Genomic DNA, 114,077 nt, shown 5'->3' with positions numbered 1-114,077 from the left:
CGCGCCCGCCGAGACCGCCACCTCCGCCGAACCCGCCCTGCACCGCGGCACGTTCGAGGTACGGACCCCCGCCGACACCTTCCTCTCCCTCCCCGGCTGGACCAAGGGCCAGGCCTGGATCAACGGGTTCCACCTCGGCCGCTACTGGAGCCGCGGCCCGCAGGGCACCCTCTACGTCCCGGCCCCCGCCCTGCGCCCGGGCGTCAACGAGCTGGTCGTCCTCGAACTGCACGGCACGACCACCCTCGACGCCCACCTCACCGACACCCCCGACCTCGGCCCGGAGCGATCCTGATGCGGCACCGGGTGAGCGTTCCGCCGCCTCCCGCGCCCCCGCTCCGCGGCCATCTCCCCTTCGCCGACGCGCCCGCTGCGGCCGACCCCGTCGAGGTGACCAGCCGCTGGCTGACCCGGGGCGGCCGCCCCTGGTTCCCGGTCTCGGGCGAGTTCCACTACTCCCGGTACCCGGCCCGGGAGTGGGAGGAGGAGCTGCTGAAGATGAAGGCGGGCGGGGTCACGGTCGTCGCCTCGTACGTCATCTGGATCCACCACGAGGAGACCGAGGGCCGCGTCCGCTTCGACGGCGACCGCGACCTGCGTCGCTTCGCCCTGCTCTGCGCCCGCCACGGCCTGGACTTCGTCCCCCGCATCGGCCCCTGGTCGCACGCGGAGGTCCGCAACGGCGGCCTCCCCGACTGGGTACTCGCCCGCACGACAGCCCCCCGCACCGACGACCCCGCCTACCTGACCGCCGTCCGCCCCTGGCTGGAGGCGATCGCCTCGCAACTCGACGGCCTGGACCGCGCGCACGGCGGCCCGATCGTCGCGATCCAGATCGAGAACGAGCTCTACGACCGCCCCGGCCACCTCCGCACCCTCAAGCGCATGGCCCAGGAGGCCGGCCTCGACGCCCCCCTCTGGACCTCGACGGCCTGGGGCGGCGTCCACCTCCCCGACGACGAGCTGCTCCCCCTCTACGGCGGCTACCCCGAGGCCTTCTGGACTGAGGCCGACGGCGGCTGGCCCGACACCTGCCGCAAGCACTTCTTCTTCACCCACCAGCGCGACGACGAGGGCATCGGCGCCGACCTGCGCCCGACGACCGTGCGCGGCGCGGATCCCGACACCTACGCGGACAGGTTCCCCTGGGCCACCTGCGAGTTGGGCGGCGGCATGGCCGTCGCCTACCACCGCCGCCCGCGCGTCGACGCCGCCGACATCGGCGCCCTCGGCCTCACGAAGATCGGCTGCGGCTCGGTCTGGCAGGGCTACTACATGTTCCACGGCGGCACCAACCCGACGGGGGAGCGGACGACCCTCCAGGAGTCCCACGCCACCGCCTACCCCAACGACCTCCCCGTCCTGACGTACGACTTCCAGGCACCCCTCGGCGAGTACGGCCAGTACCGCCCCTCCTACGACGAACTCCGCCTCCAGCACCTGCTGTTGGCGGACTTCGGCGAGGTGATCGCCCCCATGCGGTCGGTGCTGCCGGACGGCCGTCCGCGCGGCCAGCACGACCGCGACACCCTGCGCTGGGCGGTCCGCGGCGACGGCCGCGCCGCCGGCTTCCTCTTCGTCACCGACCACCAGCCGCACGAGCCGCTCCCCGACCACCCGGACACCGGCTTCACGATCGCCTTCCCCGAAGCCCCGCCCCTCACCCTCCCCAGCACCCCCGTCACCGTCCCCTCGGGCGCCTATTTCTGCTGGCCGCTACGGCTGGACGTGGCGGGCCTGCGCCTGGACTGGGCCACCGCCCAGCCGGTCTGCACGATCGTGGACGACGACGGCCGTACGTTCCTGGTGCTGGCGGCGACGGACGGCATCGAGCCCGAACTGGCCCTGGACGCACGCACGGTGACGACCGTCGCCGCCCCGCCCGGTGCGGACGTCACGCCCCTGACCGACGACGACCGCATCCTGATCACCGGCCTGCGCCCCGGCACGGACGCCCTGGTCGAGGCGGAGACACCGGCCGGCGACCGGGTCGCCCTCCTGGTCCTCGACGCGGCCACCGCCCGCACCGCCTACCGCGGCGAGGCCTGGGGCGCGCAGCGGCTCGTCCTGTGCGCCGAGGGCGTGGTCTTCGACGCGACGAACGACGACGAGGTACGCATCCACCCCCGCACCGCGGGCGACGAGGACGACACGGACCGACCCCGTACCCCCGGCCCGACGGTCTCCCTCTCCGTCCTCCCGGCCCCGCCCCGCCCACCGAAGGCACCCGGCGCCACCGTGAAGGAGAGCCAGGACGGCGCCCTGACCCGCTACACGCTCGTCCCCGACGAGGACGCGCCCGCCGTCCCGGCCGTCACCCTCACCGCGCTGCGCCCGGCGGGCCCGCCACCGGCCCCGGCGACGGGCGTGCAGGGCCGGGCGAGCGCCCCGGCCGACGAGCACTACGACACGAAGGCGGCCGTCTACCGCGTCGACGTACCGGACTCCCGCGCCGGCGCCCCGGCCCCACCCGGCGCCGATCTGCTGCGCCTGCACTGGACCGGCGACGTGGCCCGCGCCTACGTGGGGGACACGCTCGTCGCCGACCAGTTCTTCACGGGCCGCCCGTGGGACATCGCGCTCGACCGACTCCCGCCCGGCGAGCCGCTCACCCTGCGGATCCTGCCGCTCGCCGCCGACGCGGCGGTCCACCTCCCCGTCACCCCGCCGCCCGGCATCGCCGAGATACGGCACGCCGAACGGATCACGACCCGCACCTGGAGGCTAGGCACGACCTGACCCGAACTGACCTGACCTGACCCGGCCCGACCTGACCCCTGCCTCCTCGTCCGCCCGGCCTATCCTGTGGGTCCGCCGGGCGACCCAGTGCGACCGGTCCCGGACCAGTCCCGAGGAAGAAGCCCCCACCATGACCCGAAGCGCCGCCGACGGCCCGGCCGGCCCGGCGAGCAGGGGACGCAGCAGACGCAACTTCGCGGGCTCGCGTCCGGTCATGGACGACGTCGCGAAACTGGCCGGAGTCTCCAAGCAGACGGTCTCCCGGGTGCTCAACGACCATCCGGCCGTCCGCGCCGAGACCCGGGAGGCGGTCCGGGCGGCCATGCGCACGCTCGGCTACCGCCCCAGCAGCAGCGCCCGCTCGCTGGCCAGCGGCCGCACCAGGATGCTCGGCGTGATCTCCTTCGACGCGGCCCGCTACGGCCCCGCCTCGACGCTGACCGCGATCAACACGGCGGCCCAGGAGGCCGGTTACCTGGTGAGTTCGATCGCGCTGGACACCGCGGACCGGGACACGGTCGTACGGGCCGCGGACCGGCTGTCGGCGGAGGGCGCGGACGGCGTGATCGCGATCGCACCCCAGGTCAGGGTGGCCCGGGCCCTGGCCGAGGCCCACCTGGACACCCCCCTGGTCGTCATGGACAACGACCTGGGCGACGGCACCCCCATGGTCACCTCGGACGCCGGCACCGGCGGCCGCAAGGCCACGCGGCACCTTCTCTCCCTCGGCCACCCCACGGTCCACCACCTCGCCGGCCCGACGGGCTGGACCTCGGCGGACCGCCGGGCGGAGAGCTGGCGCGCCACCCTGCAGGCGGCCGGAGCCGAGGTGCACGCCCCCCTCATCGGGGACTGGAGCGCCGACTCCGGCTACGACCTGGGCCGCGAACTCGCGAAGGACCCGTCGGTCACCGCGATCTTCGTGTCGAACGACCAGATGGCCCTCGGCGTCCTGCGCGCCCTGTACGAGGCGGGCCGCCGGGTGCCGGAGGACGTCAGCGTCGTCGGCTACGACGACATCCCCGAGGCCGCCCACTTCCTTCCGCCGCTGACCACGATCCGTACGGACTTCACGGACATCGGCACGATCTCCCTGCGCATCCTGCTGAACCGCATCGACAGCCCGTCGACCCCCGGAAGCCCGCTGACGCTCGTCCCCGTCGACCTGTGCGTCCGCCGCAGCACCACCGTCCCACGCTGAAACAGAAGCCGAAGTTGATGCCGAAGCCGAAGCCGAAACAGAGGCCGAAGTTGATGCTGAGGCCGACCTGACGGACTTCACTCGGCGGCCGGGCCCGACCGGGTCAACCGCGCGGGCCCCGCGTGGCCGCGGCATGGAGATGCTCCAGGGCGTCCAGCACGACGGTGTTCCAGTGCCAGGCCAGCCAGCGGCCGACGTCGCTGCCCGTCTGCCGGAGCGCGGCCAGCTCGGCATGGGTGAAGCCGGTCAGCGGTCGCTCGTGATGGGAGGACACCATGCCCAGCGGCACGCCGAGCCGGTTCACCAGCGGAACACTGTGCGCGGCCCGACTGCCCGTCTGGAGGATGGCGTGGCGGGAGGCTTCGTCGAACACCGGCGCCGACTCCACGTCCCGCACGGTGACCTGCCGACGCTGACCGGCCGCCTGCGCGCAGGAGGTGGTGGGGGCGTCGACGAAGGCGAAGAAGTCGCAGAAGTACCTGTTCAGACCCGTGTGCCGGACCAGGCGGAGCCGGCCCTTCTCGCTCAGCTGCACGTTGCCCATGGGCGTCTGGGTGATCGACAGCACCCGTTGCAGGGCCGCCGCGACGACAGCGCCCTGGCTGGTGCCCCGGCCGCGCTCCACCGGAAGGCCGGGAAGCGCGGGCGGCCCGCGCCGGACCCGCCCCGGGAACCACAGGTCGGCGTCGGGATCGGGCGCGGGTGTGCGTGCGACCGCGTCGGCGAGCGTGGAGAGCTTGATGTTGAACTGCTGGGATGCGTCCTTCAACAGCGCGAACGCCTCATCGGTGGAGCCGAGGACGTAGCGCTGGAGCAACACCCCTTCGGCGCGGGTGACCCCGGCATGGCCGTACAGGCGATTGCGCAGATCGAGATCGTCCTGCCGCCACCGCACCGCGCTTCCCTGCCCGGACCCGAAGTCGGACGCACAGGCCGCCGAGCCTCCTTCGGCCGGGCGCCGGGGCAACTGGCTCATACGAAGGGCTCCGATCCGCGGTGAGTCCGATTCACCTCCTTGCCAAGCACTGCCAACGACTAACCGGAAACCCGCGGAGCAAACCCACCGCCTTCCGTCACAGCGGACGAGGGGCGGGATCCCGGGCCGGGGATTCCGGTCCAGGAGGCGCCGTGAGCGCATAGGCCGTGACCAGCCCGGCCGCACCGAGCACACAGTCCAGAAAGATCGACGTGGATTCCGAGATCCCGTTGCCCGCGATGATCAGGATGATTCCGATCACGAGAATGGCCAGGAACGCCATGTAGTGATCGTGAAGCACTGTCCTGAAGCTTGTGCACACGCTTCCTCACCTCTTCCTGCCCTGCCTGGCCCTGCCCGAAGTGAGGTTCATTCGACCAGTTCCCCTGTCGGCCGTCCATGAATTCCGGGATGCCCCGACCGACACGGAACCCGACCGCATTCTGCACGCAAGACGCCGAACGCATAAGCGCCCGCCACTCATGACCCCGATACTCTTCACCGAAGTGCACTGAAGTACACCGAAGTAAATCGAATGCAACCGAATGCAACCGAATGCAACCGAAGGCAGACGAACTTCGATGGACTTCGTCGGAATTCGGTGGACTTCGGAGAAACCCTGCGCCTTCGTACGGACTGGTGGGACCATTCCGGTCGCATAGTGAGGAACGCATTCGAGGGGGCACCATGGGCGCCGACCAGCATGCCGAGACAGCGCCCGTCCGACGCTTCGCCGCGGAGTTACGACGGCTGCGCATCACCGCCGGAGAGCCCCAGGTCAAGACGATCGCCTCCCGGGCCCAGTGCAGTGCGGCGACCGTCTCCGAGGTGCTCAACGGACACCGCCTCGCGAGCGAGACGGTCACCCGCCGTCTGGTGGCCGCGCTCGGGGGCGACTGGGCACACTGGGGCCGGTTGTGGCGTACGGCCAAGACGGAACTCGACGATCTGAAGCGGGACGCCCCGGGCGCGCACCTCGGCCCAAGGAATTCCGCTACGGCGCCGGACCTTTCCGAGGCATTCCAGGGCGCCTCCCAGATGGAGATGGTGTGCTACCCGAACCCGCCCGTCTTCTACAAGGCCGCAGCCGATCATATTCGCGCAGCCCGGTCCGAAATCCGCCTCACCTACGTGCGGCTCCACCCTCCCACCCACTGGGGATCCACGGAACCCGCCTCCTACTACGAAGCGGTATTGCAGTGGGCCAGGGACAACTCGGCCGAGTGCGCGAGCGTACGGCGCATCATCGGCGTCCCCGAAGCCAAAGGCGTACCGAAAGCGACCTACTTCGAGTGGCTGAGGCAGCATCAGGACGAGGTCACGGATCTCTACACCTACGAGGCACGCGTCATGCCGTGGAGCGCTTCCTGCGCCTGGTACAACATGGGCCTCATCGACGACACGGTCACCTTTCTCTCCTTCTCCGGCGCGGGCCGCCGACAGCTCACGGGATTCAGCGTCGACAATCCCCGGTTCCTGGCGTACTTCGCGGACAGCTTCGACCAGGCCTGGGGCGCACTGGAACCCTTGGACACCTACGTGACCAGGCACTCCACAAGACGCCTCACCGGAGGTGCCGAGGGAGTCGATGACGTCCGCGGAGCCGCGGAGCGATAGCGCGAGGCGAATCGGCCACGCCCTCGAACCCGCCACCCCGAAAAGGGCTTTGCACACCGCCCCGGACGTTTCAGATCCGGTAGGCCCCGGCCGGTACACCGTGGGCGAGGCCGTACGGAGTCAGGGCGATGACGCCGGTTCCCCGCGACGGTGTGTCGGGGCCGATGTGCAGCGGGCTGACGCCGTAGGAGCGGGCGAGATCGGCGGCCATGTCGTGGGCGGCCCACCGCCACTCGTCCTCGGCGTCCTGCTCCTCCTGCGCGGCATCCCACTCGGGCGCCAGGCCCAACTCCACACGGCGCGCCCGCTCGAACGGCAGCGGCTCGCCGAGAGTGAGCAACTCGTCCTCGCCCTCGCCCGTCTCGCAGTACCGGCGGACGACGCCCCCATGCTCGGCGACGACCCAGGCGGAGCCGTCGCCCTGACCGCCGTAGTAGTACGCGTGTGCCCGACCGTAGCGGGCGCTGAGCTCGGTGCACAGCCGCAGCACCTCGCTGCCGCGCTCCCCACCACACGGATCGCACCAGGCACCGAGAACGAGAGTCCAGCCGTCCAGTTCGGGTGTCACGAAGACCCGTTCGTAGCCGTTGTACGGGTCTTCCGGCCCGAAGCCGTGGCTGTCGGTGTCGACGATGTGGTTGCCGAGAGCGAAGGTCACGGGCCTGGGGTCGACCAGGCCGAGGGTGTCCATGATCCCGGCCTGGTCACCGCCGGGAACGGCCATCCAGTGATTCCAGCACGCCCACATTCCTTCCGGCCGGTCGTCCGGGAGCTTGACGCGGATGAGCCGCTCGACCGCGGCCACGTCGGAGCTGGACAGGGCCGCCTCACCTCCCAGCTCGGCGAGCACGGTCAGGGCCCGCGCCCGCTGCCGGCCCGGCCCTCGTTCCCGGACACGCCGTAACAGCGGAACGACGTGCTCGCCTTGCAGTACCAGGGCTTCCTGCGCCTCCTGGGCGACTTCCCGGTCGGGGTCCCCGAGCAGCGGCAGCAGGACAGAGACCGCGGACCGGGCATCGTCGCCGCAGCGCCGGAACCCGCGGACCGCCATCCGGCGCACATGCGGCACGGGATGCGAAAGGGCGGCGGTGTAACGCTCAAGGGCAGCCGCACCAAAGCCGGAGAACGCGAAGCCGAGGCGCTCACGCGAGCTCTCGCCGGAGGCGCAGGCGAGACCGTGGAGAAGGCCGTCGAAGGCGTCGGCTTCCCCGATCCTTCCCATCACGGCGGCAATCGGCCGCCAGTCCACGGACGATTCCCCGTCCGCCAACTCCCGCACCAGCCACTCCACCGCGTCGCCCCCGAGAGCAACCAACGCCTCCGCCGCCGCTGCACGCCGCCCCGGCACCCTCAGCCCCCGCACCAAGTCGCCGCCCACTGCTCCCCCTCCAGCGCTTCCAGCGCTTCGCGAGTCTCCGACAGTTGGCAGGACGTCGCACACCACGTACGTGACCTCGAAAGCTGGGTCGGATCTGAAGTATGCCGCTCGGATGCGCCATCATGTCCGCTCGCAGTGCCTGGCGGGCCGGTCGACCCAAGGCCCTAAATGATCTGGCCAGGGCAGCACATCAGATTCGGCGCAGAATCCAACTGCCGCTCTGGACAATGTCGCCCTGGCTGCAGCTCACCCATCTTCCGCGCATCTCGCTCCCCGTTCTGGTCAGGAGAACTGGACCACCGCGCATGAGGGGCCTTGAGAGGACCGCCCCTCACACAGGTCGTTCCCGTCGGCATTCGCGGCGATGATCTGGATTCCCCAGGCATTCTTGAGATCCGGGAGCGCCATGCTGATCTCGTGGTCGATCTCGCCCTTGTCGTCGGGTCTGAGGCTGACGGAGTAGAGGTCCTTCAGACCAGGTAGATCATTCTGGTCTTTGTCTACGGCGGTCACGTGCACGTTGACACTCGCCCACCGCTCAACCCCGTCCGCGTGGAGGCTGAAGCTCAGCTTCTGACGGGATCCTTGCCCCTGTAGCGTGACGGCGGTGAGCGTCGGACGCCCGCTCCCACTCGCCGCCTGGGCAGCGCCGACGACCGCCACGCTCAAGGCCACCATGTAGAAGACGACACCCAGACCCAGGACAACGGTCTCCCACACGTTGCCCCGTCGCGTCGGGTGGATGAGCAGGGCGACGATGCTGCAAACGATGGCGAGGATGGCGCTGAGCGCGGCCACGTAGATGGGCCACGACTCGTTGTTGAGCGCGACGAACACGACATCGCTCGTCAACCCCAGCGTGGTCATGACGCCGGCCACCGTGACCAGAGCGCCGGCGAGGATCTTGGCGACGTCGTCGAGCCGCTTTCCGATTTGGGCTTGGACGTCATCGAGCGGGAGAGGTTCCTGGTCACCACGAGGCGAACTCATGTGGTCATGGTGGTGAAAGCAGAGCGCTTTTCGGCGCAGCGGCGGACGCGGTTGGTTCTAACAGGGGAACCTTCCTGCTGTTTCAAGGCGGCTGCCCCGGCGCGGCAGACGTGCCCACACGCACGAGGACGCCAACGGAGTCGTCAACCCACCCTGGGCAGTCAGGGCGGGCCGCCCCGCTGCAGTCCAGGGGGATATCCAGAATCAACCAGAATCAACCAGAATCAAGCGGTACGGCGTTGACGCTTCACCAGCCCAGTGAGGTTCAAGAAATGCGTGTCATCCCCGTAGGCGTCTCGGCCGCGACGCTTCTCGTCACCAAGCTGCCCGAGGTCAAGGTGAAGGACCGCCAGACCGGTGAGATCGCCGTCGACCCGGTGACCAGCGACCGTCTCATGGTGCCGGAGTCGGTGTTCATCGCGGCGGGCGGTTCGGACATGTTCAAGGTCACCGCTCCCGAGAAGGGCATCGGTGAGGGCCTGGTGATGGGAGCTCCGGTCATCCTGCCCGGCCCCGTTGCCCGGCCCCCTCGTGCGCGCTGGCCTGGAGAAGGACTTCCCCTACCTGCTACCTACGCGCGTACTTGAATGCCTTCGGGTACGGCCTCGTCGAGCTGGGCCGGGTATCGCCCGAAACGGCCGACCGCCTGGCGGAACTCCTGCGCCTGGCCCTGGCGAGCGGATTCAGTCGAGACCGCGAGGGCGTCGAGCACGCACCGACCACCCCCGAAGAACACAAGGGAAGGATCTGACACCATGACCGACCGGCGAGGAGTGGTGGCCAAACGGGCGGAGGACTTGGCGCCCGGCGTGCACTACGTCCGCGGCTGGGACCGCGCACGGCGAAGTCCGGCACCCTGGCCGATCCGCGCGGGTGGTTCAGCCGCCCCGTCTTGCAGCTCCGCTCGAAGTCCCACCGTGATCAGCTCAGCCAGCAGTTCGGCCGCTTCAGGGCGAACGCTGACGAGCTGCACCAGTCCGTCACCGGCGACATCCACGTCCGCCACCGGGCCGGGGAGATCGGAGTCCAGCCCGAGTAGGACGAGTTCTCGGCTGTCCTGGTGTTGTGTACTCCGCTGCGCCACCGGATGCGGCCTGGAGATGACACCGTGTCCCCGTGGTCTCCATAGATGTCGGTGGGGTAGCCGATGAGCGCATGTTGCATCTCCTACTGAAGCGAGAGCTGGGCTTTCCAGACTTCTACGGCATGAATTGGGACGCCTTCTGGGACTCGATCGCCGGCCTGGTCCAGATCCCGGACCACCTTCGATTCCTGGGCTGGGACCATCTCGTCGTCGCCGTTCCCCGAGGAGCCACCAAGCTCCGAGAGGCACTCGACCGCTACCGGGATACATACCGTCCCCAGTTTGTCGCCACGTACGGGCAGGAATGAGCAATCCGTCGGGCACGGCTGGTAGACGGACCTCTTCGTCCCGAAGCAACTGGGGTGGGGGCGCTGCCTTGGGCGGCGGCGCCTCTCGCCTGCGACGGTGGTCCGCTGGCGTTCGTCGACGTTGTCACGCAGTTAGACACTCACCCGGTGCGGCTCCCGATGCGCGGAATCAGCGCACGTCAGCTCAGTTCTCCGGGTGCAGGCATAACACGTCCAGTGCGGCAGATCATCTGCAAGGCCCCAGGCCAGGGCGGGGTGGGGGTGGTCACCCGTGGGTGCCGACTGTCAGCGTCGGTCGCCTTCGGACGGCCCAGGGACGGCCCAGCAGCCGTGCCGCTAGGGATGGGACGATCTCCCCGGAGGGGTGCGAGTGGACATGCTTGAACTGATGGAGTGGCTGGCCGAGCGCGGAGTCACGACTGTCTTCAAGGTCGACGGTGACCGCATGGTCGAGCGACGGGCGGCATGGATGGTCATCGTCAGCGGTGTGCCTCTCGGTGAGGACTCATTCTTCCGCGCCGACCTGGCCACACCAGCCGCATGCCTTGACTCGTTGCTCGCTTACCTGGAGGGCAAGGGCCTGTCACCGTTCGCGTGATCAACATGTGCTGAGTCCACACGGTCATGGACGGGACTGGTTGCTGCGCCTCGCTGTTGCGTGTCCTCGTTGACGGATGCCTGGGTCCTCAACTACCTGTAGCAGGTAGCATTTTGATGACCGTTGACGGACGCTCTGAGGGCTCCATGATCGAGATATTCACCGCCTTGATCGGCGGAGCGTTCCTACTCGGCGGCGCTGTGATCACCGCTCGGTGGACACGCTCACGTCCCACCGCCAACCCCACCCCGACTCCTACGCTTCCTGCCAGCAACACACAGCCGGACGGCGGCACCGCCAACACTCCCCCTCCTCATAACGCACGGTCGGGTCGCGTCACTGTCAACGGGCAGTTCATTGAGACGAACAATGGCAGCGTGTCGCAGACCAATTATCGCGACGGCAAGCGGTGAAGCTTCCCGCATTCAGTAACGCGGGGTGGCTTGGAATCGCTTACTATGCATTCGGTGCCGTCTTAGCCATTTTGGCAGCCTTGTTCGGTTTCGAACTTATCAATAGGTACTTCCCTTATGTATTGCCAACTCTCGAATGGTTCATAGCGCACTTGGTGCAACTGTCTTCCGACGAGCATGTCGGGGCATTCGTGCGGGATCGAGTCTTCGTCTTCGCCCTCATTGGCGTGGTATTCGTCCTGTGGGTCACGCACAAGTACCCCACCTTGGTCAAGACGATCGGCCAGGCACTCAATCCGTTTGCTCGGGTAGGCGTGGCCACCGTGTCGGCTGTCGCCGCCGTCTTGATCGCACTCATTCTGGCTGACCCGCTGGGGCAGTCCAAGAGTGGAGGCGAGTGCGCATCATCGTTTCGCCTGAGCCCGGACCGTGCGCCCTCGCTGGTGAGCAACACGACATGCGGCGGAGGGGATCATGACCGGGACGGCGATTGATCAGTACATCCAGACCAATAACGGCAGCGTATTCCAAACAATTATCAGAAATGAAGGAATTGATGAGGAGACCAAGCAAAACGTAAGGCGTCTGGCAGTTTCCTCGCCCGAGATGCTGGCTAAAGTGGACGCGATGCTAAAGGAATCAGGTGATGTGAAGGCGGCCGCAGCGCTAATCCGGGATGCGAGTGCTATCCTGACCGACAAAGCAGCCTCCTCGATCCAGTTCACCGACGAAGGCGACGACCCCATGTTTCCCGGCAAAGGTGAACGGGAGCTTCGTAAGGCAATAGTCGGCCCCTTCCTTGTGCTTTTCGTGATCGTCTCGCTGATTCTCTGGCTGTGACTGTCGTCTGCAACCCTCCAGCGTCGATGGCCACTTGCCCCGGATCGTGATGCTGGCCGCACTGTCGACCGCCGCCCTCGCCTTCGTCGCTCCGGCTTACGCCGACAACGACAGCAGCTTCGGCCCTGGTGTGAACGCCGCGAACAACTGGAACTCAGCGCCGCCGCGGTCTGCTTCCAGGGACTGGCCGTGGTCCCGGCGGGCGGGGCGTAGACCGGGAACACCTTCGACAACTGCACGAACGGAAACGTGCTCAACCGCGCCGACTGATCGAGGGCCGAGTCAGCTCGTCCCAGCCGACACGGCCATCCGGAGCAGCAGCTGCACCACGGGGCACCTCAGGCCCAAGTCGCTGGTTCGGGGTAGTTCTCTGGAACGAGAAGGCGGGCATCAGGCTCTCCGCTTTGCGTACGGTTTCTCCCCACGGCTTCGAGACGCCCCGGCAAGCAGACCCAAGGTCAGCGCTTCTTGGTCTTCTTCCGCTGCGGCGGAGTCCACTCGCCTCGGTGCAACTGGCAGCGGGAGTATCCGATCATCGCCGGCTTCTGGCAGCGTTTGCCGGTCTTGGTCTGGGTCGACCCGCACTTGACCTGCTTGCCCATTCGTCCTCCCCGGTCCGGTCGGTGCGTTCCGTAGCGGACTCATCGTCACCGGGCTGAGGGACTCAACGCCTTGTTCCCGACCCTATTCGGCCGATTCAATCTGCTTCATGCCTCAATCATGATGATTCGGTGTTCAAGTTGATCTCCCCCGCGGTCAAAGATCGTTGAGACGCAGGCTCGCCACTGTTCAGACGCCGGCTGCGCGGAACGGGACCGTACTCCCTCGGCGAATTCCCGGGCGATCCGGCTCGGAACTCGGGACCGAGTCAGGCGGGTGTCGACAGGTCTCAGGGTCAGGGTGGGCTGACGGGCTACCCGCCAGGGGAGTCCTCGCGTAGCGAACGAGCGCCCTCGGAGACGGATCGGGCCTGGCCAGCAGTCAACCGTCGCGCCTTCCACAGCAGCGCCGCAGCATCCGCGGTCTCCGGAGACGGAAAGGCGGCACCTCGCGGAGGGAAATGCCTGTGAGTAGAGCTAGTCCCCCTGGACGCGGCCTGGCTCTGGGAGGACGACGAGAGCATCGGCCCCGAGGACCCGCGGATCAACACCACATTCAACGAGGGGTCCGTTGTTCTCGGATCCGAGGACGGGCAGTCGTTCTGGCTCCTGCTGACCACCGGCCCCCGCCGCGGCGAGGTGTGGATGATCGCCGACGTCGGCGCCATCCCGGCTCCCGGCGACGGGGCGTGGGGCTTCGAGGAGTGGGTGCGGCGTTGGCACACCGGCGACGGCTGGTGGGACTGACCGCTCCGACGTGCACGGCTGTAGGCCGCCGACCGTTCGAATCCCTGGTGTCTCCCAGAGCGGTGACCATCGGCTGCCCGTTCGCAGTTTCTGGAGAGCGCTTCTCGGCGCATATGGACTGCTGGCCTCCTGAGCGGCGCCTGGTCGGAGATGCGCCGTTGCATGAGCAGACGGATCGGCTGATGCCCAGCGGCGGGCGAGCAGTCTGCGCTCCGAGTGGGAAGCGGGTTGCCGTCCTGGTGCGGAGGACACGGAGGACGGCTGACCGCGCTCGGTGGACAAACGGGCGGTCACCCCACCGCATCACCGCTGCGTAGCTGAGGTCGAGACCGTCCGATCGCGGAGCGGGTCTAGCGGTCGTCGGGGTGGCTCGGGGGTGCTGTGAGCTGAGCTCCTGCCGTGGTCCTTCCGGAGCAGCGTGGATCCCCCCTGAGTGGCAGCCCGGCGGAGGAGACCGGCAAGTGCGTCGACCACCGAGTGCCGGGTGCCACACGCGGTCAGGGCCTGATCGCGTACACCATGCCTATGTCGCCGGCCTGCTGGACCGGGTTCTGCTCGGTGCTGACTGTGAAGCCGTGTGTGAGGAGGGTCGTGCAGACCGCGTCGCGGTTCTGCCGCCAGCGCTCCACCTCCACCACGGCTTGGCGGACCAGCGGCCAGTGCCGTTCCTCGATGCCCCTGAGTACCTCGAGTTCGGCGCCTTCCACATCGATCTTGAGCAGGTCGATGCGGTCGATGCTCTGCTCGTCGAGCGCCGATGACAGGGTCCGGACCTTCACTTGGTGCGTCTCAAGGCGCCGCATCACCCGCAGCTTGCGGCCGACGAGAACAGTGAGAATGGGGAGGGGTACGCGGCGCAGGACCGGTCCCAGGCCGCCTTGTCTGATCATTTCGACAATGCTGGCGGTGACCCGGCGCCGCTCAGCCTCGATGTTGCCCTGATCTCGCGAGGAAGAAGAGAAGATCGTGGCGGCCGGAACGTAGCTGAAATCGAGCTCGTCCTCGCGAGCCGCCAAGCCGTAAGGGAGCGGGGTCAGGCGCCCGTTGAAGAAGTCGCGAGCGTTGCGCTCGAGTGTCGCGTGGAGTGGGGGCAACGGCTCGAAGGCATAAATCCGCACGTCCCCGTCCAGCCGTTCGTACACGGTCGCCGAGAACACGCCGATGTTGGCGCCCACGTCGAGTACCGTCGCGCCCGGCGTGCACACGATGCCGTGGGTGAAGTAGCCGTCCACCTCCTCGCGCAGGAAGGACACCTCCCAAGGATTGATGCTGTGCAGTTCCATCGCATTCATGGTCATGACAAAGTCACTATCAGTACTGGGACGGCAATCCAACCCGTGCGGTTCACTCCGGCCGATTCCCTCGCCTGGCAGTGCGGCCGTGCCGGCCGCGGGCGCCGGCTACCGAACACCCGCCACGAGGTTTGTCCGGTGTCCCCTCGGCGGAGCGGCTGCGGCCCGGCCGGGGCGTCACAACAAACCCCCGGGCCGTCATCAGCCCGGGGGTTCATGGTGGAGCGGGTGACGAGAATCGAACTCGCGCTCTCAGCTTGGGAAGCTGTGGGCATGTGGGGCAAATTTTGCCGCTGACCAGGGTGAATGGCCACGGTGTGACCTCGTCGGACTCGGCCCGATTCACCGTGGTTCCCCGCTGTTCCCCGCCCGATCTGGTGCGGCTGTGGTGCGGGTCCCGGTTACGTCCGTCATGCCTCGGTCTTGGTAGCTCGGGCCGTCACCAAGTAGCCCGCGAAGCTGATGTCTGGTCGGCTCTCCGCCCAACCGTTCGCTTCGCTGACGGGAACCAGTTCGGTGGTGCCCAGGACCGGGCCTTGGACGTTGGTCGTGCTGGCTGGGGGAACCGCGTAACGGTCGGTGATCGTCAACGCCTCCAGCAAGGTCGTCGTCTGCTCGCCCTCTTGGCCGTGGTGCTCCTCTCGGAGTCGATCCCAGTTGCACGTTCCTTGCCGACGACGCCGGCGTAGTCCTCCGGGTCCACCTCCAGCAGATTCCACGAGACCACGTCCCCCAGTGCGAAGGCTTCCCTATGCGGATATGCAGCGCCTGGTGCTCGACTTCTGTCCGCCGGGTGCGATCTTTTTGCGAGCACGCTTGTCCCGTTGTCAGTCGCGGTGCAACTAGTCGCGCTTGATTGACTGGACGACCACGAAGAAGCCGCTGTCCTGGTCTGCATTTTTCATTTGCAGGCCGTCCGAGCCATACCTTTTCCACTTCCTCTTGCGCGAAATTTCTCTACGTTCCAACCAGCGGACTCGACGCGCTCGGAAGCCCGAGGCCGGATGAAGTTTCCACATCCTCCCGGCATTGTCGACTACGGTCAAGACGAGCGGGACCACTTCCAGCTCCCAGCTCTCTTCCTTGTCCAATCCCTTGGGGTGAAGGTAGGAGATCTCGTAGCCGTAAGGAGGGACCCAGGACTCTTCTGGAGGGATACGGTGAGAGCCGAACCTTACCTTCGTCCCTTTTGAGTGGTACTTGTCATTGATATTTAACATTGGAGGCGATTCATCAAAACTTGCCGCAGATTCTGAATTGCTGCTCTTTCGGATGGATCGACCGATGATGCCGCAGCTTAGGTCGAGTACGTCAACGGGAAGTTTGCTATTGTTCTTAATTGTGAGGCTGATGATCGCCGACCACATTTCTGAGTCTTCGTTGACCCTTTCTGTCGATTCGATCGTGGCCCACACCCCCACCGCGTCCACCTGCTCGCGCTCTGAGTTCCATCGATCTTTAAGGAAAATTCGAAACGCAAGCAGGAGCGACCCGGCGCTCATCCAGGCGGGAACCGTCCCCCAGTCTGCTTCTGAGATCCAGTGCAACATTTCGTCACCCTCTTTCGGTCGGCGACACTTGAGCGCTTGTTTAGGTGCAATCGATGTGAGGCGACCTGAGGGACACAGTCTGACGAGACGTAAGCGGGAGCGTGGTCAAGTTGAGGAAAAACTGAGGACAGCACGTAACCATGCTTCGCCCTACTTGTTGGCGCTGGCCAGGTGAGCGACAGGCCGCGTTGCGAGAGGACTTACACCCCGTTAGACGTCCACTCTCCTAAACCACCACTCTCCGCAGCTCTACACGCACGCCACTACGGACCCGCGGTTGCGAACGGCGCCCGCAGCGGAGCCGGGAGCGCGCCCGGCAGAGCGGAGCGCAGCCGGGGCTTGATGGCATCCGCCAAACCGTCCCTCACCTGGTACGACTTCGCGCGGGCGTACATCGCCATGAACTGGCCGCATGCCGCGCCGAACTCCCCAGACAGCCAACGAGACGATGACACTGGTCACGGCACAGCTGCTCGACGACCGACCAAGTCGGCCGACTGATGACGTGCTCCGACGCGCACTGCTTGGCTGGGCCTTCGTCGTCCAGGCCGCGAACGAGGAACCGCCGCCCGTCGACATCGCGAATGTCCTGCGTTGGGTGGCCAAGGCGTCGCTGCCGCTGGCGACGCTCAAGAACCCGGCGAACATTCGGCGCGTCCTCGACTCGCTCAAGCTCACGCTGTCCGGGGCCACGGCTGCCGCCGAGACGGTGCGGCGCAAGCGGGCTGTCCTCTTCAACGCCCTCGCCTATGCGGTGGAGCTGGGGGAGCTCCCCGAGAACCCGGTCACGCTGGTGAAGTGGAAGCCGCCCAGGGTGACCAAGGAAGTGGACCGCCGTATCGTCGTGAACCCCCGGCAGGCTGGGGAACTCCTGGCCTCGGTCTCGTACGTGGGCGGGTACCGCCGGGCTCGCGGACGTCGTCTCGTCGCGCTGTTCGCTTGCATGTACTTCGGTGGTCTGCGTCCGGCCGAAGCGGTGGCGTTTGCGCCGACAGGACTGCACACTGCCGGACAGCGGATGGGGCTCGCTGATCCTGGAGAAGAGCCGCCCGACCGTCGGTAGGCGCTGGATCGGCACCGGCGCCGTTCACGACGACCGCGGCTTGAAGAACCGACCGGCGAACGAGACGCGCATCGTCCCAGTCCCACCCCGCCTGGTGCGGATGCTCCACGCGCACATTGCAGAGTTCGGCACCGTCAAGGACGGCCGGCTGTTCGCCAATGAACGTGGGGGAGTGGTCGCCTCTGCTACGTACTGGCGTGTCTGGGATGAGGCGCGGCACCTGACCCTCACGCCAGAGCAGGCGGCCTCGCCGCTGGCCGCTCGGCCGTACGGCCTGCGGCCCGCGGCGCTGTCGTCCTGGCTCAACGCTGGCGTTCACCCCACCGAGGTTGCGGAGCGCGCGGGCAACAGCGTCGAGGTGTTGCTGAGCCGGTACGTGAAATGCCTCGATGGTCGGCAGGACGTCGCCAACCGTCGGATCGCCGAACTCCTCGGCGAGGACGGCCACCAGGGGGACGAGCCACGCGGCGGGCCCTGATTCCGACACACCTCCGACACACGCACCTGCGGCATGATGGCCCCGGGACTTCGGTCCGGGGGCCTCGTCGTTTCCCGGGGTCCACCTGCGGTTTTCCGCCCTGCGGCCTGGCCGCGAATAGGCCGCGGCCTCCGACATATGGCCGCTCCCAGTGACACTTGCCTGCACATACGCGAAGACCCCGCACCCAGCGTTTCCGCTGGTGACGGGGTCTTTAGGCACCTCATAAGGGGTGCCCCCGGCAGGATTCGAACCTGCGCACACGGCTCCGGAGGCCGTTGCTCTATCCCCTGAGCTACGGGGGCGTGTCGGTCGTGAGGTGTTGCTCGCGGCGACGGGTAGAACACTACCAGCTCGCTCGGGGTGTTCATGAACGGGTTTCTGCGGGTCCGGGGAGGGGTGTGGGTCGCTCGCACGGGGTGGAAGTGGGGAAAACCCGGACGCGGTGGCCGGTCCCGACCTACTCTCGAGTTGTGCCAGGCGCGTCGGGCCGGGTGCTTGTTGTGGACGACAACAAGGTCATCCGGCAGCTGATCAGGGTCAATCTCGAGCTGGAGGGCATCGAGGTCGTGACCGCGGGCGATGGCGTCGAGTGTCTGGATGTCGTTCATCAGGTGCAGCCCGATCTCGTGACGCTCGACGTCGTCATGCCCCGGTTGGACGGGTTGCGTACCGCCGCTCGGCTGCGTGCCGATCCGCGGACGCGTGATCTCCCCCTGGTCGTCATCAGCGCCTGTACGCAGTACGAGGTCGAGGCCGGTCTCGAGGTCGGCGTCGACGCTTTCCTCGCCAAGCCCTTCGATCCAGCCGAACTCGTCTCCGTCGTACGGGAGTTGATGGAGCGTAGGGACGGTCTGGGGTTGGAGAGGGGACTCGGTGGTGTGTTGGGGGCAGGGGAAGGCGTAGGGGCGGGGAAAGGTGTAGGGCCGAGCGGTGCGGGCTCAGGGGCCGAGTGACACCCTTCTGCAGGCCTGACGCGAGGCTGCGCAGCGGTAGGGCGTAGGTCCCTTCCTTCCGTTTCCCCTCCCGATCCATCCCGTTCTGTCTCTGCGTGTGAGGGTCTCTTGATTCCGCTGCTGGTCGAACCCTTCGCCCGGCACCACTGCCCCTAGCGGTCTGCACGGCCCCATTCACGGCCCCAAGCACGGCGCTCCGCCCCTCCGCCGTCGCCGGCACTCCACCCCCCTCCGCTGTTCCGTGCTCGGCGCCCCGTGGCCCGCGTCCCGCGCCCTCCGGACCGCCCTCACCATCGGCCCCGGCCCCCGCAGCCCGCGCCCCGCCCTCTCCGCAGCTGCTTCCCCCCGCCCGCAGCCCGCGCGCCCCGCCCTCTCCATGCCCGCTGCTCCTCCGCCCCCGCCCCGCGGCGCCGCCACTCCCCACCCTCCCCCCCCCCGCCGCGTCCACATCCCGGACCTCTGGGAAACCGGGTCGCCTACCCACCCCCCTCCTCCCCTACGCTTGTGCCGTGACTCCCGTCGAGCTCTCCCGTACCGTGCTGCGCGCGGTGCGTCGTGCTGTCGATGACGGGGAGCTGCGTGTGGTCGTGCCGGGGCGGGCCGTTGTCACCGCTCCCGGGCCCGGTGGCTGTGGGGACTACGCGACCAACATCGCCCTTCAGCTCGCGCGGCCGGCCGGGCAGCCGCCGCAGCGGGTCGCCGAGGTTCTCCTTCCGTATCTCCTGGGTGCCGACGGTGTCAGTGACGTGGTCGTCACCGGGCCGGGGTTCCTCAATATCAGCCTGCACCGGGCGGAGACGTCGGGCGCGCTCGTGCGGGAGATCCTGCGGAGCGGGAGCGGGAGCGGGAGCGGGAGCCGGAGCGGGAGTGGGAGTCGGAGTGGGGTGAGGCATGGGTATGGGTGTGCCGAGCGTCCTACCGGGCAGCTTGTGCAGCTGCATGCTCCTCATGAGGTCCGTGCCGTCGTCGTCATGGGTGTCGTCGCCCGGCTGCTGCGTTCGCAGGGCGCCCTTGTCCGTACCAGCTGTGTGGCGCGTCCCGAGCGGGAGTGGATCGAGGTGCTCGGTGCCGAGGTCGACGCGTACGGCACGCCCGAGGCGCCGGCTCCGCTCGAGGTCGACGTGCGGCCCGTTCCCGCCGCTCCGGGCGATCCCGTTCCTCTCGGTCGCGACGCCGGCCGTTGGGCGCTTCTCCATCCCGCGGCTCATGACCGGCCCCGGATCACCGCCGAGCACCTGTCCCAGCGGGAGGGCAATCCGCTCTTCCGGGTCCGTTACGCCCACGCCCGCATCCGGGCGCTCAGCCGTAACGCCGCCGACCTCGGCTTCGACGCCCACCCCGGAGACGTCCAGGACGCACGCGAACTCGAGATCGCCCTCGCCGACCATCCCCGGATCCTGGCCGTGGCGGCGGAGCGGCACGCTCCCGACCGGCTCGCCCGGCATCTTCTTGCCGTGGCCGACGCCGTGACCCCTTTCCTCCCCTCCGTCCTGCCCCGTGGTGAGGAGAAACCCTCGGCCGCCCACCGTGCCCGGCTCGCGCTTGCCGAAGCCGCCGGGACGGTGCTGGCCGGCGGCCTGTCCCTGCTCGGCATCGACGCACCCGACCATCTCTGAAAGAGCACGCCCACGATGAGCCGTTCCGCCCACCCCGCCGGGCCCCGTCACGCCGACGTCCTTCCGGAGGGGCACTACTCGGCCCCGCCCGCCGATCTCAACGCCCTCGACCCGAAGGTCTGGGCGCACACCGTCACCCGTAACGCCGACGGTGCGCTGACCGTGGGCGGTGTCGACGTCACCGCCCTCGCGGAGGAGCACGGCACGCCCGCCTACATCCTCGACGAGGCCGACTTCCGCGAACGGGCCCGTGCCTGGCGTACCGCCTTCGGGGCCGACGCCGACGTCTTCTACGCCGGCAAGGCGTTCCTGTCCCGGGCCGTCGTGCGGTGGCTGCACGAGGAGGGGCTCAACCTCGACGTCTGTTCGGGCGGCGAGCTCACCACCGCCCTCTCCGCGGGCATGCCCGCCGATCGCATCGCCTTCCACGGCAACAACAAGTCCGTCGACGAGATTCACCGCGCCATCGACGCCGGTGTCGGGCGGATCGTTCTCGACTCCTTCCAGGAGATCGTGCGCGTCGCCCATGTCGCGCAGTCCCTCGGTAAGCGGCAGCGGGTGCAGATCCGTATCACCGTCGGCGTCGAGGCCCATACGCACGAGTTCATCGCCACCGCGCACGAGGACCAGAAGTTCGGGATTCCGCTCGCGGGCGGACAGGCCGCGGAAGCCGTCCGGCGGGCCCTTCAATTGGACGGGCTCGAACTCATCGGACTGCATTCCCACATCGGATCGCAGATCTTCGACATGTCCGGCTTCGAGGTCGCCGCCCACCGGGTCGTCGGACTGCTCAAGGACATCCGCGACGAGCACGGCGTCGAGCTGCCCGAGATCGACCTCGGCGGTGGCCTCGGCATCGCGTACACCAGCGACGACGACCCCCGCGAGCCCCACGAGATCGCCAAGGCGCTCACCGAGATCGTCACCCGTGAGTGTGAGGGTGCCCGCCTCCGTACCCCTCGTATCTCCGTCGAGCCGGGCCGCGCGATCGTCGGTCCGACCGCCTTCACCCTCTACGAGGTCGGCACCATCAAGCCCCTCGACGGGCTGCGCACGTACGTCTCCGTCGACGGCGGCATGTCGGACAACATCCGTACCGCGCTGTACGACGCGGAGTACAGCGTCGCGCTGGTCTCCCGGACCTCCGACGCCCAGCCGATGCTCGCGCGGGTCGTCGGCAAGCACTGCGAGAGCGGCGACATCGTCGTGAAGGACGCGTTCCTGCCCTCCGACCTGGCACCGGGTGACCTGATCGCCGTGCCCGCCACGGGCGCGTACTGCCGGTCCATGGCCAGCAACTACAACCATGTACTGCGGCCGCCCGTGGTCGCCGTGCGCGAGGGGGAGTCGCGGGTCATCGTGCGGCGGGAGACCGAGGAGGATCTGCTGCGGCTCGACGTGGGCTGAGAACAGGGACGCGACAGGAGAGAGAACGGCAGAAGGAACGGCAGAGGGAACGGCAAGAGGGAATCGCAGAGGGAACTGCGAGGAGGAACGGCAGTCGGGGCGGTCGGTGGAACGGCCGATCGGACGGTCGGCCGAATCGCTGCCGGAAACCGCTGAGAGCCGTCGGCGGACGTCGAACGGACGTCGAACGGAAAAGGGCGGAAGATCTCCTGTCTGCCGCCCCGGTGAAAATGAAATAGATGTCTCACGATCCGGACCAGGGATAGAAACTCCGGTCCGGTGAGTGAGACTGGGTCAACCGGAAACAACCGTAGACGGTATGAGGAAACGAGGTCGGATGATGCGTACGCGTCCGCTGAAGGTGGCGCTGCTGGGCTGTGGAGTGGTCGGCTCAGAGGTGGCGCGCATCATGACGACGCACGCCGACGACCTCGCCGCGAGGATCGGGGCCCCGGTGGAACTGGCCGGTGTGGCCGTTCGGCGCCCCTCCCGGGTCCGCGACGGCATCGACCCCGCCCTCGTCACCACCGACGCCACCGCCCTCGTCAAGCGCGGCGACATCGACGTCGTCGTCGAGGTCATCGGGGGCATCGAGCCCGCTCGTACGCTCATCACCACCGCCTTCGAGTACGGCGCCTCCGTCGTCTCCGCGAACAAGGCTCTCCTCGCCCAGGACGGCGCCGCGCTGCACGCCGTCGCCGAGGAGCACGGCGAGGACCTCTACTACGAGGCCGCCGTCGCCGGCGCCATCCCGCTGATCCGGCCGCTGCGCGAGTCCCTCGCCGGGGACAAGGTCAACCGCGTGCTCGGGATCGTCAACGGCACCACGAACTTCATCCTCGACAAGATGGACTCCACCGGCGCCGGGTATCAGGAGGCCCTCGACGAGGCCACCGCCCTGGGATACGCCGAGGCCGACCCCACCGCCGACGTCGAGGCGTTCGACGCCGCCGCCAAGGCGGCCATCCTCGCCGGGATCGCCTTCCACACGCGTGTGCGCCTCGACGACGTCTACCGCGAGGGCATGACCGAGGTGACGGCGGCCGACTTCGCCTCGGCGAGGGCGATGGGCTGCACCATCAAGCTGCTCGCCATCTGTGAGCGGGCCGCGGACGGCGGGTCCGTCACCGCGCGCGTGCACCCCGCCATGATTCCGCTGAGCCACCCGCTGGCCTCCGTGCGCGGCGCCTACAACGCCGTGTTCGTGGAGTCGGACGCGGCCGGGCAGCTCATGTTCTACGGTCCCGGCGCCGGCGGTGCTCCCACCGCCTCCGCCGTGCTCGGCGACCTCGTCGCCGTCTGCCGCAACCGGCTCAGCGGGGCAACGGGGCCCGGCGAGTCGGCGTATGCCGCCCTGCCGGTGTCGCCGATGGGCGACGTCGTCACGCGCTACCACATCAGCCTGGACGTCGCCGACAAACCGGGTGTTCTCGCCCAGGTGGCGACCGTGTTCGCCGAGCACGGGGTGTCCATCGATACGGTGCGCCAGCAAGGACGGCAGGACAGCGACGGCGAGGCCTCTCTCGTCGTCGTCACCCACCGCGCGTCCGACGCCTCCCTCACCGGGACCGTCGAGGCGCTGCGCAAGCTCGACACCGTGCGGGGTGTCGCAAGCATCATGCGGGTTGAAGGAGAGTAACCAGCAATGACCCACCAGTGGCGCGGAATCATCGAGGAGTACCGGGACCGACTGCCGGTATCCGACAGCACGCCGGTCGTGACGCTCCGTGAGGGCGGCACGCCCCTCGTGCCCGCGCAGGTGCTCTCCGAGCGCACGGGCTGCGAGGTCCACCTCAAGGTGGAGGGCGCCAACCCCACCGGGTCCTTCAAGGACCGCGGCATGACCATGGCCATCACGCGGGCCAAGGAGGAGGGTGCGCAGGCCGTCATCTGCGCCTCCACCGGCAACACCTCCGCCTCCGCCGCCGCCTACGCGGTGCGGGCCGGCATGGTCTCGGCCGTCCTCGTCCCGCAGGGCAAGATCGCGCTCGGCAAGATGGGGCAGGCGCTCATCCACGGCGCGAAGATCCTCCAGGTCGACGGCAACTTCGACGACTGCCTCACGCTCGCCCGTGCGCTGAGCGACAACTACCCGGTGGCGCTGGTCAATTCGGTCAACCCGGTGCGCATCGAGGGTCAGAAGACGGCCGCGTTCGAGATCGTGGACATGCTCGGCGACGCGCCCGACATCCACGTCCTGCCGGTCGGGAACGCGGGCAACATCACCGCGTACTGGAAGGGGTACCAGGAGTACGCCGCCGACAAGATCGCCCTGCGGACCCCCCGTATGTGGGGATTCCAGGCGTCGGGCAGCGCTCCGATCGTGCGCGGCGAGGTCGTCAAGGACCCGTCGACCATCGCCACCGCGATCCGCATCGGCAATCCGGCCTCCTGGAAGTTCGCGCTGGCCGCGCAGGAGGAGTCCGGCGGCTTCATCGACGAGGTGACGGACCGTGAGATCCTGCGCGCCTACCGGCTGTTGGCCGCGCAGGAGGGTGTCTTCGTGGAGCCCGCGTCCGCCGCGTCCGTGGCCGGTCTGCTGAAGGCCGCCGAGCAGGGCAAGGTGGACCCGGGGCAGAAGATCGTGTGCACCGTCACCGGCAACGGCCTGAAGGACCCCGACTGGGCCGTCGCCGGCGCCCCGCAGCCCGTCACCGTCCCGGTCGACGCGGTGACGGCGGCCGAGCGCCTCGGTCTCGCGTAAGCGGTCCGCGCGTCCGTCGCCCGTGAGCCGCCCGTGAGTCGCCCTGAGCGCTTGCGGGCGACTCGCAGGCGGTCGGAAAGCGGCGCGCAGGGGGCTTTCCCGCGCAGGGGTGCACAGGGGGCTTGCGACACGCATCGTGCGCCGCCCGTGCGCCCTATGTCGCCACGGAACCTTCCTTCGATAGGCTGTACTGAATCCGCCCGCCGCATATGCCGCAGTGCCGCGTTCGTCGCCGTGTCGTAGCCGCGTCGTCGCCGCGGACTCCAGGGTTCCCCGTACAGGTCTCCCGTACATATCGAATGTCATTCGACAGTCCCGCAGCTCAAGGAGAGTCATCGCGAGATGGCCGGTCCCGCCTTCCGTGCCGCCCCCGTCCGGGTGCGCGTCCCCGCCACCAGCGCCAATCTCGGCCCGGGCTTCGACGCCTTCGGCCTCGCGCTGGGACTCTACGACGACGTCGTCGTCCGGGTGGCCGACTCCGGGCTGCACATCGACATCGCAGGGGAGGGCAGCGAGACGCTTCCGCGTGACGAGAAGCATCTCCTCGTCCGCTCCCTGCGCACCGCCTTCGACGTCCTGGGCGGCCAGCCGCGCGGCCTGGAGATCGTCTGCGCCAACCGCATCCCGCACGGTCGCGGCCTCGGCTCCTCCTCCGCCGCGATCTGCGCCGGTATCGTCGCCGCGCGCGCGGTGACCATAGGCGGCGAGAACAAGCTCGACGACGCGGCGCTGCTCGAGCTCGCCACCGAGATCGAGGGCCACCCGGACAACGTGGCGGCCTGTCTGCTGGGCGGGTTCACCCTGTCCTGGATGGAGTCGGGCGCCGCGCGGGCGATCAGGATGGAGCCCGCCGATTCCATCGTTCCGGTGGTTTTCGTGCCCGGGAAGCCGGTTCTCACCGAGACCGCGCGCGGTCTGCTCCCGCGCTCTGTGCCGCACGTCGACGCCGCGGCCAACGCGGGCCGGGCCGCACTGCTCGTCGAGGCCCTCACCCGGCGCCCCGAACTGCTGTTGCCCGCCACCGAGGACCGTCTGCACCAGGAGTACCGCGCACCGGCCATGCCCGACAGCGCGGCACTGGTGGAACGGCTGCGCGCGGACGGCATTCCCGCCGTCATCTCCGGTGCGGGACCCACGGTGATGGCGCTGGCCGACGCGGGCACGGCCGACAAGATCGAGGCCTCGGCCGGCGCGGACTGGGCCGCGAACCGCCTGGCCCTGGACCTGAAGGGCGCGTGCGTACTGCCGCTCACGCCCGCTGGTGACAGCCACTCCGGCGACATTTAAGCGCACGGTTGCCGGATTTCGAGAGGGGGAATGTTTGTTGGATCCGGTAGTGTTAACCTCAAGTCTGCACCCGACCCCACCATGGCGAGGTGCTTCGTGTCCCCCTCCGGGACAGACATTCTTCCGGGAGCTCCCCAAGCCGCACTGCGTTCCGTACGTCGTACCTGGGCAGTACGCAGTACAGCGACGCTGAGTGGTCCACAGGGCACGCTCCGGAATCGGTGCGACCACGCCGCGTGACACTGGGTGTCACGGCTTGTCGCGGTAGCGCCATCACCAGCAAATACTCTTCCGCCGCTTTGGCGGACCACCGCCCCGGCTTCGCCACAGCAAGGACCGAAGTCGGACAGCACAAACGGTCGCCGAGCCAGACAGGCCGACGTCCGCTCCAGGGAAGGACCCTTCGTGAGCGACACCACCGATCTGATGGGCGCGCGTGTCGAGGAGACCGCTGCCGCGCCCGCCACGGACGCCTCCGCGCCTGCCACCGGTGCCGGCTCCCGGCGGCGCCGCGGTACCGGCCTCGAGGGCATGGTGCTGGCCGAGCTTCAGCAGGTCGCATCCGGCCTCGGTATCAGGGGCACGGCGCGTATGCGCAAGAGCCAGCTGATCGAGGTCATCAAGGAGGCGCAGGCGGGCGGCGGATCAGCCGCTCCCAAGGCCGCGACGGCCCCCGCGGGGGACGCCGCCGAGACCAAGCCCAAGCGCCGCGCCACCTCCAAGGCGCGCACCGGCGACGAGGCCGCCGAGAAGAAGGCGGACACCGCCAAGGCCGAGGCCCCCGCCGAGAAGGCCGTGGCCCAGCAGCAGATCGAGATCCCCGGCCAGCCGGCCAGCAACGATGCGCCCACCGAGCGCCGTCGCCGCCGTGCCACCGCCGACGCGGGCAGCCCGGAGACGGTCGTCGCCGAGGCGAAGGCCGCCCCGAAGGCCGAGGCGTCCGCCCCGGCGCAGACCGAGGCCCAGGCGCAGCCGCAGGGCGACGCCGACGGTGGCGAGGGCCGCCGCCGCGACCGCCGCGAGCGCGGCCGTGACCGCGGTGAGCGTGGCGACCGCGGTGACCGTCGCAAGGGCGACGACCAGCAGGGCGGTGGACAGCAGGGCGGCGGCCAGCAGCAGCGGGGTGGCCAGCAGCAGGGTCAGCAGCAGAGCGGTGGCCGTCAGGACCGTCAGCAGCGCGACAACGGGCCGCAGGACGACGACGAGTTCGGCGACGGACGTCGCGGACGCCGCGGCCGTTACCGCGACCGCCGTGGCCGTCGTGGGCGTGACGAGATCGGCGGCGGCGCCGCCGAGCCGCAGGTCGCCGACGACGACGTCCTGATCCCCGTCGCGGGCATCCTGGACATCCTCGACAACTACGCGTTCATCCGTACCTCGGGCTACCTGCCGGGTCCGAACGACGTGTACGTGTCGCTGGCCCAGGTCCGCAAGAACGGCCTGCGCAAGGGTGACCACGTCACCGGCGCGGTTCGTCAGCCCAAGGACGGCGAGCGCCGCGAGAAGTTCAACGCGCTGGTCCGGCTGGACTCCACCAACGGCATGGCGCCCGACTCCGGGCGCGGGCGACCGGAGTTCAACAAGCTGACCCCGCTCTACCCGCAGGACCGCCTCCGTCTGGAGACAGACCCGGGCGTGCTGACGACCCGCATCATCGACCTCGTGTCGCCGATCGGCAAGGGCCAGCGCGGTCTGATCGTGGCCCCGCCGAAGACCGGCAAGACCATGATCATGCAGGCGATCGCCAACGCGATCACGCACAACAACCCCGAGTGCCACCTGATGGTCGTCCTGGTGGACGAGCGTCCGGAAGAGGTCACCGACATGCAGCGGTCGGTCAAGGGCGAGGTCATCTCCTCGACCTTCGACCGCCCGGCCGAGGACCACACCACGGTCGCCGAGCTCGCCATCGAGCGCGCCAAGCGTCTGGTGGAGCTGGGCCACGACGTCGTCGTGCTGCTCGACTCGATCACGCGTCTGGGCCGTGCGTACAACCTCGCCGCCCCGGCCTCCGGCCGCATCCTGTCCGGTGGTGTCGACTCGACCGCCCTGTACCCGCCGAAGCGCTTCTTCGGTGCGGCCCGCAACATCGAGGACGGCGGCTCGCTGACCATCCTCGCCACCGCTCTGGTGGACACCGGGTCCCGCATGGACGAGGTGATCTTCGAGGAGTTCAAGGGCACCGGCAACATGGAGCTCAAGCTCGACCGGAAGCTCGCCGACAAGCGCATCTTCCCCGCGGTGGACGTCGACGCGTCCGGTACCCGTAAGGAAGAGATCCTGCTCGGCAACGAGGAGTTGGCCGTCACCTGGAAGCTCCGCCGGGTGCTGCACGCGCTCGACCAGCAGCAGGCGATCGAGCTGCTCCTCGACAAGATGAAGCAGACGAAGTCGAACGGCGAGTTCCTGATGCAGATTCAGAAGACGACGCCGTCGACGGGCAACAACGACTGACGTCCGACGTCCGACGTAGTTCGCCGCACACCGACCGAGGGCCGCCTCCCGTACAAGGGGGGCGGCCCTCGGTCGTGTCGTAGGGGCGGGATAAGATCTCGCCCTTCACGCAATCTTCAGATGCGGACTTCTTCGAACTTCTTGATCCCTAGGGGGGACTTGAGTGGGTACACCCACGTCAGGGGGCGGTCGTCACAGACGCCGGATACGGATCGCGCTGCCCGTCGCCGCGGCCGGACTGGCCGCCGCCGTCGCCGGCGCGCTGTTCCTGTCCTCGGCGCAGGCCGCGGAGACGCCGCCGACGCCCGCGTCGGCCAGGACGATGTCGGCCCAGGAGCTCAAGGAGCGCGCCCCTCTCGCCGTCGCCGGTGACGAGACACCGGGGTCGAGCGCCAAGGAGTCCCTGAGCGCTAGCGCGAGACCGAGCACGATCAATCCGAAGATCATCGGCGGCAGCACGACGACGATCAGCACCGCGCCCTGGATGGCCCAGCTCTGGTACTCGGACGACCGGGGCACCGACACCACCAGCGACGACATCGGCTTCTTCTGCGGCGGCTCCGTGATCTCGCCGACGAAGATCCTGACCGCCGCGCACTGCGTCAAGGGCTACAACTGGTATGCCAACGGCTGGGCCGTCACGAGCAGCACCCAGCTGATGTCCGCCGACGGCAACGTGCACGGCGGCACCGTCTCGCTCGTCTCGCGCCAGTGGAACCACTGGTCGTACAGCGACACGACGCTGGACAACGACATCGCCGTGCTGACGCTGGAGACGCCGGTCACGGCCACGCCGGTCAAGATGACCACGAACACCGACAGCGCCTCGTACGCGACCGGCACCAAGGCCACGCTGTACGGCTGGGGCCGCACCAGCTCCGCCACGCAGGACATCTCCGACACCCTGAAGACGGCCGAGCTGCCGATCCAGTCGAACACCACCTGCTCGGGCTACTACGGCGCCGAGTACCTCAAGGGTCACATGGTGTGCGCGGGTACGCCCGCCACCGGCAGCGACACGGGCACCACCACCGCCTGCAACGGCGACTCCGGCGGCCCGCTGATCGTCAAGAACGCGGCCGGCGAGAGCCGCATCGTGGGCGTCGTCTCCTGGGGCGTGAAGGACTGCGTCGAGAGCGGCGCGTACAGCGTCTTCAGCAAGGTCTCCACGTACGCCGCCAGCGCCTATCCGCGGGTGGACGACACCAACCTCAACTACGACCACCTCGCCGACCTGTGGGTGCGCAACGCGTCCACCAAGGTCGCGCGCGACCTGTACTCCAAGGGCACCTCTCTGGCCGGCGGCGACACCTGGGGCTCCATGAGCGCCTACAACCTCGTCGTGCAGACCGACCTGGACCGGGACGGCTTCCAGGACCTGATCCTGCGCCGCACCTCCGACGGCGACGTCTTCTGGAAGCACTGGGTGCCCGCCACCGGGACCTGGGTCAACAAGCTCATCGGCGACAACTGGAAGACCCGCACCCAGATCGTCGCCCCCGGCGACGTCACGGGCGACTACCTTCCGGACCTCCTCGCCGTCGACTCGGCCGGCGCGCTGTGGATCTACCCGGGCAAGGGCAACGGCACCTTCGCCGCGCCCGTCAAGAACGGCACCGGCTGGAACGCGTACAACATCGTGCGCGGCCACGGAGACTTCAGCTTCGACGGCAAGACGGACCTGATCGCCCGCGACAAGGCCAACGGCGCGCTCTACCTCTACAAGGGCAACGGCACCGCCACCAGCGCCTTCGCGGCCCGCATCAAGGTCGCCACCTGGAGCAACACGACGTACAACGTCATCGCCGCCGTCGGCGACGTCAACGGCGACGGTCTGGCCGACCTGCTGGCCCGCACCCCGGCGGGCACCCTGTACCTGTACAAGGGCACCGGAAAGGCCACCAGTGCGATCTTTGCCACAAGGGTCTCACTCGGGACGTCTTTCAAGCAGTACGACCTGTTCGGCTGAGTCCGGCCGAACGCGCAGGTGAGCCGGGGTAGACCCCGCTCACCCGTGTCACGCAGCGTGCCCGGTCCACCGCGGACCGGGCACGACGCGTTGTGCAACCCTGTCCCGAGTTTCCCCGTCTGACCTGGCGGAGTGACGATGGTGAGGTCGCACGAGAACAGAGGAGCACATGGCCGCCGAGAGCACGCCGGAGCCCGGAACCCCGGGTGACGCCGGCACAACGAGCGGGGCGACCGGCAGCGACGGTCCGCGCCACCGCAGACAGCGTGGCCGCCGCAAGGGGGTGCTGATCGCCGCGTGGACCGCCGCGGGCGTCCTCGTGCTGGGCGGCACCGGCGTCGGCTACCTCTACTTCAAGCTCAACGGCAACATCAAGAGCGTCGACATCGACCAGGCCCTGGGCACCGACCGGCCGACCAAGGTCGACAACGGCTCCGAGAACATCCTCGTGCTCGGCTCGGACACCCGCTCCGGCACCAACAAGAAGCTCGGCGGCGGCACGGACGACGGCAGCGCCCGCTCCGACACCGCGATGGTCATCCACGTGTACGAGGGCCACAAGAAGGCCAGCGTGGTCTCCATACCGCGCGACACGCTGATAGACCGGCCCGCCTGCACCGACACGGGCGGTGTCACGCACGACGCGGCGTCCGACGTGATGTTCAACTCGGCGTACTCGACCGGTGGCGCGGCCTGCGCGGTGAAGACGGTCGAGGAGCTCAGCGGCATCCGTATGGACCACTACCTGGAAGTCGACTTCTCCGGCTTCGAGAAGCTCATCGACGAGCTCGGCGGCGTCGAGGTCACCACCACCAAGGCCATCGACGACCCCGACAGCCATCTGAAGCTCGGGGCCGGCACGCACACGCTCACCGGCGAGCAGGCCCTCGGCCTGGTCCGCACCCGGCACGGCGTCGGCGACGGCTCCGACCTCGGCCGCATCCAGCTCCAGCAGGCCTTCATCAAGGCCCTGGTCAACCAGGTCAAGCACGTCGGCCTGTTCACCAGCGGCACCAAGCTGTACGACCTCGCCGACACCGCGACCAAGGCCGTCACGGCCGACTCCCGGCTCGGCTCGCTGAACTCCCTGATGTCCTTCGCGAACGGGCTCAAGGGCATCAGCGCCGCCAACATGAACATGGTCACGATGCCGGTCCGGTACGACCCGTCCAACCTCAACCGGGTCATCGTCGCCGAGGCGAAGGCCAAGCAGGTCTGGACGGCCCTGAAGAACGACCGGGCCATCCCGAAGGCGGCCACCGAGGGCACCGCCACGGGCGAGGCGGCAGGGGTCGTGACGTCGTCCTGAGGGGCTCGTCGGGGCCCCGGGGAATAGATCCCCCCGCCCCCCGGTTTTGGGGGATGCGCCCAGTCCTGGCAGACTGGTACGTCGGCTCCGGTTCACGTTTGTCGTATCCCGCGGCAGCGACCCGGCGCCCTCCCGAAACTAGGAGACACCTTGAAGCGCGACATCCACCCCGAGTACGTCGAGACGCAGGTCAGCTGCACCTGTGGCGCCTCGTTCACCACCCGTAGCACGATCGAGAGCGGTTCCATCCGCGCCGACGTCTGCTCCGAGTGCCACCCGTTCTACACGGGCAAGCAGAAGATCCTCGACACCGGTGGCCGTGTGGCCCGCTTCGAGGCCCGCTTCGGCAAGGCTCCCGCCGGCTCCAAGAAGTAGCGAGCCCCTTTTCGCCGGTCCACGGCAGTGTCCCCGCCCAGGGGCACGCCGGGACCGGCGTTTTTGGTCGCCCGCCCTTCCCCCACGCACGTCATTCAGGAGCGCATCATGTTCGAGGCCGTCGAGGAGCTGCTCGGAGAGCACGCCGACCTGGAGAAGAAGCTCGCCGACCCGTCGGTCTTCGCCGACCAGGCCAACGCGCGCAAGCTGAACAAGCGCTACGCCGAGCTGACGCCCATCGTCGGCGCGTACCGCTCCTGGAAGCAGACCGGTGACGACGTCGAGACGGCGCGCGAGTTCGCCTCCGCCGACCCGGACTTCGCCGCCGAGGTCAAGGTGCTGGAGAAGCAGCGCGAGGAGCTGACGGAGAAGCTGCGGCTGCTGCTCGTGCCGCGGGACCCGTCCGACGACAAGGACGTCATCCTCGAGATCAAGGCGGGCGCCGGCGGCGACGAGTCGGCCCTGTTCGCCGGCGACCTGCTGCGCATGTACCTCCGGTACGCCGAGCGTGTGGGCTGGAAGACCGAGATCATCGACGCGACCGAGTCCGAGCTGGGCGGCTACAAGGACGTCCAGGTCGCGGTGAAGACCAAGGGCGGCCAGGGGGCCACCGAGCCCGGGCAGGGCGTCTGGGCGCGGATGAAGTACGAAGGCGGCGTGCACCGGGTGCAGCGGGTGCCGGCGACCGAGTCCCAGGGGCGGATCCACACCTCCGCCGCCGGCGTGCTCGTGACGCCCGAGGCCGAGGAGGTCGAGGTCGAGATCAACGCGAACGACCTCCGCATCGACGTCTACCGCTCCTCCGGGCCCGGCGGGCAGTCGGTGAACACCACCGACTCCGCCGTGCGCATCACGCACATTCCCACCGGAGTCGTCGCCTCCTGCCAGAACGAGAAGAGCCAGTTGCAGAACAAGGAGCAGGCGATGCGTATCCTGCGCTCCAGGCTGCTCGCGGCGGCGCAGGAGGAAGCGGAGCGGGAGGCCGCCGACGCCCGCCGCAGCCAGGTCCGCACCGTCGACCGCTCCGAGAAGATCCGCACGTACAACTTCCCGGAGAACCGCATTTCGGACCACCGCGTGGGCTTCAAGTCGTACAACCTGGACCAGGTCCTGGACGGCGACCTCGACGCGGTGATCCAGGCCTGCGTCGACGCGGACTCGGCCGCCAAGCTCGCAGCCGCGTAAGCGTTGTAGGACGTACGCACGACGAGTACGACACGGAGGACTTGCGTGAACCTGCTGCTCGCAGAGGTGGCCCAGGCCACCCAGCGGCTGGCCGACGCCGGCGTGCCCTCGCCGCGCAACGACGCGGAGGAGCTCGCCGCGTTCGTGCACGGCGTGAAACGCGGTGAACTCCACTCCGTGAAGGACTCCGACTTCGATGCCCGTTACTGGGAGACGATCGCCCGGCGGGAGCAGCGCGAGCCGCTCCAGCACATCACCGGGCGGGCCTTCTTCCGGTATCTGGAGCTCCAGGTCGGCCCCGGCGTCTTCGTACCGCGCCCCGAGACCGAGTCGGTGGTCGGCTGGGCCATAGACGCGGTACGCGCCATGGACGTCGTCGAGCCCCGCATCGTCGACCTGTGCACCGGCAGCGGCGCCATCGCGCTCGCTCTCGCCCAGGAGGTGCCGCGCTCGCGTGTGCACGCCGTGGAGCTGTCCGAGGACGCCCTGCGCTGGACGCGCAAGAACATGGAGGGGTCCAGGGTCGACCTGCGTCAGGGAGACGCCCTGGACGCCTTCCGCGACCTCGACGGCCAGGTCGACCTGGTCATCTCCAACCCCCCGTACATCCCGCTCACCGAGTGGGAGTACGTGGCGCCCGAGGCGCGCGACTACGACCCCGAACTCGCCCTGTTCTCGGGGGAGGACGGCCTCGACCTGATCCGCGGCATCGAGCGCACCGCGCACCGGCTGCTGCGTCCGGGCGGGGTCGTCGTCATCGAGCACGCCGACACCCAGGGCGGCCAGGTCCCGTGGATCTTCACCGAGGAGCGGGGCTGGGCCGACGCGGCCGACCACCCCGACCTCAACAAGCGCCCGCGCTTCGCCACCGCCCGCCGGGCGACGCCATGAGCGCCCCCCGCACTTTCGACCCGCAGCAGTACGTGTACGAGGAGGCCCGCTAAATGGCACGGCGATACGACACCAACGAGGCGACCGACCGCGTGACCGGTCTGCGCGAGGCCGCGTCCGCCGTCCGCCGTGGCGAGCTCGTGGTCCTCCCGACCGACACGGTGTACGGCATCGGCGCCGACGCGTTCTCCTCGGAGGCCGTCGCCGATCTCCTCCAGGCCAAGGGCCGGGGCCGCAACATGCCCACCCCTGTCCTCATCGGCTCCCCGAACACGCTGCACGGGCTCGTCACGGACTTCTCCGAGATGGCCTGGGAGCTGGTCGACGCGTTCTGGCCGGGCGCGCTGACGCTCGTCGCCAAGCACCAGCCGTCCCTCCAGTGGGACCTGGGCGACACTCGCGGCACGGTCGCCGTCCGTATGCCGCTGCACCCGGTCGCCATCGAGCTGCTGACGGAGGTCGGCCCGATGGCGGTGTCGTCGGCGAACCTGACCGGGCACCCCGCGCCGGAGAACTGTGACTACGCCCAGGAGATGCTCGGCGACTCCGTCTCCGTCTACCTCGACGGCGGCCCGACCCCCGGCAACGTGCCCTCCTCGATCGTCGACGTCAGCCGAGAGGTGCCGCTGCTGCTGCGTGCGGGCGCGATCTCCGCGGACGAGCTGCGGAAGGTCGTACCCGACCTCGAGGTGGCGAATTGACAGCCCCTGACGCGGGGCGTGGCATAGGCAACGGGGACCGTGCCGCGGAACAGACGACGACGTTCGGGTTTCCGCGCGACAGCTTCCGCATCCTCCACGTCAGCACCGGCAACGTCTGCCGCTCGCCGATCACCGAGCGGCTGACCCGGCATTTCGTGTCGCAGCGGCTCGGTGTGCTGGGCCGCGGGCTGATCGTGGAGAGCGCGGGCACCTGGGGTCATGAGGGCGCGTCCATGGAGGCCAACGCGGAGACCGTGCTGGCCGACTTCGGCGCGGACGCCACCGGGTTCACCGGCCGCGAGCTCCTCGACGAGCACGTCATCATGGCCGACCTGGTCCTGACGGCGACCCGCGACCACCGCGCCCAGGTCATCTCCATGGGCCACTCGGCGGGCCTGCGCACCTTCACCCTCAAGGAGTTCACCCGCCTGGTGAACGCCATCGACCCGGCCACCCTCCCGCCGCTGGACGAGGGCGTGGTGATGCGCGCCCGTGCCCTGGTCCGCGCGGCGGCGGCGCTCCGCGGATGGCTCCTCGCCCCGACACTCGAGGCGGACGAGGTCTACGACCCGTACGGGGCGCCCCTGCCGTTCTTCCGCTCGATCGGCGACGAGATACACCAGGCCCTGGACCCGGTCGTGACCGCGCTGACGGGTGTTCCCGCGCGCGCTTGACGCCGGCCCGCCGCCCGCGAGTCCTGCCGGGACGGAGCGGCGCGAGGGGCGCGCCAGGGGTGGAACCGCACCGGGTCCCGACCCCGGCCGTGACGGTGTTCACCGGTGTTCCCCCGAGGAGGCGGACCCCTCGCGCACCGGTGTTGCCGCGAGGATCCGGAGACCGCGCGCGCCCCACACCCCGGGCCTACATTGGACGTACGTCACCGTCGACGTCCGGAGCGCGCCATGTCGGTCACCCATGTCCCCGAGGCCGATGTCCTGCGCCGGCAGGACCCCGAGCTGGCCGAGATCCTGCTCGGGGAGCGGGAGCGGCAGGCGTCGACGCTCCAGCTGATCGCCGCCGAGAACTTCACCTCGCCCGCCGTGCTGGCCGCTCTCGGCTCACCGCTCGCCAACAAGTACGCGGAGGGCTATCCGGGGGCCCGGCACCACGGCGGCTGCGAGATCGTCGACCTCGCCGAGCGGATCGCGGTGGACCGCGCCAGGACGCTGTTCGGCGCCGAACACGCCAATGTGCAGGCCCACTCGGGCTCTTCCGCGATGCTGGCCGCCTACGCCGCCCTGCTCCGGCCCGGTGACACCGTCCTGGCCCTGGGGCTGCCCGACGGCGGCCATCTCACGCACGGCTCGCCGGCGAACTTCTCCGGCCGCTGGTTCGACTTCGTCCCCTACGGGGTGGACGCGGAGACCGGGCTCGTCGATCACGAGCAGGTCCGCACGCTGGCCCGGGGGCACCGGCCCAAGGCGATCGTGTGCGGGTCCACCGCCTACCCGCGCCACATCGACTACGCCTTCTTCCGCGAGGTCGCCGACGAGACGGGCGCCTTTCTGATCGCCGACGCCGCGCATCCCATCGGGCTCGTCGCCGGGGGAGCGGCGCCCAGCCCGGTGCCGTACGCCGACATCGTCTGCGCCACCACGCACAAGGTGTTGCGAGGGCCGCGCGGCGGGATGCTCCTGTGCGGGGGCGGGCTCGCCGAGCGGGTGGACCGGGCGGTCTTCCCGTTCACGCAGGGCGGCGCGCAGATGCACACCATCGCCGCGAAGGCGGTCGCGTTCGGCGAGGCGGCAACCCCGGCGTTCGCCGGGTACGCCCATCAGGTGGTCGCCAACGCGAGGGTTCTCGCGGCGGCCCTGGCGGGGGAGGGGCTGACCGTCACGACCGGTGGGACCGACACCCACCTCATCACCGTCGACCCGGCGCCGCTCGGTGTCGACGGACGCACCGCGCGCGGGCTGCTCGCGGCCGCCGGGATGGTGCTGGACTGCTGCGCCCTCCCGCATGCGCCGGGCGCCGATGTCACCGCCGCGCACGCCCGTGGCCTGCGCCTCGGCACCGCGGCGCTGACCACCCAGGGCATGCGGGAGGAGCAGATGACGAGGATCGCGGCGCTGCTGGCGGGAGTGCTGCGGGACGAGGTCGAGAGCAGGAAGGCCCGCGACGAGGTGCGCGAGCTGGCCCTGGCGTTCCCGCCGTATCCGGGCTGATCCGGGGTACGCGAGGTACGTACACTCCCCGTGCGCACCCCCCGTGCGTCCTCCTGCACAGCCTCACGTGAAACCATCGTCACTACCCGGTAGTCCTCACACATATGCGCCGTGCGGTGGTCGATCGCTAGGGTGTGGGACTGAGATGGCCGGCGAGACCTGTGGGGAAGCCCGTGCGTGAATACCTGCTGACGCTCTGCATCACGGCCGCGGTGACGTATCTGCTGACAGGGCCGGTACGGAAGTTCGCGATCGTGGCCGGAGCGATGCCGGAGATCAGGGCCCGTGACGTGCACCGGGAGCCCACTCCGCGGCTCGGCGGGATCGCCATGTTCTTCGGTCTGTGCGCCGGACTGCTGGTCGCCGACCACCTCACCAACCTCAACGAGGTCTTCGAGAAGTCGAACGAGCCGCGCGCCCTGCTCTCGGGAGCCGCGCTGATCTGGCTGATCGGCGTCCTGGACGACAAGTTCGAGATCGACGCCCTGATCAAGCTCGGCGGCCAGATGATCGCCGCCGGCGTCATGGTCATGCAGGGTCTGACCATCCTGTGGCTGCCGGTGCCGCTGGTCGGCACGGTCGCGCTGACCCAGTGGCAGGGCACCCTGCTGACGGTCGCGCTGGTGGTCATCACGATCAACGCGGTCAACTTCGTGGACGGCCTCGACGGCCTGGCGGCGGGCATGGTGTGCATCGCCTCGGCGGCGTTCTTCATGTACGCCTACCGCATCTGGTACTCGTACGGCATCGAGGCCGCAGCCCCGGCGACGCTGTTCGCGGCGATCCTGATGGGCATGTGCCTGGGCTTCCTGCCGCACAACATGCATCCCGCGCGGATCTTCATGGGCGACTCCGGCTCGATGCTGATCGGGCTGGTGCTGGCGGCGGGCGCGATCTCCGTCACGGGGCAGGTCGACCCGGACATCATGCGGCTGTTCTCCGGCTCGGAGCGCAACGCGGTGCACCAGATGGTGCCGGTCTACATCCCGCTGCTGATGCCGCTGACGATCATCGCGATCCCGGCCGCCGACCTGATCCTGGCGATCGTGCGCCGCACCTGGCGCGGTCAGTCGCCGTTCGCCGCGGACCGCGGGCACCTGCACCACCGGCTGCTGGAGATCGGGCACTCGCACAGCCGCGCGGTGCTGATCATGTACTTCTGGTCGGCGCTGATCGCCTTCGGCGCGCTCACCTACTCCGTCAACGCGGCTTCCATGTGGATCGTCCTCGGTGTCGTGATCCTCAGCGCGATCGGTCTGGCGCTGCTCCTGCTGCCGCGCTTCCGGCCGCGCACCCCGCGCTGGGCCGAGGCCTTCGTGCCGCCGCGCTACCGGCGCCGGGGCGGCGTGCCGGTGGAGGCGCAGGAGGCCGGGGAGCCGGCGGTACAGGAGGCCGCGGCGACCGCCGGGCCGTACGGGCCGGCCGGCCCCGGGCAGCCCGCCGCCGTCGACGGGCAGAGCCCTGTCACGGTGGGGGTGGCGGGGGCGAACGGGGCCACCGCGATCGGTGGCCGGGGCAGCTCCAAGGTAAGAATCTGACTAGAGCATTGCCAAGTCGTGGGAGAACCTGTGGAGGGCAAAGCCCCCCAATACCAGACAAGACCTCCTGGTTCCTGCACAGACGTGCACTGTCACTCTCATGTGTGACAGCGAGCACACCTGCCAGGTAAAGACCTCATCAAATAGTTTGTGATACGGTTCACGAGAACCCCCGGAGAGAGCCGAAGGACCGCAGTACGACGGTTCATTGGAGTGAGGTGGCGTGAGGTCTCTCGCCCCTCGGGCCGGGACTACGCTCGTCCATGACGACGCCCTGCCCCCTTGAATGCGGAGTTGCCGCCATGCAGTCCAACGACGTACGAACACTCCTGCACTGTGCCCTGCCCACCGCAGCCGCGGGTGTGGCGGGAGTCGCGGTGAGTGCCGCCGTTGCCGGCGGCAAGGGGGCGCTCGGCGCCGTCTTCGGTGCGCTTCTCGTCCTGCTGTTCATGGGCGGCGGTCTGGTGGTGCTGCTGCGCACCGCGCGCCGGCTTCCCCATCTGTTCCAGTCGATGGGGCTGTTGCTCTACACCACCCAGATCCTGTTGCTGATGATCGTGCTGATCACGTTCAAGGGGACCTCGGCCTTCAACCCGAAATGCTTCGCCTTCACACTGCTGGGGGCCACCCTGGTGTGGATCGCCGCCCAGGTGGTCTCGCACATGAAGGCCAAGATCCTCTACGTCGAGCCGGATTCCGCTCGGGCGTCGTCGTGACCTGTAGGGCCGGTGTAAAGGGACTTCCGCTCTTTTGCTATGGTCTCGCCACAACTGCGGCAGAGCTGGCGCGGGCGGCAGTCGAGCCTGTGACGTCTCACGGTTCGGAGCCCAGTAGCCGCCCCCACATCCGCAAGTCCAGTCCAGTGCCGTCCCGCGGTCGCAGGCCGCGCCGACACATCGAGGTTGCCGTACCCATGCGCCACGCTGAAGGAGCTCGCGGTGAGTAACGCCAAGACGCTCGCCTTCGAGACCGACTGTCATATTTTCGACGGGTGCGGTTTCCCGACCCCCGGCCTGCACTCGTTCCTCTTCGAACCGCTCTTCACCGTCGGCGGCATCGAATTCAACAAGCCGATGCTGCTCTCGCTGGTGAGCACCGTCATCGTCATCGGATTCTTCTGGGCGGCCTTCAACAAGCCGAAGCTGATTCCCGGCAAGCTCCAGATGGTCGGCGAGGCGGGCTACGACTTCGTCCGTCGCGGGGTCGTGTACGAGACGATCGGCAAGCGCGAGGGCGAGAAGTACGTCCCGCTGATGTTCTCGCTGTTCTTCTTCATCTGGATCATGAACCTGTGGTCGATCGTCCCGATCGCGCAGTTCCCGGCCACCGCGGTCATCGCGTTCCCGGTCGGGCTCGCGGCCCTCGTCTACATCGTGTGGATGAGCGTGACGTTCAAGCGCCACGGCTTCATCGGCGGCTGGAAGAACATCACCGGCTACGACCCGTCGCTCGGCCCGGTGTTCCCGATGGTCATGTTCTTCGAGTTCCTGTCGAACGTGTTCATCCGGCCGTTCACCCACGCCGTCCGGCTCTTCGCCAACATGTTCGCCGGGCACGTCCTGATCCTGATCTTCACCATCGGTACCTGGTACCTGCTCAACGGCATCGGCATCGCCTACTCGGCGGTCTCGTTCCTGATGGTCATCGTGATGACGGTCTTCGAGCTGTTCATCCAGGCCCTCCAGGCCTACGTCTTCATCCTCCTGTCCTGCAGCTACATCCAGGGCGCGCTCGCCAAGCACCACTGAGCACCTGATCAACATCCCCTGAACTTCCGGTGGCCAACCCCCACCGGCCTGCGTAAAGAGAAGGAAGTTACGGCATGTCCGCTCTCGACACCCTCGCCGCGGTCGAAATCAAGGGCAACCTCGCTGCCATCGGCTACGGTCTCGCGGCCATCGGCCCCGGCGTCGGCGTTGGCATCATCTTCGGTAACGGCACCCAGGCGCTGGCTCGCCAGCCCGAGGCCGCCGGCCTGATCCGTCAGAACCAGATCCTCGGCTTCGTCCTCTGTGAGGCGCTCGCCCTGATCGGTCTGGTCATGGGCTTCGTCTACCCGACGTCCTGATCCGGTCTACGCCGACGAGAGAATTCCACGGAAGGAACTGATGTGATCTCGCCCTTGCTGCAACTCGCGGCTGAGGAGGAGGCCCAGAATCCTCTGATCCCGGAGATCCCCGAGCTCGTCATCGGTCTGATCGCGTTCGCGATCGTGTTCTTCGTCCTGGGCAAGAAGCTCCTTCCGAACATCAACAAGGTTCTGGAAGAGCGTCGCGAAGCCATCGAGGGCGGGATCGAACAGGCCGAGATTGCTCGCACGGAGGCTCAGAGCGTCCTGGAGCAGTACAAGGCCCAGCTCGCAGAGGCCCGTCACGAGGCCGCGCGGCTGCGCCAGGAGGCGCAGGAGCAGGGCGCCGTACTCATCACCGAGATGCGTGCGGAAGGCCAGCGCCAGCGCGAGGAGATCGTCGCCGCCGGGCACAGCCAGATCGAGGCGGACCGCAAGGCCGCCGCGTCCGCGCTGCGCCAGGACGTCGGCAAGCTCGCCACCGAACTGGCCGGCAAGCTCGTCGGGGAGTCCCTCGAGGACCACGCCCGCCAGAGCCGCGTCATCGACCGCTTCCTCGACGACCTCGAGGAGAAGGCCGAGGCGTCTCGATGACCGCACACGGAGCCAGCCGCGAGGCATTCGCAGCAGCCCGTGAGCGTCTCGACGCGCTGACGGACTCCACGTCCGTGGACGCTGCGCAGCTGGCCGACGAGCTGGCGGCCGTCACCGCGCTGCTCGACCGCGAGGTCTCGCTGCGTCGGGTCCTCACCGACCCGGCGCAGTCCGGCGAGGCCAAGGCCGAGCTGGTCCAGCGCCTGCTCGGCGCCCAGATCGGCGGCACCACCGCCGACCTGGTGTCCGGCACGGTGCGTGCCCGCTGGTCGCGGTCCCGCGACCTGGTGGACGCGCTGGAGGAGCTGGCGGACATCGCCGACCTCACCGCCGCGCAGAAGGCCGGCACGCTCGACAACGTCGAGGACGAACTGTTCCGCTTCGGACGGATCGTCTCCTCGAACTTCGAGCTGCGCGCCGCGCTGACCAACCGGAAGGCCACCGCCTCGGCCAAGAGCGAGCTGCTGCGCAGCCTGCTCGGCGGCCGGGCCGACGCGGCCACCGAGCGACTCGTGACGCGCCTCGTGACCGCGCCCCGTGGACGTAGCCTGGAAGCGGGCCTCGAAGCCCTCTCCAAGCTCGCCGCTGAGCGCCGGGACCGCATGGTCGCCGTCGTCACCTCGGCGGTACCGCTGAGCGACCCGCAGAAGCAGCGCCTCGGCGCCGCCCTCGCCAAGCTCTACGGCCGCCCGATGCACCTCAACCTCGACGTGGACCCCGCGGTCCTCGGCGGGATCCGGGTGCAGGTCGGTGACGAGGTGATCAACGGCTCCCTCGCGGACCGCATCGAGAACGTCGCCCGTCGCATGGCGAGCTAGCAGCAACTCAAGACCGCAGTACGAACTGATGGCGGCCCTGGTTGGGCCGTGCAGAGGATTCACCTCTTTTCGGGGGGAGTCCCCATCCCCCCAAAGTGAAACTTCGGGCCCAACAAGGAGAGCAGGGAACCCAGATGGCGGAGCTCACGATCCGGCCGGAGGAGATCCGGGATGCGCTGGAGAACTTTGTCCAGTCGTACAAGCCGGACGCGGCCTCGCGCGAGGAGGTCGGTACGGTCACCCTTGCCGGCGACGGCATCGCGAAGGTCGAGGGCCTGCCCTCGGCCATGGCCAACGAACTGCTGAAGTTCGAGGACGGCACCCTCGGCCTCGCGCTCAACCTGGAAGAGCGCGAGATCGGCGCCGTCGTCCTCGGTGAGTTCAGTGGCATCGAGGAGGGCCAGCCGGTCACCCGCACGGGAGAGGTCCTGTCCGTCGCCGTCGGCGAGGGCTACCTCGGCCGTGTCGTCGACCCGCTCGGCAACCCGATCGACGGCCTCGGCGAGATCGAGACGTCCGGCCGCCGCGCCCTGGAGCTTCAGGCTCCGGGCGTCATGGCCCGTAAGTCGGTGCACGAGCCGATGGAGACCGGCTACAAGGCCGTCGACGCGATGACCCCGATCGGCCGTGGCCAGCGTCAGCTGGTCATCGGTGACCGTCAGACCGGCAAGACCGCCCTGGCCGTCGACACGATCATCAACCAGCGTGACAACTGGCGCTCGGGCGACCCGAAGAAGCAGGTCCGCTGCGTCTACGTCGCCATCGGTCAGAAGGGCTCGACCATCGCCTCCGTGCGTGGTGCCCTCGAAGAGGCCGGCGCGCTGGAGTACACGACCATCGTCGCCGCCCCGGCGTCCGACCCGGCCGGCTTCAAGTACCTGGCGCCGTACACCGGTTCGGCCATCGGCCAGCAGTGGATGTACGAGGGCAAGCACGTCCTCATCATCTTCGACGACCTCTCGAAGCAGGCCGACGCCTACCGCGCCGTGTCCCTGCTGCTCCGCCGCCCGCCGGGCCGCGAGGCCTACCCGGGCGACGTCTTCTACCTGCACTCCCGTCTGCTGGAGCGCTGCGCGAAGCTCTCCGACGAGCTCGGCGCCGGCTCGATGACCGGTCTGCCGATCGTCGAGACGAAGGCCAACGACGTCTCGGCGTTCATCCCGACCAACGTCATCTCCATCACCGACGGCCAGTGCTTCCTGGAGTCGGACCTGTTCAACGCCGGTCAGCGCCCCGCGCTGAACGTCGGTATCTCCGTCTCCCGAGTCGGTGGTTCCGCGCAGCACAAGGCGATGAAGCAGGTTTCCGGCCGTCTGCGCCTCGACCTCGCCCAGTACCGTGAGCTGGAGGCGTTCGCCGCCTTCGGTTCCGACCTGGACGCCGCGTCGAAGTCCCAGCTGGAGCGCGGTCAGCGACTGGTCGAGCTGCTCAAGCAGGCTCAGTACCAGCCGATGTCGACCGAGGACCAGGTCGTCTCCGTGTGGGCCGGTACCACCGGCAAGATGGACGACGTCCCGGTCGCCGACATCCGCCGCTTCGAGAAGGAGCTGCTGGAGTACCTGCACCGCAAGGAGCAGGGCCTCATGACCTCCATCAAGGAGGGCGGCAAGATGTCGGACGACACCCTCACCGCCATCGCGGACGGTATCGCCGAGTTCAAGAAGCAGTTCGAGACCTCGGACGGCAAGCTTCTCGGCGAAGACGCTCCGGCCGCCGCGGCCAAGTGACGACGGAAGGGACCTGACTCATGGGAGCCCAGCTCCGGGTCTACAAGCGTCGCATCCGATCCGTCACCGCGACCAAGAAGATCACCAAGGCGATGGAAATGATCGCCGCCTCGCGTGTCGTCAAGGCGCAGCGCAAGGTGGCGGCCTCCGCGCCGTACGCGACCGAGCTCACCCGCGCGGTCACGGCGGTCGGCACCGGTTCGAACACCAAGCACCCGCTGACCACGGAGGCGGAGACGGCGACCCGTGCCGCGGTGCTGCTCCTCACGAGCGACCGCGGACTGGCCGGCGCCTTCAACTCCAACGCGATCAAGGCCGCCGAGCAGCTGACGGCGCGCCTCGAGGCGGAGGGCAAGGAGGTCGACACGTACATCGTCGGCCGCCGGGGTCTGGCCCACTACAACTTCCGCGAGCGCAAGGTCGTGGAGTCGTGGTCGGGCTTCACCGACGAGCCCACCTACGCGGACGCGAAGAACGTCGCGGGTCCGCTCATCGAGGCCATCGAGACGGAGACGGCGGACGGCGGCGTGGACGAACTCCACATCGTCTTCACCGAGTTCGTCTCGATGATGACGCAGACGGCGCTCGGTGACCGTCTGCTGCCGCTCAGCCTCGACGAGGTGGCCAAGGAGTCGGCGCCGAAGGGCGAGATCCTTCCGCTGTACGACTTCGAGCCGTCGGCGGAGGACGTCCTCGACGCCCTGCTGCCCCGGTACGTCGAAAGCCGTATCTACAACGCGCTGCTCCAGTCGGCCGCCTCCAAGCATGCCGCCACGCGCCGCGCGATGAAGTCGGCCACCGACAACGCGGGAGACCTGATCACCACGCTCTCCCGACTTGCCAATGCGGCCCGCCAGGCCGAAATCACCCAGGAAATCAGCGAGATCGTCGGTGGCTCCGCAGCCCTCGCCGACGCGACCGCGGGGAGTGACAAGTAATGACGACCACTGTTGAGACGGCCGTTGCCACGGGCCGCGTCGCCCGGGTGATCGGCCCGGTCGTCGACGTGGAGTTCCCCGTCGACGCGATGCCGGAGATCTACAACGCCCTGCACGTCGAGGTCGCAGACCCGGCGAAGGACGGCGAGCTGAAGACGCTGACCCTGGAGGTCGCCCAGCACCTGGGTGACGGCCTGGTCCGCACCATCTCGATGCAGCCCACCGACGGCCTGGTCCGCCAGGCCGCGGTGACCGACACCGGCACGGGCATCACCGTTCCGGTCGGCGACTTCACCAAGGGCAAGGTGTTCAACACCCTCGGTGAGGTGCTGAACACCGACGAGACCTACGACGGTGAGCGCTGGACCATCCACCGCAAGGCCCCGCGCTTCGACGAGCTCGAGTCGAAGACCGAGATGTTCGAGACCGGCGTCAAGGTCATCGACCTTCTCACCCCGTACGTCAAGGGTGGAAAGATCGGCCTGTTCGGCGGTGCCGGCGTCGGCAAGACGGTGCTCATCCAGGAGATGATCTACCGCGTTGCCAACAACCACGACGGTGTCTCCGTGTTCGCCGGTGTCGGCGAGCGCACTCGTGAGGGCAACGACCTCATCGAGGAGATGGCGGAGTCGGGCGTCATCGACAAGACCGCCCTGGTCTTCGGTCAGATGGACGAGCCCCCGGGCACCCGTCTGCGCGTGGCCCTGGCCGGTCTGACCATGGCGGAGTACTTCCGCGATGTGCAGAAGCAGGACGTGCTGTTCTTCATCGACAACATCTTCCGCTTCACGCAGGCCGGTTCCGAGGTCTCGACCCTGCTCGGCCGGATGCCCTCCGCGGTGGGTTACCAGCCGAACCTGGCCGACGAGATGGGTCTCCTCCAGGAGCGCATCACCTCGACCCGTGGTCACTCGATCACCTCGATGCAGGCGATCTACGTCCCCGCGGACGACCTGACCGACCCGGCCCCGGCCACCACCTTCGCCCACCTCGACGCGACGACGGTGCTCTCCCGTCCGATCTCGGAGAAGGGCATCTACCCGGCCGTGGACCCGCTGGACTCCACGTCCCGCATCCTGGACCCGCGCTACATCGCGGCGGACCACTACAACACCGCGATGCGCGTCAAGACGGTGCTGCAGAAGTACAAGGACCTCCAGGACATCATCGCGATCCTCGGCATCGACGAGCTCGGCGAGGAGGACAAGCTCACCGTCCACCGTGCCCGTCGCGTGGAGCGCTTCCTGTCCCAGAACACCCACGTCGCCAAGCAGTTCACCGGCGTCGACGGGTCGGACGTCCCGCTGGACGAGTCGATCGTGGCCTTCAACGCGATCATCGACGGCGAGTACGACCACTTCCCGGAGCAGGCGTTCTTCCTGTGCGGTGGTATCGAGGACCTGAAGGCCAACGCCAAGGAGCTGGGCGTCTCCTGAACTCCCTGAGTTCGATGTGAGCCCTTCGGCTCACGCCTGAGGGGGCGGGCGCGTCCCGCCCCCTCACTCACGCCCACTAGACTTGTAACCAACACCCGGCATACCCGCCGGGTGGTGACCCGAGGAGCCACCTTGGCTGCTGAGCTGCACGTCGCGCTGGTCGCGGCCGACCGAGAGGTCTGGTCGGGCGAGGCCACCCTGGTCGTCGCGCGCACCACGTCGGGCGACATCGGCGTCATGCCCGGTCACCAGCCGCTGCTCGGTGTGCTGGAGTCGGGCCCGGTGACCATCCGTACGAGTGATGGTGGAACGGTCGTCGCCGCTGTGCACGGCGGTTTCATCTCGTTCGCGGACAACAAGCTGTCGCTGCTGGCCGAGATCGCCGAGCTGTCGGACGAGATCGATGTCCAGCGTGTGGAGCGGGAGCTCGAGCGCGCGAAGGCGGAGGGCGATGCCGCCGCCGAGCGTCGCGCGGACGTACGACTGCGTGCGGCGGCCTCGCGCTGACCGTGGGGGTCCTCCCGGGCCCTTGAGGATCGGGGGAGCAGGGCCGCTTGACGTCACTCAGCCGCGGTCGGCACCGGAGCAATCCGGAGCCGACCGCGGCTGAGGCAGATATGGATGTTTTTTCCGTTCCGTTACCTATTTTCGGTACCCAGGAGACGAGGAGGTCGGTGTCGATGGTCCTCGCTCTGACTGTGTGCGGAAGCGTCGTGGCCCTGGTGGCGCTGGGGTTGTTCGTCTTCGGCCTGCGCCGCAGACTCATCCAGCGGTCCGGCGGCACCTTCGACTGTTCCCTGCGCTGGGACGTCTCCGAGAAACTCGACACGAGCGGAAAAGGCTGGAGCTACGGCGTCGCCCGCTACAACGGCGACCGCATCGAGTGGTACCGCGTCTTCTCGTACGCCTACCGTCCGCGCCGGGTGCTGGAGCGCGGCACGATCGAGGTGGCCGGCCGCCGTCTTCCCGAGGGCGAGGAGGAGCTGGCGCTGCTGTCCGACGCGGTGATCCTCACCTGTGTGCACCGGGGTACGCGTCTCGAGCTCGCCATGAGCGAAGACGCGCTGACCGGTTTTCTCGCGTGGCTGGAGGCAGCTCCACCCGGACAGCGGGTGAATGTGGCGTAGCCGCATTCACCCGCCGGGTGGGGCCCCCGGACGCAGTCCGGGGGCGTGTCAACGTTGCTTGATCATGCGAACTTTTCTACGACAGTCCGCTGTTGATGGCGGTCACCAGCTCGCCGTTGGTGGTGTCTCCGCTGAACTCCCAGAAGAACGCACCGCCCAGACCCTGGTTCTTGGCCCAGGTCATCTTCCCGGCGATGGTGGCCGGGGTGTCGTAGGACCACCAGTTGCTGCCGCACTTGGCGTACGCCGTGCCGGCGATGGTGCCGGTGGCCGGGCAGGACGTCTTGAGGACCTTGTAGTCCTCGATGCCCTGCTCGTAGGTGCCGGGGGCCGGACCCGTGGCCGTGCCGCCCGGGGCGTCCTGGGTGACACCGGTCCAGCCGCGGCCGTAGAAGCCGATGCCGATGAGCAGCTTGCTCGCGGGCACGCCCTTCGCCTTGAACTTGGCGATCGCGTCGGCCGTGGTGAACCCGGCCTGCGGGATGCCGCTGTACGAGGTGAGCGGGGAGTGCGGGGCCGTCGGCCCGTCCGCGTCGAAGGCGCCGAAGAAGTCGTACGACATCACGTTGTACCAGTCGACGTAATTCGAGGCGCCCGCGTAGTCGGCGGCGTCGATCTTGCCGCCGGAGGTGCCGTCGGCCGTGGTGGCCGCGGTGACCAGGTAGTTCGCGCCGAACTTGGCACGCAGCGCCTGCATCAGGTTCTTGTAGGCCGCCGCCCCGCTGGTGTCGCAGGACAGGCCGCAGGCGTTCGGGTACTCCCAGTCGATGTCGATGCCGTCGAAGACATCGGCCCAGCGCGGGTCCTCGACCAGGTTGTAGCAGGACTGCGCGAACGCGGCCGGGTTGGCCGCGGCCTGGGCGAAGCCGCCGGACCAGGTCCAGCCGCCGAAGGACCACAGCACCTTGATGTTCGGGTACTTGGCCTTCAGCTGGCGCAGCTGGTTGAAGTTGCCGCGCAGCGGCTGGTCCCAGGTGTCGGCGACGCCGCTGACCGACTGGTCCGCGGTGAAGGCCTTGTCGTAGTCGGCGTAGGAGTCGCCGATCGCGCACTGGCCGTTCGTGACGTTGCCGAAGGCGTAGTTGATGTGCGTGATCTTGGCGGCCGAACCGGACGTCACCAGGTTCTTGACGTTGTAGTTGCGGCCGTAGATGCCCCACTCGGTGAAGTAGCCGAGCTTGACCTTGGAGCCGGTGGTCGGGGGAGTGGTGCCGCCGCCGGTGGTGTGGACCGCGACCGCGCCGCTGACCGGGCCGGTCTGGTCGGCGGTGTCACGGGCCTGGACGGTGTAGGAGTAGTCGGTGCCGGCCGTCAGACCGCTGTCGGTGTACGAGGTCGTCGTGACCGTGGCGACCTTGGCGCCGTCGCGCAGGACGTCGTAGTTCTTGACGCCCTTGTCGTCGGTGGCGGCGGACCAGGTCAGCTTCACCGAGGTGTCGGTGAGGGCGGAGGTGGTCGGGGTGCCCGGGGCGGACGGCGCGGCGTCGCCCGGGACCGTAGTGCCGTCGCAACTGCCGCCGTTGAGCTTGCAGTTGGACGGGGAACCGGAGCCCGCTCCGTTGAAGCCGAAGGAGACGGACGCGCCGGCGGCGAGGGTGCCGTTCCAGGACTTGTTCTTGGCGGTCCAGTGGGTGCCGGAGGACGTGACGTCGGCGTCCCAGGCGGAGGTGACGGAGGTGCCGGAGGGGAAGTCCCACTCGACCGTCCAGGAACTGATGGCAGCGGTGCCGGTGTTCTTCACCGTCCACTTGCCCTCGAAGCCGGTGCCCCAGTCCGATGCCTTGGTGTAGGTGGCGGTGGCCGTCGGGGCGGCCTGGGCGGGGCTCGCGAGGCCGACCAGGCCGGCCAACGGGAGCAACAGGGTCGCGAACCCTGCCGCCGCTCTGTGTCTGAAGCGCATCCTGCGCCTCCTCGGGGGGAGTCGGGGGGCGTGACTGAGCCTTCACGCCCACGGTGCCGCGAGAATAGAAAGGTCTGGACCACAGGTCAATAGGTCTGGACCACTGCGGCCCGTTAAACCTCCGGAGCCCCTTCGGATCCCGCCCGAATCCCCAACTCCTGGGCCAGCACCGCCGCTTGCACCCGGCTGCGCAGCTCCAGCTTCCCCAGCAGACGGCTGACGTGCGTCTTCACCGTCGCCTCCGCCATGTCGAGGCGCTCCGCGACGCCCGCGTTGGACATCCCCTCGCCCAGACAGGCCAGCACCTCGCGTTCGCGCCGGGTCAGGGTGTCCAGGACGGCGGGATCGGCCCTCGGCGCCCGCACCGGCTTCGCGGCGAACTCGGCGATCAGCCTGCGGGTCACCGCGGGAGCGATCAGCCCCTCCCCGCCGGCCACGGTACGGACCGCCGCCAGCAGATCCCTCGCCTCCGTGTTCTTCAGCAGGAACCCCGCGGCGCCCGCCCGCAGCGCCCCGAACACATATTCGTCGAGGTCGAAGGTGGTCAGCACCAGTACGTCGGCGAGACCCTCCTCGACGACCTTCCGGGTCGCCGACACCCCGTCGAGACGCGGCATCTGAACGTCCATCAGCACCACGTCGGGCCGCAACTCCCGGGCCAGCGCCACCGCCTGTTCCCCGTCCGCCGCCTCCCCGACCACCTCGATGTCCGACGCGCTGCCCAGGATCAGGACGAGCCCGGCGCGCACGGCGGACTGGTCCTCGGCGACGAGGACCCGGATGACGGAGCTCATACGGGCTCTCCTTCGACCAGGGGGAATGTGGCGCGCACCGTCCAGCAGGAGTCCTCGGGACCGGCGTCGAACGTGCCGTCCAGCAGCGCCGCCCGCTCGCGCATCCCGACGAGCCCGGCGCCGGAACCGGGAGCGCGGGGCCCGTCCCGACGGCCGTAGGGACTCCGTACCCGCACGTCGAGCACCCCTTCGCGCTGGACGAGGGCGACGGTGACCCGGCCGGGACACGCGTGCTTCAGCGCGTTGGTCAGCGACTCCTGGACGATCCGGTAGGCGGCGAGTTCGACGGGGGCCGGCACCTCGCCGTGCTCGGCGGCGAGGGTGACGTCGAGACCGTTGGCGCGGGCGCCGTCGACGAGCGCCTCCAGGCCGCCCAGGGTGGGGGACGCGGCCGGCTCGCGGTCCCCGCTGCCGTCGCGCAGGATCCCGATCAGCCGCCGCATCTCCGCCAGCCCCTCGACGCTGTTCTCGCGGATGACGGCCAGCGCCTGCCGGGACGTGTCCGGGTCGTCGATGGAGAGCGCCGCCGTCGAGTGGATGGCGATCGCCGACAGGTGGTTGGCGACCATGTCGTGCAACTCCCGTGCCATCCGCGCCCGTTCGGTCGTGACGGCCTGGGTCCGGTCCATCTCGGCGAGCAGCGCGGTCTGTTCGGCCCGCAGCCGGGCGGCCTCGGCCGCGTCGCGGTGGTTGCGCACGATCCAGCCGGTGGCGGCGGGCGCGTAGGCCACGATGCCGACCACCACCCCGATCAGCAGGGCCTCCGGCACCCGCCACACCGCGAACGGCACCAGCGTCCCGGCCACCGTCAGCAGTCCGGTGATCCACTGGATCCGGCGGGCCGACGAGAGCGGCCCGTACAGGACGGCCGCGTACATCACGTCGGTGTACATCAGCACCGTGAACAGGTTGCCCCGGGTCAGGGTGTCCAGGACGATCGCGGCCGTGCCGACCAGCAGGGCCGTACGCGGCGCGACCCGGCGCAGCACCTCGCAGCCGGCCAGCGCGCAGAGCGGCACCAGCACCGGCCAGGGGCCGTCGAGGAGCACGATCGGATCGTCGGACGGCCGGGTGCCCAGGCCGATGGCGACCAGCAGCAGCCCGCCGAGCAGCCCGCCGACCGCGACGCACACGTCGAAGCGGTGCGGGCGGCGCGGGCGGTGCGCTTCTCGGACGGCCATGTCCTCCATCCAACACGCACCGCGTCGCGTCCGCCTGCTCCCCGGGAACGGTCCCGAACTGCATCTTTCGATGTACCGGGAGTTCGTCACCGCCGACGACGAGACCCGCTCTCCCGCCCGGGAGCCTGGAAGGGTGAGCGAGAGGAGCGAACCGTGATCGTCGCACTGATCATCGCCTGCGAGGTGGCCTTCTGGGTGCTGCTGGCCGCGGGACTGGCCTTCCGGTACGTGTTCCGGATGCCGCGTCTGGGGCTGGCCCTGCTGCTGTGCGAGCCGCTGCTGGAGGTCGTGCTGTTCGCGGTGACCGCGATCGACCTCAGAGGCGGCGCCGAGCCGGACTGGCGGCACGGCCTCGCCGCCGTCTACATCGGCTTCACCGTGGGCCTCGGCCACTCCACCGTCAGGTGGGTGGACGCCCGGGTCGCCCACCGCTTCGCCGGCGGCCCGCAGCCCGCGCGGCCGCCGAAGTACGGCAAGGCCCGCGCCGTCCACGAATGGAAGGTCGCGGGCCGCTGGGTCCTCGCCGCACTGGTCGCCATGGCACTGCTCCAGGCAGCCGCCTGGTACGTCGGCGGGGAGGGCGATACCGGTTCGCTGCGGGCGTGGCAGCTGCGGATGCTGTGGGTGATCGGCATCAACCTCGTCATCGCCGGGAGCTACACCCTGTTCCCGAAGGCCGCACCGAAGACCGGGCCGGGGGCCGACCCGAAGACCGGGCCGGGGGCCGACCCGAAGACCGGGCCGGAGGCCGATCCGAACGACGGATCGGAGCGGGAACCGGCCAAGATGCGCTAGCGCTCCCCGCCCGGTACCCAGAGCACGTCGCCGACCGCCTGGTTGGCGGTGCGGGCCAGAATGAACAGCAGGTCCGAGAGGCGGTTGAGATAGGTCGCGGTGAGCGGGTTCATCCGCTCACCGTGCACCTCCAGCGCCGCCCAGGTGGAGCGTTCGGCCCGCCGGACGACCGTGCAGGCCTGGTGGAGCAGGGCCGCGCCCGGGGTGCCGCCGGGCAGGATGAACGACCGCAGCTTCTCCAGCCGCTCGTTGAACCGGTCGCAGTCCGCCTCCAGACGGTCGACATAGAACTGCTCGACCCGCAGGGGCGGGAACTCGGGGTTCTCCACCACCGGCGTCGACAGGTCCGCGCCGACGTCGAACAGGTCGTTCTGGATCCGGGTGAGGACCCCGACGAGCTCCTCGTCCAGGCCGCCCAGCGCGAGCGCCGTGCCGAGCGCCGCGTTCGCCTCGTTGGCGTCGGCGTACGCGGCGATCCGCAGGTCGGTCTTGGCGACCCGGCTCATGTCGCCGAGAGCGGTGGTGCCCTGGTCGCCGGTCCTCGTGTAGATGCGCGTCAGATTGACCATGCGGCCAATCTAGACGGTCCCCGGGAATCCGTTCCGTTCCCTTCGTCACTGCGGTCGACGCCTGGTCAGCGCCTGGTCAGTTCTGGTCCAATCGGCGTGAATCGGACAGTAATTGACGACGTGACCGGCGTCTCACGCCCTGAGACGTGAGCCGCGTTACTAACCGGTCACACAGCGCCTCACGCCCGCTAATCTCCCGCCGAGAGGCATGCGGAGCGGCTGCGCCGGATGGTTGACGCCGGTGACATCGGACGCCTGAGCGGGCAGGGCTTCTACAGGCACCGAAACCGCACAGGCCCCATGGGCCTCACCCCTGCGAGTGAATTCGGTATCGGTTCGCTCACAGACGGCAACCTTCGACCGCTTCCCGCAGTCAGAGGTTGCAACACCGGACACCACACCGCGGAGCACGAGACGCACGCTTAGGGGAGCGCTATGCACATCAGGGGCGACCACGTAGAGCTGGTCGTCGGGGGCCGTCTCGACGTCCGCAGTGCGGCGGACGCCCGTACGGCCCTGCACACGGCCGTGGACGACGGAGTCGGCGACCTGGTGCTCGACCTGTCCGAGCTGGACTCCTGGGACGCCACCGGACTCGGCGTCATCATGGGCGTCCACCGCCGGGCGGGCCGGTGCGGCCGACGCCTGGTGCTGCGCGGGGTGCCTCCGCAGATGCAACGCCTGCTGGTGGCCACCCGACTGCACCGGATCCTCGCGATCGAGGGCGGTATCGGAGTGGAGTCCCTGCCCCGGGTCTGACCCCCAGGGGGCGTGGCCTGCGGCGGAAAACGTGCGACGGGCGCAATCCTCACGAGACTGTGACGCTTCGGGCGGCCCGGTACCCCGGGCTGTCGTAGATACTGTGCGAAGGTTTACGGTTCGTCTGCCCGCCGCTCTCAGCCCTCGAGCGGGCACCGGACCAGAAGCGACAGCGCAGTGTGCAGCAAGGCCGGGAGGGGCTACCGCCACACGACGCTTTTGGGGGGCTTGAACCTATGGACCCGAACACCCGGGGACCCGAGGAGTACGGCCAGGACGACGACGGCGGCACGCCGCGCCCGCGCCCGTCCAGGGACCCCCTCACACCGGACTTCGGCCAGCACACGCCGGCGCTGGCCCGCACCGTGCGGCTCGTCACCGGCGAACACCTGCTCACGGTCAACCCGGTCGACGGCAGCGAGATAGAACTCTGCCCGCCCACGGAGATACCCGAGCGCCCCGCCAAGCGCACCGCGGAGCAGCGTGCCGAGGCCGAGCGCGCCGCCCGGCCGCCGGCCCCCGCCGGCACCACCCGGCCCGCCCAGCCGCTGCTGGGCCGCCAGGACGAACGCGAGCAACTGGTCCGTCTGCTGGCCCGCGGCCGCTCCGTCCGTCTCACCGGACCGGCCGGCTCCGGCCGCACCAGCCTCCTCGACCTCGTCGCCGAGGACTGCGAGGACCTCGCCCCCGACGGCGTCGTCCGCCTCACCGGCTTCCGCCGCACCTCGGCCGACCTGCTGCACGACCTCTTCCACGCCGTCTACGACGCCCCCCGGTACCGCCCCGAGGGCGACGACCTGCGCGCCCTGGTCCGCGAGATCGGCGCGGTCGTCGTGGTCGACGACCTCGACCTCGGCGGCGCCGCCCTCGACGAACTCCTGGACGCGACCCCCGAGTGCGCCTTCCTGCTCGGCGTCACCCCGGAGACCCCGCTGCCCTCCGCGGAGTCCGCCGTCGAGGAGGTCGTCCTCACCGGACTGGACCGCGCGGGCGGCGTCGAGGTGATCGAGCACGCCGTCGGCCGCGTCCTCACCGAGGAGGAGGCCAACTGGGCCGGCGACCTGTGGTTCGAGTCCGAGGGCCTGCCGCTCCGGTTCGTCCAGGCCGGCGCCCTGCTCTCGCAGCGCGACCGACTGCGGGCCGGCGCCGACGCGGTCGACGCGTTCGGCGTCTTCGAGGACGCCCGGCCGTTCACCGAAGTCGTCGACGGCCTGGCCGGAGCGGGCGAGGCCGAGGAGATACCCCTGCCCTCGCTCGGCGAGGCCGCCGCGCCCGCGCCGCTGCTCGCCGCCCGCCTCAGCGCCTCCGCCCGTGCCACCCTGCGCTTCGCCGTCGCCCTGGACGGCGAGGTCCCGCACCAGGCCCACCTGCCCGCCCTGGTCGGCGACACCCACGCCGACGCGGCCCTCGGCGAACTGACCGCCTGCGGACTCGTCTCCCCGGTCGGCACCCGCTACCGGCTCGCCGTCGGCGTCCAGACCCAGCTCGAGGCCGCCGGATACGCCGACGACGTCGAGGCCCGCGCCCACACCGCCGCCCAGCACTACGCCTGGTGGACCGGACACCCCTCGGTCACCCCCGAGCGGGTGAGCGCCGAGGCCGACGCCGTGCTCGCCGCCCTCATCGTGATCGTCCCCACGACGACCCCGACCGGTGAGGACGAGGAGCCCACCGCCGTCCGGCTCGCCCGCACCGCGGCGCCCGCGTTCGCCGCGGGCCTGCACTGGAGCGCCTGGGAGAGCACCCTGCACGAGGGCGCCGAGGCCGCCCGGCTCGCCGGGGAGTCCGCCGACCGCGCCTACTTCCACCACGAACTGGGCGTCCTCGCCCTCTGCGGCGGAGACCTCGACCGGGCCCGCTCCGAGCTGGAGGCCTCCCTCGCCCTGCGCGGGGCCATCGCCGACAAGCGCGGCACCGTCGCCGGCCGCCGCGCCCTCGCCCTGGTCTCCGACCGTTCCGGGGACATGCCCGGCCTCGCGGCCGCGACGGCCGGCGAGGAGGTGCCCGACGCCCGTCACGAGGAGTCGGCGTCCCCGCCGCGCGGCGTCCAGGCGGTGCTCCCGACCTACCCGCCGGAGGCCGAGACCGTCGTCGCCCACCGTCAGCCCGCCGGCCCGCCCACCCGTCACAACCGGGGCGGCCTGAAGGCCCTGGCCAAGCGCAACCTCGTCGCGGCCGGCGCGGGCGCGCTGCTCGTCGCCGTCCTCGGCACGGTCGTGACGCTCGGCGCGACCTCCAACAACGACGCCAACGACCCCTCCGACCGGGTCGGCGTCAACCCGTCCGCCAGCACCGGCCAGGACGACGGCGGCCTGGACTCGGACACCCCGGGCGACGCCGGCGGTTCCGCCGACACCGGCGAGGCGACCAGCAGGCCGACGGACCCGGGCCCGGACGGGACGATGGGCACCTCGGACGACCCGACCCCCACGGGGGAGGCGGAGCCGTCCTCGGCGACGAGCAGCTCGCACGGCACGGGGAGCGGTGGCTCCTCCGGCACGCCGAAGCCGTCGTCGTCGAGCACGTCGTCCAGGCCCTCGACGACGCCGACGGACGATCCCTCGACGCCGACGGACGACCCCTCGACGCCGACAGAGGACCCGACGACCCCCACGGGCGACCCGTCCACGCCGTCCACCGGAGACCCGTCCACCGGGACCTCGGCCAGCGGTACGACCTCCAGTGCCCCGGTGTCGCCGAGCACGGCGGACATCACGCCCTCCTCTCCGGGCTCGGTGATCTGAGCTCCAGGCACACACAGAAGGGCCGGGTTCCTCTCCAGGAACCCGGCCCTTCTCGTCGTGCGGGTGAGCGGGTCAGAACAGCCGCAGCTTGTCGTCCTCGATGCCCCGCATCGCGTTGTAGTCCAGGACCTGGCAGCCGATGCCGCGGTCCGTGGCCAGCACCCGGGCCTGGGGCTTGATCTCCTGGGCCGCGAAGACACCGCGGACGGGGGCGAGATGCGGGTCGCGGTTCAGCAGCTCCAGATACCGGGTGAGCTGCTCGACGCCGTCGATCTCGCCGCGGCGCTTGATCTCCACCGCGACGGTCTGGCCCGCGGCGTCCCGGCACAGGATGTCGACCGGGCCGATGGCGGTCATGTACTCGCGGCGGATGAGGGTGTAGCCGTCGCCGAGGATCTCGATGCGGTCGGCGAGCAGTTCCTGGAGGTGTGCTTCCACGCCGTCCTTGATCAGGCCGGGATCGACACCGAGTTCGTGCGACGAGTCGTGGAGGATCTCCTCCATCGTGATGATGAGCTTCTCTCCGCCCTTGTTGACGACGGTCCAGACGCCTTCCTCGTCGCCCGCGCCCTCCTTCAGCGTGCAGGGCGGCGACATCCAGTTGAGGGGCTTGTAGGCCCGGTCGTCCGCGTGGATCGAGACGCTGCCGTCCGCCTTCACCAGGATGAGACGAGGGGCGGAGGGCAGGTGGGCGGTGAGCCGGCCGGCGTAGTCCACGGAGCACCGGGCGATGACGAGACGCATGGTCCGCAACGCTATCCGACGCCCCGCCGCGCACGCGATTCGCCCGCCCGTCTCCCCCCACCACCCGCAACCGGAGCCCCTTCGGGCCCGCCCCTTTCGACCTGGAAAACGATCATTCGACAGTGGCCGATTGTGTGCCCACTGGGGGTTCCCTATGTGCCCATTCTCCTGGTGCGGTCACGGTCCGTTGCCTACCGTAGTGAACGGGAGGTCGCGATGCGTGTACTCAGCGTGTGCGGTGTTTCGGCGTGCGAACTCCCTTTCCCTGTCCGGCAACCCCTGTTGTTCCGGGGGTGCGAGAGGAGTACCCATGTCGCTCGACGTCTCACCGGCCCTACTCGAACAGGCCGAGCGAGGCGAGGTCGACGAAGCAGAATTCGTCGACTGCGTCCGGACCTCCCTGCCTTACGCATGGGAGATGGTCAGCTCCCTGGTGGCACAGCTGAAGGTGGACGGCGGAGACTTCGCCGACAACCAGACGCCCCCGCCGGACGAGCAGGCACGCGGGCAGTTGCTGCGCGCGCTCGCGAGCGACGCCATACGCGGCGCGCTCCAGCGGCACTTCGGTGTGCGGCTGGCCTTCCAGAACTGCCACCGGGTGGCGGTGTTCCCGTTGGAGCCGGCTGTCGACGAGAAGCTCGCCCGTTTCACCTCGGTCCGCAGCCAGGTGCTGAACCAGTCCCCGGAATTCCGGGACTGCTGACACGTGAGCCTGTTGCTTGCCGCTCCTGACGCGGGAGGTTCCATCAGTACGGGAGCGGCAAGCCTCGCGGCCGGCTGGGCTGTTCACCGGAGGTGGGGGAGCACCTCCGAGCCCAGCCGCCGTACGTTCTCCTCGGTGGCCGCCAGGTCGCCGGAACCTTCGACCAGCAGCGCGAAACGCGAGATGCCGGTCCGTTCGCCGGTCGCCGCGAGACGGTCGACGCACAGCCGCGGGGTGCCCACCGGGTGCAGCCCGCAGAGCAGTTCGGTGTATGCCACCGGGTCCCGCATGGAGCGGGCCCGGCCGTCGACGGTGACATGCGCGTCGAGCCCCTGCCTCAGCCAGCCCGGCATCGCCTTCACCAGGGTCTCCACCGCGTCCGTGCGCCGGTCCGCGATCTGGCAGACGCCCGCCGAGACATGCGCCGCGCCCCGGATCTCGTCCCCGGACCGCCCGGCCGCGCGCGCGTACTGCCGCCACGCGGCGACCATCTCGGCCTTCTCCTCGTCCCCCACGTGCATGCCGAGGAGCATCGGCAGCCCGCGCTCGGCGGCCAGCCGCACGCTCGCCGGCGAGGTGCACGCGACCACGACCTCCGGACCCGACGCGTCCGTCAGCGCCTCCGACGGCCGGGGGACGACCGGGACTTCACGGAAGCGGAACCGCTCGCCGTCGGCCCCCACCGAGGGGTCGCGCAGCCAGCGAACCAGCAGATCGAGTGATTCCGGGAACCCCTGCTCGTACGCCTCCAGGCCCGCGCCGAACACCTCCAGGTCGACCCACGGGCCGCCGCGCCCCACGCCCAGCGAGAAGCGGCCGCCGCTCGTCACATGCAGCAGGGCGGCCTGTTCGCCCAGGGCGACGGGGTGGACGGTGGGCAGTACGCTGACCGCCGTGCCGACCCGGATGCGGCTGGTTCGGCCCAGCAGCAGGGCGGCGAGTGTGACCGCCGACGGGCACGTGCCGTACGGCACGAAGTGGTGCTCGGCCAGCCAGACCGAGTCGAGGCCCGCTTCCTCGGCCACCTCGGCCGAGCGGACCGCGCGGTGGAGCGCCTCTCCCTGACCCTGGCCGGGGAACTGGGCTCCCAACACGAAACTTCCAACGCGCATGGACTTTCCTGCTTCCTTGGCTCCGACACGGAGCTCCCCCACCCGGCATAACCGTCTGACACGTGCCGAGGACACGGCCTGGCGGAGAGATTTGCGGATTGTCTGGAGAATGGGACGTCGGGGAGGGCGACTTGTGGGGACCGCTGCCCTACGGGTACCCGCGCGCACGCCGCGTAGGCTGGACACCAATCCTGCTCCCTGTATAGCCCCGTGAGGTGTCCCGTGTCCCCGCGTCGCAACCGACCCAAGGGTGAGGGCCCGTCCGGCCAGAGTGCCGAGGACGACCGCACGAGCCGGTACGGCGGCTGGCAGTCGGGGGAGAGCTGGCAGGGCGAGCAGTGGAGCGTGCGGCACGTGGCCGGCGCGAGCGCCCAGGGCAAGGCCTACCGGTGCCCCGGCTGCGACCAGCTGATCCCCGACGGCGTGCCGCATGTCGTCGTCTGGCCCGAGCACGCGGGCGTCGACGACCGCCGGCACTGGCACAAGGCGTGCTGGAACGCACGTGACCGCCGCACCCCGGGGGTGCGGCGGTCACGTAACGCTCCGAAGTTCTAGGGCCTGTCCGGCGGATCATGCCGGAGACCCGGCCGTCAGACGTCGCGCTTCTCCAGCAGGGCGAAGGCGCCGCCGAGCACGGCGGCGGTCACGCCGAGCGCGATCCACAGCGGGTCCCAGCCGCTCGGGCCGCTGTCGCTGAGCGAGGTCGAGTAGAAGACGCTCAGCTGGTTCGGGATCGAGTACTCGAACAGGGCCTGGCGCAGGTCCTCCAGCGAGGACGAGAACATGAAGATCGCGATGACCAGCGGGGCCAGCAGAACGCCGATCATGATGGTGATGGCGCCGGCCGAGTGCCGGATGATCGAGCCGACGGCCAGCGAGATCAGCCCGAGCAGCGCGATGTAGAGGGACACGCCGAAAGTGGCCTTGAGCCACTCCGAGCCGGTCGGCTGCCGGGCGTCGCCCAGCATGCCCACGTCCACCATGGCGACGAAGGCCGAGGACACGAGCGTCACGACGAACGCGACGGCGAAGAACACGACCGCCTTCGCGGCGAGCACCCGGCCGCGGGACGGGCAGGCCACCATCGTCGTCCGGATCATGCCGGTGCCGTACTCCGAGGCCGTGGTCAGCACGCCGAGCGTGATGATGCACATGCTGCCCAGGAGCAGTCCGAAGAAGCCGAACGACAGGGCGGTGTCGCCCGCGAGGTCGCCCTCGGTCGCGTTCGCGGCGACGACGGCGCCGGCCAGCAGCCCGATGCCGACGACGAGCAGCACGAACACGCCCAGCGTCCACATCGTGGAGCGCACCGACCGGATCTTCGTCCACTCCGAGGCGACGGCGTGCCCGAGGTGCGTGCGCACGATCGGGATCGGCGAGGTGTAGGCGGGGCCGGCCGCGGCGTACGCGGGACCGGGCGCCCCCTGCCAGGCGGGCGCGGCCTGCGGCGACGGGTGCTGCGGGGTGCTCATCGGGCGTCCTCGGACTTGGTCGGGGCGGCGTCGGGGGCGGGTGCGGGTGCGGCAGGTGCGGCGGGAGCTGCCGGGGCCGGCGCGGGCGCGGCGGCCACCGGGGCGGGCGGTGCCGCCGCCGGCGACGCGGCCGGGGCGGACGGCTGGGCCGGGGCCTGTGCGGGCGCCTGCGCGTACGGGTTGGCCCCGTTCGGGCCGGGCGCCGCGCCGGGTGCCGCCGGGGCGCCGTAAGACCCGTAGGGGGCCGCCGGGGGCGTCTGGGCCGGCTGCGGGGGCGCGTAGCCGGGGTGCTGCGGGGGCGGCGGGGCGTACCAGCCCGGCTGGCCCTGACCCGGCACCGGCATCGGCGGCTGCGCGCCGGGCGGCAGCTGCTGCTGGAGGCCGGCCTTCTGGTCGATGGTCGACCGGTAGTCGACGGCGCCCTGCGTCATCCGCATGTACGCCTCCTCCAGCGAGGCCTGGTGCGGCGACAGCTCCCACAGGCGTACGTCGGCGTCGTGGGCGATGTCGCTGATGCGCGGCAGCGGCAGCCCGGTCACCCGCAGCGCGCCGTCCTGCTCGGGCAGCACATGGCCGCCCGCCTCGGTGAGCGCGGAGGCCAGCTTCTCGCGCAGCTGGGGTTCGGTGTGCGGGGTGCGCACGCGCGCGAAGTCCGCGGAGTTGGCCGAGATGAAGTCCGTCACGCTCATGTCGGAGAGCAGCTGCCCGCGCCCGATGACGATCAGGTGATCCGCGGTCACCGCCATCTCGCTCATGAGGTGGGAGGAGACGAACACCGTGCGGCCCTCGGCGGCCAGCGACTTCATCAGGTTGCGCACCCAGAGGATGCCCTCGGGGTCGAGGCCGTTGACCGGCTCGTCGAAGAGCAGCACCTGCGGGTCGCCGAGCAGCGCGGCCGCGATGCCGAGCCGCTGGCCCATGCCCAGGGAGAAGCCCTTGGAGCGCTTGCGCGCCACGTCCTGGAGGCCGACCACGCCGAGCACCTCGTCGACCCGCCGGGCCGGGATGCCGGACAGCTGGGCCAGGCTCAGCAGGTGGTTGCGGGCGTGCCGGCCGCCGTGCACGGCCTTGGCGTCCAGCAGGGCGCCCACCTGGCGGGCGGCGTTCGGCAGCCTGCGGTACGGGTAGCCGCCGATCGTCACCGTCCCGGACGTCGGGTTGTCCAGGCCGAGGATCATCCGCATGGTCGTCGACTTGCCCGAGCCGTTGGGCCCGAGGAAGCCGGTGACGGCACCGGGCCGTACCTGGAAGGAAAGGTTGTACACAGCGGTCTTGTCGCCATAGCGCTTGGTCAGGCCGACTGCTTCGATCATGCTCCGCACCCATCGAAAGGTTCAGGACAGCAGGGCACACGCCCCCGTAAGGGTTAGGAGACTATCGGGGCGCTGACGGTTCCGCTCAAATGAAAGCAAAGCCCAAAGCGTTACGCGTCGCGTTTCTTCAGCAGGAGGTAGCCGCCCGCGAGCGCGGCGAGGGCCCACAGCGCCATGATTCCGAACCCGCCCCAGGGCCCGTACGGGGTGTCGTCGTCGATCGGCGTGACCACCTGCATGATCTTGCTGCCGGCCTGGTCGGGCAGATACCGGCCGATCTTCTTCGTCGCGGAGACGTTGCCGAGGATGTTGGAGATCAGGAAGAAGAACGGCATCAGGATGCCCAGCGACAGCATCGGCGAGCGCAGCATCGTGGCCACGCCCATCGAGAACACGGCGATGAGCGTCATGTACAGACCGCCGCCGATGACCGCCCGCAGGACCCCGCTGTCCCCGATCGACGCCTTGTGGGAGCCGAGCATGGCCTGCCCCAGGAAGAACGTGACGAAGCTGGTGGCCAGCCCCACGGCCAGCGCGAGCCCGGTGGCCACCGCGATCTTGCTGAACAGGAAGGTGCCGCGCTGCGGAACGGCGGCCAGCGAGGTGCGGATCATGCCGGTGCTGTACTCGTTCGACACCACCAGCACCCCGAACACGATCATCGCGAGCTGGCCGAGGCTCATCCCGGCGAAGCTGATGAAGGTGGGGTCGAAGGAGAGCCGGTCGTCGCGGCTCATGTTGTCGAACTCGTTCCTCGACAGCGCGGCGATCAGCATGCCGAGGGCGATGGTGACCACCACGGCGAGGGAGAGCGTCCACACGGTGGAGGCCACCGACCGGATCTTGGTCCACTCGGACCGGATGACCTGGGTCGCCGCCATCATCAGCTCCTCGTCCAGTCGTCGCCCCACTGCGGTTCGGGCCGCTCGACCCGATCGAGCGGTCCGGGGGGCGTGTCCGTGTGCGCGTGGTACTCCACCGACTCCGCGGTCAGCTGCATGAACGCCTCCTCCAGGGAGGCCCGCTGGGGGCTCAGCTCGTGCAGCACGATCTGGTGCTGCGCGGCCAGCTCCCCGAGGTGCTCGGACCTGCCGCCGTCGACCTCCAGCACCCCGCTGCCGGACTCGACGACCAGGACCCCGGCGCCGTGCAGCACGTCCAGCAGCCGCTCCCGCTGCGGGGTACGGATACGGACGAACGAGCGAGAGTTCTGCGCGATGAAGTCGGCCATCGAGGTGTCGGCGAGCAGCCGGCCCTGCCCGATGACGACGAGGTGATCGGCGGTCAGCGCCATCTCGCTCATGAGGTGGGAGGAGACGAACACGGTCCGCCCCTGCGCGGCGAGCGACTTCATCAGGTTGCGGATCCAGTGGATGCCCTCGGGGTCGAGGCCGTTGACCGGCTCGTCGAACATCAGGATCCGGGGGTCGCCGAGGAGCGCGCCCGCGATGCCCAGCCGCTGCCCCATGCCCAGCGAGAAACCCTTGGCCTTCTTCCTCGCCACGGAGGTGAGACCGACGGTGTCCAGCACCTCGTGCACCCGGCTCTTCGGGATGCCGTTGCTCTGCGCCAGGCACAGCAGATGGTTGAAGGCACTGCGCCCGCCGTGCATGGCCTTCGCGTCCAGCAGGGCGCCGATGTACTTGAGGGGGTCCTTCAGCCGGTCGTAGTGCTGCCCGTCGATCCGGACGTCCCCGGCGGTCGGCCGGTCGAGGCCCAGCAGCATCCGCATGGTGGTCGACTTGCCGGCGCCGTTGGGACCGAGGAAGCCCGTGACGATGCCCGGTCTGACGGTGAAGGTGAGGTTGTTCACCGCGACCTTCTCGCCGTACCGCTTCGTCAGGCCCGACAGCTCGATCATGCGGCCACGCTAAAGCGCGGCAAAGCCCTCTGCCACCGGAGTGGCGGAGGGCTTCGCCGATGTTCGTCCGCCGTACCGGCGGACGTTACCGGGACTGCTGCGCCGGGACCCCGCGGGAGATCGGCTCGTCGTCCGTGGACGGCGTGCCGGCCGCGGCCACCGCGGCACCGGTCAGCGTGGCGAGCATCTCGCGGACGTTCGTCAGCTGGGCGTTGATGCTGTCGCGGCGGTTGGTGAGGGCCGCCAGCTCGCGCTCGGACTCGGAACGGATCCGGTCCGCCTTGGCATTGGCGTCGGCCACGATGTCCTCGGCCTGGCGCTGCGCCGTCTCGACGGTCTGACGGGCCCGGCGCTCGGCGTCGGTGCGCAGCTTCTCGGCCTCCAGGCGCAGCTGCTCCGCGCGGTGCTCGATCTCCGCGAGACGCTTCTCCGCCTTCTGCTGACGGGACGCCAGGTCGCGCTCCGACTGCTCGCGGCGCTTGGCGAGGTTGGTCTCGAAGTCGGCGGCGGCCTGCGCGGCCTTGGCACGGGTCTCCTCGAAGAGGGCGTCCGCCTCCTCACGCTTCGACTGCGCGTCCTTCTGCGCCTCGGAACGCAGCTGCGACGCGTCGCTCTTGGCCTTCTCGACGATCCGGACGCCCTCGTCCTCGGACTTGGACTTGCGCTCCGCAGCGAACGATTCTGCGTCGTTGCGCACCTGCTGGGCCGCCGACTCGGCGAGCTCACGGTGCTGCTCGGCCGCGCGACGGGCCTCCTCGCGCAGATCCTTGGCCTCTTCCTCGGCGAGGCGGAGGATCTTCTCGACACGCGCGCCGAGACCGGCGTACGACGGCTCCGCGTCGCTTACCTGAGCCTGGGCGTTCTGCGTCTCGAGGTGGAGCTCCTCGATGCGCTTTTCCAGAGCAGTGATACGAGCCAGAGCGCTGTCACGGTCGGAGACGAGCTTCGAGATGCGTTCGTCCACCTGAGCGCGGTCGTACCCACGCCGCACAAGCTCGAAGCCGTAGGGGGAAGTGTCGCTCATGGGGTTCCTGTCGAATGAGACCGGTGAGGTGATAGGTGGAATCCTAGGGGCCTGAACGGTGTGTCATCGAGCGTATGCGTGTTTGATCTGGAGAATGACACCCCTTTTGGGTGGCTGAGCGGCGCACCACTTGCCAAAGGTCCGGTCAAAGGCATCAGACTTTAACGCAATTCACACATTCCGCTAGCCGTCCGACGGCTTCCCACCCGACCGGGGAGCCCCGATGGCGGCACCCGCCTTGACGCCCCCGTCCTTGCCACCGGTCGGGACCTCGAAGGACTCCAGCGCCTCCAGCACGTCCTGGACCCGGGAGATCTCGGCGTTGATGTCCTCACGCCGGCGCACCAGGACCTCCAGCTCGCGCTTGCCCTCCTCGACCGTGCGCCGCGCCTCGCGGATCGCCTCGGCCTTGAGCTCCTCGGCCTCCCGTACGAGCGTCGCCTTCTTCTGCTCGGCCTCCTTGAGGAGCCCCTCGGCCTTCTTCACGGCGGCGATGCGGACCTTGCCCGCCTCGGAGTTGGCGTCCGACACCAGCTCCTTCGCCTTCGCCTGTGCCTTGGCGAGCTGCTCCTCGGACGCCTTGATGAGCGCGTCGCAGCGGTCGCCGGTCGACTTCATCGTCTCGGCGGCCTCGCGACGGGCCCGCTCGTGCAGCCCCTCGATCTCCCTCGTGATGCGGTCGCGCAGCTCCTCCGCCCGCTCCCTTATCGCGGTCGCGTCGCGGCGGGCGCCGACCAGCAGTTCGTCGGCGTCCGTACGGGCCCTCTCCACCCGGGAGTTGCCGTCGACCGTCGCCTCGGAGACCAGCCGCTCGGCCTCGTTGCGGGCCGCGCCGACCATCGAGTCGGCCTGCGCCTCCGCGTCCGCCGTGGCCTGCTGCGCCTGCTGCTGAGCCTCCGTGAGCAGTTTGTCCGCCTCGGCCGCGGTCTCCGTGATGAGCGTGTCGACCTGCTCGGCCGCTTCGGAGCGCCGCTTGTTGGCCTCCTTGCGGGCCTCGTCCAGCGTCGAGTCGGCCTCCTCGCGGGCGACGCTCATCAGCCGGTCGGCCTCCGCCGCCGCCGACGTCCTGACGCGCTCGGACTCGGCGCGGATCCGTTCGGCGGCCTGCTGCGCGGAACCCACCGTCTCGGCGGCGTCGGCGCGCAGCCGCTCCGCGTCCCCGGCGGCGTCCGAGATCAGCTTCTCCGCCTTGGCGACCGACTCGGCCCGCAGCCGGTCGGCCTCCGCAATCGTCTCGGACTGGAGGCGCTCGGCCTCCGCGATGGTCTCCGTCTGGAGCCGCTCCGCCTCGTTGCGGGCCTCGGTGATGAGGGTGTCGGCCTGCGTCGCCGCGTCCGAGCGGATGCGGTTGGCGTCGTCCCGGGCGTCCGCCCTGGTGCGCGAGGCGTCCTGGTCGGCCTGGGCGACGGCGTCCGAGACTTCGGTGCGGATCCGCTGGGCGTGCGCGGACGCCTCCGAGCGCATCCGCTCCGCCTCCGCGATCGCCTCGCCGACGGTCTGCTCGGCCAGCGCCTGCGCCGCCTCCGACGCCTCGCTCGCCTCCCGCCGGACCCGGTTCGCGTCCTCGGCCGCGCGCTCCTGCACCGCGTAGGCGTCGGAACGGACCCGGTCCGCCTCCTCCTCGGCCTCGCGCCGGGTACGTTCCGCCGCGTGCTCGGCGGCGGAACGCAGCCCGTTGATCTCGTCCTGCGCCTGCTCGTGCAGCCCGGCGACGGACTCCCGCACCTGCTGCGCGTGCTGCTCGGCCGCCGACACCATCTCGTTGGCCCGCCGGTCGGCCTCCTCGACCAACCGGACGGCCTCGGTCTGGGCCTCCTCCACGCGCTTGCGCGCGGAGGCCAGCAGTTCCTCGCTCTGCCGACGGGCCTGCTCGCGCTCCTGGTCCGCCTCCTGGCGGGCGGAACCGAGGAGCTCCTCGGCCTCGCGGCGGCGCCGGAGCGCCTCCTCCTGGGCGGCGGCCAGCGTCTCGGACGCCTCGGTGGCCAGCCGCTCGGCGGCGGCCTGGGCCTCCGCGCGCACGCGGTCGGCGGTGTCCTGCGCCTCCGACTTGAGCCGCTCCGCCTCGGCGGCGGCCTCGGAACGCAGCCGTACGGCGACGGCCTCGCCCTCGGCGCGCGAGGCGGACGCGTCGGCGGCGGCCTCGTTGCGCAGCCGGTCCACCTCGGCGGCGGCCTGCTGCTGGAGTGTGCGGATCCGCTCCGCAGCCTCTGAGCGCAGCCGGTCGGTCTCCTCGCCGGCCTCGCGGCGGATCCGCGCGGCCTCCTCGCGGGCGTCGGTGAGCGCCTGCTCGGCGGAGGCGAGCCGGGACTCCGCCTCGGTGTGCAGCCGGGTCAGTTCGTCGGCGGCCTCCGCCTGCCGGGCCTCGACCCCGCGTTCGGTCTCCTCGCGCAGCTCGCGCGCGGCCTCCTCGGCGTTCGAGGTGATGGTCTCGGCCAGCTCCACCGCCTCGTCGCGCTGGCGCTCGGCCTCCGCGCGGGTGCGCTCCAGGGTCTCCTCGGCCTGCCGGCGCAGCGTGGTGGCGCGCTCGATGGCCTCGGTGCGCACCTTCTCGCTGTCCGAGGTGGCCTTCTGGCGCAGCTCGTCCGCGTCGGCCTTCGCCTTGGACAGCAGCTCCTCGGCGGTCCTGGCCGCCTCCTCGATCTGCTGGACGGCCTCCTTGCGGGCCTCCGCGCGGATCTTCTCGCCCTCGGCGACCGCGTCGGCGCGCAGCTGCTCGGCCTCGCCGCGCAGCCGACGGGCCTCCTCCTGGAGCTCGACCGTCTTGGCGCGGTACTCCTTGGTGTCGTCCTTCGCGGAGCCCTTGAGCTGTTCGGCGATGTCGTGCGCCTCGGCGCGCAGCCGGTCCGCCTCGGTCTCCGCCTCGCGACGGATCCGCTCGGCCTCCTCGGCGGCGGCCTTGGTGGTGTTCTGCGCGTCCTCCTGCGCCCTGTTCAGGACGTCCTCGGCGGTCTTCGCCGCCTTCGACAGCTGGGTCGCGCTCTCCTCGGCGGTGATCGTGCGGGCCTTCTCGGAGGCCTCCGCGACGATCTTCTCGGCCTCGGTGCGGGCGTCGGCGACGAGCTGCTCGGCGTCCGCCTTGGTGTTCTCGGCCTCCTTGGTGGCCTCGGTGACCAGCCGGGCGACCTGCTCCTTCGCCGTACGGGTGCGCTGCTCCTTGGCCGCCTCCGCGCCGGCGAGCGCCTTCTCGGCGGCCGCCTTCGCCTCCGTGAGCACCTTGTCGGCCTCGGCCTGCGCCTTGCGCAGCGCCTCCTCGGCGTCGGACATGCGCTGCTCGGCGGCGCGGCTGAGCTCACCGGCCTGCCGGCGGGCCGCGTCGGACTCCGTGACGGTGGAGGTGCGCAGCTGCTCGGCGTGGTCGCTGGCCTCCTGGGCCTGGCTGGAGGCGGCGTTCAGCAGGCGCTCGGCGTCCGTGCGGGCCCGCAGCAGCAGCTGCTCGGCCTCCGCGCGGGTCGCCTCGGCGTCCACCTGGAGCCGCTGGCGGGCCTCGGTGGCCACTCGCTCGGCCTCGGCGCGCGCGGCCGTCAGGGACTGCTCGGCCTCGGCCCGCGACTCGTCGAGCAGCCGGCGCGCCTGGGCCTCGGTGCGGGCCCGCAACTGCTCGGCCCACGCCACGTTCTCGTTGACGTGCGACTCGACGTTCTGCCGGCGTTCCGCCAGCTCCTGGTCGAGCTGCTGGCGACGGGCCACCGCCTCCTGGTGCAGCTCCGCCTGGAGCCGGGCCGCCTGTTCGGCGTGCTCCTGGAGGATCCGCTGCGTCTGCGCGCGGGCCTGGCTCAGCTCCCGTTCGGCGTCCTGCCGCAACTGGTCGGCCTGCATCTGCGCGTTACGCAGCATCTGCTCGGCCTGGTACCCGATGTCGCCGCCGTCGAAGGCGGGCCGGGACATGATGGTGCGGCGCGCCTCGTGCAACTTGGCGCGCAGCACCTCGACCTGGTAGCCGAGGTCCTCGGCATGCTGGATCGCCTTTTCCCGCTCGGTCTTCAGCCGCTTCATCTCGGCTTCGAACCGAGTCAGGTGGTCGACGTCAGCCGCCGGCTCCCGCTCCTGGCTCTCGTAGCCCCGCACTGCGCGGTCCCATCCGTCCCTGGTCGCATGCTTCCCGTACGAGCTCCGTCCATCCGCCGAACGGGGCTCCCGGGGAATGGTGTCAGATCAACGACGGAGCATGGGCTGCTGCCCCGACGCTCGTCCCCCGACACCCGGACCCCGGCTGCGTCCCGCCGCCGTACGGCAGGACCGGGTCGCCCCGGTGTGAGCGGCGACCGCCCCCAACCCTACCGGCCCATATGTACGAGGGTCAGTGCTCAGGTGACTCAACAGGCGCCGAAGTGACCAGTTCTGTCAGTACTCCGTGGCAATCCTTTGGATGCAGGAAGGTGATTCGTGACCCCATGGAGCCGCGTCGCGGCTCTTCGTACAGAACGCGTACGCCCTTGTCCTTGATGTCCGCGGAGTCCGCGTCCACATCCGCCGTACCGAAAGCGATGTGATGGACGCCCTCGCCGTTCTTGTCCAGCCACTTGGCGACGGTGGAATCCGGCCGGGTCGGCTCCAGGAGCTGGAGGTAGGAGGCCCCGCCGTCGGACGTATCGTTGATCTTGAGCATGGCCTCGCGCACGCCCTGCTCCTCGTTGACCTCGGAGTGGAACACCTCGAAGCCGTACGTGGAACGGTAGAACTCGACGGTTGCGTCGAGGTCGTGGCAGGCGATCCCGATGTGGTCGATTCGCGTCAGCATGCTGTCAGTGCAGCGCGCCGGACGTGGTTACGCAACGTGCGCGCGATCACACTGAAGGGCCGGTGACGGGGCGGACTACCGCTCAGTACATTCGAAGTAAACCCTCGTTCACTCCTCGGCCAGTGCAGGCCGGTAAGGGGAATCGCAGCTCATGACTCAATCGACTGGTTCCAACGGCACGACCTCGGTGATCGTCGCGGGCGCGCGGACGCCCATGGGGCGGCTGCTGGGCTCTCTGAAGACCTTCTCCGGAGCCGACCTCGGCGGCTTCGCGATCAAGGCCGCCCTCGACCGTGCGGGGATCGGTGGCGACCAGGTGCAGTACGTGATCATGGGGCAGGTGCTCCAGGCCGGGGCGGGCCAGATCCCGGCCCGTCAGGCCGCGGTCAAGGCCGGCATCCCGATGAGCGTCCCGGCGCTCACGATCAACAAGGTGTGCCTGTCGGGCCTCGACGCGATCGCGCTGGCCGACCAGCTGATCCGCGCGGGTGAGTTCGACATCGTGGTGGCCGGCGGCCAGGAGTCCATGACCAACGCCCCGCACCTGCTGCCGAAGTCCCGCGAGGGCTTCAAGTACGGCGCCATCGAGATGCTCGACGCGATGGCGTACGACGGTCTCACCGACGCCTTCGAGAACATCGCCATGGGCGAGTCCACGGAGAAGCACAACACACGGCTCGGGATCGCGCGCCCGGAGCAGGACGAGATCGCCGCGCTGAGCCATCAGAGGGCCGCCGCCGCGCAGAAGAACGGCATCTTCGAGGCCGAGATCACCCCGGTCGAGATCCCGCAGCGCAAGGGTGAGCCGGTCGTCTTCAGCAAGGACGAGGGCATCCGCGCCGACACCACCGCGGAGTCCCTGGGCAAGCTCCGCCCGGCGTTCACCAAGGACGGCACGATCACCGCGGGCACCTCCTCGCAGATCTCCGACGGCGCGGCGGCCGTGGTCGTGATGAGCAAGGCCAAGGCCGAGCAGCTGGGCCTGACGTGGATCGCCGAGATCGGCGCCCACGGCAATGTGGCCGGGCCGGACAACTCGCTCCAGTCCCAGCCCTCCAACGCCATCCTGCACGCCCTGAAGAAGGACGGCCTGGAGGTCTCCGACCTGGACCTGGTCGAGATCAACGAGGCCTTCGCCGCCGTGGCGGTGCAGTCAATGAAGGACCTCGGCGTGTCCACGGAAAAGGTGAACGTGAACGGCGGCGCCATCGCCCTGGGTCACCCGATCGGCATGTCCGGCGCCCGCCTCGTCCTGCACCTGGCCCTGGAGCTCAGGCGCCGGGGCGGCGGCGTGGGCGCGGCCGCGCTGTGCGGCGGCGGCGGTCAGGGCGACGCGCTGATCGTGCGGGTGCCCAAGGCCTGAGTTCCGTCGCCCGCCTCGTGCACATCTCACCCTGAATGGATCCGAACGGAGCTGTGATGCAGGACGTCTCCTCGCTGGTCGCCCAGGCCAGGGAAGGCCGGCCGCGGGCCGTGGCCCGGCTGATCTCCCTGGTGGAGGGGGCGTCCCCGCAGCTCAGGGAGGTCATGGAGGCGCTGGCCCCGCTCACGGGCAACGCGTATGTGGTGGGCCTGACCGGTTCGCCGGGCGTGGGCAAGTCCACGTCGACGTCCGCGCTGGTCACCGCCTACCGCAAGCAGGGCAGACGGGTCGGGGTGCTGGCCGTCGACCCGTCCTCACCGTTCTCCGGCGGCGCCCTGCTCGGCGACCGCGTCCGGATGTCGGAGCACGCCTCCGACCCCGGCGTGTACATCCGTTCGATGGCCACCCGCGGCCACCTGGGCGGCCTCGCCTGGTCGGCCCCGCAGGCGATCCGGGTGCTGGACGCGGCGGGCTGCGACGTGATCCTCGTCGAGACGGTCGGCGTCGGTCAGTCGGAGGTCGAGATCGCGTCGCAGGCGGACACCAGTGTCGTCCTGCTGGCCCCCGGCATGGGTGACGGGATCCAGGCCGCCAAGGCGGGGATCCTGGAGATCGGCGACGTCTACGTCGTCAACAAGGCCGACCGGGACGGCGCCGACGCCACCGCACGTGAGTTGAATCACATGCTCGGCCTCGGGGAGGCCCGCGGACCCGGGGACTGGCGGCCGCCGATCGTGAAGACGGTCGCCGCCCGCGCCGAGGGCATCGACGAGGTCGTCGAGGCGCTGGAGAAGCACCGCGCGTGGATGGAGGAGCACGGCGTCCTCGCCGAGCGGCGCCGCTCCCGCGCGGCCCGCGAGGTCGAGACGATCGCCGTCACCGCCCTGCGCGAACGCATCGGGGACCTGCACGGCGACCGCCGGCTGAGCGCGCTCGCCGAGCGCATCGTCGCCGGCGGACTGGACCCCTACCGGGCGGCGGACGAACTGGTGGCGGGACTGACCCAGGGCTGACCCGGGGGCTGGCCCAGGGCTGACCCGGGCCGATGCGCGGCGCCGTGGGGGTGAGCCGGCGAGCCGACGAGCCGTTCGCAAAAGGCGTCGTCGGCGCCCGGGCCGCGCTGATACGGTCGCGTTCATGTTCCTCCTCCTGGCATAGGGCCCGCCTCGGCCCGCGACCGGTGAGCGGCTGCCGCCGCCCGGCTCGCGGCGCTCCGGCGTCCCCTTTCTCCTGCCATGAGTCGAGGAACTCCTCATGTCCGCTTCGCCTGCCGTGCGGCCTTCGTATGCCGTCGTCCTGCGCGTTCCGCACGCCCGCCGTACCTTCGCCGCCGCCCTGACCGGACGGCTGTCGTACGGGATCGTCCCGCTCTCCCTGATGCTCGCCGTGACCCGCTCCTCGGGCTCGTACGCGGTGGCGGGCACGGTGATGGCCCTGTTCGGGGCGACGACCGTCTTCCTGTCGCCCGCCAGGGCGGCCCTCATCGACCGGCACGGGCCACGCCGGGCACTCCTGCCGATGACCGCCGCCTACCTCGCGGTGCTCGCCCTGCTGACCCTGGCCCTCGCGCGCCCGGCCGGCGCCCCGGCTCCCGTGCTGGGCGCCCTCGCCGCCACCGCGGGCGCCTGTGTGCCGCCGCTGGGGCCCACCATGCGGGCGGTGTGGGCCAGGCTCACCCCGGACCGCGCCCTGCTCCAGCGTGCGTACAGCCTCGACGGCGTCGCCGAGGAACTCCTCTTCGTCACCGGGCCGTTGCTGGTCGGAGTCCTCGTCGGCTTCGCACCGCCGGCCGCGGGGATCGTCGTCGGGGCGGCCCTGATGGCCGGGGGCACGGCCGGGTTCCTGTCGTCGCCGGCCGTGCGGGCGGTGGGGCCGGGGAAGGCCACCGCCCGGCGCGGCGGCGGCGCTCTGCGCGGGCTCGGGCGGCCGGTGGCCGCCATCGCGGGCGTGGGGCTGGCGCTGGGCGTGGTCGATCTGCTGGTCGTGGCCTTCGCCGAGCGCCACGGGCACGGCACCGGCGGGGCGAGCGCCGCCTGGGTGCTGGCCGCGCTGTCGGCCGGCAGCGCCGTCGGCGGGCTGCTCAACGGGGCCGTCACCTGGCGGGCGCCGGCCGGGGTGCGGCTGCCGCTGCTCGCGGCGGGACTGGGCCTGACGCTGTGCGGTGCGGGACTCGCGCCGGGGCTCGGCACGCTGGCCGTCGCCGTCGCGGCCGCCGGGTTCTTCGTGTCGCCGGCGATCACCACGGCGTATCTCATCGCCGACGAGATCGCCGCGCCCGAGGCCCGGGTGCGCGCCGGGGCGTGGGTCAACACGGCCGTCAACGCGGGCAGCACGGCCGGTACGGCGGTCGCCGGAGCACTGGCCGGGCGGCTGCCGGTGGCGGTGTGCTTCGCGCTGACCGGAGCGGTGGTGCTGATGACGGCGGCGGCCGTCGCCAGAGGCGTCCGGAGGGGCACGAGCGATCTCGTGCCCCTCGTCTGACGGCCGGGCGCCCGGTCAGTCGTCGAGGTCCTGGGTGACCTTGCCCGTGCGCACGTCGACCTGCCACTCGCCGGCCGTGGCGGTGTCCACGCTCCACACCGCGGCGCTGTCGTCGTCGTCCAGGTCGACGTCGGTCACCGCGCCCTCGGCGGCGACGGCCAGCGCCGCCTCGTGGGCGTCGACGCTCGCGCCCTCCAGCGCGGCGAGGTCCTCGCGGGCTTCGGCGGCGTCGTCATTGTCGGCGGTGTCGTCGCTGTCGTCGGCGTCGCGGTGGACGGCGACGACCTTGCCGGTGTCGGGGGAGACGGCGACGGTCCGCCCGACGCCGTCGGCGTCGACGACGTCCACGTGCCAGGTGCCCGCGTCGGCGCCGTCGTCCTCCCGGTCGGCGCCGACGGCGGTGCCCGGCGTGTGCCGCAGCGCGGCCGCGATCACCTCGGCGGCGGTGACCTCCGAGGAGCCCGCCGTGCTCCTCTCGGCCCGGTCGGCGGCCACCGGCCCGGCGGCCCGCACCTCGGCCGAGCCGGTTCGCGGCTCGTCGTCGGCGAAGGCGACCGCCGTACCCCCGCCGATCACGACGGACGCGGCGACGGCGGCGATGACGAGCTTGCGCTTCATGAGGACTCCTCCTGGATGCTTTGCTTCCGGCCCGCTTTCGGCATGCTCGGGCTTCGACGGGAACCAAGCTGCCCGAACGCACCTGAAGGCACGCTGAAGCAACCTGAAGATCGCTTCAGGTGCGGTTTGGGACCCTGGTGCCATGCGGCTGTTGATCGTGGAGGACGAGAAGCGACTTGCCCGGTCGCTCGCCGGCGGCCTGACCGCCGAGGGCTACGCCGTGGACGTCGTCCACGACGGCCTCGAGGGGCTGCACCGGGCGAGCGAATCGCCGTACGACCTGATCGTCCTCGACATCATGCTCCCCGGCATGAACGGCTACCGCGTCTGCGCCACCCTGCGCGCCGCCGGGAACGACGTCCCGATCCTCATGCTCACCGCCAAGGACGGCGAGTACGACGAGGCGGAGGGCCTGGACACCGGCGCGGACGACTACCTCACCAAGCCGTTCTCGTACGTCGTCCTCGTGGCCCGGGTCAAGGCGCTGCTGCGCCGGCGCGGTCCGGGCGCCGGAGCCTCGGCCGTGCACGTCCTGGGCGGTCTGAAGGTCGACACCGCCGCCCGCCGCGTGTATCTGCGCGACGCGGGCACGGAGGTCGAAGCCGCGCTCACCGCGAAGGAGTTCGCCGTTCTGGAACAACTGGTCCTGCGGGCGGGCGAGGTGGTGTCCAAGACCGAGATCCTCGAACACGTCTGGGACTTCGCCTACGACGGCGACCCCAACATCGTCGAGGTGTACGTCAGCGCGCTGCGCCGCAAGCTGGGCGCCGGGTTCATCCGGACGGTACGCGGCGCCGGTTACCGGCTGGAGCGGCCGGAGACGGCGCGATGAGCCGCCGGCTCGGCTCCGTGCGGGCCCGGGCGACGCTCGGCGCCACCTTCGTGGTCGCCGTGGCGCTCCTCGCGGCGGGGGCGGCCGTGCTGCTGTCCCTGCGCTCCAGTCTGACCGGCCAGGCCGGCGGACAGGCCGAGCGCACCGCCCGGACCGTCGCCGCCCAGCTGGCCCTCGGCACGCCGTACGACAGGCTCTCCCCGCTGGACGACGACGAGCGGCCGGTCCGGGTGGTCGACGCGAACGGCGAGCAGGTCGCCGCCACCGAGGACCTGGAGCGGATCAGCGGCGCCGGCACGAGCACGGTGCGGGCGCGGGAGGACGCCGGGGAGGACCCGGGGGAGGACGGCGAGAACGGCGACGACGACTCGGCCCAGGACCTGCTGGACCCCGGTGAGATCGGCGACGAGACCCGGTTCGGCGACGGCTCCGCGACCGTGGACGGCGACACGGCCGACTACCGCTTCGCCGCCGTCGAGGTCCGGGACCCGGAGAAGGGCCCGCTCACCGTGTACGCGGGGGCGTCGCTGACGGCCGAGCGGAGTGCCGTACGCACCGCGCTCACCGTCATGCTGATCGGCTTCCCGCTGCTGCTCGCCGTGGTCGCGGGAGTGACCTGGCTGGTCACCCGGCGGGCCCTGCGGCCGGTCGAGGGCATCCGGCGGGAGATGGCCGCGATCACCGCCGCCGCGGACCTGACCCGGCGTGTGCCCGAACCGGACACCCACGACGAGGTCGCCCGGCTCGCCCGCACGACGAACGAGACGCTGGCCGCGCTGGAGGCCTCCGTGGAACGACAGCGCAGGTTCGTCGCCGACGCCTCCCACGAACTGCGCAGCCCCATCGCCTCGCTGCGCACCCAGCTCGAAGTGGGCGTCGCGCACCCCGGGCTGCTGGATGTGCCGGGCGCCGTCGAGGACACCGTCCGGCTCCAGCGGCTGGCCGCCGACCTGCTGCTGCTCGCGCGGCTGGACGCGGGGGAGGGGCCGGTGGCCGGCGCGCGGGTGGACCTGGCGGCGCTGGCGCGGGAGGAGGCCGCCGGGCGACCGGAGGTGGTGGTGGACGCGGAGTGCGCGCGGGCGGGGTCCGCGGAGGTGGCCGGATCGCGGGGGCAGCTGGGGCGGGTGCTGGCCAACCTGCTGGACAACGCGCGGCGGCACACCCGTTCGGCCGTCACCGTGACCGTGCGCAGGGTGGGCGGGCAGGCCGTCGTTGAGGTCGCCGACGACGGGGACGGGGTGCCCGAGGCGGACCGGGAGCGGATCTTCGAGCGCTTCGTACGGCTGGACGACGCACGCGGCCGCGACGAGGGCGGGGCGGGGCTCGGCCTGGCGATCGCCCGGGACGTGGCCGTCCGGCACGGTGGCACGCTCACGGTCCGTGAGACGCCGACAGGCGGAGCCCTGTTCGAGCTCCGCCTGCCGACCGTCTAGACCGATCGCCTGAACCGATCGCCTAGCGGGAGTCCCTCACGGGCGTCCCCGCTGCCCGCGGAGGTGTTCCGCGACGGGCTTCAGCGCCTTGGACAGTTCCGTCGTGGACTCGGGGGAGAGATGGTCGATGAAGTGCCGGCGCACCGACTCCACGTGATGGGGCGCGACCTTCTGCATCGTCTCCAGACCGTGCTCGGTCAGGACCGCGTAGAGGCCGCGGCGGTCGGACTCGCAGTTCTCACGGCGCACCAGGTTGGCGCTCTCCATGCGGGTGATCTGGTGCGAGAGACGGCTCTTGGACTGGAGGGTGGCGGACGCGAGGTCGCTCATCCGCATCCGGACGCCCTCCGACTCGGAGAGATTCACCAGAATCTCGTAGTCGTTCATGGTCAGGCCGAACGGTTGGAGATCCTTTTCGAGCTGGTACGTCAACAGCCTGTTGACCTCCAGGTGGGTGCGCCAGGCGCACTGCTCCGCATCGGTCAGCCAGCGCGTGGCCGTTTCGGTCTCCATAAATGAAGTCTACCTAAAATGTTGAAAGGCGAACTAGTGAGGGTGGTGTGACGGTGCGCACGCGTTCGATGTCACACTCCGCAGACTACCGCTCACAGCCCGAAGCGACGCTGGAGGTCCCCCAGCTGTCCGGGAAGGCGCGGTGCGCCGGTTTGCGCTCCATGGCCACCGTGCCCACCGGGTCCGGCGCCCGCGCCGGGCACTCCCGGCTCGTGCGGAACCGCCCCCGTCGCCTGCTCCGCCATGAGCAGCTCGGTCGACTGGAGAAGCACCGTCCCGGCGCCCACGAACTCGAACTGGTGCTCCTCCCCGGAAGCCCCTCCGAGGCCGGTCAGCGCACGTAGACCGCCCATCAGGCCGGTCATGTACCCGTGGTCGTAGTGATGGCACGGAGAGGGGCAGTCGGCCCAGCCGACGAGCGCCTGCGGATCGACCCGGATCGGGGGTTCCATGAACACCACCGGACCGTTAGATGCCGCGACGAACTTGCCGGTTCCGATCAGCGTGAGAAATCCCGGCACGATCGACTGCTTGAGGGACAAAGTTGGCTGAAAGGCGAGCAGATTGCCCGAGCGAATGGTCAGGTTGCCGTCTTCCAGGTCGTACGAATTCACGTCGAAGGCCCGGTCGGCGAGGAGCATCTTGCCCGAACCCTCGGCCACGACCCAGTCGCTTGCGTGCAGAGGCGAATGGAACGAAGTGCGGACCAGACGGTCCAGACGGCCGTGTCCGATGCCGTTGAAGTCGATCGACCCGTAGTAGGCGATCATCTTCCCCTTCTGGAGGAACCACTGGCTCCCCTTGAGCTCCACGCAGAAGGTGTAGCTGTTGACGTTGTCGTCGACCGGCAGGGTCATCGGGTCGTGCACCGTCGGGCCGCCGCCCGGAGCCCCGTACATGCTCACAGCTTCTCCTCCGACGCCTGGACGAACACCGCACCGTTGCCGCTCAGCTCCAGCTGGAACGCCTCGCCGGAGCCCCGGCCCACCATGTCCCGCCAGCCCAGGGCCGTCGACAGCTTGTTGCGGACGTCGCCGTGGTGGGCGACATAGGCCTGGGGGTCGACGTGGACCGGGCGCTGCGGGGTGATCGGCACCTCGAAGACTCCGCCGTGGGCCATCACGGCGACGGCCCCGTGCCCCTTCAGGGTGGTGGTGAACAGACCCTGTCCGCTGACCTGGCCGCGGACCATGCCCATGACCCCGCCCTGGGAGCCCAGGAACATCGTGCCCTGCTGGAGGGTGCCCTCGAAGGCGAGCAGACGGTCCGCCTCGACGTACAGCGTGTCGCCGGTGAGCCGGATGACCTGGACGTGGTGGCCGCCGTGCCCGAAGAGGACCGTGCCGCTGCCCTCGACGGTCATCAGGGGGGTGTCCTCGTTGGCGAGCCGCCGCCCGATCATGGACATCACCCCGCCCTGGCCGCCCTGGACGTTGGGGGTGAAGGCCACCTCGCCGCGGTAGGCGAGCATGGCGCCGCGCTGACTGAAGAGCCGCTGGCCGGGGACGACGGTCGCCTCGACCATCTTGGAGTTGATCTCGCGGAAGGTCATCTCACACATCCCCCGCGATCGTGTTGCGCTCGCTCGGCTGGACGTACACCAGGCCGTCCCCCTCGAACCGGATCTGGAAGGCCTCGCCGCCGCCCTCGCCCATGAAGGTGCGGAAGGTCACACCGGACTGGAAGGTCTGCCGGACGTTGCCCTGGTGCGCGACATAGGCGCCGGGGTCGACGGTCAGCGGGTACTGCGGGCTGACGCGCAGCACCACGGCCGGCCCGTCCGAGGTGATGGCCGCCTGGCCGGAGCCCTCGACGGTCGTCGTGAAGAGTCCGTTGCCCTGGGTCGCGCCGCGCAGTCCGGTGAAACTCGTCCCGGTCCTGAGTCCGGCGTCGGTCGCGAGCAGGTTGCTGGACTCGACGTACAGCTTGTCCCCCCGGAGCTGGACGAGATTGATCTCGGAGGCGCGATCGGCCAGCCAGCACGTGCCCTGCCCCCTCACCTCCATCATGGTCATCTGCTCGCCGGTGAGCCGTCGGGTGACCATCCCCCGGATGCCCTCACCGCCGCCGCTGAGCTTCTTGAACGCCATCTGCCCGTCGTACGCGACCATCGAGCCGTTCTTCGCCTTCACGGCGTCCCCGGTCATGTCGACGGCGAGCACCTTGCTGCCTTGAAGTCGAAACATCGCCACGCTGTGAAGGTAGCGGCCGGACGGGTGCGCCGAACAGCACCCGGGGGTGGAGAACGACCCTGAACGCACCCTCAGGCGGACCGTTTGCCACAATGGGCGAACGCTTGTGCGTGCATTCACAAACCGATCTGTTCGTCGCCGTACCTCCCCCCCCCGAAGGTGACCCGTGGACCTGAAGACAGCCTCCGCCCTCCGCCGCCTGCGCCTGGTCTCCGCCCCCGAGGCCGTTTCCTTCCTCCTGCTGCTGGTCTGCTCGGTGCTGAAGCGGACCACGGACTTCAACGCGGTGCCCGTGATGGGCATGGTCCACGGAGTGCTGTTCGTCCTGTACGTGCTCTTCTGGGCGGACGCCTGGAACCGCGCGAAGTGGCCCCTGGGGACCGCGGCCCTCTACTTCGTCCTGTCGGTCCTGCCGACCGGCGGTTTCTTCGCCGAGCGCAGGCTGCGCCGGGAGGCCGAGGACGCGGTCATCGCCTCCCGCGCCCGCCAGGAGACGGTGGCGAAGGCATGATCGTCGCGTTCTCGGTCACACCGCTGGGTGTCGGCGACGAGGTCGGCGAATACGTCGCCGACGCCGTCCGGATCGTCCGCGCCTCGGGCCTGCCCAACCGCACCGACGCCATGTTCACCTCCATCGAGGGCGAATGGGACGAGGTCATGGACGTCGTCAGGCGCGCCGTGGCCGCCGTCGAGGAGCGGGTCCCCCGGGTCTCCCTGGTCCTGAAGGCGGACATCCGCCCCGGTGTGACGGACGGTCTGACCTCGAAGGTGGAGACCGTGGAACGGCATCTGGGGGAGCGCACGGAGTAGCGGACGGGGCAGCGACGGGACACCCGTTTGAGCAGCAGTCGCTCGAACGGGTCATATCGGATGGGATTACGGCCGGTGCCGCCTGGCTAATGTCTCCCGAGGCCGATCAAGTTCCGCGCGCTGGCGTGGCATTGAAGGGGAGTGTGCGGTGGCAGGGCGGCGCGGACCGGGGCTGGTCGGCAGGGCGGTCACGGCGTTCCTGGTGGTGGCGTCGCTCTCGGTGGTCTGCGCGGGGGAAGCGCCCCGGCCGCCCGCGTGCGCACTCGCCCCCGGCGAGCTGACCGTGGACGACCTGCCCGCCGGCTCGTCCGTGTTCGACTGCCTCGCCGTCGGCCGGGTGGTCACCCACGAGGGAGCCGGAGTGGCGGTGCCCGACCCCGGCACGACGGTCAGCGTCGACGCGCTCACGGTGGACGGCTCGGCGCACGGTTTCACCCTGACGGTCGCCGCCGACGGAACGGTCTCCTACGCCTACGAGGCGGCCCGTACGCAGGCCGCCGCCAGGGCCCGCGCCGACGCCCCCGCCCCCTGCACCGACAGCGCGTTCTCCACCGCCGGCCGCAAGGAGTACGACACGTACGAGTGGTTCATCGGCGACGGCCCCCTGCCGGGCCGGATGTCCCACGCCGAGGGCCGGCGGGCCTTCGAGGACGCCATCGCCACCATCACCACGAGCCGCAACGACTGCGGCTACGACGACAGGGTCACCGCGAAGGCCAGGTTCCTGTCGGCCACCGGCAACGAGGCCGGCATCGACCGTGAGGCCCGCTGCGTCCGCCGGGACGGTCTGAGCGTGTGGGACGCGGGAGACATCGGCGGCGAAGCCGTCGCGACGACCTGCTCCTGGAGCCGGCCGGTGCCCGACGGGCCCGAGGAACTGCTCGAGGCCGACGTCCGCTTCAACACCCACGACTTCCCGTTCACGAACCGCCCGGCCGACGGCTGCACGCACGCGTACGACATCCGCAGCGTCGCCACGCACGAGGCCGGGCACGTCTTCGGCCTCGGCCACTCCGGCGCCGGCCACGAGAACCTCACCATGTACGCGAACTCCTTCGCCTGCTCCACGGACGCCCGCACGCTCGGCAAGGGGGACGTCCTCGGCCTGCGCAGCCTCTACTGAGCGTCGCCCGACACCAGCGCCATCCCCAGCGGCGTCCGCTCGTACAGCACCTGGTGGCCGTAGCGCCGGGACACCAGCAGCCCGGAGTCGCGCAGCACCGTCAGATGCGCGGAGACCGAGGACGGGGCGAGACCGAGCCGGTGGGCGAGGGCGGAGGTGGTCGCCGGATCGTCGAGCGCGCCGAGCACGCCTGCCCGGCCCCGGCCCAGCAGCCGGACGAGGGCCTCGGGCGAGTGGGCGGCGGTGTCGCTCCACAGGCCGCCGATGCCGCGCGCCGGGTACACCAGCGTCGGCTGCCAGGGCGGGTCGAAGCCGCTCACGACGTCCGGCCACGAGAACACGCTCGGCATCAGCACCAGCCCCTGCCCGCCGAGGTGCCGCTCGTGCTCGCCGTTCGAGGCCACGGTCAGGGTCCCGGCCCGCCAGTCGCACCGCCGGTTGATCTCCGGCAGCAGCCCGCCCAGACCCACTTCGGCCAGCCGTCGCGAGTGGAAGGCGACATCCGCCTCCAGCAGGGCGCGCAGCCGGGGCCAGTCCGGCGCGAGGAGGGTGTGCCAGACCTCCTCCAGTACGCCGGTCAGCTCCCGGATCATCCGCTCCGGATCCGCCAGCCAGGCCCGCCCCCGGGGCGAGTCCAGCGCGCCGGGGGTGTCCGCGAGCGAGCGGGCGGTGTCCGCGAGGGCGGTCTCCGGGTCGGCGGCCCGGACCGCGGCGATCTCCTCCTCGAACCCGGCCGCCGGCCCGACCGGCGGCGGGCACAGCCAGTCGGGGGAGTGGCCCCTGCGCGGCATCAGCAGCCACAGCCCGGTCAGGTCGAGCGCCTCGGCGGCCGTACGGATCCGGCGCAGCCAGGGCGCGTGGTAGCCGTGCCGGTCGGGCCGCTTGAGGGTGCGCGCGACCTCCTGCGTCTCCCAGAGCGGGGACACGGCGAAGCGGCAGCGCAGGAAGTCCTCCTCCCCGAAATGCAGATGTGACGGCACGACCTCACCTCTCGAACATTCGGCGGTGAACGAAACTCTAGGGCTCGCGCGCTCTTCCGAGCACGCTGCTGCCATGTCAGACGTCACACCGCCCTCGACCACCGCGACACCGCCGCCCTCGACCACCGCGACACCGGCGGCACCGTCGGCCGGCACGCCGCCCGCCGGCTACCTCCGGGTCTTCGCCGTCCGCGAGTTCCGGGCCGTCTTCGCCGCCCACCTGCTGTCCATGCTCGGGGTGATCGTCGCCGAGATCGCGCTGTCCGTCCTCGTCTACGAGCTGACCGGCTCACCGCTGATGAGCGCCCTGGCCTGGGCCCTCGGCTTCCTGCCCTACGTCGTCGGCGGCACCCTGCTCGCCGGGGTGGCCGACCGCTTTCCGGCCCGGCGGGTGCTCGTGGGCTGCGACCTGGTGTGCGCGGTGTGCGTGGTCCCGATGACGACGCCGGGCGCGCCCCTCGCCGTACTGCTCGCCCTGCGCTGCTGCCTCGCGGTCGTCTCGCCGGTCTTCGCGGGCACCCGGATGGCCACCCTCGCGGACATCCTCGGCGACGGCGACCTGTTCGTCCTCGGACGCTCCCTGCTGCGCATCACCGCGCAGAGCGCGCTGCTCGTCGGCTTCGGACTCGGCGGGCTGCTGCTCACCGTCACCTCCCCGCGCCAGGCCCTGCTCGTCACCGTCGTCACCTTCCTGGCCTCCGCCGCGCTGCTGCGGCTCGGCACCCGCCGCCGCCCCGCCCGGGCCAGGACCGGCGGCGCCCTGGTCACGGACTCCCTCAAGGGCGCCCGGCGGACCCTCGCCGACCGGCGCGTCCGGGCGCTGCTGCTGCTCTTCTGGGTGCCGCCGACCTTCACGGTCGCCCCGGAGGCGCTGTCCGCGCCCTACGCCGACGGTCTCGGCGTCGGCTCCGTGGGCCTCGGCCTGCTGATGTGCGCGCTGCCGGTTGGCGCTATCGCCGGCGAGCTGTACGCGGGCTCCCGGCTGCGTCCGGTCACCCGGGAGCGCATTGCGCTGCCGCTCGTCTGTGTGACCCTGCTGCCCTATCTCGGCTACGCCCTCCACCCCGGCCTCGCCGTCTCGCTGCTCCTGCTGGTGGTCTCGGGCGCCGGGTCGGCGTACACGCTGGGCCTCGACCAGTGGATCGTCCGGGACGTGCCCGAGGAGCTGCGCGGCCGGGCCATGACGCTGCTCACCGCCGGGCTCATGACCTTCCAGGGCGTCGGCATGGCCCTGGCGGGGGTGGCGGCGGAGCTGGTGGGCGTGGCGGGCGCGGTCACGGGGGCCGGTGTGCTGGGGACGGTCTGCTGCGTACTGTCCGCCCTGGAGGTCCGGCGGACCGAAGGCCGAGACGGGGCTGACCACGATATGACCGGCCGGTAAGGTCTCGAGGCGTGCCGACACCGCCCAGTCTCCCCTTCGATCCCATCGCCCGCGCCGACGAGCTCTGGAAGCAGCGCTGGGGGAACACGCCGTCCATGGCCGCGATCACCTCGATCATGCGCGCGCACCAGATCCTGCTCGCCGGGGTGGACGCCGTGGTCAAGCCGTACGGCCTGACGTTCGCGCGCTTCGAGGCGCTGGTGCTGCTCACCTTCTCCAAGGAGGGCGAGCTGACCATGTCGAAGATCGGCGAGCGGCTCCAGGTGCACCCCACCTCGGTGACGAACACCGTCGACCGTCTGGTGAAGTCGGGCCTGGTCGCCCGGCGCCCCAACCCCAACGACGGCCGCGGCACCCTCGCCGTCATCACCGACAGGGGCCGGGAGGTCGTCGAGGAGGCCACCCGCGACCTGATGGCGATGGACTTCGGCCTCGGGGCGTACGACGCGGAGGAGTGCGCGGAGATCTTCGCGATGCTCAGGCCGCTGCGGGTCGCCGCGCACGACTTCGACGAGGAGTGACCCGGGGCAAGATCTCCCGGAACGGGTCGTTACGCTCGTCGGCATGAAGAAGAGCGTGCTGACCCGCTACCGCGTCCTGGCCTATGTCACCGGTGTGCTGCTGGTCCTGCTGTGCCTGGGCATGATCGCCAAGTACGGCCTGGACGTCGACGGGGCCGCGGACTTCACCCGCGTCGTCGCCATCGCGCACGGCTGGCTCTACGTCCTCTACCTGGTCTTCGCCTTCGACCTGGGTTCCAAGGCGAAGTGGCCGGTGGGCAAGCAGCTGTGGGTGCTGCTGGCCGGGACCGTCCCGACGGCCGCCTTCTTCGTGGAGCGCAGGATCAGCCGCGAGCTGGCGGGCCGGGTCGCCGACGAGGCTCCCGTGGCCGCCAAGGCCTAGCTCCGGCGCCGAGCCCCGCCACCCGTCAGCCACCCGTCAGCCACCGGCCGACCGCCGTACCCATGACGCGCACGCGCGTGTACGGCGGCAGGTCACGCACGGTTACAGGGGTGTCGCACCAGTAGCCATCGACATTTACTTGGACGTCCTAGTAAATTTGAGGCATGGACGCTGACGCCATCGAGGAGGGCCGCCGTCGCTGGCAGGCCCGGTACGACGCTTCGCGCAAGCGTGAGGCCGACTTCACCACGCTCTCCGGGGACTCCGTGGAGCCGGCGTACGGGCCCCGGCCCGGTGACACGTACGACGGCTTCGAGCGGATCGGCTGGCCCGGGGAGTACCCCTTCACGCGCGGCCTGTACCCGACCGGCTACCGGGGCCGCACGTGGACCATCCGGCAGTTCGCCGGGTTCGGCAACGCCGAGCAGACCAACGAGCGCTACAAGATGATCCTGGCCAACGGCGGCGGAGGCCTGTCCGTGGCCTTCGACATGCCCACGCTGATGGGGCGCGACTCCGACGAGCGGCACTCGCTGGGCGAGGTCGGGCACTGCGGGGTCGCGATCGACTCGGCCGCCGACATGGAGGTCCTCTTCAAGGACATCCCGCTGGGTGACGTCACGACCTCCATGACGATCAGCGGGCCGGCCGTCCCCGTCTTCTGCATGTACCTCGTCGCCGCCGAACGGCAGGGCGTCGACCCGGGCGTCCTCAACGGCACGCTCCAGACGGACATCTTCAAGGAGTACATCGCCCAGAAGGAGTGGCTCTTCCAGCCCGAGCCGCACCTGCGTCTCATCGGCGACCTGATGGAGTACTGCGCGGCCGGCATCCCCGCCTACAAGCCGCTGTCCGTCTCCGGCTATCACATCCGCGAGGCCGGCGCGACGGCCGCGCAGGAGCTGGCCTACACGCTGGCGGACGGCTTCGGATACGTGGAGCTGGGGCTCAGCCGCGGTCTCGACGTGGACCTGTTCGCACCCGGGCTGTCCTTCTTCTTCGACGCGCACGTCGACTTCTTCGAGGAGATCGCCAAGTTCCGCGCGGCGCGCAGGATCTGGGCGCGCTGGATGCGGGACGTCTACGGGGCGAAGTCCGAGAAGGCGCAGTGGCTGCGCTTCCACACCCAGACCGCCGGGGTCTCGCTGACCGCCCAGCAGCCGTACAACAACGTGGTGCGGACGGCCGTGGAGGCCCTCGCGGCGGTGCTTGGCGGGACCAACTCGCTGCACACGAACGCCCTGGACGAGACGCTCGCGCTGCCGAGCGAGCAGGCGGCGGAGATCGCGCTGCGCACCCAGCAGGTGCTGATGGAGGAGACCGGCGTCGCCAACGTCGCCGATCCGCTGGGCGGTTCCTGGTTCGTCGAGCAACTGACGGACCGGATCGAGGCCGACGCCGAGAAGATCTTCGAGCAGATCAGGGAGCGCGGGCTGCGGGCCCATCCCGACGGGCGGCACCCGATCGGGCCGATCACCTCCGGGATCCTGCGCGGGATCGAGGACGGGTGGTTCACCGGGGAGATCGCGGAGTCGGCGTTCCGGTACCAACAGGCCGTGGAGAAGGGCGAGAAGCGGGTCGTCGGCGTCAACGCGTACACCGGGTCGGTGACCGGGGACCTGGAGATCCTCCGGGTCAGTCACGAGGTGGAGCGGGAGCAGGTGCGGGCGCTGGGCGCGCGCAGGGCCGCCCGGGACGAGACGGCGGTGCGGGACGGGCTCGCCGCCATGCTGGCCGCCGCGCGTGACGGCTCCAACATGATCGGGCCGATGCTCGACGCCGTGCGGGCCGAGGCGACGCTGGGCGAGATCTGCGAGGTGCTGCGGGAGGAGTGGGGGGTGTACACGGAGCCCGCGGGCTTCTAGGCGGGTGCCGGCGGGAGCGGGGGCGGGGGCGAGTCGGTGGCCCCGCCCTCAGAGGTGTTCGCCGGGGAGGTCCCCGGACGGGCCGGTGGACGCGGTCAGGCCCAGGAGAAGGATCCGGGTGAAGCTCCGTACCCACTCCTCGTCCGCGGGCTCCGCGCTGACCAGGGTGCGGTGGACCACCGCACCCGCCACGACGTCGAAGATGAGGTCGACCGTGCGGGCGGCCTCGGCCGGGTCGGTCTGCGGGGGGAGTTCACCGCGCGCCTGGGCACGGGCCCGGCCCTCCAGGACCAGGTCCTTCTGCGGGTCGACGATGGAGGCCCGGATGCGCTCGCGCAGGGCGTCGTCGCGGGTGGACTCGGCGACGGCCGCCATCAGACCGCTCTTGGCCTCCGGCCGGGCCAGGATCGCCGCGAACTGAAGGACCACACCCTCGATGTCGGCGGCCAGGCTGCCCCGGTCGGGGAGTTCGAGTTCGGCGAAGAGTTCCGCGACCGCGTCGACGACCAGTTCGTTCTTGCCCGCCCAGCGGCGGTAGAGGGTCGTCTTGGCGACCCCGGCGCGCGTCGCCACGTCCCCCAGCGTCAGCTTGGACCAGCCCAGCTCGACCAGCGCCTCCCGGGTCGCGGCCAGGATCGCGGTGTCCGCGGCGGCGCTGCGCGGACGGCCCGAACGGCCCGTACGGCAGGCGGGGGTGCGGATCTGCATTCCCCGACCATAACCGGCGGTTTGTCATGGGCTTCCGTGAGGGAGATCACCGAGGCGTGGTGTTGCGGAGGCACCCGGTGCCATTACGCTACGACTCGTAGCGAAAGCTCGCGCGGGACGTGCGCGGGCCGACCGGCCCGGCAGGGTGCGGGGTGGGGACCCCGGTGCTCGTGTTCGGGATGTTCGGGACGTATTCGGAACGCTTTTCACGCAGGCGCGCGGACGGGGGAGGATAGACGCATGCAGCCACGGAACATGTCCATGAGCGGAGTCGTCGACCTCGCCGCGGTGAAGGCGGCCCAGGAGGCCAAGGCGAAGGCGGAGCAGACGCGCGCCGAAACGGCACGGCAGGGCGGCGCGGGGGCCGTCTCCCCGGCCGATCTCGTCATCGACGTCGATGAGGCGGGCTTCGAGCGGGAGGTCCTGCAGCGGTCCGCCGAGGTGCCCGTCGTCATCGACTTCTGGGCCGAGTGGTGCCAGCCGTGCAAGCAGCTGAGCCCCGTCCTCGAGCGGCTCGCCGTCGAGTACGACGGCCGCTTCCTGCTCGCCAAGGTCGACGTCGACGCCAACCAGATGTTGATGCAGCAGTTCGGGGTGCAGGGCATCCCGGCCGTCTTCGCGGTCGTCGCCGGGCAGGCGCTGCCGCTCTTCCAGGGGGCCGCCGGCGAGGCGCAGATCCGGCAGACCCTCGATCAGTTGGTTCAGGTCGCCGAGGAGCGGTTCGGGCTCACCGGCCTGACCGTCGACGCCGACGCCGGGCCGGGCGCCGTGGAGACGGTCGCGGCCGAGCCCGTAGGGCCGTACGACAACCTCCTCGAAGCCGCCGTGCAGGCGCTGGACGCGGGCGACTTCGGCGGCGCCGTGCAGGCGTACCGCACCGTGCTCGCCGACGACCCGGGCAACAGCGAGGCCAAGCTCGGGCTCGCGCAGGCCGAGTTGCTCCAGCGGGTGGGCGACATGGACCCGCAGCAGGTGCGCAAGGACGCCGCCGACAAGCCGGAGAACGCCGAGGCGCAGATCGCCGCGGCCGACCTGGATCTGGTGGGCGGTCATGTCGAGGACGCGTTCGGGCGGCTCATCGACACCGTGCGGCGCACGGCCGGTGACGACCGGGACGCCGTACGGCTGCGGCTGCTCGAACTGTTCGAGGTGGTAGGGCCGGACGACCCCCGGGTCGCGGCGGCCAGGCGAGCGCTGGCGCGCGCCCTGTTCTGATCCGGCGCGAGCCGGGTTCTGACCAGTCACTAAACGTCAGAGCCCGTGGTGCCGGAGTGAAAGTTCTGCCGATGTGGTTCCCGTGCGGCCGCGCTTTACCAAATCTTGGTAATCGCGGCCGCTGTTACTGCAAGTAAGACTCGGGCGTTGTTCTGTCGGATTCTGTCCAGCGATCAACAGCTTTGTCCCTGGCGTCGATGACACCCTGCGTCGCCGGTCGAGACCTATGGGTCGTTGTTCGGTTATCCGGCCGTTACTAGCCAGTAACGAACCCCCTTGTGCGGGCGACGAGAATGCACCACGATCGGCCACGCTCGGTCCAATCCCCTCCCCCGACAGCCGGTTGGGTCAACGGGTTTTCCTGGGTCCCCACCGAGCAGAGCCGACGGCAGTGGAGTCGGCTCTCGGACAGGGGGGTCTTCGCTGCGGCGAAGCCTGTCCGGCAAGGTTGTGCGTGATGCGTGTCAGGCGCGACCAGTGGTTGTCGCTCGGGGGTGATCGCCGGTGATCGGTGCGCGGTTCGCGCCTCCGAGACAGGCGCTCCCCTTCCCGAGGACGTAGCACTTCTCCCATCCCTGCCCGGCTGAGCCGCCGTTCGAGGGGGCGAACCGGGATCAGGAGATGTACGTCCGAGAAGGAGGAAATATGGAGTCCCAGGTGCGTGGCGGGACCAGATGGAAGCGCTTCGCTGTGGTCATGGTGCCCAGCGTCGCCGCTACGGCATGTATAGGTGTCGCCCTCGCGCAGGGTGCACTGGCCGCGTCGTTCAGCGTGTCCGGTCAGTCGTTCAAGGTGACGGCCGACAAGCTGGAAGGCACGGGCTTCTCGCAGTACGGCGCGATCGACTCGGGTTACACCCTCGACGGCAAGAAGACGGCTCACGCCGTTGCCGTCTCGGCGTTCAAGAGCGCCTCGATCACGAACATGTGCCAGTCCGTGGTCACCCCGAACATCCCGCTGCTCGGTTCCGTCAGCCTCACGCTGAAGGCGGGCGGCGGCGGTACGCCGGTCGAGGCAGAGAACCTGTACATCGACGTCGAGGACCTGAGCGCGGACGCCGTGTTCAAGAACATCGACATCGGTGTGGCCGCCAAGGACGCCACCAAGGGTCCGGGCCTCAAGAGCGGTGACACGGCCAACCCGTACGGGTTCGCCCAGCAGGCGGAGTCCGCCACGCTGACCGACGTGAAGCAGACGGCGTGGGCCACCACTGCCGGAACCTTCAAGCTCAGCGGCCTGAAGATGTCGCTGTCGACGGGTGTCAAGGAGTGCTACTAAGCACTCTCTGACGGGCGGGGGGGCCGGTGGCGCCCCCGCCCGTCCAGTCTGAAGCCCGCGGCTTCAAGCAGCAGTTCGACTCACCACCACAGAAACGCCGCACCAGGGAGCTGTTTCCATGAGCGCCGAGACCCCTGTCGCCCCCGGTCAGTTCACCCGCCGGAGGCAGCAGTTCCGCGCCTGGCGGGAAACCAGGCCGTTCTGGGCGGGCCTGTTCGTCCTTCTTGCCGGCTTCCCCATCGCCTACTTCCCTTACGCGCACCTCCAGGTGGGCCACCTGACCTTGGCGATGGCTACCACCGCGGGCGCAGGGTCGCTGATCATCGGCGTGCTGCTGGGCGTCCTGGGCATCAGTCTGTGGTTCCAGAAGCACGTACAGGTCTTCGCGGGAGTCGCGGCGATCCTGCTCGGGCTGGTGTCCATCCCGGTGTCGAACCTCGGCGGTTTCCTCATCGGCTTCCTGTTCGCGCTGATCGGCGGGGCGATGGCCGTGTCCTGGGTACCGGGCTCACCGCCCGCCCCGGCTCCGGGCCCCGAGGCCGGCGCGACCGCCGGAGACGCCCCCGAGGGCGCGTTCCCCGCAAGTCCCGCCGACGCGGGCGACCTCACCGAGAACCCGTACAGCACGGGCCCGGCCCCCACCGAGAGGCCGTCCTTCACGAAGGACGACGACGGGGCGGGCGAGCCGCACGATCTGCACGATCTGTCAGGAACGAGCCCGGCCAACGGGGCGAACGGGAGGCACAGTGCCGGCTGACGAGGTTTCCACCGGGAGCGATGTGGACGCTGCCCGCGTGAGAACCACCGGGCCGCGGCACGCGGCACCGAAGAAGCCGCTCTTCACCAGGTTCCACATGCCGGCCGGCAAGGCGATAGCCCTGGCGGCCATGCCGACGGCGGTCCTCATGGGAATGGGGTTCACGCCGACCCTGGCCAACGCCGAGGACCAGCCGGCGTCCAAGAGCCTCACCATCGACGAGTACAAGGACTGCGTGGCGGCCCTGGAGGGCGCGGACGCCTCCGCGTCGGCCTCCCCGTCGCCGTCCGCCTCGGCGAGCGCGAGCGAATCGGCCGACGACTCCAAGGACGACTCGAAGGACGACTCCAAGGACGAGTCCGCGGACGACTCCAAGGACACGTCGGGCAACTCGGGCGACACGGGTGACTCCGGTTCGTCGGATTCAGGTTCCGACGACACGGCCGAGCCCGCTCCCGCCGCGTCCTCCGCGGCCGCCGAGCCCGAGAAGTCGTCGACGTCCGGTGACACCGCGACGGCGAGCCCCTCGGCCTCCGAGACGAGCAAGAACGTCCTGGAGACCATCGGCGACGCCATCACGGACCTCTTCGACGGCAACGAGTCCGACGCGACGGCCGGTTCGAGCCCGTCCCCGGCGGCCTCGGAATCGGCGTCGGCCGGCGACTCGTCGTCGGACGCCGGTTCGGGCGCCTCGGACGGCTCCGGCTCCTCCGACGCCGGCTCGGCCGGCAAGGACACGTCCGGTACCTCCAAGGACGCCACCGACGCCGTCACCGACACGGCGAAGGACACCGTCAAGGACACCGCCGACGAGGCCGAGGACACGGCGAAGGACACCGAGGAGGCCGCCGACGACGCCACGGCCTCGCCGAGCCCCTCGGAGAGCGCCACCACGGACGCCGACGACTGCCCCGCCGCCACGGACGACGAGGGCGGCATCGACAACAAGATCCGGCTGCCCGACGACCCCTGGTACCTGAACGCCAGTTCGCTGCTCCTCAAGGGCGCCGACTACCAGGGCATAGTCAAGGTGAAGACCGCCAACGGCACCGTCAAGGAGGTGCTGAAGTACGTCATCTCCGACGGCACCGACATCGGCGACCTGCACCAGACGGTGGACGACAAGCAGTCCGGCAGGACGTACCACGTGCAGGCGGGCAAGGGCACCACGTCCACCATCCGTGACGGCGACACGATCATGTACACGGAGAGCATCTCCGGCAACCTGTTCGGCCTGATACCCATCACGTTCAGCCCGAAGAGCCCGCCGCCGCTGAACATCCCGCTGATCTACTTCACCGACGTGAAGGTCCAGCAGGCGGGCCAGCTCGGCGGCACGCTGACCGTCCCCGGTCTGCACCAGTACACGACCGGCTGAGCAGCACCGGCCGATCGTCCCCGATCCCGTCCGGGAGCCGCAACAGACGCCGAGGGCGCCCCCTGTTCACAGGGGGCGCCCTCGGCGCCGTACAAGCCCGCTCAGCGGGCCGGGGCCGCCCGCTCAGTCGCGGGAGACGCCGCCCAGGTGGTGGACGCGGAGCATGTTGGTGGTGCCGGCCACGCCGGGGGGCGAGCCGGCGGTGATGATGACGATCTCGCCGGGGCTGAAGCGGTTGATCTTGGCGATCTCCTGGTCGACCATGTCGACCATCTCGTCGGTGCTGTTCACGAACGGCACGATGTGCGACTCGACGCCCCAGCTGAGCGCCAGCTGGTTGCGGGTGCCCTCGTCGGTGGTGAAGGCGACGATCGGCTGGGCCGCGCGGTAGCGGGAGAGCCGGCGGGCGGTGTCACCGGACTGGGTGAAGGCCACCAGGCCCCGGCCGCCGAGGAAGTCGGCGATCTCGCACGCGGCGCGGGCGATCGAACCGCCCTGCGTGCGGGGCTTCTTGCCCGGCACCAGCGGCTGGAGGCCCTTGCTGAACAGCTCCTGCTCGGCCGCCGTGACGATCTTCGACATCGTCTTCACGGTCTCGATCGGGTACGCGCCCACGCTCGACTCGGCGGACAGCATGACCGCGTCCGCGCCGTCCAGGATCGCGTTGGCCACGTCGGAGGCCTCGGCGCGGGTCGGACGGGAGTTGGTGATCATCGACTCCATCATCTGGGTCGCCACGATCACGGGCTTGGCGTTGCGCCGGCACAGCTCGATGAGGCGCTTCTGCACCATGGGGACCTTCTCGAGCGGATACTCGACGGCCAGGTCGCCACGGGCCACCATGACGGCGTCGAAGGCCGCGACGACGTCCTCCATGTTCTCCACCGCCTGCGGCTTCTCCACCTTGGCGATGACGGGGACCCGGCGGCCCTCCTCGTCCATGACCTTGTGGACGTCGGTGACGTCCTTGGCGTCCCGGACGAAGGACAGCGCGACCAGGTCGGCGCCCATCCGCAGCGCGAACCGCAGGTCCTCGATGTCCTTCTCGCTCAGCGCGGGCACGTTGACGGCCGCGCCGGGCAAGTTGATGCCCTTGTGGTCGGAGATGACACCGCCCTCGATGACGATCGTCTTCACCCGCGGGCCCTCGACGTCCAGGACCTTCAGCTCGACGTTGCCGTCGTTGATGAGGATCTGGTCGCCGCGCGAGACGTCGCCCGGCAGGCCCTTGTACGTCGTGCCGCAGATCGTCTTGTCGCCGGGGACGTCCTCGGCGGTGATGACGAACTCGTCACCCCGCACCAGCTCGACCGGACCCTCGGCGAAGGTCTCGAGGCGGATCTTCGGGCCCTGGAGGTCGGCGAGGACACCGATGGCCCGGCCGGTCTCCTTGGCGGCGGCCCGGAGCCGGTCGTAGCGGCCCTGGTGCTCGGCGTGCGTGCCGTGGCTGAAGTTGAAGCGGGCCACGTTCATGCCGGCTTCGATCAGCGACACGAGCATTTCATGGGAGTCGACCGCGGGGCCGAGAGTACAGACGATTTTCGAACGGCGCATGGGGCGATCCTATCGGTTTGTTTCGCTACGGAATATTCCGTCTGGTGGAAGATACAAATGAGAGGCCTTGTGCTCAGTTGCTTTCCTGCTCAGTTGCCACGCGGCGGGGTCGCATATCAATGCCGCTTCACCAGTACGTAGGTCTGTGTGGCGATCTCCAGTTCCTCGTCCGTCGGCACCACGGCGACCGCCACCCGCGCGCCGGCGGGCGAGATCAGCCGCGGCTCGTCACCGCGTACCGCGTTCAGCTCGTCGTCCACCGCCAGGCCCAGGGAGTCCAGGCCCGCCACGGCGGCCTCCCGCACCGGCGCCGCGTTCTCCCCGACCCCGGCGGTGAACGCGACCGCGTCCACGTGCCCGAGCACGGCGTAATAGGCGCCGATGTACTTCTTCAGCCGGTGAATGTAGATGTCGAAGGCGAGCTTCGCCCGCTCGTCACCCTCGTCGATCCGGCGGCGGATCTCCCGCATGTCGTTGTCACCGCACAGCCCGATGAGCCCGCTCTTCTTGTTGAGAAGAGTGTCGATTTCGTCGATGGACATTTCACCAACACGCGCCAAATGGAAGATGACGGCCGGATCGGTGTCTCCGGAGCGCGTACCCATCACGAGCCCCTCCAAGGGCGTCAGCCCCATCGAGGTGTCCACGCACCGGCCCTTCTCGACGGCCGAGGCGGACGCCCCGTTGCCGAGGTGCAGCACGATGACGTTCACCTCTTCGGGTGCCTTGCCCAGCAGCTTCGCCGTCGCCCGGGAGACGTACGCGTGCGAGGTCCCGTGAAAACCGTAGCGCCGCACGCGGTGCGCGTCGGCGGTCTCGACGTCGATCGCGTAGCGGGCGGCCGCCTCCGGCATCGTCGTGTGGAACGCGGTGTCGAAGACGGCGACCTGGGGCAGATCGGGGCGCAGCGCCGTCGCGGTGCGGATGCCGGTGAGGTTGGCCGGGTTGTGCAGCGGGGCGACCGGGATCAGCCGCTCGATCTCGGCGAGGACGGCGTCGTCGATCACGGTCGGCTCGGTGAACTGCCTGCCGCCGTGCACGACCCGGTGCCCGATGGCGGCGAGCTCGGGGGAGTCGAGGCCGAGCCCGTCCTTCGCGAGCTCCTCCGCGACGGCCTTCAGCGCGGCGGCGTGGTCGGCGATCGGCCCGGTCCGCTCACGGCTCGCCCCGCCGGTCGCGAGCGGCGTGTGCTTGAGCCGCGAGGACTGCTCACCGATCCGCTCGACGAGCCCGTTCGCCAGCCGGCTGCTGTCCCGCATGTCGAGCAGCTGGTACTTCACCGACGAGGAGCCGGAGTTGAGGACGAGGACACGGGTCGCGGTCACTGCTGGGAAGCCTTCTGGTCGATGGACGGGGCCGGGGACGGGGCTGGTGCCGGGGCCGGGGGCGAGGTCCGGGCAGAGGTCTGGGCCTGGATCGCCGTGATGGCGACGGTGTTGACGATGTCCTGGACCAGGGCGCCCCGGGACAGGTCGTTGACCGGCTTGCGCAGGCCCTGGAGCACCGGCCCGACCGCGATCGCGCCGGCCGAGCGCTGCACGGCCTTGTAGGTGTTGTTGCCGGTGTTGAGGTCCGGGAAGATCAACACGCTTGCCTGACCGGCGACTTCGGAGCCCGGCAGCTTGGTCGCGGCGACGGTCGGCTCCACTGCGGCGTCGTACTGGATGGGCCCCTCGATCTTCAGGTCGGGGCGCCGCTCGCGGACGAGCTTCGTCGCCTCCCGCACCTTGTCGACGTCGGCGCCCGAGCCGGACGTACCGGTGGAGTACGACAGCATCGCGATCCGCGGCTCCACGCCGAACTGGGCGGCGGTCGCGGCCGCCTGGATGGCGATGTCGGCGAGCTGCTCGGCGTTCGGGTCGGGGTTCACGGCGCAGTCGCCGTACACCAGGACCTTGTCGGCGAGGCACATGAAGAAGACGGACGAGACGATGTCGGCGTCCGGCTTCGTCTTGATGATCTCGAAGGCGGGCCGGATGGTGGCGGCCGTGGAGTGCACCGACCCGGAGACCATGCCGTCGGCCAGGCCCTCCTGCACCATGAGCGTCCCGAAGTAGTTCACGTCCGAGACGACGTCGTACGCCAGCTCCACCGTGACGCCCTTGTGGGCCCGCAACCGGGCGTACTTCTCGGCGAAGGAGTCGCGCAGCTCGGAGGTGGCCGGATCGATCAGCGAGCAGTCGCCGAGGTCGATGCCGAGATCGGCGGCCTTCTTGCGGATCAGGTCGACCGGCCCGAGGAGCGTGAGATCGCAGACGCCCCGGCGCAGCAGCACCTCGGCCGCGTGCAGCACCCGCTCCTCGGTCCCCTCCGGAAGGACGACCCGGCGCTTGTCGACGCGGGCCTGCTCCAGCAGCTTGTGCTCGAACATCATCGGCGTGAGGCGGCCGGTGCTCGGCGCGGAGACGCGCCCCAGCAGACCGCTCGTGTCCACGTGCCGTTCGAACAGACCCAGGGCGGTCTCGGCCTTGCGCGGGGTGGCCGCGTTCAGCTTGCCCTCCAGGGAGAACAGCTGCTCGGCGGTGAGGAAGCTGTTGCCGGGCACCGAGACGACGGGCGTGCCGGGGGCGAGGCGGGCGGCCAGGGTGAGGATCGCGTCGCTCGGCACCTCGTCGAGGGTGAGCAGCAGGCCGGCTATCGGCGGGGTGCCGGCGCTGTGCGCGGCCAGCGAGCCGATGACCAGGTCGGCCCGGTCCCCGGGAGTGACGACCAGACAGCCCGGGGTCAGCGCGTTGAGGAAGTTCGGCAGCATCGCCCCGCCGAAGACGAAGTCGAGCGCGTCACGGGCCAGCCCGGAGTCGTCGCCGAGGAGCACCCTCGCGCCCAGCGCGTGGCTGATCTGCGCGACGGTCGGCGCGGAGAGGGCGGGCTCGTCGGGCAGGACGTAACAGGGCACGGGCAGCCGCGTCGCGAGCCGGGCGGCGATCTCCTCCCGGTCCTCCGGGGCCACCCGGTTGGTCACCATGGCGAGGACGTCGCAGCCGAGGACCTCGTAGGCCCGGTAGGCGTTGCGGGTCTCCGCGAACACCGACTCCACCGTCTGCTTGCGCCCGCCGACGACCGGGATCACGGACGCGCCGAACTCGTTCGCCAGGCGCGCGTTGAGGGCGAGTTCGTCCGGGAACTGGGTGTCGGCGTAGTCCGTTCCCAGGACGAGGACGACGTCGTAGGCGCGGGCGACGCGGTGGAAGCGCTCGACGAGGGTGGAGACCAGTTCGTCCGTGCCCTGCTCCGCCTGGAGGGCGGACGCCTCGTGATAGTCCATGCCGTAGACGGTGGCCGGATCCTGCGCCAGCCGGTAGCGCGCACGCAGCAGCTCGAAGAGCCGGTCGGGCCCGTCGTGGACGAGGGGACGGAACACGCCCACCCGGTCGACCTGCCGGGTCAGGAGCTCCATGACTCCCAGCTCGACGACCTGACGGCCGTCGCCGCGGTCGATTCCGGTCACGTACACGCTGCGGGTCACGCGAGCTCTCCGTCTCTCTACGGGGGCACGGGGCACGGGGCACAAAAATCGCCCACCTAGGTGAGCAGATCCCTCTTGACAATACCTCCGGCCGTAGTTAAGGCGCCCGTCAAGAGACAGCCCGCTCGGCGGCGTGAAACAATCGAACCTGGCTCACCGGTACCAACAGCGAGCAGGAGACACAGCACGATGCGCATCGGAGTTCTCACCGCAGGTGGCGACTGCCCCGGCCTGAACGCAGTGATCCGGTCGGTCGTGCACCGCGCCGTCGACAACTACGGCGACGAGGTGATCGGCTTCGAGGACGGTTACGCGGGTCTGCTGGACGGCCGTTACCGCAGCCTCGACCTCAACGCCGTGAGCGGCATCCTGGCCCGCGGCGGCACCATTCTCGGCTCGTCCCGCCTGGAGCGCGACCGGCTGCGCGAGGCCTGCGAGAGCGCCTCCGACATGATCCACGACTTCGGCATCGACGCGCTGATCCCGATCGGCGGCGAGGGCACGCTGACGGCGGCGCGGATGCTGTCGGACGCCGGCCTGCCCGTGGTGGGCGTCCCGAAGACGATCGACAACGACATCTCGTCGACGGACCGCACCTTCGGCTTCGACACGGCGGTGGGCGTCGCGACGGAGGCGATGGACCGCCTGAAGACCACGGCGGAGTCCCACCAGCGGGTGATGGTGGTCGAGGTCATGGGCCGCCACGCCGGCTGGATCGCGCTGGAGTCCGGCATGGCCGCGGGCGCGCACGGGATCTGTCTGCCGGAGCGGCCCTTCGACCCCGCCGACCTGGTGAAGATGGTCGAGGAGCGGTTCGCCCGCGGCAAGAAGTTCGCGGTGATCTGCGTCGCCGAGGGCGCGCACCCGGCCGACGGCACCATGGACTACAGCAAGGGCGCGATCGACCAGTTCGGTCACGAGCGCTTCCAGGGCATCGGCACGGCGGTGGCCTACGAGCTGGAGAAGCGGCTCGGCAAGGAGGCCCGACCGGTGATTCTCGGCCACGTCCAGCGTGGCGGTGTCCCGACGGCGTACGACCGTGTCCTCGCGACCCGCTTCGGCTGGCACGCGGTGGAGGCGGCGCACCGCGGCCAGTTCGGGCGGATGACGGCGCTGCGCGGGACCGACGTGGTGATGGTGCCGCTGGCGGAGGCGGTGACCGAGCTCAAGACGGTCCCGAAGGACCGGATCGTCGAGGCGGAGTCGGTCTTCTAGGCGGTCCGGTTCTCGAGGCTCGTCCAGAACGTGTCGACGATCCGGTCGAGGAAGTCCCGGCCGGCGTCGCTCGCCTCACCGGCCGCGCTGCCGTCGCCCCAGCTCAGCGTGGCGACCATCTGCCCCTGGTAGTCCTGGTGCAGCTCCTGGAGGGTCTCCTCCAGGAGCCGCCGGTCCAGGGGCACGATCCTGCCCACGGGTCTGACGTACGCCTGCCAGCGGGTGCGGGCGGCGGTGCGCAGCAGGTCGGCCAGCCTGGCCTCCAGGCCGGTGACGGTGACCAGGTCGGGCAGCGAGAGGTCGAGCAGCTCGGCGAGGGCCGCGGACTGCCGGTCCGTGCCGCGCCACTGCCCGCTCTCCTCCATGCGCGTGTACGCGAGGAACTCGTGCCCCACGGCCCGGGCGACGTCCTCGGGGGCGAAGCCCTGGGCGACGCGGTGTTCGCGCAGGGTCCGCGGCCTGCCGATCAGCTCACCCGGAGAACACCACAACACGCCCGCGAGAGCGGTGAGTTCGGGATGCGAGGGGGTGAGTGCCCCGCGTTCCCAGGCGCGGACGAGATCGGCGGTCGCGTGCGGGAGGGCGTAGGAGGCGCGCAGTCCGTGGGCGACGTGGTCCGGGGTCATGCCGAGGGCCGCGCGGAGCCTGCGGGCGGCGGGAGCGTTGAAGGGCGGACCTGGCTGACGGGTGTGGGCTGGAGGTCTGGGCACGGGGGACAAGGTAGGGGGCGCAGCGTGCGCTGACTACGGGGTGTTTGGACATAGTCACCGGTCGTAGGAACCTACGGTGGTGACCGCTCGGCCGGTCGGTCACCACCGTCGTGCGGGCCGGTCCTGCGGTTCGGTCGTGCGGGCCGGTCCTGCGGGTCAGCCTTGCGGGTCAGTCGTGCCGCGTGATCTTTCCGACGACCGGCCCGTAGTAGGTGCCGCCCTGGAAGGTGATGGTGTCGCCGCCGGAGCCGGAGCCGGAGCCGGAGCCGGAGCCGGAGCCGGAGCCGGAGTCCGTGCCTGGGCCCGTGCGTGCGCCGTGTCGGGGCTCCTCCCCGGTGCCGGAGGTGCTCCGGGGGCGTGGGTCGTGCTTGCGCAGGACCGCCACCGCGACCTTGGCCGCCTGCCCCGCCGCCAGCTCCTGCGAGCCCTCCGCGTCGGCCGCGCCCTTCCCGGCGTCGGCGAGGTCGCTGATGCCCCGGACGACGAGGGCGTCCAGCCGGCCGCACAGGTGTGCCGCGTGGGACGCCCCCGAGCCCTCCATCTCGATGGCGTACGCGTCGTTGTACGTCCGCCGGATGTGATCGCGCAGCGCGGACCGCTCGTCGGCCAGCACGACGTCCCCGCAGGCGATCGGCTTGCGGTGGGCCCGTACCCCGTCCAGGTCCCGCAGCGCCGAGCGGGCCGCCTGGACCAGGCGGTGCGAGCCGTGCCAGGCCTCGGGCCGGGCCAGCAGGCCCTCCGCGGTCTGCTTGCCGCCGTGGACGGCGTAGATCTTGGTGCCGACGACGACGTCACCGATCCGCAGGTCGTCCTTGAGGCCGCCCGCGACGCCCACGAAGAGCAGGCACTCGGGGGCGAGTTCGGAGACGATACGGATGGTGAGCGCGGCCGTGGTCAGGGCGCCCTCGCCGAGCTCGGCGAGCGCCACCGTCCAGCCCGTACCGGAGAGCCGGCCCTGTTCGAGGCGGGTCCCGTCGTCGAGGACGACTTCTTCCAAGGGTCCCAGGAGCGCGCGCACGGCGTCGTACTCGACGGGAAGGGCGGTGAGGATCACGGCGAGGGGCTCGGTCTCGGGCACACCCTTAAGGTACTGCCAGGAACATCGGGGGAGGGGGCGGTCGCCGTGGCCGAACGGGACGTCAGCGCCGGGCAGTTGCTGCTCGCCGAGTACCAGAGCGTCAAGGACGAGCAGAAGGCGCGGATCGGGTTCCGGGACAACCTGCTGTACGTGACCCTGGCGGTGGTGGCGGCGGTGATCGCCGCGGCGGCCCAGGCCGAACAGACGTCGATGTTGCTGGCGTTGCCGCCCGTGTGCGTGGTGCTGGGGTGGACCTACCTGGTCAACGACGAGAAGATCTCGGCCGTCGGGCGATATGTACGCCGGGAGTTGGGGCCGAGGCTCGCCGAACTGGCCGGGACCGAGGTGGCCTTCGGGTGGGAGACCTACCACCGCGGCGACCCCGGGCGGACCTCCCGGAAGATCGTGCAGTGCGTGGTCGATCTGCTGGCGTTCTGTGTCGTGCCGACGGCCGCGCTGGTCGTGTACTGGAGCGGGGGACAGGTGTCGGCGGGGCTGCTGGCGCTGTCCGTGGCCGAGGCGGCGGCGGTGGCCGGGCTGGGGGTGTTCGTCGTGCGGTACGCGCTGCCGTTCGGGGGTGGCGGCGAGTGACGGCGGCGGCCGCGAGCCGGGACCGCGGCAGTGAGCGATGGCCGTGAGCCGCGAGCAGGGACCGTGACCGTCGGCGATGGCCGCGAGCCGGGATCGTGGCAGTAGCCGTGAGCCGGGTGCGTGGCCGTGAGCGAGGGGGTGGCGGGTGGCCGGGGGCGGGTGGTCAGGGGTGGGTGGATGTCACTTGCCGCGCGTCGTCCGTACCCACCGGTAGACCAGTTCGGGCCTGCCCACCTGCCCGTACAGCGGCTTGCGCTCGGCTCTCCCCGCCTCCACGAGATGCTCCAGATACCGCCGGGCCGTGATGCGCGAGATGCCCACCGACTCGGCGACCCCCGCCGCGGTCAGCCCCTGCTCCGCCTCCCGTACGGTCTCCGTCACCCGCTCCAGCGTGGGCGCGCTCAGGCCCTTGGGCAGCGCGGCGGGCCCCGGCGCGCGCAGTGTCGCCAGCGCGCGGTCGACCTCGTCCTGACCGCTCGCCTCGCCCGCGGCCCCCCGGAACTCGGCGTACCGCACCAGCCGGTCCCGGAGCGTGGCGAAGGTGAAGGGCTTCAGTACGTACTGCACGACTCCGAGCGAGACGCCCTCCCGCACCACCGTCAGGTCCCGCGCCGACGTCACCGCTATCACGTCCGCGTGGTACCCCGCCGCCCGCAGCGAGCGGGCCAGCTGGAGCCCGTGCGCGTCGGGCAGGTGCAGGTCCAGCAGCAGCAGGTCGACCGGCGTGCGGTCCAGCAGGCGCCGGGCCTCCGCGCCGGTGTGCGCCTTGCCCACCGCGACGAACCCCGGCACCCGGCCCACGTACATCACATGGGCGTCGGCGGCGACCGGATCGTCCTCCACGATCAGCACTCTGATCGGCTCTGCGCCCGTCATCCCTTGCCTCCAGACCCCGACACGGACCCGGCACCACCGGAGGCGGCACCGCCGGACCCGGCACCACCGGAGGACGCCGTACCGGAGGCGGCCGGCGCCGGCAGCGGCAGGCGTACCAGGAACTCTGCTCCGCCGCCCGAGGCCTCCGCCACCGACAGGGTCCCGTCGTGCCGCTGCACCGCCTGCCGGACCAGTGCCAGCCCGAGACCGCGTCCACCCGGCCCGGCCGGCTTCGTCGAGAAGCCGCGTTCGAAGACCAGGGTGGCGTGCGCGGGGTCCACGCCCGCTCCCGTGTCCGCCACCCGCAGCAGCAGCTCGGCGCCCTCCGTGGCGGCGGTCACCGTCACCTGCGCCCGGGTGCTGCCCTGGGCCGCGTCCACCGCGTTGTCGATGAGGTTGCCCAGGATCGTCACCAGGTCCCTGGCGGGAAGCGACTCCGGCAGCAGGCCGTCGTCCAGGCTGCTCTCCTGCGACACCACCAGCTCCACGCCCCGCTCGTTCGCCTGGGCCGTCTTGCCCAGCAGCAGGGCCGCCAGGACCGGCTCGCTGACTGCCGCGACCACCTGGTCCGTCAGCGCCTGGGCGAGTTCCAGTTCCGCCGTCGCGAAGTCCACCGCCTCCTCCGCCCGGCCCAGCTCGATCAGCGAGACCACGGTGTGCAGCCGGTTCGCTGCCTCGTGGGCCTGTGAGCGCAGCGCCTGTGTGAAGCCGCGTTCGGAGTCCAACTCACCCATCACGGACTGGAGTTCGGTCACATCGCGCAGGGTGACCACGCTGCCCCGGCGTTCGCCGCCCGACACCGGGGAGGTGTTCACCACGAGCACCCGGTCCGCCGTCAGATGCACCTCGTCCACCCGGGGCTCCGAGGAGAGCAGCGCACCCGTCAGCGGGGCGGGCAGACCCAGCTCCGCCACCGACATGCCCACCACCTCCCCCGAGACGCCCAGCAGCTCCCGGCCCCCGTCGTTGATCAGCGCCACCTTGTACTGTCCGTCCAGCATCAGCAACCCCTCGCGCACCGCGTGCAGCGCCGCCTGGTGGTAGTCGTGCATATGGCTCAGCTCGGCCGCGTTCATGCCGTGGGTGTGCCGGCGCAGGGACGCGTTGATGACGTACGTGCCGATCGCGCCGAGGGCGAGCGCGCCGCCGGCCACCGCGAACAGGGCCGTCACCTGGTCCTGCACCCGCTTGCTGATCGACTCGACCTTGATGCCCGCGCTGACCAGGCCGATGATCCTGCCGTCGTCCTCGATCGGGGTGACCGCGCGGACGGACGCGCCGAGGGTGCCGGTGTAGGTCTCGGTGAAGGTGTCGCCCTCCAGGGCCTTCGCCGTGTTGCCGCGGAAGCGCTGGCCGATCTGGGTCTTGTCCGGGTGGGTCCAGCGGATGCCCTCCGGGTTCATGATCGTGACGAAGTCGACCTCCGTGTCCTTCATGACCCGCAGGGCGTACGGCTGGAGCTCGGCGGTGGGCTTCGCGGTCCGGATCGCCGCCCGTACGGAGGGGGAGTCGGCGACCGAGCGGGCCACGGCCGTGGCCTGGCGGCCCGCCGCCTCCTCGGCCTGGTTGCGGTCGCTGACGTACGTGAACAGCGCGTATCCCGCGACGAGCACCGCTATCAGCACCGCCTGCATGGCGAACAGCTGGCCGGCCAGGCTGCGGGGTCTCGGCAGAGCGGGGATGCGCATGTCGTCAGTGTGCCCCCGGCGTTAAGTGTGAACTAAATGAACGGAAGGGTGACCGCCCTCACAGGGCGGGAGATAGTCACGGCAATCCCCCATAAACCCCGGACGTGAGCCGCACGCCGGTGATGCCGACGAAGACGTCAAGGAGGGCAGCCGTGGCCGCCAGCAGCACCCCCGATACGGCACCTGCCGCACCCGCGGTCAAGCGGGACCGCACCCACTACCTGTACATCGCGGTGATCGTCGCGGTCGCCATCGGCATCGCCGTGGGCCTCGTCGCCCCCGACTTCGCCGTCGAGCTGAAGCCCATCGGGACCGGCTTCGTCAACCTGATCAAGATGATGATCTCGCCGATCATCTTCTGCACGATCGTGCTGGGCATCGGGTCCGTACGGAAGGCCGCCAAGGTCGGCGCCGTCGGCGGTATCGCCCTCGGCTACTTCATGGTCATGTCGCTGGTCGCCCTCGGTATCGGCCTCGTCGTCGGCAACATCCTGGAGCCGGGCACGGGCCTCGCCATCACGGACGCCGTGAAGGAGACCGGGCAGGCGCAGGTCTCGCCGGAGGCCAAGGACACCACCGAGTTCCTGCTCGGCATCATCCCCACCACGATCGTCTCCGCCTTCACCGAGGGCGAGGTCCTCCAGACCCTCCTCATCGCCCTGCTCTGCGGCTTCGCGCTGCAGGCCATGGGCAAGGCCGGCCAGCCGGTGCTGCGCGGTGTCGAGCACATCCAGCGCCTGGTCTTCCGCGTCCTCGCGATGGTGATGTGGGCCGCTCCGATCGGCGCCTTCGGCGCCATGGCCGCGGTCGTCGGCTCGTCGGGCGTGGACGCGCTCAAGAGCCTCGCCGTGCTGATGCTCGGCTTCTACGCGACCTGTTTCCTCTTCGTCTTCCTCGTGCTCGGCGCGCTGCTGAAGATCGTCTCGGGTCTGAACATCCTCTCCCTGTTCAAGTACCTGGCCCGGGAGTTCCTGCTGATCCTGTCCACCTCCTCCTCCGAGTCCGCGCTGCCGCGGCTCATCGCGAAGATGGAGCACCTGGGCGTCAGCAAGCCCGTCGTCGGCATCACCGTCCCGACCGGCTACTCCTTCAACCTCGACGGCACCATGATCTACATGACCATGGCGTCCCTGTTCATCGCCGACGCCATGGGTACGCCGATGTCGCTCGGTGAGCAGATCCCGCTGCTGCTCTTCCTGTTCGTCGCCTCCAAGGGCGCGGCCGGTGTCACCGGCGCCGGCATGGCGACCCTGGCCGGCGGTCTGCAGTCGCACAAGCCCGCCCTGGTGGACGGCATCGGCCTCATCGTGGGCATCGACCGCTTCATGAGCGAGGCCCGCGCCCTCACCAACTTCGCGGGCAACGCCGTCGCCACGGTCCTGATCGGCACCTGGACGAAGGAGATCGACAAGCCGCGGGTGCAGCTGGTGCTCGCCGGCGGACTGCCCTTCGACGAGAAGACCCTGCTCGACGAGGACGGGGACGGCGTCGAGACCGCCCCGGCGGACGTGCCCGAGCAGCGCGAGGGCGGCGAGAAGGAACTCGCCAAGGCCTGAGCCCTCCCGACTCCGGGTGTCCGGCCCCGCCTGAACCGGGGCCGGACACCCGGCCACCACCCCACCCTCTCCGGGCGGCCGAGCACTCCCCCGTGGCCCGGCCGCCCGGTCCTACTTCCCCCGGCCCTCGGCCTCGGGCCCCCGGCTTCCGGCTTCCGGCTTCCGGCCCCCGGCCTCCGGTTCCCGGCCTCCGCCCCCGGCCTCCGCCCCCGGCCCCGGCCTCCGCCCCCGGCAACGCCCCGCTACGCGGGGTGTTGCCGTTGCCGTTGCACCGCTTTGTCCAGGTGGCTCAGTTCCTCCTCGGTCAGTGTCAGGTCGGCTGCCGCCGCCGAGTCCCGTATCGACTGCGGGCGGCTTGCGCCCGGGATCGGGATCACTGTGGGGGAGCGGGTCAGGAGCCAGGCGAGGCAGAGCTGTTGGGGGCTGACGCCTCGCCGGTGGGCGAGTTCACGGAACGTGGAGAAGGCGTCGGCGGGTCGCTCGCCGGCTGCCCCGCCCGCACTGTCTCCCCCGCCCGCATCGGCCGCCGCGCCGGACGGTCCGTCGAGGGAGCTGCGGGAGATGCCGCCCAAGGGGCTCCACGGGAGGAACGCCAGCCCCAGTTCGGCCGCCAGCCGCAGCGCGGGCTCGCTGTCGCCCACGGCGGGGGAGTAGCGGTTCTGGACCGAGACGAGCCGGTCGCCGAGGATCGCGTGGGCCCGGCGGATCTGGTCCGTGTCGGTGTTGGAGACGCCGGCCAGCCTGATCTTCCCCTCGTCGAGCAGGTCCCGCAGCGCGCCCACGGACTCCTCGAAGGGGATCGCCGGGTCGGGCTTGTGGAGCTGGTACAGCCCGATCGCCTCGACGCCGAGCCGCCGCAGAGAGGCTTCCGCGGCCGCCTTCAGATGGCGGGGATCGCCGTTCACCGTCCAGTCCGCGCCGCCGCCCGGTCTGCCCCGGCCGCCCTTCGTGGCCACGAGCACACGGGAGGTGTCACCGCCGTAGCCGGCGAGCGCGCGGGCCACGAGCCGCTCGTTGTGGCCGGGCTCCGCGCCCGGCAGATGGTAGGAGTCGGCCGTGTCGAGCAGGGTCACGCCCGCGTCCAGCGCCGCGTGCACGGTGGCCAGGGCGCGGGCCCGGTCGGGGCGGCCCTCGATGGACAGCGGCATCGCGCCGAGCCCGATCGCGCTCACGCGCGTGTCGCCGAGTGTGCGGTGACGCACGTCAGCCCACCGTCCCCAGGGTCTCCTCGGCCGCGTGCCGCAGCCACCGCCGGGCGTTGCCGAAGGTGAACCCGAGCCGGGTGGCGCGGGTGTTGTCCATGCCGTAGAAGCGGCGGAAGGAGAGCGGGGACACCTCGCCGACCTCGACCTCGTGGAACACCGTCCGGCCGGCGGGGAGGTGCGCGGCCACCGCCTCGCACAGCTCGCGCGTGGTCAGCGTCCCGTGCGAGGCCGCGTTGACCGGGCCGGTGAAGTCCTGGCCCACCGTCCAGAACAGGAAGTCGGCGATCTCCTCGACATGGATGTACGTCGCCGGACGGTTCACCGTCGGCACGGTGATCGGCTCGCCCGCGCGGATCCGGGAGGCGTAGTGCTCCAGTCGTCCCGTGAAGTCGTCGGCGCCGCCGAGTACATGGGCGACACGGACGGCCACGTGCGGGAACGCCGGTTCCGCCGCGAACACCGCCTCCGCCTGCCGCTTGCCCTCGCCGTAGTGGGAGTCGAGGAACTCCGGCTCGTGCCAGGGGAGTTCGAGATCGACCTGTACGCCCAGCGGATCGACGTCCTGCTCCCGCACACAGGCGACGGAGTCCTCGTACTCGTACACCTCGACCGTCGACGTCAGCACGTAACGACGGGTGCGGCCGGCGAACACCCGGCGGGCGATCGCCGCCTGGCGCGGGGTGTAGCAGACCTGGTCGACGACGACGTCGAAGGCGCGTGGACCGAGCGCCGAGATCAGCGCGTGCTCGTCGTCACGGTCGGCGATCAGATGAAGCGCGCCCGGCGGCGGCGCGGACGAACCGCGATTCAGCACCGTCACCCGGTCCCCGGCGGCCAGCAGGCGCGCGATCAGCCGCTTGCCGAAATAGCGGTTCCCGCCGATGACCAGTACCTCCCGGGCCTTACCCCCGCGGCCCTCCGTCTCCCGGTCCGCTGTCTCCCGGGCCGCTGTCTCCCGGGCCTTTTCCTCCCGGGCCTCCGGCTCCCCGGCCGGCACTTCCCGGGCCTTTACCTCCCGTGTCATTTCCATGACCATGATTCTCCCGGCGTACACGCGTGTCCTGAAGGGGTAGCCATGGGAGTTCCGGCCGTCGCACCGAAAGAAACGCGGCATTCGCGGGCCGCCGCCGACGAAACGTCGGTGGCCTTCGACGCGCTGGACCGGCAGATCCTGGAACTGCTCCAGACCGACGGCCGGATCAAGCTCAGCGAGCTGGGCCGCCGGGTGCGGCTGAGTCCGGCGGCGGTGACGGAACGGGTGCGGCGGCTGGAGGCCGCGGGGGTCATCAGCGGCTACGGCGCGCACGTCAGCCCCGCGCGGCTCGGCTACGGCATCCAGGCGTTCATCCGGGTCGACCCGCACGGCGGCTACACCCTGAAGCACCCGAGGACCCTGGAGCTGATCGGCCGCCCCGAGATCACCGAGGTGCACCACGTGGTGGGGGAGGACTGCTGGATCCTCAAGGTCGCGGTCCGGGACACCGTCCACCTGGAGGGCGTCCTGGAGGCGGTCTCCGCCCTCGGGCGCACGACGACGTCGATCGTGCTCACCTCGCCGGTCGAGCGGAAACCGCTCTTGCCTTGACGTGGGCGTCAAGCCTTACGTTCGTAGGCATGCGCATCGGCGAGCTGGCCGCACGGGCCGGGACCACCACCCGGACGCTGCGGTACTACGAGTCGCGCGGGCTGCTGCCCGCGCGACGCGGTGACAACGGGTACCGGACCTACGACGAGGGCGATCTGCGGCTGTTGCGGCAGATCAGGACCCTTCAGGACTTCGGGTTCGACCTGGAGGAGACCCGGCCCTTCGTGGAGTGTCTGCGGGCCGGACACCCCGAGGGCGACTCGTGCCCGGCCTCGCTCGTGGTCTACCGGCGCAAGCTCGACGAGCTGGACGCGCTCATCGGGGAGCTGCGGGCGGTGCGGGAGACGGTCGCCGGGCAGCTCGTCCGGGCCGAGCTGGCACGTGACGAGCTGGCCGCCGAGGCGCGGGTTCCGGGGGGTCCGGAGCCCGAGTGCGAGCTGGGAGGGCAGGAACGGTGATCAAGGCGGACGGGGTGGCCGAGGTGACGGACGCGGACTTCGGGGCGGAGGTGCTGGGGGCGGAGCTGCCGGTGCTGGTGGAGTTCACCGCGGACTGGTGTCCGCCGTGCCGGCAGATGGGGCCCGTGCTCACCGCGCTCGCCGCGGAGGAGGGCGAGCGGCTGAAGGTGGTGCAGCTGGACGTGGACACCAACCCGGAGACCACCCAGGCGTACAAGGTGCTGTCGATGCCGACCTTCGTGGTGTTCCGGGCCGGTGAGCCCGTGAAGTCGATGGTGGGCGCCCGGCCCAAGCGCCGGTTGCTGGCGGAGCTGGACGAGGTCCTGTGAGCCCGCGATGAGCTGACGGCCGGGCGTCTTCGGCCCACAAAGAAATCCCCCGAGCAATTGCGCTCGGGGGATTTCTCTGCGTATATTCGTTGGTTCGCGACTTCATATGAATGAGGCTGCAAAGAAGCTCAGTGAGCACAGTATATGCGGGCGGGAGTGGAATTGTCAAACGCCGACTTTCCGGATAGTGAATTGCGCTGCGAGCAGGAATTCATCGACGGCCTGTACGCGCGCGTGGACGCGCTGCGCGGTGACACCGAGGGCGCCGTGACCGACGCGCTGGCCCAGGGCAACACGCCCATGCAGGCCCGGCTGGAGCGGGACATCCTCGTCGTCGAGCGCTCCGGGCTGCTCGCCGCGCTGAACGCGGTGGACGGCTCCCTCTGTTTCGGCCGCATCGACCTCACCTCCGGCACCAACCACCACATCGGACGCATCGGCCTGCGCGCCGAGGACGCCGAGCGCACCCCGGTCCTCATCGACTGGCGCGCCGAAGTGGCCCGCCCCTTCTACCTGGCCACCGGCCACACCCCGATGGGGCTGCGCAGGCGCCGGCACCTCACCACCGAGGGCCGCCGGGTCACCGCCCTGCACGACGAGATCCTCGACATCGGCGACGCCACCCGCACCGGCCACGAGGACCCGACCGGCGACGCCGTGCTCCTCGCCGCGATCGACTCCGCGCGCACCGGCCGGATGAGCGACATCGTGCAGACCATCCAGGCCGAGCAGGACGAGATCATCCGGGCGCCCCACCGGGGGGTGCTGGTGGTCGAGGGCGGCCCCGGCACCGGCAAGACCGCCGTCGCCCTGCACCGGGCCGCCTATCTCCTCTACGAACACCGCGAGCTGCTCGCCAAGCGGGCGGTCCTGATCGTCGGACCCAACCCCGCCTTCCTCGGCTACATCGGCGAGGTGCTGCCCTCGCTGGGCGAGACCGGTGTGCTGCTGGCGACGGTCGGCGAACTCTTCCCCGGCGTGAAGGCGACGGCGACCGACACCCGGGCGGCGGCGGCCGTCAAGGGCCGCGCCGACATGGCGGACGTCCTCGCCGACGTCGTACGCGACTGGCAGGCGCTGCCCGATCCGGTGATCGCGATCGGGCACGACCGCGAGATCCTGATGCTCGACGACGGCCTGGTGAACATGGCCCGCGAGCGCACCCGGGCCGCCCGGCTGCCGCACAACGCGGCCCGTGAGATCTTCGAGGGCCACATCCTCAACACGCTCACCGACATGGTCGCCGAACGCATCGGCACGGACCCCTACGACGGCTCGAACCTCCTCGACCCGAGCGACGTCACCCAGATCCGCGACGAACTCGCCGACAACCCCGAGGTCTGGGCCGCCATCGACCAGTTGTGGCCGCGCCTGACCCCGCAGCGCCTGGTCGCCGACTTCCTCGCCGACCCCGTGGGCTACGTCTCCGACGACGACGCGGCCGCCGTCCGGCGCCCGGTGACCCGGGCGTGGACCGTGGCGGACGTACCGCTGCTCGATGAGGCGGCCGAACTGCTCGGCGAGGACGACCGGTTGGCACGGGCCCGCGCGGACCGCGAGCGGGAGACCCAGGTCGCCTACGCGCAGGGCGTCCTGGACGTCTCGTACGCCTCCCGCACCTACGAGTTCGAGGACAAGGACGAGGAGGACTCCGAGGTCCTGTCCGCGCACGACATCATCGACGCCGAACGCTTCGCCGAACGCCACGAGGAGGACGACCACCGCAGCGCCGCCGAACGCGCGGCCGCCGACCGCACCTGGGCGTTCGGGCACATCATCGTCGACGAGGCGCAGGAACTGTCGCCGATGGCCTGGCGGTTGCTGATGCGGCGCAGCCCGACCCGCTCGATGACGCTGGTCGGCGACCCGGCGCAGACCGCCGAGGCGGCGGGCGTCGGCTCCTGGGCCAAGATCCTCCAGCCCTATGTCGGGGACCGCTGGGAGCACACCCGGCTCGGCGTCAACTACCGCACCCCGGCGGAGATCATGGACGTGGCCGCGGCGGTGGTGCGCGCGGAGCACCCCGGCTTCGAGCCGCCGAGTTCGGTGCGGTCGACCGGCGTGCGTCCGTGGGCGCGGGCCACCGACGACCTCCCCGGCGCGGTCGCCGAGGCGGTCGCCGAGCTGACCCCCGCCGAGGGCCGGCTCGCCGTCATCGCCCCGCGCGACCTGCACCGGAAGCTGGCCGCCCGGCTGGACGGGGTGACCGCGGGCGCCGAGCCGGACCTGACCCGGAGCGTCGTCCTGCTGGACCCGCGCCAGTCCAAGGGCCTGGAGTTCGACTCCGTGCTGGTGGTGGAGCCGTCGCGGTACGGCACCAGCGACCTGTACGTGGCGCTGACCCGTGCCACGCAGCGACTGGGGGTGCTGCACAGCAGGACCCTCCCGAAGGCGCTGGCCGCGGCCCTCGGCGGACCTCCGGCCTGACGCGGCATCGGCGGGCGGGGCGCGACAACGGTTCGCGCCGTGATCGCTGCCGGGGAACGGCCGGTGCGGCCGGCGCGCGAGGCGGGGTTCCCCGCCCGTACGCCGACGCACCGGCCGGCGGTCCCGCACCGGCCGGCGGTCCCGCACCGGCCGGCGGTCCCGCACCGGGCAGCGGCCTTGGGCGGGGCAGCGGCCCGGGGCGAGGCGTGCGGCCTCAGGCGGGCCGCAGCCACACCGTCGCGAGCGGCGGCAGCGTCAGCCGCACGCTCGCCGGCCGGCCGTGACGGCCCTGCGGCTCCGGCTTGACCGGGTCGGCGTGGGCGACACCGCTGCCGCCGTACCCGGCCGCGTCGGTGTTGAGGACCTCGTGCCAGGCCGGGACGTCGTCGGGTGCGCCGAGGCGGTAGTCGTGACGGACGACCGGGGAGAGGTTGGAGACGGACAGCAGCGGCGCGCCCTCGGCGTCGAGACGCAGGAAGGCGAAGACGTTGTCCTCGGCCGCGTCGCCGACCACCCACTGGAAACCGGCGGGGTCGGTGTCCCGCTGCCAGAGGGCCGGCGCCGCGCGGTAGACGGTGTTCAGGTCGCGGACCAGGTCCCGGACACCGCGGTGGTCGGCCTCGGCGCCGTACGCCGGATCCAGCAGCCACCAGTCGGGGCCGTGGGCCTCGGACCACTCCGCGCCCTGGGCGAACTCCTGGCCCATGAAGAGGAGCTGCTTGCCGGGGTGGGCCCACATGAACGCCAGGTACGCCCGCAGGGCGGCGCGCTGCTGCCACCAGTCGCCGGGCATCTTCGACACCAGCGAGCGCTTCCCGTGCACCACCTCGTCATGGGAGATGGGCAGCACGTAGTTCTCGCTGTAGGCGTACACCATCGAGAAGGTCATCTCGTGGTGGTGGTACCTGCGGTGCACCGGCTCGTGGCTCATGTACCCCAGCGAGTCGTGCATCCAGCCCATGTTCCACTTCAGCCCGAATCCGAGCCCGCCGAAGCCGCTCGGGCCCGCGTGGTGCGTGGCCCGTGTGACACCGTCCCAGGCCGTGGACTCCTCCGCGATCGTGACGACCCCGGGGCTGCGGCGGTAGACCGTCGCGTTCATCTCCTGGAGGAACGCCACCGCGTCCAGGTTCTCCCGGCCCCCGTGCTCGTTCGGGGTCCACTGGCCCGGCTCGCGCGAGTAGTCGAGGTAGAGCATCGAGGCGACGGCGTCCACGCGCAGCCCGTCGATGTGGAACTCCTCGCACCAGTAGGTGGCGTTCGCCACCAGGAAGTTGCGCACCTCGCGCCGTCCGAAGTCGAACTCCAGCGTCCCCCAGTCGGGATGGGCGGCGCGCAGCGGGTCCTCGTGCTCGTACAGCGGACGCCCGTCGAACTCCGCGAGGGCCCACTCGTCACGGGGGAAGTGCGCGGGCACCCAGTCCATCAGGACGCCGACGCCGGCCCGGTGCAGCGCGTCCACCAGGTACTTGAAGTCGTCGGGTGTGCCGAGCCGGGCGGTGGGCGCGTAGAAACCGGTGACCTGGTAGCCCCACGAGCCGCCGAAGGGATGCTCGGCGACCGGCATCAGCTCGACATGGGTGAAGCCGAGGTCCCGGACGTACGCGGGCAGCTGATCGGCCAGTTGACGGTACGTCAGTCCCGGTCGCCAGGAGGCCAGATGGACCTCGTAGACGGAGAACGGGGCCTCGTGCACGGGTATCTCGGCCCGTCGGGCCAGCCACTCCTCGTCGCCCCACTCGTAGTGCGAGGCGTGCACGATCGACGAGGTCGCCGGCGGCACCTCGGTACGCCGGGCCATCGGGTCGGCGCGCAGGGTGTGCGAGCCGTCGGGGCGGGTGATGTCGAACTTGTACAGCTCGCCCTCGCCGACCCCGGGCACGAACAGCTCCCAGACGCCGGACGAGCCCAGCGACCGCATCGGGTACCCGGTGCCGTCCCAGAAGTTGAAGGTGCCGGCCAGCCGGACCCCGCGCGCGTTCGGCGCCCACACGGAGAAGGCGGTGCCGCTCACCCCCTGGTGGGTCGTCGGACGCGCGCCCAGCACCGTCCACAGCTGCTCGTGCCGGCCCTCGCCGATCAGGTGCAGGTCCAGGTCGCCCAGCGTCGGCAGGAAGCGGTAGGCGTCCTCGGTCTCCACGGTGGTGCTCTCGTACGCCACGAGGAGCCGGTGGACCGGGGCCTCCGTCAGGGGCAGCAGGCCGGAGAAGAAGCCGTCGCCGTCGTCGTGGAGTTCGGCGCGCAGGTCGCCCGAGAGCACCGTGACGGACCGCGCGTACGGGCGCAGCGCCCGGAAGACGATCCCGCCGGGCACCGGATGCGCGCCGAGCACGGAGTGCGGGTCGTGATGGGTGCCCTGCAGCAGGCGTTCCCGTTCGGCGGCGCCCAGGGCCGGGTCCACGGGGGCTTCCACGGGGGCCGCCCGCGGGCCCTTCGCCTTCCCGGGCTTCTTCGCGGCGGCCTTCTCGGCGGCCGCTGCCGCCTGCTCGGCGGTCGCCTTCGGGCCCGCCGCCTTCGCACCGGCCGCTTTCCCGCCCGCCGCCTTCTTGCCCGTCGTCTTCCTGCCCGCCGCCTTCGCGGCCGCCGCCTTCTCGGTCACTGCTTTCTTCGCGGTGGCCTTCTTCTTCGGGGGAGTCACGTACGGAGCCTCCTCAAGGCAGATCGGGTGCGGCGAGGCGGTGTATCGCGGAAAGGGGCACGGGGAGCCAGTCGGGGCGGTGCCGGGCCTCGTAGACGACTTCGTAGACCGCCTTGTCCGTCTCGTGGGCCCGCAGCAGCACGGGGTCGGTGCGCGGGTCGACACCCGCCACCTCGGCGTACCCGGAACAGTAGGCCGCCCGGCAGGCGTGTGCCCAGGCCGGGGACGGCGGATCGGCGGAGTGGGCGGCGTAGTCGAAGGAACGCAGCATGCCCGCCACGTCCCGCACGGCCGGCTGGGGCATCCGCCGCTCGGCCAGCGGCCTGGCGGGCTCCCCCTCGAAGTCGATCAGCGCCCACCGCCCCGCGGCCGAGCGCAGACACTGCCCGAGGTGCAGATCGCCGTGGACGCGCTGGGCGGTCCAGGTGTGACCCTCGGCCGCGAGGTCGGCCAGCGCGGTGAAGGCGGTGCGCAGCGCGGGCGCGTACGGGCGCAGCACGGGCACCGCCTGCGCCGCGGCGTCCAGCCGCTCGGTCATGCCGTCCACCATCGGCCGTATCTGCGCCTGTCCCAGGGTCGCCGTGGGCAGTGCCCGGGCCAGCGCGCCGTGCACCTCGGCGGTGGCCCGCCCCAGCGCTCGCGCCTCGGCTGCGAAGTCCTCGCCCTTGGCCAGTTCCCGCAGCGCCAGCTCCCAGCCGTCCGCCGCGCCCTGCACATAGGGCTGGAGCACGGCCAGGACGTACGGCTCGCCCCCGCCCTCACCCGGGTCCCCGTACATCCACGCGGTCGGCGCGGGCACCCGGGGGCAGCCCTCGCGGGCCAGCGCCAGCGGCAGCTCCAGGTCGGGGTTGACGCCCGGCACGACCCGGCGCAGCAGCTTGAGAATGAACGTATCTCCATAGATGACGGACGAGTTCGACTGTTCGCCCGTCAGCCGGCGCGGGACCAGCCCCGACCGGATCTCCTGTCCGGGGTCCCGCTCGCAGCGCAGCCCGCCGATCCGGGCCCCGGTGCGCAGGGCCTCCAGCAGCACCTCGGCGGGCCGGGTGTCGTACAGGGCGTCGAACACGGTCCGCCCGGCCAGCGGACCCTGCGTCACATGGCCGATCAGCGCGGGCGCCAGCCGGGGTGGCAGGGCCTCGCGGGCGCCGATCAGGAGCTGGTAGCAGTCGCCGGGCACCGCCGGCTGATGGGCGCGTACCAGCAGGTGGTAGAGCGCCAGTCTGCCGCCGGCCGGCAGCAGCTCGGTGGCCGCCACCAGCGAGAACCCGGTGACCGGACGCCCCTTGCCGGCGAACCAGCGCTGCCGGGGCAGCCACTCCCGCAGCAAGGGGTCCAGCGAAGCGAGGAGGCCGGGGTCGGTCCGACCGGAACGTGTGACAGTCGCCGCCATAGGTGTCACATTCCTTTCCCCGGTGATCGGGGTCGGGGCGTTACTGATGCGTGCCCCGGGCGGGGCGGGGGAAACCGCCCCGCCCGGGGTTCTAGGCGTCCCTGCGCAGCCGGAACCAGTAGAAGCCGTGGCCCGCCATGGTGAGCAGGTACGGCAGGTCACCGACCGCCGGGAAGCGGACCCCGCCGAACAGCTCCACCGGGTACCGCCCCTTGAACCGGCTCAGGTCCAGTTCCGTGGGCTGCGCGAACCGCGAGAAGTTGTGCACGCACAGCACCAGGTCGTCCTCCCCGTCCTTGGTCAGCGGCGCCTCACGGAGGAACGCCAGGACGGCCGGGTTGGAGGACTGGAGTTCGGTGTAGGTGCCGAGGCCGAAGGCGGGGTTCTGCTTGCGGATCTCGATCATCCGGCGGGTCCAGTGCAGCAGCGAGGAGGGCGACGACATCGACGCCTCGACGTTGGTGACCTGGTAGCCGTAGACGGGATCCATGATGGTCGGCAGAACGAGCCGCCCGGGGTCACAGGACGAAAAACCTGCGTTGCGGTCGGGTGTCCACTGCATGGGGGTGCGGACGGCGTCGCGGTCGCCGAGCCAGATGTTGTCGCCCATGCCGATCTCGTCGCCGTAGTA

Annotated in this window: 107 protein-coding genes and 1 tRNA gene (1 of these 108 running past the window's edge); 67 read left to right on the top strand and 41 right to left on the bottom strand. The window is 70.4% G+C overall.

Translation table 11 applies throughout. The annotated features are described in order from the left end of the window. The 3 genes from ABT070_RS17070 to ABT070_RS17060 all read left to right on the top strand — a co-directional run. Positions 1-295, top strand: the 3' portion of a protein-coding gene (locus ABT070_RS17070) for a glycoside hydrolase family 35 protein (protein ID WP_351760852.1). 1,460 nt of this gene lie to the left of the window's left edge; 295 of the gene's 1,755 nt are visible here — the last part of the coding sequence; its start codon lies beyond the left edge, outside the window; it ends in the stop codon at positions 293-295. Further along, a complete protein-coding gene (locus ABT070_RS17065) occupies positions 295-2,739 on the top strand; it encodes a beta-galactosidase (protein WP_351760849.1) in 2,445 nt (814 codons plus the stop codon). The genes ABT070_RS17070 and ABT070_RS17065 overlap by 1 nt, the downstream gene beginning before the upstream one ends. Before the next feature lie 130 nt (positions 2,740-2,869). After that, positions 2,870-3,940 carry a LacI family DNA-binding transcriptional regulator gene (locus ABT070_RS17060; RefSeq protein ID WP_351760846.1) on the top strand — a complete coding sequence of 357 codons (1,071 nt, stop codon included), beginning with the start codon at positions 2,870-2,872 and terminating at the stop codon, positions 3,938-3,940. A gap of 103 nt (positions 3,941-4,043) precedes the next feature. On the opposite strand, the gene ABT070_RS17055 is transcribed toward ABT070_RS17060, so the two are convergent. After that, on the bottom strand, positions 4,044-4,916 hold the full coding sequence (locus tag ABT070_RS17055; protein WP_351760843.1) for an ANTAR domain-containing protein: 873 nt from the start codon (positions 4,914-4,916) through the stop codon (positions 4,044-4,046). Between the two features lie 97 nt (positions 4,917-5,013). After that, positions 5,014-5,199, bottom strand: coding sequence for a hypothetical protein (locus tag ABT070_RS17050; RefSeq protein ID WP_351760840.1), 186 nt, complete (start codon positions 5,197-5,199; stop codon positions 5,014-5,016). A 404-nt stretch (positions 5,200-5,603) separates the two neighbouring features. Between ABT070_RS17050 and ABT070_RS17045 the strand changes: the two genes are divergently transcribed. Beyond that, the gene (locus tag ABT070_RS17045; RefSeq protein ID WP_351760837.1) at positions 5,604-6,533 is read left to right on the top strand and encodes a helix-turn-helix domain-containing protein; all 930 of its coding nucleotides are present in this window, start codon (positions 5,604-5,606) and stop codon (positions 6,531-6,533) included. A 70-nt stretch (positions 6,534-6,603) separates the two neighbouring features. On the opposite strand, the gene ABT070_RS17040 is transcribed toward ABT070_RS17045, so the two are convergent. Together ABT070_RS17040 and ABT070_RS17035 are read right to left on the bottom strand one after the other, a co-directional pair. Further along, complete coding sequence (locus ABT070_RS17040) at positions 6,604-7,911, bottom strand: HEAT repeat domain-containing protein (protein ID WP_351760834.1); 1,308 nt, start codon at positions 7,909-7,911, stop codon at positions 6,604-6,606. Between the two features lie 282 nt (positions 7,912-8,193). After that, the gene (locus ABT070_RS17035) at positions 8,194-8,901 is read right to left on the bottom strand and encodes a hypothetical protein (protein ID WP_351760831.1); all 708 of its coding nucleotides are present in this window, start codon (positions 8,899-8,901) and stop codon (positions 8,194-8,196) included. 272 nt (positions 8,902-9,173) lie between these two features. Here ABT070_RS17035 and ABT070_RS17030 point away from each other — a divergent pair, with 272 nt between their 5' ends. The 7 genes from ABT070_RS17030 to ABT070_RS17000 all read left to right on the top strand — a co-directional run bounded on the left by ABT070_RS17030 (position 9,174) and on the right by ABT070_RS17000 (position 12,144). Beyond that, complete coding sequence (locus ABT070_RS17030; protein ID WP_351760828.1) at positions 9,174-9,488, top strand: hypothetical protein; 315 nt, start codon at positions 9,174-9,176, stop codon at positions 9,486-9,488. 305 nt (positions 9,489-9,793) lie between these two features. Beyond that, entirely contained in the window at positions 9,794-9,940 is a 147-nt protein-coding gene (locus ABT070_RS17025) for a hypothetical protein (RefSeq protein WP_351760825.1), read from the top strand. Positions 9,941-10,017: 77 nt separating this feature from the next. Further along, positions 10,018-10,293, top strand: a complete 276-nt coding sequence (locus ABT070_RS17020; protein WP_351760822.1) for a barstar family protein — start codon at positions 10,018-10,020, stop codon at positions 10,291-10,293. 376 nt (positions 10,294-10,669) lie between these two features. Further along, a complete protein-coding gene (locus tag ABT070_RS17015) occupies positions 10,670-10,891 on the top strand; it encodes a hypothetical protein (protein ID WP_351760819.1) in 222 nt (73 codons plus the stop codon). A 146-nt stretch (positions 10,892-11,037) separates the two neighbouring features. Next, a complete protein-coding gene (locus tag ABT070_RS17010) occupies positions 11,038-11,304 on the top strand; it encodes a hypothetical protein (protein ID WP_351760816.1) in 267 nt (88 codons plus the stop codon). Beyond that, positions 11,301-11,798 (top strand): hypothetical protein, encoded by a 498-nt coding sequence (locus tag ABT070_RS17005; protein ID WP_351760813.1) that lies wholly within the window; start codon positions 11,301-11,303, stop codon positions 11,796-11,798. The genes ABT070_RS17010 and ABT070_RS17005 overlap by 4 nt, the downstream gene beginning before the upstream one ends. Next, the gene (locus ABT070_RS17000) at positions 11,779-12,144 is read left to right on the top strand and encodes a hypothetical protein (protein WP_351760810.1); all 366 of its coding nucleotides are present in this window, start codon (positions 11,779-11,781) and stop codon (positions 12,142-12,144) included. The genes ABT070_RS17005 and ABT070_RS17000 overlap by 20 nt, the downstream gene beginning before the upstream one ends. Positions 12,145-12,602: 458 nt before the next feature. Here ABT070_RS17000 and ABT070_RS16995 read toward each other — a convergent pair whose 3' ends face one another. The 4 genes from ABT070_RS16995 to ABT070_RS16980 form a co-directional block, all read right to left on the bottom strand. Further along, positions 12,603-12,746 carry a hypothetical protein gene (locus ABT070_RS16995; protein WP_350776760.1) on the bottom strand — a complete coding sequence of 48 codons (144 nt, stop codon included), beginning with the start codon at positions 12,744-12,746 and terminating at the stop codon, positions 12,603-12,605. Positions 12,747-13,987: 1,241 nt separating this feature from the next. Beyond that, positions 13,988-14,788, bottom strand: coding sequence for an FkbM family methyltransferase (locus ABT070_RS16990; RefSeq protein ID WP_351760807.1), 801 nt, complete (start codon positions 14,786-14,788; stop codon positions 13,988-13,990). A gap of 404 nt (positions 14,789-15,192) precedes the next feature. After that, the gene (locus tag ABT070_RS16985) at positions 15,193-15,501 is read right to left on the bottom strand and encodes a DUF6578 domain-containing protein (RefSeq protein WP_351760804.1); all 309 of its coding nucleotides are present in this window, start codon (positions 15,499-15,501) and stop codon (positions 15,193-15,195) included. Positions 15,502-15,624: 123 nt separating this feature from the next. Further along, positions 15,625-16,332, bottom strand: coding sequence for a hypothetical protein (locus ABT070_RS16980; protein ID WP_351760801.1), 708 nt, complete (start codon positions 16,330-16,332; stop codon positions 15,625-15,627). Positions 16,333-16,780: 448 nt separating this feature from the next. On the opposite strand from ABT070_RS16980, the gene ABT070_RS16975 reads away from it, so the two are divergent. Beyond that, complete coding sequence (locus tag ABT070_RS16975; RefSeq protein ID WP_351760798.1) at positions 16,781-17,395, top strand: hypothetical protein; 615 nt, start codon at positions 16,781-16,783, stop codon at positions 17,393-17,395. A gap of 40 nt (positions 17,396-17,435) precedes the next feature. Beyond that, positions 17,436-17,873 (top strand): site-specific integrase, encoded by a 438-nt coding sequence (locus ABT070_RS16970; RefSeq protein ID WP_351760795.1) that lies wholly within the window; start codon positions 17,436-17,438, stop codon positions 17,871-17,873. 233 nt (positions 17,874-18,106) lie between these two features. Here the strand turns inward: ABT070_RS16970 and ABT070_RS16965 are convergent. Then, positions 18,107-18,178 (bottom strand) — tRNA-Arg (locus tag ABT070_RS16965). Between the two features lie 120 nt (positions 18,179-18,298). Here ABT070_RS16965 and ABT070_RS16960 point away from each other — a divergent pair. The 26 genes from ABT070_RS16960 (at position 18,299) to ABT070_RS16835 (ending at position 47,138) form a co-directional block, all read left to right on the top strand. Next, a complete protein-coding gene (locus tag ABT070_RS16960) occupies positions 18,299-18,829 on the top strand; it encodes a response regulator (protein ID WP_351761438.1) in 531 nt (176 codons plus the stop codon). A gap of 509 nt (positions 18,830-19,338) precedes the next feature. Then, positions 19,339-20,445 carry an ArgS-related anticodon-binding protein NrtL gene (gene nrtL / locus ABT070_RS16955; protein ID WP_351760792.1) on the top strand — a complete coding sequence of 369 codons (1,107 nt, stop codon included), beginning with the start codon at positions 19,339-19,341 and terminating at the stop codon, positions 20,443-20,445. Between the two features lie 15 nt (positions 20,446-20,460). Continuing rightward, positions 20,461-21,852 (top strand): diaminopimelate decarboxylase, encoded by a 1,392-nt coding sequence (gene lysA, locus ABT070_RS16950; RefSeq protein WP_351760789.1) that lies wholly within the window; start codon positions 20,461-20,463, stop codon positions 21,850-21,852. 340 nt (positions 21,853-22,192) lie between these two features. Further along, on the top strand, positions 22,193-23,491 hold the full coding sequence (locus tag ABT070_RS16945) for a homoserine dehydrogenase (protein ID WP_351761436.1): 1,299 nt from the start codon (positions 22,193-22,195) through the stop codon (positions 23,489-23,491). 6 nt (positions 23,492-23,497) lie between these two features. Then, positions 23,498-24,556 carry a threonine synthase gene (gene thrC / locus ABT070_RS16940; RefSeq protein ID WP_351760786.1) on the top strand — a complete coding sequence of 353 codons (1,059 nt, stop codon included), beginning with the start codon at positions 23,498-23,500 and terminating at the stop codon, positions 24,554-24,556. 342 nt (positions 24,557-24,898) lie between these two features. Continuing rightward, positions 24,899-25,843, top strand: a complete 945-nt coding sequence (gene thrB / locus ABT070_RS16935) for a homoserine kinase (RefSeq protein ID WP_351760784.1) — start codon at positions 24,899-24,901, stop codon at positions 25,841-25,843. Between the two features lie 405 nt (positions 25,844-26,248). Beyond that, positions 26,249-28,297 carry a transcription termination factor Rho gene (gene rho, locus ABT070_RS16930; protein WP_351760781.1) on the top strand — a complete coding sequence of 683 codons (2,049 nt, stop codon included), beginning with the start codon at positions 26,249-26,251 and terminating at the stop codon, positions 28,295-28,297. A 163-nt stretch (positions 28,298-28,460) separates the two neighbouring features. Continuing rightward, complete coding sequence (locus ABT070_RS16925) at positions 28,461-30,266, top strand: trypsin-like serine protease (RefSeq protein ID WP_351760778.1); 1,806 nt, start codon at positions 28,461-28,463, stop codon at positions 30,264-30,266. Positions 30,267-30,435: 169 nt separating this feature from the next. Further along, a complete protein-coding gene (locus ABT070_RS16920; protein ID WP_351760774.1) occupies positions 30,436-31,575 on the top strand; it encodes an LCP family protein in 1,140 nt (379 codons plus the stop codon). Between the two features lie 150 nt (positions 31,576-31,725). Beyond that, complete coding sequence (gene rpmE, locus ABT070_RS16915) at positions 31,726-31,950, top strand: 50S ribosomal protein L31 (RefSeq protein ID WP_062642060.1); 225 nt, start codon at positions 31,726-31,728, stop codon at positions 31,948-31,950. A 108-nt stretch (positions 31,951-32,058) separates the two neighbouring features. Continuing rightward, complete coding sequence (prfA, locus tag ABT070_RS16910) at positions 32,059-33,135, top strand: peptide chain release factor 1 (protein ID WP_351760770.1); 1,077 nt, start codon at positions 32,059-32,061, stop codon at positions 33,133-33,135. Between the two features lie 45 nt (positions 33,136-33,180). Then, entirely contained in the window at positions 33,181-34,026 is an 846-nt protein-coding gene (gene prmC, locus ABT070_RS16905; RefSeq protein ID WP_310433515.1) for a peptide chain release factor N(5)-glutamine methyltransferase, read from the top strand. A gap of 53 nt (positions 34,027-34,079) precedes the next feature. Then, the gene (locus tag ABT070_RS16900) at positions 34,080-34,727 is read left to right on the top strand and encodes an L-threonylcarbamoyladenylate synthase (RefSeq protein ID WP_351760766.1); all 648 of its coding nucleotides are present in this window, start codon (positions 34,080-34,082) and stop codon (positions 34,725-34,727) included. After that, positions 34,724-35,401, top strand: coding sequence for an arsenate reductase/protein-tyrosine-phosphatase family protein (locus tag ABT070_RS16895; RefSeq protein ID WP_351760763.1), 678 nt, complete (start codon positions 34,724-34,726; stop codon positions 35,399-35,401). Before ABT070_RS16900 ends, ABT070_RS16895 begins: the two co-directional genes overlap by 4 nt. Positions 35,402-35,629: 228 nt before the next feature. Next, positions 35,630-36,892 carry a serine hydroxymethyltransferase gene (glyA, locus tag ABT070_RS16890; RefSeq protein WP_351760761.1) on the top strand — a complete coding sequence of 421 codons (1,263 nt, stop codon included), beginning with the start codon at positions 35,630-35,632 and terminating at the stop codon, positions 36,890-36,892. Positions 36,893-37,065: 173 nt separating this feature from the next. Continuing rightward, on the top strand, positions 37,066-38,430 hold the full coding sequence (locus tag ABT070_RS16885) for an MraY family glycosyltransferase (RefSeq protein WP_351760758.1): 1,365 nt from the start codon (positions 37,066-37,068) through the stop codon (positions 38,428-38,430). Positions 38,431-38,732: 302 nt separating this feature from the next. Beyond that, positions 38,733-39,146 carry a Cg1360 family ATP-synthase-associated protein gene (locus ABT070_RS16880; RefSeq protein ID WP_351760755.1) on the top strand — a complete coding sequence of 138 codons (414 nt, stop codon included), beginning with the start codon at positions 38,733-38,735 and terminating at the stop codon, positions 39,144-39,146. A 222-nt stretch (positions 39,147-39,368) separates the two neighbouring features. Then, positions 39,369-40,178, top strand: coding sequence for a F0F1 ATP synthase subunit A (gene atpB, locus ABT070_RS16875; protein ID WP_020131182.1), 810 nt, complete (start codon positions 39,369-39,371; stop codon positions 40,176-40,178). 74 nt (positions 40,179-40,252) lie between these two features. Next, on the top strand, positions 40,253-40,498 hold the full coding sequence (locus ABT070_RS16870; protein ID WP_020131181.1) for an ATP synthase subunit C-like protein: 246 nt from the start codon (positions 40,253-40,255) through the stop codon (positions 40,496-40,498). A 45-nt stretch (positions 40,499-40,543) separates the two neighbouring features. Next, positions 40,544-41,092, top strand: a complete 549-nt coding sequence (locus tag ABT070_RS16865) for a F0F1 ATP synthase subunit B (RefSeq protein WP_451101316.1) — start codon at positions 40,544-40,546, stop codon at positions 41,090-41,092. After that, positions 41,089-41,910, top strand: coding sequence for a F0F1 ATP synthase subunit delta (locus ABT070_RS16860; RefSeq protein WP_351760748.1), 822 nt, complete (start codon positions 41,089-41,091; stop codon positions 41,908-41,910). Before ABT070_RS16865 ends, ABT070_RS16860 begins: the two co-directional genes overlap by 4 nt. 134 nt (positions 41,911-42,044) lie before the next feature. Continuing rightward, on the top strand, positions 42,045-43,637 hold the full coding sequence (gene atpA, locus ABT070_RS16855; protein ID WP_351760745.1) for a F0F1 ATP synthase subunit alpha: 1,593 nt from the start codon (positions 42,045-42,047) through the stop codon (positions 43,635-43,637). A 20-nt stretch (positions 43,638-43,657) separates the two neighbouring features. Beyond that, a complete protein-coding gene (locus ABT070_RS16850; protein ID WP_351760743.1) occupies positions 43,658-44,575 on the top strand; it encodes a F0F1 ATP synthase subunit gamma in 918 nt (305 codons plus the stop codon). Further along, positions 44,575-46,011 carry a F0F1 ATP synthase subunit beta gene (atpD, locus tag ABT070_RS16845; RefSeq protein WP_351760740.1) on the top strand — a complete coding sequence of 479 codons (1,437 nt, stop codon included), beginning with the start codon at positions 44,575-44,577 and terminating at the stop codon, positions 46,009-46,011. The genes ABT070_RS16850 and atpD overlap by 1 nt, the downstream gene beginning before the upstream one ends. A 132-nt stretch (positions 46,012-46,143) precedes the next feature. After that, positions 46,144-46,518 (top strand): F0F1 ATP synthase subunit epsilon, encoded by a 375-nt coding sequence (locus ABT070_RS16840; protein WP_057584029.1) that lies wholly within the window; start codon positions 46,144-46,146, stop codon positions 46,516-46,518. A gap of 173 nt (positions 46,519-46,691) precedes the next feature. Next, on the top strand, positions 46,692-47,138 hold the full coding sequence (locus ABT070_RS16835; protein ID WP_351760737.1) for a DUF2550 domain-containing protein: 447 nt from the start codon (positions 46,692-46,694) through the stop codon (positions 47,136-47,138). A gap of 76 nt (positions 47,139-47,214) precedes the next feature. On the opposite strand, the gene ABT070_RS16830 is transcribed toward ABT070_RS16835, so the two are convergent. The 3 genes from ABT070_RS16830 to ABT070_RS16820 all read right to left on the bottom strand — a co-directional run bounded on the left by ABT070_RS16830 (position 47,215) and on the right by ABT070_RS16820 (position 51,022). Continuing rightward, entirely contained in the window at positions 47,215-49,038 is a 1,824-nt protein-coding gene (locus tag ABT070_RS16830; RefSeq protein ID WP_351760734.1) for a glycosyl hydrolase family 18 protein, read from the bottom strand. A gap of 113 nt (positions 49,039-49,151) precedes the next feature. Then, a complete protein-coding gene (locus ABT070_RS16825; protein WP_351760731.1) occupies positions 49,152-49,832 on the bottom strand; it encodes a response regulator in 681 nt (226 codons plus the stop codon). Next, on the bottom strand, positions 49,829-51,022 hold the full coding sequence (locus tag ABT070_RS16820) for a sensor histidine kinase (protein WP_451101292.1): 1,194 nt from the start codon (positions 51,020-51,022) through the stop codon (positions 49,829-49,831). The genes ABT070_RS16825 and ABT070_RS16820 overlap by 4 nt, the downstream gene beginning before the upstream one ends. Before the next feature lie 144 nt (positions 51,023-51,166). Here ABT070_RS16820 and ABT070_RS16815 point away from each other — a divergent pair, with 144 nt between their 5' ends. Continuing rightward, positions 51,167-51,808, top strand: coding sequence for a hypothetical protein (locus ABT070_RS16815; RefSeq protein ID WP_351760726.1), 642 nt, complete (start codon positions 51,167-51,169; stop codon positions 51,806-51,808). On the opposite strand, the gene ABT070_RS16810 is transcribed toward ABT070_RS16815, so the two are convergent. Then, the gene (locus tag ABT070_RS16810) at positions 51,805-52,377 is read right to left on the bottom strand and encodes a cob(I)yrinic acid a,c-diamide adenosyltransferase (RefSeq protein WP_351760724.1); all 573 of its coding nucleotides are present in this window, start codon (positions 52,375-52,377) and stop codon (positions 51,805-51,807) included. The two genes, ABT070_RS16815 and ABT070_RS16810, sit on opposite strands and share 4 nt — an antisense overlap. Before the next feature lie 435 nt (positions 52,378-52,812). Between ABT070_RS16810 and ABT070_RS16805 the strand changes: the two genes are divergently transcribed. Together ABT070_RS16805 and ABT070_RS16800 are read left to right on the top strand one after the other, a co-directional pair. Next, positions 52,813-53,136, top strand: coding sequence for an STAS domain-containing protein (locus ABT070_RS16805; protein WP_020131168.1), 324 nt, complete (start codon positions 52,813-52,815; stop codon positions 53,134-53,136). 236 nt (positions 53,137-53,372) lie between these two features. Then, positions 53,373-55,880, top strand: a complete 2,508-nt coding sequence (locus ABT070_RS16800) for an ATP-binding protein (RefSeq protein ID WP_351760720.1) — start codon at positions 53,373-53,375, stop codon at positions 55,878-55,880. A 72-nt stretch (positions 55,881-55,952) separates the two neighbouring features. Here ABT070_RS16800 and nucS read toward each other — a convergent pair whose 3' ends face one another. Further along, positions 55,953-56,624 carry an endonuclease NucS gene (gene nucS, locus ABT070_RS16795; protein WP_351760717.1) on the bottom strand — a complete coding sequence of 224 codons (672 nt, stop codon included), beginning with the start codon at positions 56,622-56,624 and terminating at the stop codon, positions 55,953-55,955. A gap of 310 nt (positions 56,625-56,934) precedes the next feature. On the opposite strand from nucS, the gene ABT070_RS16790 reads away from it, so the two are divergent. Further along, on the top strand, positions 56,935-57,327 hold the full coding sequence (locus ABT070_RS16790) for an SCO5389 family protein (protein WP_020131165.1): 393 nt from the start codon (positions 56,935-56,937) through the stop codon (positions 57,325-57,327). A gap of 83 nt (positions 57,328-57,410) precedes the next feature. Here the strand turns inward: ABT070_RS16790 and ABT070_RS16785 are convergent, their stop codons facing one another. Then, positions 57,411-58,439 carry an LLM class flavin-dependent oxidoreductase gene (locus tag ABT070_RS16785; RefSeq protein WP_351760715.1) on the bottom strand — a complete coding sequence of 343 codons (1,029 nt, stop codon included), beginning with the start codon at positions 58,437-58,439 and terminating at the stop codon, positions 57,411-57,413. Positions 58,440-58,661: 222 nt separating this feature from the next. On the opposite strand from ABT070_RS16785, the gene ABT070_RS16780 reads away from it, so the two are divergent. Next, positions 58,662-58,994: an Rv1322 family protein gene (locus ABT070_RS16780; protein WP_351760712.1), complete on the top strand. Its 333-nt coding sequence runs from the start codon at positions 58,662-58,664 to the stop codon at positions 58,992-58,994. A gap of 35 nt (positions 58,995-59,029) precedes the next feature. Here ABT070_RS16780 and ABT070_RS16775 read toward each other — a convergent pair whose 3' ends face one another. The 7 genes from ABT070_RS16775 to mce all read right to left on the bottom strand — a co-directional run bounded on the left by ABT070_RS16775 (position 59,030) and on the right by mce (position 68,847). After that, a complete protein-coding gene (locus ABT070_RS16775; protein WP_351760710.1) occupies positions 59,030-59,911 on the bottom strand; it encodes an ABC transporter permease in 882 nt (293 codons plus the stop codon). Beyond that, the gene (locus ABT070_RS16770; RefSeq protein WP_351760707.1) at positions 59,908-61,224 is read right to left on the bottom strand and encodes an ABC transporter ATP-binding protein; all 1,317 of its coding nucleotides are present in this window, start codon (positions 61,222-61,224) and stop codon (positions 59,908-59,910) included. The genes ABT070_RS16775 and ABT070_RS16770 overlap by 4 nt, the downstream gene beginning before the upstream one ends. A gap of 110 nt (positions 61,225-61,334) precedes the next feature. Then, positions 61,335-62,105 carry an ABC transporter permease gene (locus ABT070_RS16765; protein ID WP_351760706.1) on the bottom strand — a complete coding sequence of 257 codons (771 nt, stop codon included), beginning with the start codon at positions 62,103-62,105 and terminating at the stop codon, positions 61,335-61,337. Between the two features lie 2 nt (positions 62,106-62,107). Then, complete coding sequence (locus ABT070_RS16760) at positions 62,108-63,085, bottom strand: ABC transporter ATP-binding protein (RefSeq protein ID WP_351760704.1); 978 nt, start codon at positions 63,083-63,085, stop codon at positions 62,108-62,110. An 85-nt stretch (positions 63,086-63,170) separates the two neighbouring features. Next, on the bottom strand, positions 63,171-64,109 hold the full coding sequence (locus tag ABT070_RS16755) for a coiled-coil domain-containing protein (protein WP_351760701.1): 939 nt from the start codon (positions 64,107-64,109) through the stop codon (positions 63,171-63,173). Between the two features lie 183 nt (positions 64,110-64,292). Continuing rightward, complete coding sequence (gene scy, locus ABT070_RS16750) at positions 64,293-68,174, bottom strand: polarized growth protein Scy (RefSeq protein WP_351760698.1); 3,882 nt, start codon at positions 68,172-68,174, stop codon at positions 64,293-64,295. A gap of 232 nt (positions 68,175-68,406) precedes the next feature. Beyond that, entirely contained in the window at positions 68,407-68,847 is a 441-nt protein-coding gene (gene mce, locus ABT070_RS16745; protein WP_351760695.1) for a methylmalonyl-CoA epimerase, read from the bottom strand. 151 nt (positions 68,848-68,998) lie between these two features. Between mce and ABT070_RS16740 the strand changes: the two genes are divergently transcribed. From ABT070_RS16740 to ABT070_RS16730, 3 genes are all read left to right on the top strand, one after another. Beyond that, a complete protein-coding gene (locus tag ABT070_RS16740; RefSeq protein WP_351760692.1) occupies positions 68,999-70,210 on the top strand; it encodes an acetyl-CoA C-acetyltransferase in 1,212 nt (403 codons plus the stop codon). A gap of 56 nt (positions 70,211-70,266) precedes the next feature. Further along, positions 70,267-71,223, top strand: a complete 957-nt coding sequence (gene meaB, locus ABT070_RS16735; protein ID WP_351760690.1) for a methylmalonyl Co-A mutase-associated GTPase MeaB — start codon at positions 70,267-70,269, stop codon at positions 71,221-71,223. Between the two features lie 241 nt (positions 71,224-71,464). Beyond that, positions 71,465-72,691 carry an MFS transporter gene (locus ABT070_RS16730; RefSeq protein ID WP_351760687.1) on the top strand — a complete coding sequence of 409 codons (1,227 nt, stop codon included), beginning with the start codon at positions 71,465-71,467 and terminating at the stop codon, positions 72,689-72,691. Between the two features lie 15 nt (positions 72,692-72,706). Here the strand turns inward: ABT070_RS16730 and ABT070_RS16725 are convergent, their stop codons facing one another. Beyond that, positions 72,707-73,309, bottom strand: coding sequence for a PepSY domain-containing protein (locus ABT070_RS16725; RefSeq protein ID WP_351760684.1), 603 nt, complete (start codon positions 73,307-73,309; stop codon positions 72,707-72,709). 142 nt (positions 73,310-73,451) lie between these two features. Here ABT070_RS16725 and ABT070_RS16720 point away from each other — a divergent pair, with 142 nt between their 5' ends. Then, positions 73,452-74,141, top strand: coding sequence for a response regulator transcription factor (locus tag ABT070_RS16720; protein WP_351760682.1), 690 nt, complete (start codon positions 73,452-73,454; stop codon positions 74,139-74,141). Next, positions 74,138-75,574: a sensor histidine kinase gene (locus ABT070_RS16715; RefSeq protein ID WP_351760679.1), complete on the top strand. Its 1,437-nt coding sequence runs from the start codon at positions 74,138-74,140 to the stop codon at positions 75,572-75,574. Before ABT070_RS16720 ends, ABT070_RS16715 begins: the two co-directional genes overlap by 4 nt. A gap of 36 nt (positions 75,575-75,610) precedes the next feature. Here ABT070_RS16715 and ABT070_RS16710 read toward each other — a convergent pair whose 3' ends face one another. The 4 genes from ABT070_RS16710 to ABT070_RS16695 all read right to left on the bottom strand — a co-directional run bounded on the left by ABT070_RS16710 (position 75,611) and on the right by ABT070_RS16695 (position 78,273). After that, the gene (locus ABT070_RS16710; protein WP_351760677.1) at positions 75,611-76,087 is read right to left on the bottom strand and encodes a MarR family winged helix-turn-helix transcriptional regulator; all 477 of its coding nucleotides are present in this window, start codon (positions 76,085-76,087) and stop codon (positions 75,611-75,613) included. Between the two features lie 92 nt (positions 76,088-76,179). After that, entirely contained in the window at positions 76,180-76,986 is an 807-nt protein-coding gene (locus ABT070_RS16705) for an AIM24 family protein (protein ID WP_351761433.1), read from the bottom strand. A 2-nt stretch (positions 76,987-76,988) separates the two neighbouring features. Beyond that, a complete protein-coding gene (locus ABT070_RS16700; protein ID WP_351761430.1) occupies positions 76,989-77,639 on the bottom strand; it encodes an AIM24 family protein in 651 nt (216 codons plus the stop codon). A gap of 1 nt (position 77,640) precedes the next feature. Further along, positions 77,641-78,273, bottom strand: a complete 633-nt coding sequence (locus ABT070_RS16695; protein ID WP_351761427.1) for an AIM24 family protein — start codon at positions 78,271-78,273, stop codon at positions 77,641-77,643. 172 nt (positions 78,274-78,445) lie between these two features. On the opposite strand from ABT070_RS16695, the gene ABT070_RS16690 reads away from it, so the two are divergent. The 3 genes from ABT070_RS16690 to ABT070_RS16680 all read left to right on the top strand — a co-directional run bounded on the left by ABT070_RS16690 (position 78,446) and on the right by ABT070_RS16680 (position 80,212). After that, positions 78,446-78,790 (top strand): DUF3817 domain-containing protein, encoded by a 345-nt coding sequence (locus ABT070_RS16690; protein ID WP_351760675.1) that lies wholly within the window; start codon positions 78,446-78,448, stop codon positions 78,788-78,790. Next, a complete protein-coding gene (locus ABT070_RS16685) occupies positions 78,787-79,089 on the top strand; it encodes an MTH1187 family thiamine-binding protein (protein ID WP_351760672.1) in 303 nt (100 codons plus the stop codon). Before ABT070_RS16690 ends, ABT070_RS16685 begins: the two co-directional genes overlap by 4 nt. Positions 79,090-79,237: 148 nt before the next feature. Then, positions 79,238-80,212, top strand: a complete 975-nt coding sequence (locus tag ABT070_RS16680; protein WP_351760670.1) for a matrixin family metalloprotease — start codon at positions 79,238-79,240, stop codon at positions 80,210-80,212. Here the strand turns inward: ABT070_RS16680 and ABT070_RS16675 are convergent. Further along, positions 80,206-81,192, bottom strand: coding sequence for an ArsR/SmtB family transcription factor (locus tag ABT070_RS16675; RefSeq protein ID WP_351760667.1), 987 nt, complete (start codon positions 81,190-81,192; stop codon positions 80,206-80,208). The two genes, ABT070_RS16680 and ABT070_RS16675, sit on opposite strands and share 7 nt — an antisense overlap. 73 nt (positions 81,193-81,265) lie before the next feature. Here ABT070_RS16675 and ABT070_RS16670 point away from each other — a divergent pair, with 73 nt between their 5' ends. The 4 genes from ABT070_RS16670 to icmA all read left to right on the top strand — a co-directional run bounded on the left by ABT070_RS16670 (position 81,266) and on the right by icmA (position 85,341). After that, positions 81,266-82,573: an MFS transporter gene (locus ABT070_RS16670; RefSeq protein ID WP_351760665.1), complete on the top strand. Its 1,308-nt coding sequence runs from the start codon at positions 81,266-81,268 to the stop codon at positions 82,571-82,573. 11 nt (positions 82,574-82,584) lie between these two features. After that, positions 82,585-83,094: a MarR family winged helix-turn-helix transcriptional regulator gene (locus tag ABT070_RS16665; RefSeq protein WP_351760663.1), complete on the top strand. Its 510-nt coding sequence runs from the start codon at positions 82,585-82,587 to the stop codon at positions 83,092-83,094. 43 nt (positions 83,095-83,137) lie between these two features. Continuing rightward, positions 83,138-83,476: a DUF3817 domain-containing protein gene (locus ABT070_RS16660; protein WP_351760660.1), complete on the top strand. Its 339-nt coding sequence runs from the start codon at positions 83,138-83,140 to the stop codon at positions 83,474-83,476. 164 nt (positions 83,477-83,640) lie between these two features. Further along, positions 83,641-85,341 carry a coenzyme B12-dependent isobutyryl-CoA mutase large subunit gene (icmA, locus tag ABT070_RS16655; RefSeq protein ID WP_351760658.1) on the top strand — a complete coding sequence of 567 codons (1,701 nt, stop codon included), beginning with the start codon at positions 83,641-83,643 and terminating at the stop codon, positions 85,339-85,341. A 48-nt stretch (positions 85,342-85,389) separates the two neighbouring features. On the opposite strand, the gene ABT070_RS16650 is transcribed toward icmA, so the two are convergent. After that, positions 85,390-86,049: a TetR/AcrR family transcriptional regulator gene (locus ABT070_RS16650; protein ID WP_351760655.1), complete on the bottom strand. Its 660-nt coding sequence runs from the start codon at positions 86,047-86,049 to the stop codon at positions 85,390-85,392. A gap of 240 nt (positions 86,050-86,289) precedes the next feature. Here ABT070_RS16650 and ABT070_RS16645 point away from each other — a divergent pair, with 240 nt between their 5' ends. The 4 genes from ABT070_RS16645 (at position 86,290) to ABT070_RS16630 (ending at position 90,677) form a co-directional block, all read left to right on the top strand. Continuing rightward, positions 86,290-87,264, top strand: coding sequence for a tetratricopeptide repeat protein (locus ABT070_RS16645; protein WP_351760652.1), 975 nt, complete (start codon positions 86,290-86,292; stop codon positions 87,262-87,264). Positions 87,265-87,909: 645 nt separating this feature from the next. Beyond that, positions 87,910-88,542 carry a DUF6230 family protein gene (locus ABT070_RS16640; protein WP_351760650.1) on the top strand — a complete coding sequence of 211 codons (633 nt, stop codon included), beginning with the start codon at positions 87,910-87,912 and terminating at the stop codon, positions 88,540-88,542. Positions 88,543-88,660: 118 nt separating this feature from the next. Next, the gene (locus ABT070_RS16635) at positions 88,661-89,299 is read left to right on the top strand and encodes a DUF6114 domain-containing protein (protein WP_351760648.1); all 639 of its coding nucleotides are present in this window, start codon (positions 88,661-88,663) and stop codon (positions 89,297-89,299) included. Then, positions 89,289-90,677, top strand: coding sequence for a hypothetical protein (locus tag ABT070_RS16630; RefSeq protein ID WP_351760645.1), 1,389 nt, complete (start codon positions 89,289-89,291; stop codon positions 90,675-90,677). The genes ABT070_RS16635 and ABT070_RS16630 overlap by 11 nt, the downstream gene beginning before the upstream one ends. Positions 90,678-90,800: 123 nt before the next feature. Here ABT070_RS16630 and pyk read toward each other — a convergent pair whose 3' ends face one another. The 3 genes from pyk to pta form a co-directional block, all read right to left on the bottom strand. Then, positions 90,801-92,231: a pyruvate kinase gene (gene pyk / locus ABT070_RS16625; protein WP_351760643.1), complete on the bottom strand. Its 1,431-nt coding sequence runs from the start codon at positions 92,229-92,231 to the stop codon at positions 90,801-90,803. A gap of 116 nt (positions 92,232-92,347) precedes the next feature. Beyond that, on the bottom strand, positions 92,348-93,556 hold the full coding sequence (locus ABT070_RS16620; RefSeq protein WP_351760640.1) for an acetate kinase: 1,209 nt from the start codon (positions 93,554-93,556) through the stop codon (positions 92,348-92,350). Beyond that, entirely contained in the window at positions 93,553-95,697 is a 2,145-nt protein-coding gene (gene pta, locus ABT070_RS16615) for a phosphate acetyltransferase (RefSeq protein WP_351760638.1), read from the bottom strand. The genes ABT070_RS16620 and pta overlap by 4 nt, the downstream gene beginning before the upstream one ends. A gap of 189 nt (positions 95,698-95,886) precedes the next feature. Here pta and ABT070_RS16610 point away from each other — a divergent pair, with 189 nt between their 5' ends. Next, positions 95,887-96,912: an ATP-dependent 6-phosphofructokinase gene (locus tag ABT070_RS16610; RefSeq protein WP_351760635.1), complete on the top strand. Its 1,026-nt coding sequence runs from the start codon at positions 95,887-95,889 to the stop codon at positions 96,910-96,912. Here ABT070_RS16610 and ABT070_RS16605 read toward each other — a convergent pair. Together ABT070_RS16605 and ABT070_RS16600 are read right to left on the bottom strand one after the other, a co-directional pair. Further along, a complete protein-coding gene (locus tag ABT070_RS16605; RefSeq protein ID WP_351760633.1) occupies positions 96,909-97,631 on the bottom strand; it encodes an XRE family transcriptional regulator in 723 nt (240 codons plus the stop codon). The two genes, ABT070_RS16610 and ABT070_RS16605, sit on opposite strands and share 4 nt — an antisense overlap. A 160-nt stretch (positions 97,632-97,791) precedes the next feature. Further along, complete coding sequence (locus ABT070_RS16600) at positions 97,792-98,700, bottom strand: 5'-methylthioadenosine/S-adenosylhomocysteine nucleosidase (RefSeq protein WP_351760630.1); 909 nt, start codon at positions 98,698-98,700, stop codon at positions 97,792-97,794. Positions 98,701-98,745: 45 nt separating this feature from the next. Between ABT070_RS16600 and ABT070_RS16595 the strand changes: the two genes are divergently transcribed. Beyond that, positions 98,746-99,291 carry a hypothetical protein gene (locus ABT070_RS16595; RefSeq protein WP_351760627.1) on the top strand — a complete coding sequence of 182 codons (546 nt, stop codon included), beginning with the start codon at positions 98,746-98,748 and terminating at the stop codon, positions 99,289-99,291. A gap of 180 nt (positions 99,292-99,471) precedes the next feature. Here the strand turns inward: ABT070_RS16595 and ABT070_RS16590 are convergent, their stop codons facing one another. Together ABT070_RS16590 and ABT070_RS16585 are read right to left on the bottom strand one after the other, a co-directional pair. Then, the gene (locus ABT070_RS16590; RefSeq protein WP_351760624.1) at positions 99,472-100,167 is read right to left on the bottom strand and encodes a response regulator; all 696 of its coding nucleotides are present in this window, start codon (positions 100,165-100,167) and stop codon (positions 99,472-99,474) included. Continuing rightward, a complete protein-coding gene (locus ABT070_RS16585) occupies positions 100,164-101,855 on the bottom strand; it encodes a sensor histidine kinase (protein WP_351760621.1) in 1,692 nt (563 codons plus the stop codon). Before ABT070_RS16585 ends, ABT070_RS16590 begins: the two co-directional genes overlap by 4 nt. Positions 101,856-101,977: 122 nt before the next feature. Between ABT070_RS16585 and ABT070_RS16580 the strand changes: the two genes are divergently transcribed. Then, on the top strand, positions 101,978-103,411 hold the full coding sequence (locus ABT070_RS16580) for a cation:dicarboxylate symporter family transporter (RefSeq protein WP_351761425.1): 1,434 nt from the start codon (positions 101,978-101,980) through the stop codon (positions 103,409-103,411). Between the two features lie 242 nt (positions 103,412-103,653). Here ABT070_RS16580 and ABT070_RS16575 read toward each other — a convergent pair whose 3' ends face one another. Together ABT070_RS16575 and ABT070_RS16570 are read right to left on the bottom strand one after the other, a co-directional pair. Beyond that, complete coding sequence (locus tag ABT070_RS16575) at positions 103,654-104,613, bottom strand: aldo/keto reductase (protein ID WP_351760619.1); 960 nt, start codon at positions 104,611-104,613, stop codon at positions 103,654-103,656. Position 104,614: 1 nt separating this feature from the next. Continuing rightward, positions 104,615-105,640, bottom strand: a complete 1,026-nt coding sequence (locus tag ABT070_RS16570) for an NAD-dependent epimerase/dehydratase family protein (RefSeq protein ID WP_351760617.1) — start codon at positions 105,638-105,640, stop codon at positions 104,615-104,617. Positions 105,641-105,691: 51 nt separating this feature from the next. Here ABT070_RS16570 and ABT070_RS16565 point away from each other — a divergent pair, with 51 nt between their 5' ends. The 4 genes from ABT070_RS16565 (at position 105,692) to ABT070_RS16550 (ending at position 109,415) form a co-directional block, all read left to right on the top strand. Then, entirely contained in the window at positions 105,692-106,201 is a 510-nt protein-coding gene (locus tag ABT070_RS16565) for an Lrp/AsnC family transcriptional regulator (RefSeq protein WP_351760614.1), read from the top strand. A 29-nt stretch (positions 106,202-106,230) separates the two neighbouring features. Beyond that, positions 106,231-106,659, top strand: coding sequence for a MerR family transcriptional regulator (locus tag ABT070_RS16560; RefSeq protein ID WP_267018363.1), 429 nt, complete (start codon positions 106,231-106,233; stop codon positions 106,657-106,659). Then, positions 106,656-106,988 (top strand): thioredoxin family protein, encoded by a 333-nt coding sequence (locus ABT070_RS16555; protein WP_351760611.1) that lies wholly within the window; start codon positions 106,656-106,658, stop codon positions 106,986-106,988. The genes ABT070_RS16560 and ABT070_RS16555 overlap by 4 nt, the downstream gene beginning before the upstream one ends. Positions 106,989-107,180: 192 nt before the next feature. Then, the gene (locus ABT070_RS16550) at positions 107,181-109,415 is read left to right on the top strand and encodes a HelD family protein (RefSeq protein WP_451101308.1); all 2,235 of its coding nucleotides are present in this window, start codon (positions 107,181-107,183) and stop codon (positions 109,413-109,415) included. 214 nt (positions 109,416-109,629) lie between these two features. On the opposite strand, the gene glgB is transcribed toward ABT070_RS16550, so the two are convergent. From glgB to ABT070_RS16535, 3 genes are all read right to left on the bottom strand, one after another. Next, positions 109,630-112,053, bottom strand: a complete 2,424-nt coding sequence (glgB, locus tag ABT070_RS16545) for a 1,4-alpha-glucan branching enzyme (protein ID WP_351760605.1) — start codon at positions 112,051-112,053, stop codon at positions 109,630-109,632. A gap of 13 nt (positions 112,054-112,066) precedes the next feature. Beyond that, complete coding sequence (locus ABT070_RS16540) at positions 112,067-113,446, bottom strand: maltokinase N-terminal cap-like domain-containing protein (RefSeq protein WP_351760603.1); 1,380 nt, start codon at positions 113,444-113,446, stop codon at positions 112,067-112,069. Between the two features lie 91 nt (positions 113,447-113,537). Then, positions 113,538-114,077, bottom strand: a 540-nt coding sequence (locus ABT070_RS16535; RefSeq protein WP_351760600.1) for an alpha-glucosidase C-terminal domain-containing protein, incomplete at its 5' end; no start/stop codon positions are given.

Origin of the sequence: Streptomyces sp. NPDC002884 (assembly GCF_040295245.1) — a bacterium.
Lineage (GTDB): Bacteria > Actinomycetota > Actinomycetes > Streptomycetales > Streptomycetaceae > Streptomyces.
Note: the sequence above shows the minus strand (reverse complement) of the source record. Positions and strands in the feature narration are given on the sequence as shown.

Bases quoted from the DNA above. Each gene is read 5' to 3' on its own strand.
- ABT070_RS16820 (WP_451101292.1), bottom strand. From the start codon at position 51,022: ATGGAGGACATGGCCGTCCGAGAAGCGCACCGCCCGCGCCGCCCGCAC.
- ABT070_RS16975 (WP_351760798.1), top strand. From the start codon at position 16,781: ATGACACTGGTCACGGCACAGCTGCTCGACGACCGACCAAGTCGGCCG.
- ABT070_RS16805 (WP_020131168.1), top strand. From the start codon at position 52,813: ATGCACATCAGGGGCGACCACGTAGAGCTGGTCGTCGGGGGCCGTCTC.
- ABT070_RS16775 (WP_351760710.1), bottom strand. From the start codon at position 59,911: ATGAGCACCCCGCAGCACCCGTCGCCGCAGGCCGCGCCCGCCTGGCAG.
- ABT070_RS17045 (WP_351760837.1), top strand. From the start codon at position 5,604: ATGGGCGCCGACCAGCATGCCGAGACAGCGCCCGTCCGACGCTTCGCC.
- ABT070_RS17000 (WP_351760810.1), top strand. From the start codon at position 11,779: ATGACCGGGACGGCGATTGATCAGTACATCCAGACCAATAACGGCAGC.
- ABT070_RS17030 (WP_351760828.1), top strand. From the start codon at position 9,174: ATGCGTGTCATCCCCGTAGGCGTCTCGGCCGCGACGCTTCTCGTCACC.
- meaB (WP_351760690.1), top strand. From the start codon at position 70,267: ATGCAGGACGTCTCCTCGCTGGTCGCCCAGGCCAGGGAAGGCCGGCCG.
- thrC (WP_351760786.1), top strand. From the start codon at position 23,498: ATGACCCACCAGTGGCGCGGAATCATCGAGGAGTACCGGGACCGACTG.
- ABT070_RS16835 (WP_351760737.1), top strand. From the start codon at position 46,692: ATGGTCCTCGCTCTGACTGTGTGCGGAAGCGTCGTGGCCCTGGTGGCG.
- ABT070_RS17050 (WP_351760840.1), bottom strand. From the start codon at position 5,199: ATGGCGTTCCTGGCCATTCTCGTGATCGGAATCATCCTGATCATCGCG.
- ABT070_RS16715 (WP_351760679.1), top strand. From the start codon at position 74,138: ATGAGCCGCCGGCTCGGCTCCGTGCGGGCCCGGGCGACGCTCGGCGCC.
- ABT070_RS17055 (WP_351760843.1), bottom strand. From the start codon at position 4,916: ATGAGCCAGTTGCCCCGGCGCCCGGCCGAAGGAGGCTCGGCGGCCTGT.
- glyA (WP_351760761.1), top strand. From the start codon at position 35,630: ATGTCGGTCACCCATGTCCCCGAGGCCGATGTCCTGCGCCGGCAGGAC.
- ABT070_RS16700 (WP_351761430.1), bottom strand. From the start codon at position 77,639: ATGACCTTCCGCGAGATCAACTCCAAGATGGTCGAGGCGACCGTCGTC.
- ABT070_RS17065 (WP_351760849.1), top strand. From the start codon at position 295: ATGCGGCACCGGGTGAGCGTTCCGCCGCCTCCCGCGCCCCCGCTCCGC.
- ABT070_RS16870 (WP_020131181.1), top strand. From the start codon at position 40,253: ATGTCCGCTCTCGACACCCTCGCCGCGGTCGAAATCAAGGGCAACCTC.
- ABT070_RS17015 (WP_351760819.1), top strand. From the start codon at position 10,670: ATGCTTGAACTGATGGAGTGGCTGGCCGAGCGCGGAGTCACGACTGTC.
- ABT070_RS16635 (WP_351760648.1), top strand. From the start codon at position 88,661: ATGAGCGCCGAGACCCCTGTCGCCCCCGGTCAGTTCACCCGCCGGAGG.
- ABT070_RS16730 (WP_351760687.1), top strand. From the start codon at position 71,465: ATGTCCGCTTCGCCTGCCGTGCGGCCTTCGTATGCCGTCGTCCTGCGC.
- ABT070_RS16645 (WP_351760652.1), top strand. From the start codon at position 86,290: ATGCAGCCACGGAACATGTCCATGAGCGGAGTCGTCGACCTCGCCGCG.
- ABT070_RS16790 (WP_020131165.1), top strand. From the start codon at position 56,935: ATGTCGCTCGACGTCTCACCGGCCCTACTCGAACAGGCCGAGCGAGGC.
- ABT070_RS16720 (WP_351760682.1), top strand. From the start codon at position 73,452: ATGCGGCTGTTGATCGTGGAGGACGAGAAGCGACTTGCCCGGTCGCTC.
- prfA (WP_351760770.1), top strand. From the start codon at position 32,059: ATGTTCGAGGCCGTCGAGGAGCTGCTCGGAGAGCACGCCGACCTGGAG.
- ABT070_RS17060 (WP_351760846.1), top strand. From the start codon at position 2,870: ATGACCCGAAGCGCCGCCGACGGCCCGGCCGGCCCGGCGAGCAGGGGA.
- ABT070_RS17035 (WP_351760831.1), bottom strand. From the start codon at position 8,901: ATGAGTTCGCCTCGTGGTGACCAGGAACCTCTCCCGCTCGATGACGTC.
- ABT070_RS16660 (WP_351760660.1), top strand. From the start codon at position 83,138: ATGAAGAAGAGCGTGCTGACCCGCTACCGCGTCCTGGCCTATGTCACC.
- icmA (WP_351760658.1), top strand. From the start codon at position 83,641: ATGGACGCTGACGCCATCGAGGAGGGCCGCCGTCGCTGGCAGGCCCGG.
- ABT070_RS16540 (WP_351760603.1), bottom strand. From the start codon at position 113,446: ATGGCGGCGACTGTCACACGTTCCGGTCGGACCGACCCCGGCCTCCTC.
- ABT070_RS16755 (WP_351760701.1), bottom strand. From the start codon at position 64,109: ATGAGCGACACTTCCCCCTACGGCTTCGAGCTTGTGCGGCGTGGGTAC.
- ABT070_RS16740 (WP_351760692.1), top strand. From the start codon at position 68,999: ATGACTCAATCGACTGGTTCCAACGGCACGACCTCGGTGATCGTCGCG.
- ABT070_RS16860 (WP_351760748.1), top strand. From the start codon at position 41,089: ATGACCGCACACGGAGCCAGCCGCGAGGCATTCGCAGCAGCCCGTGAG.
- mce (WP_351760695.1), bottom strand. From the start codon at position 68,847: ATGCTGACGCGAATCGACCACATCGGGATCGCCTGCCACGACCTCGAC.
- ABT070_RS16825 (WP_351760731.1), bottom strand. From the start codon at position 49,832: ATGAGCTCCGTCATCCGGGTCCTCGTCGCCGAGGACCAGTCCGCCGTG.
- ABT070_RS16710 (WP_351760677.1), bottom strand. From the start codon at position 76,087: ATGGAGACCGAAACGGCCACGCGCTGGCTGACCGATGCGGAGCAGTGC.
- ABT070_RS16580 (WP_351761425.1), top strand. From the start codon at position 101,978: ATGCCGACGAAGACGTCAAGGAGGGCAGCCGTGGCCGCCAGCAGCACC.
- ABT070_RS17010 (WP_351760816.1), top strand. From the start codon at position 11,038: ATGATCGAGATATTCACCGCCTTGATCGGCGGAGCGTTCCTACTCGGC.
- ABT070_RS16770 (WP_351760707.1), bottom strand. From the start codon at position 61,224: ATGATCGAAGCAGTCGGCCTGACCAAGCGCTATGGCGACAAGACCGCT.
- ABT070_RS16640 (WP_351760650.1), top strand. From the start codon at position 87,910: ATGGAGTCCCAGGTGCGTGGCGGGACCAGATGGAAGCGCTTCGCTGTG.
- pyk (WP_351760643.1), bottom strand. From the start codon at position 92,231: ATGCGCCGTTCGAAAATCGTCTGTACTCTCGGCCCCGCGGTCGACTCC.
- ABT070_RS16760 (WP_351760704.1), bottom strand. From the start codon at position 63,085: ATGATCGAGCTGTCGGGCCTGACGAAGCGGTACGGCGAGAAGGTCGCG.
- ABT070_RS16570 (WP_351760617.1), bottom strand. From the start codon at position 105,640: ATGACACGGGAGGTAAAGGCCCGGGAAGTGCCGGCCGGGGAGCCGGAG.
- ABT070_RS16900 (WP_351760766.1), top strand. From the start codon at position 34,080: ATGGCACGGCGATACGACACCAACGAGGCGACCGACCGCGTGACCGGT.
- lysA (WP_351760789.1), top strand. From the start codon at position 20,461: ATGAGCCGTTCCGCCCACCCCGCCGGGCCCCGTCACGCCGACGTCCTT.
- ABT070_RS16980 (WP_351760801.1), bottom strand. From the start codon at position 16,332: ATGTTGCACTGGATCTCAGAAGCAGACTGGGGGACGGTTCCCGCCTGG.
- ABT070_RS16695 (WP_351761427.1), bottom strand. From the start codon at position 78,273: ATGTTTCGACTTCAAGGCAGCAAGGTGCTCGCCGTCGACATGACCGGG.
- ABT070_RS16650 (WP_351760655.1), bottom strand. From the start codon at position 86,049: ATGCAGATCCGCACCCCCGCCTGCCGTACGGGCCGTTCGGGCCGTCCG.
- ABT070_RS16830 (WP_351760734.1), bottom strand. From the start codon at position 49,038: ATGCGCTTCAGACACAGAGCGGCGGCAGGGTTCGCGACCCTGTTGCTC.
- ABT070_RS16585 (WP_351760621.1), bottom strand. From the start codon at position 101,855: ATGCGCATCCCCGCTCTGCCGAGACCCCGCAGCCTGGCCGGCCAGCTG.
- atpD (WP_351760740.1), top strand. From the start codon at position 44,575: ATGACGACCACTGTTGAGACGGCCGTTGCCACGGGCCGCGTCGCCCGG.
- ABT070_RS16995 (WP_350776760.1), bottom strand. From the start codon at position 12,746: ATGGGCAAGCAGGTCAAGTGCGGGTCGACCCAGACCAAGACCGGCAAA.
- ABT070_RS16670 (WP_351760665.1), top strand. From the start codon at position 81,266: ATGTCAGACGTCACACCGCCCTCGACCACCGCGACACCGCCGCCCTCG.
- ABT070_RS16560 (WP_267018363.1), top strand. From the start codon at position 106,231: ATGCGCATCGGCGAGCTGGCCGCACGGGCCGGGACCACCACCCGGACG.
- ABT070_RS16785 (WP_351760715.1), bottom strand. From the start codon at position 58,439: ATGCGCGTTGGAAGTTTCGTGTTGGGAGCCCAGTTCCCCGGCCAGGGT.
- ABT070_RS16610 (WP_351760635.1), top strand. From the start codon at position 95,887: ATGCGCATCGGAGTTCTCACCGCAGGTGGCGACTGCCCCGGCCTGAAC.
- ABT070_RS16565 (WP_351760614.1), top strand. From the start codon at position 105,692: ATGGGAGTTCCGGCCGTCGCACCGAAAGAAACGCGGCATTCGCGGGCC.
- ABT070_RS16945 (WP_351761436.1), top strand. From the start codon at position 22,193: ATGCGTACGCGTCCGCTGAAGGTGGCGCTGCTGGGCTGTGGAGTGGTC.
- nucS (WP_351760717.1), bottom strand. From the start codon at position 56,624: ATGCGTCTCGTCATCGCCCGGTGCTCCGTGGACTACGCCGGCCGGCTC.
- atpA (WP_351760745.1), top strand. From the start codon at position 42,045: ATGGCGGAGCTCACGATCCGGCCGGAGGAGATCCGGGATGCGCTGGAG.
- ABT070_RS16850 (WP_351760743.1), top strand. From the start codon at position 43,658: ATGGGAGCCCAGCTCCGGGTCTACAAGCGTCGCATCCGATCCGTCACC.
- ABT070_RS16685 (WP_351760672.1), top strand. From the start codon at position 78,787: ATGATCGTCGCGTTCTCGGTCACACCGCTGGGTGTCGGCGACGAGGTC.
- ABT070_RS16725 (WP_351760684.1), bottom strand. From the start codon at position 73,309: ATGAAGCGCAAGCTCGTCATCGCCGCCGTCGCCGCGTCCGTCGTGATC.
- thrB (WP_351760784.1), top strand. From the start codon at position 24,899: ATGGCCGGTCCCGCCTTCCGTGCCGCCCCCGTCCGGGTGCGCGTCCCC.
- ABT070_RS16880 (WP_351760755.1), top strand. From the start codon at position 38,733: ATGCAGTCCAACGACGTACGAACACTCCTGCACTGTGCCCTGCCCACC.
- ABT070_RS16800 (WP_351760720.1), top strand. From the start codon at position 53,373: ATGGACCCGAACACCCGGGGACCCGAGGAGTACGGCCAGGACGACGAC.
- ABT070_RS16810 (WP_351760724.1), bottom strand. From the start codon at position 52,377: ATGGTCAATCTGACGCGCATCTACACGAGGACCGGCGACCAGGGCACC.
- ABT070_RS16765 (WP_351760706.1), bottom strand. From the start codon at position 62,105: ATGGCGGCGACCCAGGTCATCCGGTCCGAGTGGACCAAGATCCGGTCG.
- ABT070_RS16705 (WP_351761433.1), bottom strand. From the start codon at position 76,986: ATGTACGGGGCTCCGGGCGGCGGCCCGACGGTGCACGACCCGATGACC.
- ABT070_RS16590 (WP_351760624.1), bottom strand. From the start codon at position 100,167: ATGACGGGCGCAGAGCCGATCAGAGTGCTGATCGTGGAGGACGATCCG.
- ABT070_RS16990 (WP_351760807.1), bottom strand. From the start codon at position 14,788: ATGACCATGAATGCGATGGAACTGCACAGCATCAATCCTTGGGAGGTG.
- ABT070_RS16920 (WP_351760774.1), top strand. From the start codon at position 30,436: ATGGCCGCCGAGAGCACGCCGGAGCCCGGAACCCCGGGTGACGCCGGC.